Raw genomic sequence first — 115,343 nt, forward strand, 5'->3', positions numbered from 1 at the left:
AGTGCAGCAATGCATGGAGCTGACCAGTACTAATCGGTCGAGGGCTTATCCTACAAGCTTGCCGGAGACATCCGGTAGGCAGCTAGATCGCATATAAGTTTCGGATCCAGTTTTCAAGGTGCAAAACCTTGTTATATGTTCTAAGGTAGATTCTTTTCTGAAGACATTCGGGAAGGAATGACCGAAAAGAACCGTTTGGTGGCGATAGCGGAGGGGTTCCACACGTACCCATCCCGAACACGACCGTTAAGCCCTCCAGCGCCGATGGTACTTGGACCGCAGGGTCCTGGGAGAGTAGGACGTTGCCAAGCAAGAACCACTGTTGATACATCGACAGTGGTTTTTATTTTTCTGTGGATATTCCTCGATGACTATTGTACTTCACTTCGTTTTATAAGCCTTTCCATGTGTATAACCACCCAATGATCCATTTAGCCATTCGATTATGCACAGCTTTATCTACATATTCGTTAAATAACGAGGTTTTGAAAAGCAAGTAAGTGTCCTTATCCTCAGACCCATCCTCTTTTTACTCCAGAATAGTCGCTAATATCTTAGGTGAATCCATATTTAGACGGACTTTTTCCCTATTCATCAACATCTTGTCCCCATACTGTGAATACAGCGTGTATAACTTAAGATTCATTTTGTTTTTACTCCCTAAGCTGTGTATAACATTCATAACTAAATTTATGATCTTAATGATTAATGGGGTATCTATGCTTTGCAGGATATCTCTTTGTGTTTGCATTTTTTCGGAGTGTCTGGACATTTATTTTTCTATGCTATATATTAGTACCAAGTACTAATACCAGATATTATAATCTGCTTATAACTTTACGCATTTACAAAATAAGAGTTAACCATACTAATTAAAAATTACAGTAGAGGTGATCGTAATGACAATTCAATCGAAGGCAAGAATTACGGCTATTGGCAGTTATGTGCCTGATCAGATTTTGAGCAACGCCGATCTGGAAAAAATGGTGGATACGACGGACGAATGGATTATACAGCGTACCGGGATGCGGGAGCGAAGAATTGCAGGTCCGGAGCAGTTCGTTTCTGATTTGAGTATTAAGGCAGTAGAGGCTCTAATTCATGATTACAAGGCGGCTGTGGATGATGTGGACCTGATTCTCGTGGCAACCAGCACAGCTGATTATGGATTTCCGAGTGTTGCTTCCCGGGTGCAGAAACACTTTGGCATTCCTTCCTGCGGGGCGATGGATCTGGGTGCAGCCTGCGCAGGTTTCACATATGGACTGCATATGGCGAATGGGCTAATAAGCAGTGGACTTCATAAGAAGGTACTGGTCATTGGCGGAGAGACATTATCTAAAATCACAGATTACACCGACCGGTCGAGCTGCATTTTGTTCGGAGACGGAGCTAGCGCGATGCTGGTGGAATACGATGTGAGTAATCCGAGCTTTATCACATCCGATATTGGAACGGCGGGTGAGGGCGGCCAGCATCTTTACCGTGCAGGATTGTCTGCTTCGATGGACGGCGTGGCTCTGAACAATAACGGATTCCTGGTTCAAAACGGGCGTGAAGTGTACAAGTGGGCAGTGCGTTCCGTACCTGCTGGAGTTGAACGTTTATTGCATCAAGCCAAAATGGGCATCGATGAACTGAATTGGTTTGTGCCGCACAGTGCTAACCTGCGCATGATCGAATCGATCAGCGATCGGCTCCAGCTGCCGATGGAGCAAACCCTGACCAGTGTGGAATACTGCGGTAATACCTCTGCGGCTTCCATTCCGCTGGCGCTGCAAAATGGATTGCGTGAAGGAAAGCTGAAGCAGGGGGACAAAGTGATTTTATACGGATTTGGCGGAGGCTTAACCTATGCCGGTCTGCTGATCCAGTGGGGAGCGCCTGACCTGATATAGTGTGTCACTCCTGAAACAGATCCTGACTAATGATATAATAAGGGGAAGTGGAAAGGGGATAATTAAGAAATGAAAGTATTGGTACTTGCCGAGAAACCATCGGTTGCCCGCGAAATCGCACGTGTCATGGGCAGCCATGAGAAACATAAAAGCTATATCGAAGGGCCTAAATATATTGTAACCTGGGCGTTAGGACATTTGGTTGGTCTGGCGGAACCGGAGGATTACAATCCCAAATATGCGCAGTGGAACCTAGAGGATCTGCCAATTCTGCCGGGCGAAACGAAGCTTAAGGTGCTCCGGGAGAGCAGCCACCAATTCAAAGCCGTTCAGCAGCTGATCAAGCGCAAGGATATCGGGGAGCTTGTCATTGCTACTGATGCTGGCCGAGAAGGCGAGCTGCTGGCACGTTGGATTCTGCAAATGAGCCGATGGAACAAGCCGTTCAAACGGTTGTGGATATCTTCACAGACGGATAAGGCCATCAAAGACGGCTTTGCCAAGCTGCTGCCGGGCAGCCAGTTCGACCGGCTGTATGAATCCGCACGCTGCCGCGCCGAAGCTGACTGGATGATTGGCCTCAATGTAACCCGTGCGCTGACGAGCCGTTACAATGCGCAGCTGTCCGCCGGACGTGTACAGACTCCAACCCTGGGCATGATCATGGACCGGGAGAAGGAGATCACGGGTTTCCGTTCCCAGGAATATGAGTCTATTACAGCTAATTTGGGAGATTTTCAAGCAATATGGCGGTCCGGTAACGGAGAGTCCCGGATTTTTGATCCACAGCGCAGCAAGGAATTGAAGCAGAAGCTGGATAGCAAACAGGGCAAAATCACACAGCTCAAGAAGAGTGAAAAAGTGGAGCCTCATCCGCTTGCCTACGATCTGACTGAGCTTCAGCGGGATGCCAATCGGCGTTATGGCTTTTCCGCCAAGCAAACGTCGAATCTGCTGCAGAAGCTGTATGAACAGCATAAGTTGGTCACTTATCCGCGGACAGACAGCCGTTACCTGCCAGCCGATATGGTGGATACGCTGAAGGAGCGCTTGTCCAGCGTGTCAATCGGACCTTACGCGAGTCTGGGCCGTCCGCTGCTGCGGGGGAAACTGCCGGTAACGAAGCGGATTGTTGATGACAGTAAAGTCAGTGATCACCATGCCATTATCCCGACGGAGCAGACAGTTCTTCTCAATCAGTTAAGTCCGGATGAGCGCAAGCTATATGATCTGATTGTGCGGCGCTTCATCAGTCTGTTTTATGCACCTGCCCGTTATGACCAGGTCCAGGTTACCGTGCAGATTGAGGGCGAAACCTTGCATGCCAAGGGCACGACGGTCAAGGATGCGGGATGGCGAGCGGTCTATGGCGATCAATCAGCAGATGATGAAGATGAGGACACGGCCGTTGATCAGGAGCAGGAAGCCTCTACACTGCCGGAACTTCAGGAAGGACAATCTGTCCGTGTGCATTCGGTTATTCTTCGTCCAGGTAGGACCCAACCGCCCAAGCGTTATACTGAATCGATGCTGCTGACCCAGATGGAGAAGCACGGTCTGGGCACACCGGCTACCCGAGCGGATATTATCGAGAAGCTGGTCAGCTCTGATACGATTGAGCGTCAGGGCAATGTCATGCATCCCACGGGCAAAGGACGTCAGCTGATTGAGCTCGTGGCTCCACAGCTGCGGACACCGGATCTGACGGCGAAGTGGGAGGCTGAGCTGGAACGGATCGCGCTGGGTAAAGGACAGCCGGATCCGTTCCTGCAAGGTATTCGCAAAATGGCTCAGGAGTTAGTCACAGCTGTGAAGAACAGCAACGCCGAATACAAGCCTCATAATGTGACGAACAGCCATTGTCCGGACTGCGGCTCCAAGCTGCTCGAGAAGAAAGGTAAACGTGGCAAGTTTCTTGTCTGTCCGAATGGAGATTGCGGTTACCGCCGTTCTGCAGAGAAGCAGTTGTCCAATCGACGATGCCCTCAGTGCCATAAGAAGATGGAGCTCAAGGAAGGCAAAGCCGGTTTGTTCGTCCGCTGCCTGCCATGCGGGATTACCGAAACACTGGACAAGAGTAAACAAAAAGTCAACAAACGGGAACAGCAGAAGCTGGTCAAGCAGTATGAACAGAAGGAGTCCTTTGGCTCGAGCCTCGGTGATCTCCTGAAGGCCGCTATGGAGGAACAGGGCAAGTAAATCTGTATAATCTGACGGGACAAAAGGAATGGTAAGCGGAGGGGGTGAGCCGCATGCCAAACCGCAAACCGTTAAAGATTAATGCCCAGCAGAATAAATCGAGCATTATGGAAGAAAGTATCTCGGTACGTCCGCAGAAAGCTGCGAAGTACCCGCCTAGTCTTAATCAGATTCCGAAGAACGAATCCTGATATGCAGATATACAAAAAGCTCAAGCCTGGTGCTTGAGCTTTTTGTATATCTGCATTTTCATCTTCGGCGCTGCATTAGTATTGGTTGAAGAATTGCTGGATTTTCCCGGCATCATTGGTTTGCGTCAGTGCCAGCATCAGCAGGATGCGTGCCTTTTGCGGATTCAGAGAATCGGTGGTTACAAAGTTATTGGCATTGTCATCACTGGAAGGTGCGACGGTTCCGCTGCCGACACGGGTAGAGCGTGCAATAATAACGCCTTTTTTGGCTGCATCATTGGCACCCTTCATCGAAGCACTGGAAATAGAGCCGTCACCGGAACCTGCGACTACAATGCCTTTGGCTCCAGCGGCTACTGCTGCATCATAGAGGTAGCGCCCATTATTCTGATACTCATACAGGATGTCGACCTGCGGCAGTGACGTTAATTTGGAAACATCGAAAATGGATGAAGTAGTATGTTTGCGGGTAGGCTCATTGTAATAGTAGACTTTGTCGCCGATGATAGCACCCAGGTAGCCTTGTTCGACCGATCTGAATGTATCTACGGAAGTCGTATTTGTTTTGGTTATGTAACGAGCTGCGCCAATACGGTCATTCAGCATGACCAGAACACCTTTGCCCTTGGATTCGGTATTGCCGGCTACTTTAACCGCGTTATACAGATTAAAAGGTCCATCTGCGCTGATCGCCGTCGCGGGGCGCATGGAGCCTACAACTACAACCGGCTTATCGCTTTTGACGACCAGGTCGAGGAAATAAGCGGTCTCTTCCAGTGTATCCGTACCATGAGTAATTACGATGCCGTCTACATCGTCACTGGCCAAGAGCTCATTGATGCGTTTGGCCATCTTGAGCAGGACTTCATTATTGATGTCCGGACTGCCGACATTGGCAACCTGTTCACCAGTGACATTGGCAATCTTCTTCATTTCCGGTACAGCTTGAATCAAGGTATCTACTCCAAGAGCGCCGGCTTTATAGCCAGTAGTGTCCGTGTTGGAGGCAGAAGAGCCTGCAATGGTACCGCCTGTAGCGAGAATTTTGATGTTAGGTAGATGATTGCTGACAGCAGGTGTGCTTGAAGCAGTTGTCGATGCAGAGGAGGAAGGGGCTACGATGGTTCCCTGTACGGTTATCGTATCTGCATGGGCGGTACTTGCCAAAGGTCCATTTCCCGCAAAGGTAATGGTACCCAGTAGGGCTGAAGTAAGAAGGGGGATCGTGATCATCGTTTTGAGTCTCATTTGGGTAGCTCCTCTCAGATAAAAAACTTATTAATGTAATATAAACTAACACTCGGTATCGGTTAAACGGTATTATAGAGTTGAATCCTAAATAAGTAAATAGGTTTTTTGGATTATATGATAGGTAAGTTTACATTTCACGTAGTCTGGTGAAAAAAACACAAAAAAACAGGCATCCTTCACGGATACCTGCCATTTTACTTCACGGCATTCAGGGATTGTTACTGTGCTGCTTGGTAGGGAGCTTGGCGCTGGGGGTTCCTTTGCCTCTCTTCCGATTGCGTTCCTGCTTCTTTTGGTTATCATGCAGCTTCTCTACATATTCATGAGTTGATTCCATGTGGCGGGAGTCTCCTTTCGGGTAGATTTGGCCCAATGTACAGCCTGTACTTACTATGTCCCAACATGATTGGAGCTATAAGGAGGCTTCGTACTATCAGTATGCTGCTGTGTTGCAGAGAATTGTACATGTCAGGGGAGAGGAGTATAATTTGGATGTAAGCTATTTTTCGGTTAGGGTGAGTGAGGATGATAACTGGATTGGTTGTATGGTTCCTGTTTATCAACGCGGTCGGTTATCTGGTTATGGCGGAGGACAAGAAGCGGGCCCGCAGGCGAAGTGAACGGATTCCGGAGAAAAACCTGTTCCTGCTGGCAGCGATCGGCGGGGCACTGGGTGTACTGATTGCCATGTACCGCAAACGTCATAAGACAAAGCATTCCAGTTTTGTGATCGGCATTCCACTGCTGTTGTTCCTGAACGCGGTTTTGTACGGGTATTTTCTGAAATAAGGGCTTTGAGTATGACCCTCCTGAATGGTTTATATATGTAATAGGGGGCATAAGAAAAAATACATAGTGAAAGAGGTGCATGACAGATGTTATTCTCTAAAATTCTGGTTGCATATGATGGTTCCAAAGCTTCAAATAAGGCGTTAGAACATGGAATCGAGCTGGCGAAAGCCTTAGAAGGTGCTGAGCTTCGAATTGTGCACGCTTTTGATTTTCCAAGGGTCTATGCAGGCGAAGTGCTGGCTCCGATCCCCGCCTCGGTAAACAAGGATTATTATGACCTGGCTGAACAAACCACAGAAGAAGCCAAGCAGAAGCTTACACAGGCTGGTGTAGCGGCGACGGTGGATATGGTACAGGGCTCCCCGGCTGAGGTGATTCTGGATTATGCCAAAGAATTCGGCTCTGATGTGATTCTGATTGGCAGCCGCGGCCTGGGCGGTATCCGTGAATTCGTACTCGGCAGCGTGAGCCATAACGTGGTGCAGCATGCCCGTGTTCCGGTATTGGTTGTGAAATAATAACAGAATTAAAAATAATAGAGCCGGCAAACATCTGCTTCATTATGAGATGGGCCGGCTCTTTATGTTTGCTGTTATGTAAAAGACGAACATTAAAATAATTGATTAGATTAACGTTCGCTTTTAAGTTGACATGGCGTGTAGTGGGTTGTTAAACTATCTATAGGAAATGTTAATAGGATAAATCATTGTGAAGGCCCCGTAACAGCGGGCCGAACGTGATATCATACTCGTATAATGCCGGGAATATGGCCCGGAAGTATCTACCTGGGAACCGTAAATTTCCGGACTACGTGAAGTGAAGGCTGGAGCCGCTGAGCAAGCGGGCTGTATCGGCGTGTCTTGGCATGCCTGTGCACGGTTCTGTCTGAAGCTTGTCCGGGGTCCGGGATCTTGAAAATGATTGCATTTTCGAGAACCGGACCTTTGTGGTTCCTGGGTGATTATATATGAACAGAGGAGTGAATCGAATGGCAGCACAGGTTGGCGTCATTATGGGAAGCACATCCGATTGGGAGACCATGCAGCATGCATGCACCGTATTGGACGAGCTCGGGATTGATTATGAGAAGAAGGTTGTATCAGCTCACCGCACACCGGATCTGATGTTCCGTTATGCGGAGGAAGCTGCGGAACGCGGTCTTCAAGTCATTATCGCCGGAGCCGGCGGGGCTGCGCATCTTCCAGGGATGGTGGCTGCCAAAACGCCGCTGCCTGTCATCGGTGTCCCTGTACAGACCAAAGCACTGAACGGACTGGACTCTCTGCTGTCTATTGTACAAATGCCGGGAGGCATTCCGGTTGCAACGGTAGCGATTGGCAAAGCTGGCGCGACCAATGCAGGCTTGCTTGCAGCTCAAATGATCGGTGCAACGAATAAAGCCGTTCAGGAGCGTGTGCAGGCCCGCCGGGACCGCATCACAGCCGAAGTGCTGGAGAGCAGTGAGCGTCTATGATGCAGCATTCGCATGAGAAACGTGATGGTAAGATGAAGGAACAGGTTCAGGAAAGTGGTGCTCGGAGCGTAATTCTCCCTGGCTCAAGCATCGGAATTCTGGGCGGTGGACAGCTGGGCCGGATGATCACTCTGGCGGGCAGCGCCATGGGGTACCGGTTCGTTACCCTGGAGCCCACACCGGATTCACCCTGTGGACAGGTTGCACAGCAAATTACAGCGGCTTATGATGATGAGGCCGCTGCCAGAGAGCTGGCACAGCGCTGTGACGTGATTACTTACGAGTTCGAGAACATCGATGCAGGAATTGCGGCACTGCTGCAGCGGGAATCCTATGTGCCTCAGGGCAGTGAACTGCTCTATACGACACAGCATCGGCTGCGGGAGAAACGTGCGATTGAAGCCGCAGGTGTTCCAGTAGCTCCTTACCGTGAAATCACAAGTGCAGAGAGCATGGAGCAGGCTGTTCAGGAGCTGGGCGTGCCCTGCGTATTGAAGACAGCGACCGGCGGCTATGATGGCAAAGGCCAGGTCGTTATCCGTGAAGTCGCAGCAGCCGCAGCAGCTTATCAGCAGCTGGCCGCTGGCGGAACAGAACTCGTGCTGGAGCAGTTTGTCTCTTTTCAATGTGAAATATCCGTTATTGCCGCCCGCAGCCCGCGGGGAGAGATCCGGACGTTTCCGCCAGCCGAGAACATTCATGTGAACAACATTCTGCATACCTCTATTGTGCCGGCCCGAGTGAAAGCGGCAGTGCTGGAGGAAGCACAGCAGCTGGCAGCTGCTATCGCTGAATCGATGGGAGCCGTCGGACTGCTGGCTGTGGAGATGTTCGTGACCAAGGATGGTCAGCTGTACGTGAACGAGCTTGCGCCGCGCCCGCACAATTCGGGTCATTACACGATGGAGGCATGTGCAACCTCGCAGTTCGAGCAGCATGTCCGGGCGGTCTGCAATCTTCCGCTGGGAGATACAAGGCTGCTGTCTCCGGTCGTGATGGTGAATGTGCTGGGTGAGCATTTGGAAGAGGCTGTCGCCAGAACGGGAACCGCAGACCCGATTGCGGATGAGCTGAAGATCGTACCTAAATATCATCTATACGGCAAGAGTGAAGCCAAGAACGGACGTAAAATGGGGCACATCAATCTCCTGTGCAATCAGATAGAGGATGGCCTGCAATGGATTGAACAAACCAACATTTGGAGGAATCGAAATCAATGATTGAACGTTATAGCAGACCGGAAATGAGAGCCATCTGGACGGAGGAGAACAAATTCAAGGCATGGCTTGAAGTGGAACTGTGTGCAACAGAAGCATGGGCCGAGCTGGGGGTAGTTCCCAAAGAAGACGCAGCGCTGCTGCGCGAGAAGGCTTCTTTTGATATCGACCGGATCTATGAAATTGAGCAGGAGACACGTCATGATGTGATCGCCTTCACCCGTACAGTGTCCGAGAGCCTTGGAGCCGAACGCAAATGGGTGCATTATGGTCTGACTTCGACGGACGTGGTAGATACCGCTCTTGGATACCTGCTGAAGCAGGCGAACGAAATCCTGGAGAAAGATATTCTTAATTTTATTGAAATTTTGAAGGATAAAGCGATCGCCTACAAGGATACCCCGATGATGGGACGTACCCATGGTGTACACGCTGAGCCGACTACATTCGGCCTCAAGATGGCCCTGTGGCATGAGGAAATGAAGCGCAACCTGGAACGCTTCCGTCATGCGGCTGACAATGTCCAGTACGGTAAAATTTCCGGCGCGGTGGGCACCTATGCGAATATTGATCCTTTTGTAGAGGAGTTTGTCTGCCGCAAGCTGGGAACCAGCCCTGCACCGATCTCGACCCAGACGCTGCAGCGTGACCGTCATGCTGAATATATGGCTGCATTGGCGTTGATCGCGACTTCCCTGGACAAGTTTGCAACGGAAATCCGTGCGCTGCAGAAGAGTGAATTCCGTGAAGTGGAAGAAGCTTTTGCCAAGGGTCAAAAAGGGTCCTCCGCCATGCCGCACAAGCGCAATCCGATCGGCAGCGAGAACATCTCCGGCCTGTCCCGCGTCATCCGCGGTCACATGGTATCAGCATATGAGAACGTAACACTCTGGCATGAACGCGATATCTCTCATTCCTCTGTGGAACGCATCATTCTGCCGGATGCGACGATGCTGCTGAACTACATGCTGAATCGCTTCGGCAATATTGTGAAGAATCTGACGGTATTCCCTGAGAACATGAAGCGCAATATGGCCCGCACATTCGGTGTTCCATTCTCCGGCCGTATTATGACGAAGCTGATCGACAAAGGCTTCAGCCGCGAGCAGGCTTACGATACCGTGCAGCCGCGTGCGATGCAGGCCTGGGAAGAACAGCGCCAGTTCCGCGATATCGTGGAGTCTACACCGGAGATCACTGAAGCGCTCAGCCCGGAAGAGATTGAGGATGCGTTCAACCCGGCTTGGCATTTGAAGCATGTGGATACCATTTTCAACAAGCTGGGTCTGACAAAGTAATTGGATTAATTGTATAAAGCTGTGTAATGGATAGATGAACTGCCGGATCAACCAGATTTCAAGGAAAGAAGGGCTATGAAATGGCTTTGTCCACTGCTGTGGAACTGATCAATGCTCCTCTGCTCTACAAAGGGAAAGTGCGGGAGCTGTACGACCTGGGTGAACATTATTTGATCGTCGTGACCGACCGGATCTCTGCTTTTGACTACGTTTTGGAGCCGCCGGTGCCGGAAAAGGGGAATGTGCTCAACCAGCTGAGCGCCTTCTGGTTCGAGCAGACGAAGGACCTGATGGATAATCATGTCGTTCATACGGATGTGACCAAACTCGGCGATCTGGTTAAAGATCCGGACGCCCTGCGCAGCCGGATTATGGTGACCCGCAAAGCACAGCGCATTGATATTGAGTGTGTCGTGCGCGGATACATCACCGGCGGGGGCTGGCGCCAGTACCAGCAGACCGGCGAGGTTAACGGGATCAGGCTCCCTGAAGGCATGCGCAAGAACGAACGCCTGCCGCAGCCGATCTTCACACCTGCTGCCAAGAACGATGTCGGTCATGACGAAGACATCTCGATTGCAGCCATGGCTGAGCTGGTCGGCGAAGAGCTGACCCGTGAGCTGGAAGAGAAAAGCCTGCGCCTCTACGAATACGCCCGTCACTACTGCGACAGCCGGGGCATCCTTCTGGCAGACTGCAAATTTGAATTCGGGATCGTGGATGGCAAGGTGATCCTGATTGATGAAATCTTCACCCCGGATTCCTCGCGCTTCTGGGACAAAGCCAATTATGCCCTCGACATCGAAATCGACAGTATGGACAAAGAGCCGGTCCGCAGCTACCTTGCTGCCTCGGACTGGGATAAGAACAGTACACCGGATCCGCTGCCAGCGGAAGTGGTGGAAGCCACAACCACAAGATACGTAGATATTTGGAAACGTCTTGCGGAACAATCCTAAGCCTTGCAGAACAGTCATAACCGCAGCCTAGAAACGAACTTTATCATTATTTTCATACCCATCCACTCTGAGGAGGAACAAGATTAACATGATTAAAGCGACCGTCTATGTCACCATCAAACAAAGCGTACTGGATCCGCAGGGAGTTGCCGTTCAAGGTGCGCTGCATTCCATGGGATTCGGTGAAGTGGAGAATGTACGCATTGGCAAATACATGGAACTGAACCTGGATACCACCGATGCTGCGGCAGCGGAAGAACGGGTCAAGGCGATGTGTGAGAAGCTGCTGGCGAACACCGTCATCGAAGATTACCGCTACGAATTGGAGGTTTAATTCCATGAAATTTGCAGTATTGGTCTTTCCCGGTTCCAACTGTGACATTGACTGCTACAAAGCCATCGAAGACACCGTAGGTGAGCCGGTAGATTATGTATGGCATACAGCAACGGATCTGACACCTTATGATTGTATTCTTGTTCCCGGAGGGTTTTCCTACGGTGACTATCTGCGCTGCGGCGCCATTTCCCGGTTTGCCCCGGTTATGAATGAAGTGGCGAAGGCTGCGGAGCAGGGCAAATATATTCTGGGCATCTGCAACGGCTTTCAGATTCTGACTGAAGCCGGACTGCTGCCAGGCGCGCTGCGCCGCAATATGTCCATGAAATTTCTCTGCCATGATGTAGTATTGAAAGTAGAGAACAATCAAACCCCGTTTACACGTGATTATGAGCAGGGGGAAGAGATTGTGATCCCGATTGCCCATGGTGAAGGCAACTATTACTGCGACGAAGAGACGATGGCCCGCCTGCAGGCAAACAACCAGATCGTCTTCACATACAAGAGTAATCCGAACGGCTCCATCAACGATATTGCAGGAATCAGCAATGAGCGAGGCAATGTACTGGGGATGATGCCTCACCCGGAGCGTGCGGTCAGCGAGCTGCTGGGCACGAAAGACGGACAACGGATGTTCACATCCATACTAAACGCTTGGAGGGATCAGCATGGCGCAGCAACTGTCCGCTAAGGAACCGACGGCAGAGCAAATTGCCGAGCATAAACTGTATCAGCAAATGGGCGTATCGGACAGCGAGTATGCGCTGATCTGCGAATTCATGGGGCGTCAGCCGAACTACACCGAGATTGGCGTATTCAGTGTCATGTGGTCCGAGCACTGCGCTTACAAGAATTCCAAGCCGCTGCTGCGCCGCTTCCCGACCAGCGGTCCGCGTGTCCTGATGGGACCAGGCGAAGGTGCGGGGATCGTTGATATCGGCGATAATCAGGCCGTCGTATTCAAGATCGAGAGTCATAACCATCCTTCAGCGGTAGAACCGTTCCAGGGCGCAGCTACAGGCGTGGGCGGCATTATCCGTGATATTTTCTCCATGGGGGCAAGGCCCATCGCTACATTGAACTCCCTGCGTTTTGGCAAGCTGGAGAGTGACCGTGTAAAATACCTGTTCGAGCATGTTGTATCCGGTATTGCCGGTTACGGCAACTGTATCGGTATTCCGACCGTCGGCGGCGAGGTTGTATTCGACGAGAGCTATGAGGGCAACCCGCTCGTTAACGCGATGTGTGTCGGTCTGATTGATCATGATAAAATCCAGCGCGGTGTAGCCAAAGGTGTAGGCAACCCGGTCTTCTATGTAGGCCCGCCAACCGGTCGTGACGGCATCCACGGCGCGACTTTCGCTTCGGTAGAGCTGACAGAAGAGTCCGAGTCCAAGCGTACAGCCGTACAGGTCGGCGATCCATTCATGGAGAAGCTGGTCATGGAATCCTGTCTTGAGCTGATCGACAGCGGTATTGTGCTTGGTATTCAAGATATGGGCGCAGCAGGACTGACCTGCTCCAGTGCAGAGATGGCAAGTAAAGCCGGCAACGGTCTGGAGCTGTACCTTGACCAGGTGCCGCAGCGTGAAGAAGGCATGACGCCTTACGAAATGATGCTGTCCGAATCCCAGGAGCGGATGCTGTTCGTTGTTGAACCAAAGGATGAAGCGCAGGCGCGTGAAATTTTCGACCGCTGGGGTGTCATCTGTGCAAAGGTCGGCAAAGTGACGGACGACGGCCGCTTGAAGCTGATCCATCATGGTGAGGTTGTCGGGGATATGCCAGTGACTGCTCTGGTGGATGAGTGCCCGATCTACAGCAAGCCTTCGGAAGTGCCTGCTTATTATAAGGAGAATGAAGGGGTTGATACCCTTCGTTATGAAGAAGTTACAGACCTGAATGGCGCATTGCGTCAAGTGCTGTCTTCTCCTAGCGTGGCAAGCAAAGCCTGGGTTTACGAGCAGTATGATTATATGGTTCGTACGAGCACAGCGGTTCGTCCAGGCTCGGACGCTGCTGTCGTGACAATCCGCGGAACCCGCAAGGGACTGGCGATGACGACAGACTGCAACGGACGTTATGTGTATCTGGACCCTGAAGTGGGTGGACGGATCGCAGTCAGCGAGGCTGCACGGAATATCGTTTGCAGCGGCGCAGAACCTTTGGCTATTACGGACAACCTGAACTTCGGCAGTCCGGAGAAGCCGGATATCTTTTGGCAGATGGAGAAGGCGGTTGACGGTATGGCCGAAGCCTGCCGTGTGCTGGATACCCCGGTCATCGGCGGCAACGTGAGTCTGTATAATGAGAACGCCAAGGGCGCGATCTATCCGACACCGGTCGTCGGCATGGTTGGTCTCGTACATGATACAGATCACATTACAACCCAGGGCTTCAAAGCGGAAGGGGATGTTATCCTGCTGCTGGGCGACACCAAGGCTGAACTGGGCGGCAGTGAATTCCAGGCTGTCGTTCACAATGTATCCGAAGGACGTCCGCCGGAGCTGAATCTTGATATCGAGAAGAAGCTGCTGTCCACGGTGCTGGGTGCCATTCAACTGGGTCTCGTGCGCTCTGCGCATGATCTGGCTGAAGGCGGTCTGGCTGTGGCGCTGGCTGAGTCCTGCATCAGCGGTGCTGTAGGGGCCCAGGTTAACGTGAAGAGCGACCTGCGTCCGGACTGGGCTCTGTTCAGTGAGAGTCAGTCCCGTATTCTGCTGTCGGCTTCTCCGGATAAAGCGGCCGCGCTGGAGACCTATATTGCAAGTCAAGGTATATCTGTACAGACGATTGGACGGGTAGAAGGAACGGAATTAACCATCGAAGTGAACGGACAAGCTGCAGTCAACGAGCCTGTGGAAGGATTGAAGCAGGTCTGGGAGGATGTTATTCCATGTCTGATGAAGTAACAGCACGGACGCTCTGGAATGGTGATTATTACAACGAAGGCTCCGGCAAGGACGGGCTGTTCGATAAATTAAAAGAAGAGTGCGGGGTGTTCGGGGTGTACAGACACCCTGACGCCGCTTCTTTGTCTTATTATGGACTGCATGCGCTTCAGCACCGCGGGGAGGAAAGTGCCGGCATGTGCGTCAGCAGCGGGCCGGATTTCAATTATCACCGGGGAATGGGGCTGGTGAAGGAAGTATTCGACAAAGATATGATGGCTACGCTGGTGGGTGACATTGCGATTGGGCATGTCCGTTATTCTACCAGCGGGGACAGCAAGCTGACGAATGCCCAGCCTCTGGTCTTCAAGTACCGGGACGGCAATCTGGCGGTAGCGACTAACGGCAATATCGTTAACGCGCCGCAGATCCGCCGGGAACTGGAACAGAGCGGTTCCATCTTCCAGACCACCAGTGACACCGAGGTTGTGGCCCATCTGATCGCACGTTCCCCGAAAGGACTGGTGGACGCCGCGAAGGACGCGCTGAACCGGATTGTCGGCGGATTCGCTTTTCTGATTATGACCAATGACAAGCTGCTGGTAGCATCGGATCCGCACGGCCTGCGTCCATTGACGATGGGCAAATTGGGAGACGCGTACCTGTTTGCCTCTGAGACATGCGCGCTGGAGACCATTGGCGCCGAGCTGATTCGCGATATTGAGCCTGGCGAGCTGCTGGTCCTGGATGAGAACGGGCTTCTCGAGGAACGGTTTGCGAACCACAACCGCGAGCACCGCAAAGCTTTGTGCGCGATGGAATATATTTATTTTGCCAGACCGGACAGTGATATGAATGGAGCCAACCTGCATGCCGCACGCAAGCGGATGGGGAGCCGGATGGCGGTCGAATCCTTCGTGGATGCGGACGTCGTTACCGGGGTGCCGGATTCCAGCATTTCCGCGGCGATCGGTTATGCCGAGCAGACGGGCATTCCGTACGAGCTGGGGATGATCAAGAACAAGTATACGGGACGCACGTTCATCCAGCCGAGCCAGGAGCTGCGGGAGCAGGGAGTCAAAATGAAGCTGAGCGCTGTACGCCGTGTCGTCGAGGGTAAGCGCGTCGTAATGATCGATGACTCGATCGTGCGCGGGACAACATCCCGCCGGATCGTGAATATGCTGCGGGATGCGGGCGCGACCGAGGTTCATGTGCGGATCACATCACCGCCGTTCAAAAATCCCTGCTTCTACGGGATTGATACGCCGGATCGTCGTGAGCTGATTGCTTCTTCGAAAAGCATTGAGGAAATCTGCCGCGAGATTAACGCGGATTCCTTGTCTTTCCTCAGCCCGGAGGGATTGATTACCGCGGTGGGCGGGGACAACGAGACGGATTACAAGGGCGGCCTCTGTATGGCCTGCTTCGATAACGATTACCCGACGAATATCGACTTTGACGGGGAAGAGAAATTCGGCTGCGGGTGTTAGTGAGGAATAAAATGGTGTGATGGGCAGTAAAGTTCATGCCTTTAACAGTGTTAGGGCATGAACTAATTTGATTTATTACTCAAGGGAGTGTGACGAAGTTGTCCGAAGCATACAAAAACGCCGGGGTAGACATTGCGGCCGGTAATGAAGCGGTAGAGCGGATGAAAAAGCATGTGAAGCGTACCTTCCGTCCGGAAGTGATGACTGACCTGGGTGGTTTTGGAGCTTTGTTCGGTCTGAACAAAGACAAATACGAAGAGCCTGTGCTGGTGTCCGGTACCGATGGTGTAGGAACGAAGCTGAAGATCGCGTTCGCGATGGACAAGCATGATACGATCGGGATCGACGCTGTGGCCATGTGCGTTAACGATATTGTCGTTCAGGGTGCCGAGCCGCTCTTCTTCCTCGACTATCTGGCTTGCGACAAGGTGCTGCCTGAGAAGATTGAAGCTATCGTAGCTGGTATTGCTGAAGGCTGCCATCAATCGGGCTGTGCCCTGATCGGCGGAGAGACCGCGGAAATGCCGGGGATGTACAGCAGCGGAGAATATGATATTGCAGGTTTCACCGTGGGTGTGGTGGATAAGAGTAAAATCATTAACGGGTCGACGATTGCACCAGGGGATGCCGTGATCGGTCTAGCATCCAGCGGGGTTCACAGCAACGGCTTCTCGCTCGTTCGCCGTCTGCTGCTAGAGCAGTCCGGATACAGCCTGCAGGACGAGATTGAGGAATTGGGAGGAACCCTTGGAGATACTCTTCTTGTACCTACCAAAATCTACGTTAAATCCGTGCTGGCCCTGCTCGAACAGCTACCAGTCAAGGGGATGGCCCATATCACAGGCGGCGGCTTTATTGAGAATATCCCGCGTGTGCTGCCTGACAGCGTTAATGTGGATATCAATTACGGCTCCTGGCCGATTCTGCCGATCTTCGAGCTGATGCAGCGTAAGGGTGAAATCTCGAACCGCGACATGTTCACAACCTTCAATATGGGGATTGGTCTCGTCATGGTTGTGAAGGAAGAACATGCGCAGCAGGCGCTTGAACTTCTGAAGCAGCAGGGTGAAGAGGCCTACCTGATTGGCCGTGTTACCGAAGGCGAAGCCCAAGTGACCTTCACGGGAGCGGAAGTCTAATGCCTGATTTTCGTATTGCGGTTTTCGCCTCCGGGCAGGGAGGGAACTTTCAAGCGCTGGTGGATGCCGCAGAGCAAGGGGGTCTGGGAGCTTCTGTAGAGCTGCTGGTTTGTGATAAAGCCCAGGCTCCTGTCGTACAGCGTGCCCGTAAAGCCGGTATTGACGTACATCTGTTTGACCCCAAGCAGTACAGCGCGAGAGAAGAATATGAAGCGGAGATCGTGGGGATTCTGCAGCGCAAAGACATTGATCTTGTCGTATTGGCAGGATATATGAGACTGCTGACGTCCACGATGGTGGATGCCTACCAGGGCAGACTGATTAACATTCACCCATCCCTGCTGCCTGCTTTTCCGGGCAAAAATGCGATCGGACAAGCTCTCGACTATGGTGTCAAAGTGACGGGTGTAACCATTCATTATGTCGATGGCGGTATGGATACCGGTCCGATTATTGCCCAGCATGCCGTCGAAATCCAGTCGGGTGATACGCAGGAATCACTGGCTGTGTCCATTCATGAGATCGAGCAGCAGCTGTATCCACAGGTCGTATCCTGGTTTGCACAGGGCAGAGTGAAGCTTGAGGGCCGATCCGTAACCGTGCTGGAGCCGGAAAACAAGGTATAATATGATAAATTGTCGCATGTGAAGGGCAACGAACAGCATGATACGATATTTCTCGGGAAATAAACCGTTTATTTATTGGAGGAGGAGCAAGCGTGGGAATCAAAAGAGCATTGGTCAGTGTATCGGATAAACGGGGGATCGTGGATTTTTGCCGCGAGCTGTCTGCATTGGGAGTAGAAATCATCTCGACAGGCGGGACAAGCAGCCTGCTGTCGAAGGAAGGGATTCCAGTGATCGGAATCTCGGAAGTAACCGGATTTCCGGAGATCATGGATGGACGTGTCAAAACCCTGCATCCGGCGGTTCACAGCGGTCTGCTGGCTGTGCGTGACAATGCCGAGCACCAGCGTCAAATGCAGGAGCTGGGATTGGACTATATCGACCTCGTGGTCGTGAATCTGTATCCTTTTGCCGAAACGATTGCGAAACCGGATGTCACCTACGAAGATGCAATTGAGAACATTGATATCGGCGGACCCACGATGCTGCGTTCGGCAGCCAAAAACCATGCGTTCGTATCTGTGGTTGTGGATGCCGACGATTATGCAGTTGTACTGGACGAAGTCCGCAGCAGCGGGGATACGACACTTGAAACCCGCAAACGGCTTGCAGCCAAAGTTTTCCGCCATACAGCGGCTTACGATGCCCTGATTTCCGATTATCTGTCGAATGTTACTGGCGACCCGCTTCCAGAGCGTTTTACTGTCACGTATGAGAAAATTCAAGATCTGCGTTATGGAGAGAATCCGCATCAGCAGGCTGCCTTCTACCGTAAGCCGCTGGCTGCCGAAGGCACGTTGACCACAGCGAAGCAGCTGCATGGCAAGGAACTTTCCTACAACAATATTAACGACGCGAATGCTGCGCTGCAGATCGTTAAGGAGTTCACAGAGCCTGCGGTCGTTGCGGTCAAGCATATGAATCCTTGCGGTGTAGGGATTGGCGAGAGCATTTATGAAGCGTATTCCAAAGCTTATGCAGCAGATCCGACTTCAATTTTTGGCGGAATTGTGGCTGCAAACCGGATCATCGACAGCGATACTGCTCATAAGCTGAGTGAGATTTTCCTGGAAATCGTACTGGCACCTGGTTTTACAGACGAAGCGCTGGAGATCCTCACGAAGAAGAAGAACATTCGTCTGCTGGAGATGGGCGAGCTGGGTGCGGCGCATGAGCGTGAGAGCCAGTTTGTTGTTACGTCCATTGAAGGCGGTATGGTCGTTCAGCAGAGCGATCTGCACTCCATCACGGAGGATGACCTGCAGGTAGCCACAGACCGTAAGCCAACAGAAGAAGAGCTGAAACAGCTGCTGTTCGGCTGGAAAGTGGTCAAGCATGTAAAATCCAATGCGATTGTTCTTGCTGCAGATGATATGACCGTAGGTGTTGGTGCAGGCCAAATGAACCGCGTGGGCGCAGCGAAAATTGCCATCGAGCAGGCCGGTGACAAAGCCAAGGGAGCCGTACTCGCTTCGGATGCCTTTTTCCCAATGGGCGATACGCTGGAGCTGGCTGCCAAAGCCGGCATTACCGCGGTTATTCAGCCGGGCGGCTCGATCAAGGACGAAGAGTCCATTAAGGTGGCGAATGAATACGGCATCGCGATGGTGTTCACCGGCGTCCGCCATTTCAAACATTAATCTGCTGAAGAATTCATTGGATTAACGAGTGCAGACGATGAACATATCATCGATCCCGGGATACGGTGCGGTGCTTGAAGATGTACGTATCCCTGTATTGCGGCATGATGCCATCTCGGCTGGATGCTCCGGCATGTGCTGGAGTACCAGCCTTTTTCTATATGATAGATTTAATGGGGAGGCGGAACGGAAAATGGATATTCTGGTTATCGGCGGCGGCGGCCGCGAGCATGCGATTGTATGGGCTTTGGCCAAAAGTGAGAAGGTGGATACCCTCTACTGCGCACCCGGCAATCCGGGTATCGGGCAGCTGGCGGAATGTGTGCCGATCGGCGTTTTTGAGTTCGAGAAGCTGGCGGATTTTGCCGAGGAGAAGAAGGTTGGACTGGTTGTGGTAGGTCCCGATGACCCGCTCGCAGCTGGCATTGTCGATGTCTTCGAAGCACGTCAGATCCCGGTATTCGGCCCGCGCAAAAATGCGGCTGAGATCGAAGGCAGCAAAACTTTCATGAAGGATCTGCTGCACAAGTACAATATCCCGACAGCGGCCTACCGCAAATTCGACCAATACGAAGAGGCGCTCGGCTACCTGCGTACGCAAAGTGCACCGATCGTGATTAAGGCAGACGGTCTCGCTGCTGGCAAAGGTGTCATTGTTGCAGCCACACTGGAAGAGGCAGAGCAGGCGCTGCAGGATATGATGGTAGCCAAAGTGTTCGGGGAAGCCGGAAGCCAGGTGGTGATTGAGGAATTTCTGAGCGGGCAGGAAATGTCGATTCTTTCTTTTGTCGACGGCGAGACCGTTCGCCCGATGGTGGCCGCGCAGGATCACAAGCCGGTGTATGACGGAGATCGAGGCCCAAATACCGGGGGGATGGGCACTTACAGCCCGCTGCCTCATGTTCAGGATTCCATCATTGAAGAAGCGATCCGCACGATTATTGAGCCTACAGCCAAAGCGATGGCAGCCGAAGGACGTCCATTCCGCGGTGTGCTCTTCGCCGGTCTGATGATCTCGCCGGATGGACAGCCGAAGACGATTGAATTTAATGCTCGTTTCGGCGATCCGGAGACCCAGGTGGTGCTCCCGCGTCTGAACAGTGATCTACTCGATATTTTCCTGGCTGCCGTGAACGGTACGCTGGATCAGGTGGAGATTGAATGGAAAGATGAGGCTGCCGTATGCGTGGTCCTGGCTTCGGGCGGTTATCCTGCGTCCTATCCGAAGGGCGTGCCGATTCATGGGCTGGACCAGGTAGATGAGGCTGTCGTTTTCCATGCCGGTACGGCGGTCAACGAAGAAGGCCAATGGGTGACGAACGGTGGACGGGTGCTCGGCGTTGTCGGTCTGGGTGCTACCATTGCGGATGCACGGGACAAGGCCTACGAACAGGCCGCGAAGATTGCTTTCGAAGGAAAACATAACCGGACGGATATCGCAGCGAAAGCGCTGGTATAACCGGGAATTGAAGTGCCGTGAGGACGTTTTGTCTTTGCGGCATTTTTCTTTTTGCCGGCAGGTATCATTCTTTATACTGTACTACACCGATGTGCGTGCTTACTTTTCCATATCGGGTCAGGTATAATTGAGTAGGTTGAAGTACAAGAAAAGCGAAGGAGGACGTTAATATGTTTGTGATTCATGCCAATATGGTCGTTAAACCTGAACAAAAAGAAAACTTCCTTGAACAGATGAAGCTGCTGATGCAGGGCTCCCAGGCCGAGGAAGGTAACATCCGCTACACACTCATGCAGGACATCAACGATCCGAACGCTTTCACCATGGTTGAAGAATGGAAAGACGAGGAGGCCATGAAGTTCCATAATGCTACAGAGCATTTTCAGAATTTCGTTGCATCCGCACCTGAGTTCCTGGCTGCACCGATGCAGGCCAAAGTATTCAGCGCAGATCAGATTAACAAATAAGCGATTGAACGATTGAACGATATATAAGAGCAAATGCTGATTACTGAAGGAGGTTATCCGATGAAATCGATTACAGACGGAACAAAGTTGAATAACGGAGTGGTCATTCCCTGGCTCGGTTACGGCACTTACAAGGCCAAAGGCACAGAGGTGGTAGAGGGAGTTAAGGCAGCGATTGATGCGGGCTACCGCAGTATTGATACGGCTGCCATCTATGGCAACGAAGAGGAAGTCGGCCGCGCTATTCGCGAGAGCGGTGTGAAGCGAGAAGACCTGTTCATCACTACGAAGCTGTGGAATGACCGTCAGGGTTATGATTCCGCACTGCAGACATTTGAGGAGAGCCGTGCACGTCTGGGGCTGGATGTTGTGGATCTGTACCTGATTCACTGGCCGGGAAAGGACAAGTACATTGAGACATGGAAAGCCTTCGAACGCCTGTATGAAGAAGGTAGTGTGCGTGCTATTGGCGTCAGCAACTTCCACGTGCATCATCTGCAGAACCTTCTCGGTAACAGCAATGTTGTCCCGGCGGTCAACCAGGTGGAGCTGCATCCGCGTCTGGCTCAACGTGAGCTGTATGAATTCTGCCGCGAGCAGGGCATTCAGCTGGAGGCCTGGAGTCCACTGGCTCAAGGCCAGCTGCTGGAGAATGAAGTGATCGCAGGGATCGCCTCCAAGTACGGCAAATCACCAGCACAGATTATTCTGCGGTGGGATATCCAGAAGGAGATTGTAACCATTCCTAAATCCGTAACACCTGCACGGATCCGGGAGAACGCCGATATCTTCAATTTCGAGCTGACACCGGCTGAGATCGCGCAGATCGATGAGCTTAACACGAATGAACGGGTAGGAACAGATCCGGATCAATTACTGTTCTAAACTTCAAATACCGAAGACCGCTGGATGCTCCAGCGGTCTTTTTTGGCATGTCCATGAAGGGGTTGCAATTGTGCAGAGTTTCGTTTATTATAAAAATCAAGAATCTTAAATTAAAGATATAGAGACAATTCAAAACTACAGATCATGACCGCTAAAACGACACATGCTTGATGAACACGAAGAATAAAACTTTTTAAACTGAAGAGGAGGATTTACCATGCTGCAAAGTGCAGGGATTCACCATATTACGGCTTTCGTTCAGGACGCTCAGAAGAATGTGGACTTTTACACAGGCGTGCTGGGGCTGCGGATGGTTAAGAAAACGATCAATTTTGATGCGCCTGAGGTATATCATCTCTACTACGGAGATCGGGAAGGAACACCAGGAACGATCATCACCTTCTTCCCGCAGAGCCAGGCCCGTCAGGGTACGGTAGGCGGCGGCCAGGCTGCAGTGACGGTCTACGCGGTCCCGGTCGGCAGTCTGGATTATTGGAGAGAGCGGCTGGCTTCGTATGATATTTCGTTTGAGGAGACGCAGCGTTTCGGAGAAATCTATCTGCATTTTCAGGACTACAGCGGCCTGGTCGTCGAACTGACAGAACGGGAAGGCGGACCGCAGCACACCTGGGCGCCGGGCGGTGTTCCGGCCGACAAGGCGGTAAAGGGTTTTGGCGGGAGCGTGCTGCTGAGTCTGGCACCTAACGAGACCCGTAAAATTCTCGAAGGCCTGCTTGGCTTCAAAATGGCGGCCGAAGAAAATGGATGGGTCCGCTATCTCTCTGAGGGAGATATCGGCAATGTGATCGATATCAATACCGATCCTGTACCGGCGGGACGAGGCGGGGCGGGTACCGTACATCATATTGCATGGCGGGCCAAAGACTTTGAAGAGCACGAGCAATGGCGTTCACTGATCGAGAAGTCCGGCTACCATCCGACACCGGTTGTGGACCGGCAGTATTTTAATGCAATCTATTTCCGCGAGCCAGGCGGCATCCTGTTCGAGATCGCAACAGATCCTCCGGGCTTTGCCAACGATGAGCCGAAGGAGTCCATGGGAGAGAAGCTGATGCTGCCGTCCTGGTACGAACCCCACCGTGAGGAAATTATGCGATTCTTACCGCCCATTCAAGTTCCATCCCAACAAACACACAAGGAGGAAAACGCATGATGCAGCATATTTATCGTCAAGGATCTGATCCCCATGCTCCGGTACTGCTGATGCTGCACGGGACTGGGGGCAATGAACATGACCTTTTGCCGCTGGCCGAGCTGATCTCACCGGAATCTTCTGTTCTCGGTGTGCGCGGCAATGTGCTGGAGAACGGGATGCCTCGCTTCTTCCGCCGACTGGCCGAGGGCATCTTCGATGAAGAGGACCTGATCTTCCGGACGGCAGAGCTTCGCGGCTTCATAGATGAGGCTGCAGAACAGTACGGTTTTGACCGGAGCAGCGTGGTTGCCATCGGTTATTCCAACGGAGCTAACATTGCGGCCAGTCTGCTGTTCCATTACAAGGATGCGCTGGCTGGTGCCATTCTTCATCATGCAATGGTGCCGCTGCGGGGGCTGGAGCTGCCCAATCTCAGCGGTACTCCTGTTTGGATGGGCTCCGGACACAATGACCCGCTGATTCCGGCCGACCAATCCAGAGAACTGGCTGACCTGCTGCAGGGAGCAGGGGCTGAAGTAGAGATGCACTGGGAATCCTTCGGCCACCAGTTGACCCGCACGGAGGTAGATGCGGCAGCTGCCTGGTTCGCCAGAACATTTAAGTCATAAGCAGGAAGACAAAATATAATCCTAGTTCCAAAGCGCTTGAAGCCGCCGGATCCTCCGGCGGTTTTTTTGTTATTTGCGCAATAATATTAACTTAAATGTTAACTAAATGGACGGTGTTTACCGGGTGCATTTGTAATTTACGAGGAAATCAATAAAAATAACCGTCATATTTATGTCTGTATCCGATTACATGTTAAATATGTCAACTGAACAGAAAAATAAATTAATATATTGCAAATGTATTTAGGTTGATGTTAAATAAAGCTAGTCATCACTTTTGGTAAATATTTGTCAAGAGGGGGAAGGACATGCACAAGCGAAATAAGGTGCTGGCGATGTTAGTATTGTTAGGTCTGGTAGCTGCCATGCTTCAAGGCTGTTCCCGATCTTCGGCTGAAGAACAGCCGGGTACACCGATTGTTTATTGGACCTTCAATGAGCTGCATGAACAGTTTTTTACCGAAATGGCTAAGCAGTGGAACCAGACGCATCCAGACGAATTGATAAACTTGAAAGCGAATACATTCCCGTACGACAACCATCACAGCAAGCTGTCCATCGCACTTCAGTCCGGCGTCGGTGCTCCGGATATGGCGGATATCGAGATCTCGAAATTCGGGAACTTCATGAAAGGCATTCCGCAGCTCGTTCCCTTGAATCCGGTCGTTGAGCCGGAGCTGGGGAACGTAGTGAAATCCAGACTGGATATCTACAGCAAGGATAGCAGCTATTATGGTCTCGATTTTCACGTCGGGGCCGAAGTGATGTATTACAACAAGGAGATCCTCGACAAGGCAGGGGTGAATCCCGATGATATCCAGACCTGGGATGACTATGAAAAGGCAGGCAAGCAGGTGCTGGAGAAAACGGGCATTCCGATGACCACGGTTGAACTGAATGATCAATGGAGCTTCTGGCCGCTCATTTCCCAGCAAAATTCCGATCTGCTGGATGAAGAGGGCAAGATGACATTGGACAACGATACGAATATCAAGACCCTCTCCTTCCTGCAGCGGCTGGTCAAGGAGAAGATTGCTGTTACCGCTCCGGGGGGCGGACACCATGCAGAAGAATATTACGGGTTTATGAACAAGGAAGGAGCAGCTTCGGTATGGATGCCGATGTGGTATATGGGCCGTTTTACCGACTACATGCCTGACCTGAAGGGTAAAATGATCATTCGTCCGATGCCGGCCTGGGAGAAAGGCGGTTTCCGTTCGGCGGGAATGGGGGGCACGGCTACGGTAATTACGAATCAGAGCGAGCATGCGGATTTGGCTATGCGTTTTCTGGCCTTTGCGAAGCTGTCCAAGGAAGGCAATGAACAGATCTGGAAGCAGCTCGGCTTCGATCCGATCCGGACTGAGGTCTGGACCTCACCGGAAGTGAAGGAAGAGAACAAGTTTACGGAATACTTCGGGAAGAACATTTTTGACACGCTGATTGAGGTAAAGGATGAGATTAATCCGGTTCATATCGGACCGAAGACCCCGGATATCTCCAGTGCACTGAAGAGTAAGGTCATGTATCGCACTCTGCAGGATATGGAGGACCCGGCTGAAGTGCTGCATGAAATCGCCAAAGAGCTGGAATAAATGGATGTGAATCGAATGGAAATCACGATGCGAAAGGGAGTGTAAATATGAACTCGCCACTGCATACCAAAACCCGGACAGCCTCAGCCATGCGGGAACAGGCGCAGACCCGGTGGTGGTACCGCCTGCTGTACTCACAGCGCTCGGCGCCATATGTATTTGTTCTGCCGTTTATTCTGTCTTTTCTATTATTTTTCCTATATCCCGTAATCTCGACGGTCATTATGAGCTTTCAGGAAGTACTGCCCGGAATGACGTCCTTCATCGGCCCAGAGAATTACCGGGATCTGATCAATCCGGCCTTCGGCAGAGCGATTATGAACAGTGTTCTATATACGGTGCTGACGCTTGTCGTGCTGATTCCACTTCCATTGCTGCTGGCGGTGCTGCTGAATTCCAAGCGCATGCCGGGCAAAGGAGTGTTCCGTTCTGCACTCTTTATGCCAGCACTGACATCCGTTGTGGTCGCGGGTACGATCTTCCGGCTGATCTTCGGTGAGCTGGATGGCTCGCTGCTGAACAGCATCGTGAGCTGGTTCGGCATTGAACCGCAAAAGTGGCTGACAAGTGCCGGCACCGGTATGTTCGCACTGATTGTCCTTGCGCTGTGGCGCTGGCTGGGCGTGAATCTGCTCTATTTCATGTCCGGTCTGCAGAACATTCCTCCAGAGCTGTATGAAGCGGCCCAGATTGATGGCGCCAGCCGGCTGCAGTCGCTGCTGCGGATTACGATTCCACTGCTGCGTCCGGTAACCATCTATGTATTCACAATCAGTATTTACGCGGGACTTGCGATGTTCACGGAGAGCTTCATGCTCTGGAACGGCAATAACTCACCGAACGATATCGGTCTCACTATTGTCGGTTACCTGTACCGCCAAGGTCTGGAGCAGAACAGCATGGGCTTTGGAGCTGCGGTCGGCATCGTGCTGCTCGTGTTCGCTCTGATCCTGAATCTGATTCAGCTGAGATTCTTCGGACTGTTCCGGAAGGAGGACTAGTGCATGGTTGGGAAAAAAAGAAATTGGGCGGTTACCATTCCCCTTGTCATTCTGTTTCTTCTGTTCGCTGTCTTCTCGCTGTTTCCGCTGTTCGCACTGATCCTGGCTTCACTGAAGCCATCTACCGAACTCCTGCGCTTCGGGCTTAATCTGCGGCTGGATTGGGATCTGATGTCCCTGAAGAACTATTCGTTCATCTTCCAGGGGGCCAGTGATTATTTTCTCTGGTATCGAAACAGCATTGTATTTACCGTGCTATTCACTGTACTGTGCCTGCTGCTGTCGGCGATGGTGGGTTATGGCCTGGCGATGTACCAGTTCCGGCTGAAGAATACCATTTTCCTGCTCGTGCTGATTGTCATGATGATTCCGGTTGAGATTATTATGCTGCCGCTTTATAAGCTGATGATCGGGCTGAAGCTGATTAATACAGTGTGGGGAGTCATTCTTCCGTTCGTGGTGGCGCCGATTCCGATCTTCTTCTTCCGTCAGTATCTGGGCGGCGTGCCTAAAGATTTCATGGATGCGGCCAGGGTGGACGGCTGCTCGGAATACGGGATCTTCGTCCGGGTGATGATGCCGCTGATGGCACCGGCCTTTGCGGCGATGGCCATCCTGCAGGCCATGAACAGCTGGAATAACTTCCTGTGGCCGATGATCGTGCTTCGTACGAACGATATGCTGACGCTGCCGATCGGGTTATCCAGCCTGTTGACCCCTTACGGGAACAACTATGACATTCTGATCGCCGGTTCCGTGCTTGCCATTTTGCCCATTCTGATCGTCTTTCTGTTCTTCCAGCGGTATTTTATTGAAGGCATGACAGCCGGTGGTGTAAAAGGATAGACCTGCAGCGGTAAAAGCCGTTCTCCTGGGGGAGAGCGGTTTTTTTGCGGTCATTGGCGGCATAAAGTGGTATGATAAAGAATAAAAGCAGAAAACCGTGTATATCATCCGGCGCAGCCGATGGCATGCACAGTAACGGAGTGTGGAGAGCGATATGAAATCTGTAGATAACCCTCAAGCCGACAGTACCCCCACGGTGGGAATGGAGGACATCGTGCGTGCCCATCACGTGCTGCGCGAGGTCATCGTGCGTACCCCGCTGCAGCGGGATGCCGTCCTGTCGGCCAAATATAACTGTAACGTTTATCTCAAGCGTGAAGACCTGCAGGTCGTCCGATCCTTCAAAATTCGCGGTGCCTACAACATGATCCGCAGTCTGTCCCCGGAGGAGCTGGCGCAGGGGATTGTCTGTGCGAGTGCCGGTAACCATGCGCAGGGTGTGGCTTTTTCCTGTAATTCGTTAGGGATTCAGGGCAAGATCTATATGCCAAGCACCACGCCGAACCAGAAGGTGAAGCAGGTGAGGCGTTTTGGCGGCAGCAATGTGGAAGTCATCTTGACTGGAGATACGTTCGATGACGCTTATGAAGAAGCGATGAAGGCGCGTGAGGAGCAGGGGCTGACTTTCATTCATCCGTTTGATCAGGCGAAAATCATCGCAGGTAACGGTACAGTCGGGATGGAGATCATGGAGAATCTGGATCAGTCGCCGGATTATGTATTTGTGACGATTGGCGGCGGCGGTCTGGCTGCTGGTGTCGGCGCATATGTGAAGACGGTAAGTCCTGCAACCAAACTGATCGGTGTAGAACCGCTTGGTGCAGCTTCCATGAGCGAAGCATTCCGCCGCCAGGAGGTCGTGACGCTCGATGAGATTGATAAATTTGTGGATGGTGCGGCGGTCAAACGAGTTGGCCAAATGACCTATGATATTTGCTCCCGTACGCTGGATGATATTGTGAAGGTGCCGGAAGGGAAGGCCTGCACGGCCATCCTGGAGCTGTACAACGAGAATGCGATTGTCGTGGAGCCGGCGGGTTCGCTGCCGGTGGCTGCACTCGATATGTACAAGGAGCAGATTCGAGGTAAAAATGTCGTTTGCATCGTCAGCGGCGGCAACAACGATATTGACCGGATGCAGGAGATCAAGGAGCGTTCCCTGATCTATGAAGGGCTGAAGCATTACTTCATGGTGAATTTCCCGCAGCGCGCGGGTGCACTGCGGGAGTTCCTGCAAGATGTACTGGGCCCGGATGATGATATTACGCGCTTCGAGTATGCGAAGAAGAATGATAAAGAGAATGGTCCTGCGCTGGTGGGGATTGAGCTGATCCATCCTGAGGATTATGTTCCGCTGGTGGAGCGGATGACGCGGAAGGGGTTCCAGTTTACGGAGCTGAATAAGGATTTGAATTTGTTTAATATGTTGATTTAAGCCTTTTCTCCAATCCAAAGAGCGACTTCCAATAAAGAAATCCATACCGAAACGGTTCAATTCGGTATGGATTTGACCCGGGAGGGTTAGAATCGAATGGAGAAAAGGCCGCATCCTCGAATGAATCCAAAGAGCGACTTCCGATAAAGAAATCCATACCGAAACGGTTCAATTCGGTATGGATTTGACCCGGGAGCGTTAGAATCGAATGGAGAAAAGGCCGCATCCTCGAATGAATCCAATAAGCGTCGGGGTTCTGGAGTTAAATGTTAAAATCCCTCTCAATGATGCTGCCATATCCCGGATGAAGAACAGGCAGGCACGTTGTGCCGGAGCCTGAAAACCACCCGCCTCTCCACAAACAAAGCCGACCCGCTCACAGAAGTGAGCCGGATCGGCTTTTAGTTTTTTAGTTACAATTATTGAATCGCTGCATTCGCCTTAAGCCAAGCCTGCACCTGATCCGTCAGTTTGTAATCATTATCTTGTACAACCTTCATAAAGTACCCTACCTTGGTCAGCAGCGGGCTCTTCGCCACCTGAGGGGCTGCATAGCTCAGATAGGCGTTATAGCCAGTCTGAGCCTGACTGCGCATCTTGCCATTCTCATAATCGAACAAAGGCGTATTATTCATGCCGTAAAAAATCGTATTCCGGTACAGCGTATATAAGGAACGCATCTGGTTAATCCGGTTGGAGTATGGGTATGTCCGCACAAAGCTCTCCACGGATGCGCCGCGGGCCAGCAAGGACTGATAGCCAATGGTCAATGCCGCATCCGAGGACAGAGGCTGTACGGTCTCCAGGTAACGGATGCCCAGATACTGCTGGATGTCCTTGTTCACATATTCGGAGTAACGTTCATATGCAGGATAGTCAATGACCGGATAGAACATGCCTTCCGCCGTCTCCAGACGGTAGCCGTTCTTCTGCATCAGCAGGAGTACACTGCGAAGGGATGGATCTGAAGTGCGTTTGCTCAGACTGTCAAAAGTGTCACCACTCCGGTACAGCTTCGTCAGCGCACGTTGGATGGAGGTGCCCTCCATTTTTTTAACATAAGCCGGAATCCATGCTTCCTGGGCATTCTCCAGATGGAGTACCATGATGGTCGCTGTGTTACGGGATACCTTCATAATGTCTGTGTTCAGGTAGGAAATCGCTTCAGCCAGTTTTCCCTTCGCAAGACGCTGGTCCAGGCCGGCCAAGATAGCCCGGTCTGTGCTTTGCTGGCTTACCGAACTGCTGGAATTGCTACCTGCTCCTGTGCTGGATGCGGCGAAGGCAGCACCAGATTGGGAAGACAATAAAAGGATAGCTGCTGCGGTTGTGGCAATCAGTTTGGTTCTCTTATTCTGCAAAATATAATACCTCCCATGTAAAGTTAAGGTTCGGGGGTTCTTCCAATAATTACCCAATATAGTATTTTGGACGCACCAGGAGTAGAATGAGTTGCAGTTTCCAAAAAAACAAAAAGCCCTTCCGTCTAAAGCGGATAGGGCTTAATTTTATTCTCTGATCATGATTGAATCAGGCATCAACTCTTGTGGATTTGCGCAGGAACAGCGGCTTTAGCAGGACAATGCCAACGACGAACAGCACGAGGCTGAGCCAGGGCGGGATCGTCAGGACAGGCAGGGTACTGCGCAGTGTCGTACCGACAACAAGAATGACGGCAACAATGACACAGTAGGTGATAACGCTTTTCATCGTCAGCTTCGGTTTGGCAGAGACAGCTTCATCTTCGTCGGGTCGTGACATGAAGCCATTCAGGACCTCGATCAGCAGAATGGCTCCGAGCGCAACCAATACGAGCGTGGAGGACTGTACTTTGGAATAGGGTTCAACGGAACCGCCCGTCCACTGCACAACCAGGCCGATCAGCCCGAAGGTCAGGAACAGAAAAGTCAATGCAATCCAGGCAATCATGATATAGTACATCCATTTGGGTTGGGTGTTGGATGATGGGTATTCATTTTGTGGTGATGATGAGTTCTTCATAATTTCCCCCTGTTTCTGCGAGTGTACTACCCATCAGTATAAGGGAGCTGCAGGTGCTTGGCAAAACAAAGCAGAGCATGCCTATTCCTGGTGGAACAGCAGGGCCCGGTTCACAAAAACAAATACAAGAGCGGCGATCACGCCGAGAATTAGCAGCAAAGGTCCGTAATGAGCCTGAACCCAGGCAATGAGGGCTTCCACGTTCATCAGCTCCTTGCGTTTTCATTGTAAGTCAGATATGTCCCTTTAATATACGCAGGTCTGACGTTATTCATCCTGCGATCCAGCTGCTGCAATGGCAAAAGTGGCAAAAAAGTGAGTATCCGGGAAGCATGAATAAAGCCTAGGGCTACCTAAGCACACTAATCCATGCCAGTACAAATGCCAAGCGCTGAAGGGAAGGGGAATGACGATGTCCACAGAAAAAACGAGTTATGGTGTTGAGCTCTACGGCGTCCAGTCGCCATGGGATCAGATGGATAATCCGCTGGCTGCTTCATTTAATGAGTCGGTCAGCGGTGCCGAAGAGGTGCCGCCGCGGACCGCGACAAAGACCCGTCCTGATCAAGCAGCAAGTACGGGGGCAGGTGCTCCGGTGTACAGTGTGACTGAAGCAGGAGATACCGAATTTGGCGGTGAGTTTGCAGATGACGATCACAAAAGCCTGTGGCAGGATCATCAGGATGAGAGCACAGGCCCGAACAGCCTGATGAGTTCCTGGAGCGGCCGGGATGAGACACACCGCATGTTCAAAAGAAGCTATGAGTAATTGTTAAACTCCATTCTTGTTACAAACAGCCGTCCCTTCCGGACGGCTGTTTGACATGTTTTAGAGCCGCATGCTATATTAGCATTAATAATTCATATTAAACTCATCGGAATTAAATGCAATGTTTTATTTAGGGGGAGACCAGGATGGAAAGGCATATTGCAATTCGGCACGGACAGGAAGAGCTGGCAGCAACGATTCATTACCCTGCGGCACAAAGCGAGAATAAGAGCTGCCAACGGGTGCCATTGATCGTCATATGCCACGGATTTGTAGGATCAAGGATCGGCGTCGACCGTCTGTTCGTTAACAGCGCCAGAGAGCTGGCTCAAGACGGCTACCTTGTACTGCGCTTTGATTATATCGGCTGCGGGGAGAGCAGCGGAGACTACGGAGCAGAAGGCTTGGAGTCTATGATCAATCAGACCCGTTCTGTGCTGGATTATGCCTTGAATCTGGGGGATGTCGACCCGCAGAAGGTAACACTGCTCGGTCATAGTCTCGGCGGCGCGGTGGCGGTACTGACCGCAGTCCGGGACAGACGGATCAAGAACCTGATTCTGTGGTCGGCCGTGGGTTATCCCTTCAGCGACATTGTCAAGATCACCGACCGCAGTGTCTTCGATAATGCCGTCCAGCATGGTTCTGCCGACTACCTGGGCTATGCCTTCAAGCCGGTGTTCTTCGAGTCGCTGGCGAATTTCCAGCCGTTCCAGGAGGCCGTCAAGTTCAGCGGGGATGTGCTGGTGGTGCATGGGACTTCTGATGATGTGATTCCGGTTGATTACGCTTTTCTGTACCAGAAGGTATTCTGGATGCGCTCCGAAGGACGCTGTGATAAGGAGATCGTATTCCAGGGAGACCATACCTTCTCTTCCGGCAAGGAACGTGCCGAGCTGCTGAAGTCTACCCGCAGATGGCTGGTTGACCGTGAGCGCGAGGAGAAGGACTGGCAGCATTGGATGATCTGATCCGGGCACATGGACAGAAGTGCTGCAAATGACCGGATTCGACGCAATGATGCAGGATATCCAATTGGAATTTCAGCCTCCACAGGAGTAATATGAAAGAGTAACGTTATTCTGGTGTGTGGAGGTTGACAGCGATGACACTACCCGCATTATTTGTAGCACATGGGTCACCGGCTCTGGCTGTGGAAGACAATGCATACACCTCTTTTCTCGGAGAACTGGGCACCAAGCTGCCGCGTCCCCGGGGCATCGTCGTCTTCTCGGCGCATTGGGACAGTCCGGACCAGCGTCTGACCGTGGATGAATCCCATGAGACACTGCATGACTTTTACGGTTTCCCGGAAGAAGTGTATCGGGTGAATTATCCGGCGAAGGGAGATGCGGCGCTGTCGGATGAGATTGCCAGGCTGTTCAGTGAGCATAATCTGCCCTACCAGCCGATTCTGGGCCGCGGATTGGATCATGGCGCCTGGGTCGTACTCAAGCACATGTACCCGGATGCAGATATTCCCGTTATCCTGCTCTCTGTAGACTCCCGACGGTCACCGGAAGAGCAGTATGAGATCGGCCGGATGCTTGCTGCCCTGCGTGACCAGGATATTCTCGTGGTCGGCAGCGGTGGTCTTGTGCACAATCTCCGGCTGCTGAGCAGGGAGAATGAACCGCTGGAATGGGCGGAGCAATTTGACCAGTGGATCGAAGAGCAGCTGCAGAGCTGGAATCTCAAGAACCTGTTTAACTATGCCAAAAAAGCACCGCATGCCCTGGAAGCTGTTCCTTCCTATGCGGCCGAGCATTTCATTCCGTTCTTCTATGCGCTGGGCACAGCGGACAGGGAGCGCCAGGCTAAGAAGCTCTACCAGGAGTACCAGCTGGGTTCGCTGAGTCTGAACTGCTGGGCGTTTGGCGGCAGCGAGATCCATCATACCGTATAAAATATAAACCTCCACGGCTGCCAGGCAGCTGTGGAGGTTCTGTTGTTTTAGCGGGAAGGTAGAAAAGAGTTAGGCTGTGGTCTTATTCGGATTTGCCGGATTGATGCGTTCCCCGCGGTCTCTGCGGAACAGGCCTTTCAGGTAAGGCAGTACCCAGCGGTCCAGACCGATCTTTCCGGCATTAGCGCCGGCCACGACCAGGAAGATCTCGAACAGCAGCAGCTGGGCGTTCGTGCTCACGGTACCCGAGAAGAGGAACGCGAAGTTCATTACCATGGCCATGAGGGCAGCGAGTGTCGTGAAGCAGCCGAGGATCAGACCCAGACCAATCAGGAACTCACCGATTGGCACGAGAAAGTTGAACAATCCTACATTTGGAATCGCGAAGTTTTCGAGGAATACCTTCCACCAGCCTTGAACTGCCGGATGCTCACCGCCTGCCAGTTTTACAGCGCCGGCGAGGAAACCGTCTGCCTGGAAGCCGCCGGTTAATTTCTCCCAGCCGTGGGTCATCCAGGTGTATCCAAGGTATACGCGGACGACGGTCAGAATCCACATTGCTGCTTTATTCTCTCTGAGCCATTGGTTAATCATGTTACTCACTCCTATGATTGAATTTGGATGGTTATGTGATGATCATCTTTCATGTCTTTATCATAAAGGGTGAGGGGGTTATATATTGTGATAATAATCACAAAGTGGAGGTGTTTTCTTTAAATTTAAAGCTCATTCACAAACTCGACAAATTTTACATTCTTTTAACAAAGATAATTTGATTTTACGCTGCGTTAACAAAATGAAGTTGATTTTACATTCACTTTACAATCGGAGGGAAAGAATAGGTCTAATGACATGGGGGGTGGAGGATAGGAGAGGGGGGAGAAGGGTAATTATATAAAGATCGGATGAAATAACGTTGAAAGCATCTTTACAAAACCTTAGGCGCATATGATAAGATAGCAAAGGTTGTCTAATTATAGCGATCTTTCTAGCGGGAATTTTTCGTAAAGGGGTAATTTCGAAATGAAATTGAAGAAAAAGGATATATTTTTCCAGACGCTGGAGAATATGGCCGATACTGTCGTTCAGGCGGCAGATTATTTTGCGACACATGTCTCCAATCTGCAGGATATTACTGTATTCGCGAATGACATGAAAAAATTTGAATCGCAATGTGATGAATATACACATACGATCATCAAAGAACTGAACAAGACCTTCATCACACCGATTGAACGCGACGATATTATGGAGCTGACAACCACGCTTGACGATGTATTGGACGGTCTTGAAGCAACGGCTTCCCGCTTTTATATGTATCAACTCACGCAGCCGGACGAATATATCGTGCAGTTTGCTGACATTCTGCGTCTCTCTGCGTATGAGATCCAGAAGGCGATTCATCTGCTGTCCCAGAAAAAACTGCTGGCCCTGCGTGAACACACCATTCGCCTGAATGAGCTGGAGAACCAGGGTGACGAAGTTCTGCGCTTCTGCATCAAGAACCTGTTCGCTACCGTAACGGATCCGATTGAGCTGATCAAGCGCAAAGAGATTTACGAGCGCCTGGAGACAACAACGGATGCGTGCGAGGACGTAGCCAACATGCTGGAATCGATTATTATGCGCAACTCGTAAGGAGTACAGGCCAATGGAACCGAGTTTTTGGATTATAGCAATTGTAGTTATTCTGGCGCTGGGCTTTGACTTTATCAACGGCTTTCACGATACAGCCAATGCCATTGCCACATCCGTGTCCACCCGGGCGCTGACTCCTCGACGTGCAATTATTCTCGCAGCAGTCATGAACTTCGTGGGTGCCATGGTATTCACCGGGGTAGCCAAGACGATCGGGGGCAAGATTGCCGACCCGACCAAGCTGGATAATGGCCTGGAGATCGTAATTGCCACGCTGATTGCTGCGATTATCTGGAACCTGATCACCTGGTGGTTCGGCATTCCTTCTTCCTCCTCGCATGCCTTGATTGGTGCGCTGGCAGGAGCGGTATTTGTAGGCGCAGGCAACAGTTTTGTCAATTGGAGCGGATTTATCGAGATCGTTGAGGCCTTGATTGTGTCTCCGCTGCTTGCTTTTGCGATCGGTTATATCATTATGACCCTGCTCAAATGGATTTTCGCGAACCGCAGTCCGCATACTGTCAACAAAGGCTTCCGCACGATGCAGATCGTTACGGCAGCGCTGCAGTCCTTCACACACGGGACGAATGATGCGCAGAAGGCGATGGGCATTATCACTTTCGCGCTGGTAACGGCGGATTATCAGCAGACGACAGACGTACCGCTTTGGGTTAAGATCGCCGCGGCTACAGCCATGGCTCTGGGTACCTCGATCGGCGGCTGGAAGATCATCAAGACCATGGGTACGAAGATCTTCAAGATTGAACCGATCAACGGCTTTGCGGCTGATATCTCGGCAGCTTCCGTCATTTTCTCGGCGACCCTGCTTCATCTGCCGGTCAGCTCGACGCATGCGATTACATCCGCGATTCTGGGTGTAGGATCTGCGAAGCGCTTCTCTGCAGTACGCTGGTCGCTGGCAGGACGCATCATCATCACATGGTTTATTACCATCCCGATTTCAGCTCTGCTGTCAGGACTCATCTTCAAACTGCTGTTCTAGCAGTGAGCCTGCATGCGATTCTCGGGTACAACACATACACGAAAGCTTGTTCTTCACCTGAAGGACGGGCTTTTTTTGTATATTCGGTATATATAATTGAGTGCGTATTTGGCCTGCGGCCGGCTTGAAGTCGCCGGAACGGCGCAGGTACAATGAGGACAGAATCTGAGGCTGGTGCAAGGAGCGTAATCATGATTAGAACATTAGCGATCACCAAGGATCACCAGATCACCCTCGGTCTCCCCCTGGAAACGCTGCGGCTGGAGGATTACGCCTGGGTCTGGGCCGATTTCAATGAGCCGTCTGCAGAAGAGTCCCGGCTGCTGGACAGCTATTTTCACTTCCATCCGCTGGCGGTGGAGGACTGTCTGCATGTGCTGCAGCGCCCGAAGCTCGATTATTATGACGATCTGCAGTTCCTGGTGCTGCACGGACTGAACCCGGATACGCTGGATGCAGACGAGGTTAACCTGTTCATCGGTCCCAACTATCTCGTGTCTTATCATCACCGGCAGATGGCAGAGCTGGATCAGGCATGGGAGCGGATTGTACAGCATGCTCATGACCGCAAAATCTGGTCCCGCGGCCCGATTGCTGCCGCCTATACGGTGATGGATAAGCTGGTGGATCAATATTTCCCCAGTCTGTTCGCGATTGAGGATGAGCTGGCCGACCTGGAGAACCGGGGAGGGCAGGAGTCTGTCGAAGTTCTGATGAACCAGGTGTTTGCCCTGCGGGCCCGGCTGCTGAAGCTGCGGCGTACCGTCGTCCCGATGCGGGATCTGCTGTACCGGATTGTGAATTCACAGCATGTGCAGGGCGGAGAGCATAAAGTATATTTTGCCGATATCTACGACCACCTGCTGAAGCTGGCGGATATGATCGAGGCAGACCGGGAGATGACCGCAGATCTGCGGGACAGCTATATTTCGCTGAATTCGAACCGGATGAACTCGATTATGAAAACATTGACCGTCATCACGACCATTTTCATGCCGCTGACGCTGATCGCGGGGATCTATGGCATGAATTTCCGGTATATGCCGGAGCTCGGATGGACGTATGGCTATTTCGGTGTGCTGGCCCTGATGCTGGTGCTCAGTGGCGGGATGATTGCGTGGTTCATGAGGCGGGGATGGTTTAAGTAGGCGTTACTTCCACACTCCGCTTAAGTCCCTATGGTACAGGAGCTTTTCCAGAATGGTTCCTGACCTCCATTCAAACGTCATAGTGCAGCCAACTAAAAAGGGGAGGGAGAATAAAAGAGCAGACACATGTCTGTGTCTGCTGCAGGGTCAGCGGGCGGCGGAAGTGCGCTTCCGCTTTTTTGGTTTGCGGCGCGATGAGGAAGAGTTCTTGCGCGCGGCAGATTTTTTCTTTTTGCGGCGGCGGGGCGGGGTGTACTCTTCGTAGTCGGTGCTGTCGGCATCCGAACCTTTGGTGGAGCCTTTGCTCCCGAAGGGCAGGGCGCCCATGATCAGTTTGGCCATCGGCGCGATCTGCTGGATGCTGCCCATGACCTTCTGAACCTTGGTGAGGGTGGCGAGCATGCCGTCAATGCCGCCCATTCGGTCGATGATGCCTTTGAGATCGCCCAGGTTGCCGAGATTGCCCAGGCCGCCAAGCAGGCCTCCGCCTGACTTGGCTGGAGCGGCTGCGGGGGTGACAGCCGTAGTACTCTCTACCGGATTAAAAGGCAGGAAGGACGAAGCCTCCGCCTGGGGAGGCGCATCCAGATAAGCATCCAGCCCCGGATAAGACGAAGGGGTAGTGGTATATGGTTCGGCGATAGAGCGCTGGTGGCGCGGCCCCCGGTTATAGTAGTGCTGGGACATCACAATCACTATCCTTTATCGTTTGATGTCAGCCAAATGCTGAATGTACTATACTGTATGTCGTAGGCGGGCTTTCGCCTTAGGCAGGTGTCCCTTTTTGCGGGATAAACGCGGATTTGGGCAGGTGCACAGCATGTACTTGAAGTAATTTCCTGCGGTGGGAAAGTACGATACATTTCTCTTCTGTAATGCGTGAAACCGTTAACGCTTGAAAAAGTAAGTCCCACTCGGTACAATGGGGATACATAGTTTGGGTAGGGGATGATAAACCATGCAGCTAAAGAAGCTTAATGATAAAACGGTCGACCAATTATTCGAAGCCGTACTCCAATTGAAGAGTGTGGAAGAATGCTACGTCTTTTTCGATGATCTGTGCACAATTAATGAAATTCAGTCCATGTCCCAACGTCTGGAAGTGGCGAGAATGCTGGGCAAGGGCAGCACTTATAATCAGATTGAAGCAGAGACCGGAGCCAGCACGGCGACGATTTCCCGTGTGAAGCGCTGCCTGAATTACGGCAACGACGGCTACAAGATGGCTCTGGAGCGTCTGGGGCGCTAAGACCATGAAGCCGGGAGTATTGATTATTTGCCACGGATCCCAGGATAAAGCCTGGGTTCAGCTGGTAGACGACGCTGCAGCAGGCTTGCGGCTGCCGGAAGATTTGCCGGTCGAGATCAGCTTTCTGGAGCTGGTGACCGGACGATTGATCCAGGACGGTATCAACCGTCTCGAAGCCCAGGGTGTGACCGATCTGCTCGTTGTGCCGCTGTTCGTCTCATCGGGCAGCACGCACGTCGATGAAATCGGTTACGCGCTGGGTATCAAGGATGAACCGGAGAAGGAAACCGATCTGGAACGCTTTGAGATTCACAGCCGAGTTCATTACGGCTATCCGGCTGGAGATGATCCGCTGATTGCCGAGATGGTATGGGACAAGGTGCGTGGACTTTCCCAGGATTTATCCAGGGAGATGATCCTGCTGGTAGCCCATGGCAGTATTCATGACGGTTTCCGCCAGCGCTGGGAGAGGGAGCTGTCTTCTCTTGCGGAGAAGGTGCATCTGCTCAGCGGTGCAGCCGCGGCGGACTTTGCTCTGCTGAACCCGGAGAGTGTTCATGCCAAGGCGGCCTATTGGAATCAGGAGCGGGGTTATGATGTGCTGGTGGCACCGCTGTTCTTGAGTGCGGGTTATTTTACGAATGTGGTGGTGCCCCGCCGTCTAGGCGATCTGACGTATCGTTATTCCGGCGAGACGCTGCTGCCGCATCCGCTGCTGGCCCGCTGGATTGAGCGGCAGGTAGAGGTATTGATGGGAAGGCTGAATGCATAATAATATGCGTTGGCCTTCTTTGTTCTTTTTCCCTTTTTGAATTCTATCCTGAGTTTATCCTTATGCATTCTTCACTGGCCATGTCACTTCTTGATAATAGGGCTGGTTTACAGTAAGATTAAATGTTGTCGGCAATTGGAAATGGTTAACGACGAACAGGCTTGATCGATGGATCAGGCTTGAATTGCGTGGTTTTATTTTTTATTGAATAGATATTGAACAATGGAGCTGAGCGGCGGATCATCCGGGCCTGTGCCCATACGCTCTTCGGCTAACGGCTTATATTAGTAGAAGCAGAAGTGAATACATGAACACATAAGCGATATCCGTGAGGTGTTCCTGGCAGTGTAATTTGAATAACAGGTGGCGTATACGGCAATGAAAAGAGCGAGGTTGATCTATAATCCCACTTCAGGGCGTGAAGAAATGAGACGGCGGCTGGCCGATATTCTGGCCCGGCTGGATGCCGGAGGCATTGAAGCTTCCTGCCATGCGACAACGGGCGAAGGCGACGCGACAATCGCGGCAGCCGATGCGGTGGAGCGCGGTTATGATATGATTATTGCGGCAGGCGGCGACGGCACGCTGAATGAGGTCATTAACGGTATGGCTGAGAAGGAAAACCGGCCGCCGCTCGGTGTGTTCCCGCTGGGAACGACGAATGACTTCGCCCGTGCGCTGGGGATCCCCAGAAGCTGGGAAGACTATTGCGACCTCGTGATCGGGCAGCAGACGCGTCCGACCGACTTGGGCAAAGCGAATCACCGGTATTTTATCAATATTGCAGGGGGAGGTTCCCTGACCGAGTTGACGTACGAAGTGCCGAGCAAGCTGAAGACGATGATCGGGCAGCTTGCGTACTATTGGAAAGGGCTGGAGAAAATGGTTAGCCTGTCTCCGCAGGAGCTGATTATCCGGGCCGACGGGCAGGAGGAGATGCATGACGAGTTCATGCTGTTCCTGATTGCGAATACGAATTCAGTGGGCGGCTTCGAGAAGCTGGCGCCGCATGCGACGATTGACGACGGCCTGTTCGATGTCATCGCGCTGCGCAAATGCAACCTGGCGGAGATGATCCGCCTCGTGACGATGGCGCTGCGCGGTGATCATCTGAATGATAAGAAGATCGTGCATTTCAAGACGGACTATATGGAAGTCAGCTCACCGGGTTATGTCCAGCTGAACCTGGACGGGGAGCTGGGCGGTACGCTGCCGGCGACGTTCCGGAATCTGCCGCGGCATTTGGAGATTTTCCGGTAAGTGGATAGAGGATGGATGGGATGCCGTTTCCTTGGGGGGACGGCATTTTGTGAATTTGATAAGCACGCGTCCGGATACAGCTAGAAACGTTCTGGCATGATATAAATAACGATTAAATTGAAGATAAGAAAGAAGGCTAATCATAATGACCAACAACCGCAGCGGACGTGGAAAAAGCCGCCGGAACGCAAATGCAGGACAAGCAGCAGGACAGAATAGAGGGCGCAGTACAGGTGCGAGACCTGGACAGGAAAAGGGCCGGAGTACGGGACAACAAGGGCAAAGAGCAGGACAGCGGCCGCAGGCCGGTTTATCCACAGCTCTGCTGAATCTCCCGGTGCAGAAGAATGACGAGACCATCATCGATATCATTGGCATGAACCATGATGGAGAGGGCGTTGGACGTGCGGAAGGATACACCCTGTTCGTGCAGGGAGCACTGCCTGGTGAGAGGGTCAAGGTGCGGGTGCTGAAGACGAAAAAGCAGTACGGCTACGCCAAGCTGCTGGACATCGTCCAGGCCAGTCCTGATCGTGTCGCAGCTCCTTGTCCTATCTACGACCAGTGCGGCGGCTGTCAGCTGCAGCATATGAGCTATGAAGGCCAGCTCGCCTGGAAACGGCAGCATGTCGTTGATGTGCTGGAGCGGATCGGGAAGTTTGAGGTTGCTTCGGTTGAAGGTGCGGAAGCGGATGTTGTGGATGCAGATAAGGCAGCTAGTACAGGGATTAAAGTCCATCAGACACTTGGTATGTCAGAGCCATGGCGCTACCGGAACAAAGCTCAGGTGCCGATCGGTGTTGCTGAAGGCGGTCTGGTCGGCGGCTTCTATGCCCGCGGCAGCCACCGCATCATCGACATGGAGACCTGTCTGATTCAGCATGAGCACAACGATGAGGTTGTTGGGAAGGTGAAGGAGCTGGGCCGTGAATTCGGCATCAGCGCGTATAACGAAGAGACAGGCCGCGGCCTGCTCCGTCATGTTGTCGTGAAGAAAGCATTCCGCACCGGTGAGATGATGCTTGTCCTCGTCACCAACGGACGGGATATCCCGCATAAGGATGCCTGGATCGGCAGTATTCGTGAGGCCATTCCTCATGTGGCGAGCATCTGCCAGAACGTGAACACGAAGCAGACGAACGTTATTTTCGGAGATGAAACTCGTGTCCTATGGGGCCGTGATGTGATCTATGACTATATCGGTGATGTACAGTTTGCGATCTCGGCACGTTCCTTCTATCAGGTGAATCCGGTTCAGACTGAAGTGCTGTACGGCAAAACGGTGGAGTACGCCAAGCTGACGGGTAAAGAGACAGTGATTGACGCCTACTGCGGGATCGGTACGATCTCTCTATTCCTGGCACAGCATGCGGATCAGGTGTACGGTGTGGAGATTGTGAAGGAAGCAATCGAGGATGCGCGGAGCAATGCGAAGCTGAATGAGATGAACAATGTGAAGTTCGAAGTCGGTGCTTCCGAGGATGTCATTCCACGCTGGAAGGAACAGGGCATCGAGGCTGACGTCATTGTCGTCGATCCGCCGCGTAAGGGCTGCGATCCACGGCTGCTCGATACGATTCTGGAAATGAAGCCGGAGCGTGTGGTGTATGTGAGCTGTAATCCAAGCACGCTGGCACGGGATTTGCGTGTGCTGGAGGATGGCGGGTATCAGACGGTTGAGGTGCAGCCGGTGGATATGTTCCCGCATACGACACATGTGGAGTCGGTAGTTTTATTGGTACAAGAGTCATTGTAGATTACATTTAAACTTTACACAAAGCCTAAATAGTCGTATCAAAGCCTAAAAAGTCATGTTACGAGCCGAGCGAAATTCAGGGATCCACTCCTGTTTTTTCTCGGCTTTTTTCTCTTCTTCAAAAGGGTCGAAAGACCCGTGAAATGCAGGGAAACCCTTGTGGGGACAGGGCTGAGGATGGTTGTCTCCTGTTTTTCTCGATCATTTTCTCCGATAATCTTTAGCCCCTGCCCAACTTTTCCCTGTCTTTTCCCCTGCCTCTAACACGACTTTAATTGCCTTTATGCACCCGATTTCCTCGGTCGTAGCCCCTGTTTTCCCCCTGTTTGTAGTACGACTTTAATTGCTCGAAGGGATTGAGGATAGGAACGAGGGAGGGCGGGAAAAGCCTTGTGGCTGTAAGGCGGAGAGAGATGATGGCAAGGTGACATGCGTGATATGACTATTTAGGACTTTGACAACTGGAAAAGAAAAAGGATCATTGCACTTGCAATGGTCCTTTTTCTTTTCCCTTTAATAGTTTACTTCGAGATGAAGACACAAAAACAGCTATAAATATAGATTCACTGGCTTGAGACGCCAGATTTCACTCTGGCTACAAGTCAATTGATAGTATGGTTACCGTATCAACTAATAGTGGTGAATAGAGCGCTTAACATCTACTAACATCTCAATACCATGTGATACAATTAGGCTTAATTTTCATATTATGCTGGAATTCGCCTCTAGTAAAAGAAGCATTTCATATTTCTCCTGCAACAGAAGGGACACACGCCTAATGAAAAAGCAGTTAACAGGACTGATCAGCATGGTGCTGGTTTTTACGGTCGCTACCTCGATCTTTATTTATGAATGGCTTCATCCGAATGTCAGTTATCCGGAAGCGCGGGAAGGCGTGCTGGACGCCAGAAATTGGAGCTTTGCACAGCAGGGAATTCTTCCGCTGCAAGGGGAGTGGGAGTTTTACAAGGACCAATTGCTGACACCACAGGACTTTGCCGAACGGGCAGGGGAATTACAGGCAGAGCGGCACTTGCTTCCGGTTCCCGGGGGTTGGAAGAAGGTATCGGACGATGGGTACGGCGCTGGAACGTACCGGCTGCGCCTGTTGGTAAGCGACCTTGACAATTACAGCCTCCGGGCCAAAAAAATCCGGATGTCGAGCCGCATCTACATGGACGGTCAGGAGCTTGGCGGTACGGGACAAACCGCCTTGTCGGATGCCGGTTTTGTCCCGAGTAATGTTCCTTTCTTTGGAGCCGTTGAGGTGAAGGACCGGAAGATCGAAATTATTATCCAGGTGGCGAGCTATCAGTATCTTCAGGGCGGGCTTGTACAGGCACCGGAGTTTGGCCCAACAGCCGATGTTTTGAACCGACGGGATAACGCCCGTATGGCCGATGTGATCGTCATTACGACGCTGCTCGTTTTTGGTCTTTATTTTGCAGGTATGTTCAGGCAGTGGCGGCGGGAGCCGTATCTTATCTTTTTCAGTCTGTTCTGCTGGGCGTTGGGGCTCTTTTTCAGCATCGATAACGAAATCGTTCTGGCGAACCTGCTTCCTTCCCTGTCCTTTCTTTTGCTGCAAAAGCTGTTGTTTATTCTTCCCTATTTGGCGATTCTGTTCTTTATCCATTATGTCCGCCTCTATCTGGATGACAGGAGCGGGCCCTGGTTCAAGGCGTTTCGCTGGGTTTCCTGCTTATATCTGGCTCTGCTCGTCCTGCTTCCGAATGATCATCTGCTGGTTCTGCTGTGGCCTGGAATTCTGCTGCAGATAGTGGCTTTTGGGTTCATTTTCACTTCAATTTTTCGCAATCGCCACGAAGGAATGCGGATTTATTATATTTTGCTCGGTGTGTTCTTTTTAATTATCAGTTGGATCTTTGCTCAGACCCGCTACCAGCTGGCGCTCGATAGCCCCTATTACATCATTGTCACGCTGCTGCTGGTCGTGCTGTCGCAGTCGTTTCTGATGGCGGATCGGATTCACAGAGCTTTCCTGCGGAGTGAACGCCTGGCTCAGCAGCTGTTGGTCTATGACAAGCAAAAGGATGAGTTTCTGGCGAAGACGTCCCATGAACTGCGGACACCTCTGCACGGGATCATTAATCTGTCGGAGACACTGCTGGAACATAAGGAGCCGCCGCTTGCAGCGGAGCACCGTGAGAACATTCGGCTGATGCATCTGATCGGGCGGCGGCTTGCCGGGTTGGTGAATGACATCCTGGATATGAACCGGATCCGGTACGGGCAGCTCGATGTGCAGCCCAAGCCGGTAGATCTGTACGTATCGACCCGATTCGTAATGGAAACGTTATCGATCGCGCCTGTCAAAAGCGGCGTCCAGCTGAAGGAGGAGCTGCCTTCCGCGCTTCCCCTTGTTCTTGCGGACGAGAACCGGCTGCGGCAGATCCTGCACAATCTGCTAGAGAACGGTCTGAAGTACACCGACCGGGGAAGCGTATCCATCTCGGCCGAAAAGCGGGGAGAGATGCTGGCTATTTCGGTCAGCGATACAGGGAGAGGGATCCCGTCTGATGCTATGGACGAGCTATTCCAGCCTTTCTTCCAACATAACGAGGATGGCTCCCATTCGCGGAATGGCATCGGGCTGGGGCTTAATATTTCGAAGCAGCTGGTCGAGCTGCAGGGCGGTCAACTGGAGGTCAAATCCGAGGTTGGCCAGGGCTCCCGGTTCACGTTCACGCTGCCGATTGCCTGGAGCGGCGCGCACGAGGCTGCAGCGGTCACGGAAAACATGGAAGTTAGCCAATATTCAGCGAACGGGGAGTACGGGGAATTGAACGCATATGGAGAGAGCCTGACACCGCTCCCCGCCCTTTCTGCCGTGCCCGGCGAGGAGGAGCTGTTCCACATTCTGATTGTCGACGATGAGCCCTTCAATCTGAAGGTGGCCATGGATGCCGTCGGCTCCCTGGGTCATACGTATACGACGGCAGGCGGCGGGGCAGAGGCGCTGAATGCACTCCGGACAAGGAAGCCCGACCTCCTGCTGCTTGACTTGATGATGCCCGGCGTATCGGGACTCGACATTTGCCGGGAAGTCCGCTCTCTACACGGGCTGGCCGAGCTTCCGGTACTGATGCTGACCGCCTCGGGACAGACGCGTGACATCCTTGCTGCGTTTGGTGCGGGAGCTAACGATATTCTTCAAAAGCCATTTGAACTGGCGGAACTTCGGGCCCGGGTGCAGTCGCTGCTGGCGATGAAAAGCTCCTCAGAACGGGCGGTACGCCGGGAAATGGACTTTTTGCAGGCACAGATTCCCCCGCATTTTCTGTACAACAGCCTGAATGCCTTGGTTGGGCTCAGCTACAAAAATGTTGACAAGCTGCGGGAAACGATTCATCATCTGACTACTTATCTTCGCGCCAAATTCACGTTTGTCTTTCACGGAGAGGAGGTTCCGCTGAGTCGGGAATTGGAGCTGGTTCGCGCCTATCTGGCGATTGAGCAGCTTCGGTTTGGTCAACGGCTGGCTGTCTGCTACACCATTGATGAAGACGCACACTGCCTGCTGCCCCCGCTCATCCTTCAGCCTATTGTCGAAAATGCCGTCCGTCACGGGATCGGACAAAAGCCGGAGGGAGGAAGCGTGAACATTATCGTTCGTCGCGCTAATAGGGGGATTGAAGTTGTCGTCGAAGATGACGGAATTGGAATGGACGAGGCTGCATTAAGACGGCTGAAACAGGGGACAACCGGGGGAATCGGCGTCGGTAATGTAAACCGCCGGCTGCAAATGAGGTATGGGCGGGAGCTGGAGATTCACAGCCGTCCTGGCGAAGGAACGAGAATCACGATTTATTTAACGGAGGAGCGTTATGTGGAGAGCCATTCTGATTGATGATGAAGAGATCGCGCTTGACGTCATGGAGATTATGTTAAAAGAGGTTGGCGGCGTCGAAGTGGCTGGCAGATTTCAGCTGGCTGCCGAAGCGCTTGAACAATGCGGCACGCTTCAACCGGATTTGATTTTTTTGGATATCGAGATGCCCGGGGTGAACGGGCTGGAGGCTGCAGGAGCATTGGCTGCAGGTTGTCCAGATGCGGAGATTGTTTTTGTCACGGCTCATGATCAATATGCGATCGAAGCGTACGACACCGAAGCCATCGGATATTTGCTTAAACCTGTCGCAAAGGACAAGCTGGTCAGGGTGCTGTCCCGTTATGCAAACCGGCAAGCCAAAAAACAGGAGCGGAACTTTGATAGGTTGGAGAAGGACGGTTTGAGGACTGCCGGTTCGGCTCCTGCACCGGAGAGCTACTCGGAAAATAAGCAGGAACTTTCACTCAAAGTACTGGGCAGTATGGAACTATATACTTCGGACGGTCGGCTCTTGACATGGCGTACCAAGAAAACAAAGGAGCTGTTCGCGTTTCTCTGGCATCACCGGGGACAGCCAGTTTACAAATACACCATCCTGGAGCATTTGTGGCAGGATCATACGGCGGAGCGGGGGCAGAAGCTGCTGCATACCTCGCTCTATTATTTGCGAAGTCTGTTCAAGTCGGTAGGGTATGACGGGTTTGTGAATTATGGCGACGAACGGTACTGGATTGATTCATCGTTCATTCACAGCGACTTGGAGGAGCTCCTGGTTATTCTGAGGGAAAGAGATGCAGCAGCCCAAGCGAAGGGCATACTCAGGCTGTACAGCGATTACCTGGAGATGGAGCATTATGAATGGGCTAATGCTTACAGGTTGGAGCTTCAATCAAACGTAATATCCTGTATGAATGCAGTACTTGGGCGGGTATCGGAGGAGTTTCGGGTGCAGCTCCTATGGAAATTGATAGAATTGGAGCCAAGCCGACTGCCTAATTATCACTTGCTGGCAGATTGTTTATTGCAAGCCGGTGATCAGGCTGGGGCTCGCCGGGTGCGAGCGATGATGGAGCAGATAGAGCTAAAGGGAGAATAGGACCAGGGCGAGCGAGCAAGCAAGGGGTTACAGACCATAATTGCGAAAAATGTGGAAAAAAACAGTCTTCAGTCACAAATTTGAAGGCTGTTTTTGTCGTTTTATCGGGAAATGTTGAGAAAATGTTGAGAAATGTTGTGCTACATTGATGTCGTTGGCCGAAGACTCAAACGCCAGTTGTATATGCTGGTATTTCAATTTTTAACAAAAAGAATGGGGGGAATAGGATGGCGTTCATCAAACGAAGGCTGGCTATTGTATTGGTATTCCTGATGATGACGGCGTTCATGCCGCAGAATGCTGCGGAAGCGGCTTCCGACTGGGAACAGGAAAGCCCGTTTCCTACGGCAAATACAATCGTTAATCTGGCTTATGGCAACCATCGATTTATCGCGGTGGAGCAGTATGGAGATATTCTGAGTTCTGTCGACGGGAGGAACTGGACTAAGCAGAAGGTGAATACCGGTATTTCGCGGATTACCTACGCGGATGGCAAGTTCATCGCGATCGGAGCAAACGGCTTAATTTACACCTTGGCGGATGGAGAAACAGAATGGAATTCGCAAAAGCAAAACATTAACACCAACATCATAGCTAGTTTGGCCTACGGCAATGGAACGATTGTAGGGGTAGGATCGAGCGGAAATGTCGTTGTCTCCAGCGACGGGTTAACCTGGACGCAGAAGACCGTAGGCGATACGACGAACTATCATATGAGTGTAACTTATGGCAGCAATAAATTCGTGGGTGTAGGGATTAGAGGGTTTATCATCCAATCTAGTGATGGGAAAACATGGAGTACCAAAACAACTAATAACACTCACATGCTTTACGGAGTAGCCTATGGTAACAACAAATATGTGGCCGTTGGGCAGAGCGGCCTGATTATGACATCGACGGATGCGACGAACTGGATCAGCGCTGCGAGTAATACCTCGGTCACGTTAAATGCGGTCACTTATGACAACGTCAACAACTGGTTTGTGGCCGTAGGCGGAGGCGGAACCATCCTCACTTCCCCAAACGGAAGCACGTGGACGAGCCGTACATCGGGGACAATGAAGGATCTTACCAGCATCAAGTGCGGGGATGGAACCTGCGTGGCTGTCGGATATAGCGGCGCAATTTTGACTTCGGAGAACGGAATATCCTGGAGTAACCAGTTGAAGGGAACGGCAGCATCGCTAACGGGCTTATCTTATAACGACGGAATGTTCGTGGCTGCTGGAAGCGAATTAATAGGTTCGACAACATCGACCAGCGTTGTACTTACATCCCCGGATGGAAGGTCTTGGATAAACCGCCCAATCACCGATCAGGCCAATAGACCGGATAGCATTCGAGGCATCAGCTACGGCAACGGCAAATTTATAGTCGTAGGGCATCAGTGGAGTTCCGATATGCAGGGCATTATCCTCACTTCGCCTGACGGGATAACGTGGACAGGGCAAAAGTATGGCTCAAATTCGCTTTCGGGCAGCGTGTATGGCAATCAACAGTATGTGATCGTAGGTAACGGTGGCACGATTCTGACTTCACCGAATGGAGAAGCCTGGACGAGCCGGACGAGTGGAACATCAAGTGCCCTCTATGGCGTCAGTTATGGTCACGGTCTATATGTTGCTGTAGGGGACCGAGTAATTCTGACCTCTTCAGATGGAGAAACATGGACCAGCCGGGAATTCGATGCTAAGGACTATCTATACAATGTGACTTATGGAAACGGGTTGTTTGTAGCGGTGGGGGAGAGAGGGAAGATCTTCACTTCTTCCGATGGGGAAACCTGGACGAGTCGAATGAGCACGGTATATCAGTCGCTACGCAGCGTCCATCACGATGTTAGCGGATTTAAAATTGCTGGAGCCAACGGCACCCTGTTGACTTCTGTGGACGGCATTACCTGGAAGCAGGAAAGCAGCGGTACCGTCAATCATCTCCAGGACTTTATTTCGAGCGGAAGCGAGGATGTGGTGATAGGTCAGTACGGAGTGATTTTGCGGAGAACAGTCACGAATAGCACGATTAATCCTTTAACCGGAAGCTTTGACAAAAACACTTCTTCTCCAGACTACAAGGATATAACAACGACAATGACTTTGAACGGAAATGAACTTACCGGAATTTCCAATGGAGTGCAGGTGCTGGTACCGGATACGGATTACATGGTCAGCGGTGATACCGTGACGATCACCAAAGCGTATTTGACAAATCAGGCTGCAGGAATAACGAGTCTGACCTTTGCCTTTAGCACAGGCGCACAGCGAACGCTGGTGATAACGGTCAATGATACGACACCGCAGAAGATAACGGTCAGCTACCAGCCTGGAGCTCATGGCACGCTCAGCAGCACAAGTGAACAGGTAGAGAGCGGCGGTCACCCATCAGTGGTACCAACGGTTACCCCTGATGATGGGTACCATTTTGCAGGCTGGAGCAGCGATGGAGGCATCACGAAGCTTAGCAGCCAAGAGGTTGCAGCCTCCGTGGTGACGGCTAATGTCACATATACCGCATATTATACGGCGTTTGTATTGGGGGATGCGGATGGGGACGGTAAAGTGACGGCTGCAGATGCGCTTCTGTTGAGCAGATATATCAAAGGTAAGGTTACGCTGACGCCGGAGCAATTGCAGGCGCTCGATATGAATGGTGATGGGCAATGGGACGATGAAGATGTCAAACTGCTCCTTGCCATTACCGTGGGAAAGGGTTGATTTAATGCATTGGAAAAAATGGATTTCGACCATGCTGGCGGCCGTTATGTTTCTGTCTATAGGAACAGCAGGCTATGCGGATCCGGGTACAGCATCAAACTCGATGAAGGTGGGCAGTGCAGAAGGATATCCTGGAGATATCGTTAACGTACCGGTATATGTAACACCAGAAGATTTGATCGCCCAGTACGACATTTCGATTGGTTACAATGCTGCGTCTTTGGAGCTGGTACCCGGGGATGAAGTTACGGGTGAACCGGATGTCATTTTAGACGACGAGGACTTTAAAGTGGATTTTTCCAACAGTGGGATCATTCATGTTAAAGCCAATCCGACTTTTATTATGAATGATACAAAAATATTCACCCTTCATTTCAAGATCAAGGATTCGGCACAGCCTGGTGAGCTGAACTTGACCGTGCCTAAACATGATCTGTATGAAGGTCCGGAAATTGCCTCCACAACAGCGGAAGAAGGCAAGATCACGGTAAAGTCATTCGATACTAGACACACGGTGACATTTTATACAAAGGGAGGCAGCCAGGTCGAGAGTGCCACCGATGTGATCAGCGGCACGACGATCAGCGAACCTCCAGCCCCGACAAGGGAGGGCTACACGTTCGGAGGCTGGTACAAAGATACGCTTGGGAGGGATGCGTGGAACTTTGCGACAGATGTGGTGACATCCGATATGATGCTGTATGCGAAGTGGATCACCGCTGAGCAGGTACAATACAACGTAACATTCGATTCGCAGGGAGGCAGTGCGGTAATTTCTGCGACCCATGTAACCAGCGGTACGACCATCAGTGAGCCGCCGGCGCCGACAAAGCCGGGCTACACGTTCGGAGGCTGGTACAAGGAAGCAGCGGGAACGCACGCGTGGAGCTTCGCAGAAGATGCGGTGACTTCTGATGTGACATTGTACGCGAAGTGGACGCGGCACGAGGTAGAGATTCAGATTGTCTCGGTGAGCGGAACGCCGGGGTCTACGGTTGAAGTACCGGTCATCGTGCACAGCTCCACCTATGGAATAGCAGCGTACAATTTACAGATTGATTTTGACAAAGAGGCTTTGGAAGTAACGGGCGTTACAGGGGAAACTGGAGATTATTTCGACTCCAATTACGATAATGACGCTGGCTGGGTCAAAACAGCATGGGTAGACAGCAATGCGGGAGATACACCGATTACGGCTGGAGAGAAGCTGTTCACCGTCAGCTTCAAGATCAAGAGCGGGGCGGCGTTGGGCGATAAGAAGATGACGGTGCAGACGCAAGATCCTCTTCGCTTCTCCGTTCTGGATTCGTTCGGGACAGAGATGGACAAAACGCTGAATAGGGGTAAGGTAGCGGTCAAAGAGGGACCTCTGCAGCATACCGTGACGTTCGATTCACAGGGAGGCAGCGCAGTTTCCAGCCTCACTCAGGTGGACAGCGGCGTAACCATCAGCGCTCCGCCAGCTCCGACGAAAGCGGGTTACACATTCGCCGGCTGGTACAAGGAAGCAGCGGGAACCAACGCCTGGAACTTTACGGCGGATAAGGTTACGTCTGATGTGACGCTGTATGCAAAGTGGACAAGCAATGGCTCGAATAATTCGGACAATTCGAATAATTCAAATAGCGCTGGCACGCCATCGACTCCGGGTACAACGAATCCTGAGAAGCCGGCCGGACTGCAAGTCATCGTTGATGGTGTCGTGAAAGACCAAATTGCTGCAGGCTCAACGACCAGGGAGAATGGCAAGTCCGTGCTGACGGCGGCAATTGATCCATACAAGCTGGCTGCTCAGCTCAAGCAGGCGGCAGATCAGTCCAAGGTGGTCATCCCCGTGACTACCAATGTGGATAAGGTATTGGTCACTTTGACGGGTGAAGCGGTGAAGAGCATGGAAAACAAGCAAGCGGTCTTGGAAGTCCAAACATTAAACGGTACTTACAAGCTGCCTGCCGGACAAATCGCCATCGATGATATCTCTGCTAAACTGGGCGAACAGGTTAAGCTTTCAGACATTGTCGTTCATGTGGAGATTGCCAAGAGCGTCGAGGCTGCCCAGATTCTTGCTGAGAATGTGGCGGCACAAGGAGGCTTTGAGGTTGCGGCTCCGCCGGTTAACTTTAATGTTATGGCCTCCTATAATGGCAAAATAGTAGGCGTCGAGCAGTTCAGCAGCTACGTAGAGCGTGAAATTCCGCTTCCCGCCGGCGTTGACCTGAGCAAGGTGACCACAGCTGCCGTACTGGATTCGGACGGCAGTGTGCGTCATGTCCCTACCTATGTTACGATTCGCGAAGGAAAGAATTATGCGGTCATAAACAGCCTGACCAATAGTGATTACTTCCTGATCTGGAATCCGAAGACCTTTGCAGATGTGGAGGGTCACTGGTCGAAGGAAGCTGTGAACGACATGGCTTCCCGTATGATTGTCAAAGGTATCGATGATACCCATTACAATCCTAATGCTGTTATTACACGTGCAGAGCTTGCAGCCATCGTAGTACGAGCGCTAGGGCTGTCAGACAACGGCACCTCGATCAAGTTCACCGATATCCAGGCTGGCGATTGGTATGCTGGCGCTGTGGCAAAAGCGGCGGAATACGGCTTGATTAGAGGCTACGAGAATCACACCTTTGCTCCTAACCAAACGATTACCCGGCAGGAAGCATTGGTGATCATGGACCGGGCGATGATGCTGGCGGGGCTACAGGCCGACGGAGCTGATACAGATTCCCTGCTGTCTCCGTTCGCGGATCGGACAGCAGTCGCTTCCTGGGCAACGCAGGCCATGGCTGCGGCAGTAAAGAACGGTCTCGTTAAAGGAGCGGCTGATGATTTGATGCCGACCGGAAACTTGACACGCGCCGAAACTGCGGCGATTGTACAGCGGTTTTTGATCAAGGCTAACCTTATTGATAACCGGCAAGCCAACTAGTTCAGCTCACGAAACAGCTTGAAACGGAACAAAACCAAACCAGACTCTTTCTTTTTCAAACGGAGAAAGAGTCTGGTTTTTCTTTATGTAATGGAAGAACAACGCGGTAATTGACCAGCAGCAATGACAATGAAAACTCTAAAATGAAAGACCATTACAAATATAGGTACAGCGAAAGATGCAGCACATGGTTTAGAATCTTGCTGACCATGTGATACAATAAGGCTGTCTTTTTACCTCACGTTTCATTATGATGCGTCCTTAAACAAGAAACAGAGATAGGAAGAGATTACTTATATATTTCGGGTTAAAGAAAAGATTTACTTTTTCATCGATAGAGAGGTTTTGAATATGACAAACAATTTTTGGGCTGAATTGCCGAGGCCTTTTTTTATACTGGCGCCCATGGAAGATGTGACGGATGTTGTATTTCGTCATGTCGTGAGTGAAGCGGCCAGACCGGATGTGTTCTTTACGGAATTTGCGAATACGGAGAGCTACTGCCACCCGGAGGGGAACCAGAGTGTGCGCGCGCGTCTGACTTTTACAGAGGATGAACAGCCGATGGTGGCCCATATCTGGGGAGACAAGCCGGAATATTTCCGTCAGATGAGTATCGGTATGGCGCAGGAAGGGTTCAAGGGGATTGATATCAATATGGGCTGTCCTGTGCCGAATGTAGCCGAGAACGGGAAGGGAAGCGGCCTGATCTGCCGTCCCGAGCTCGCAGCGGAGATCATCCAAGCTGCCAAAGCCGGGGGACTGCCCGTCAGTGTCAAAACAAGACTCGGGTTCAGCAGCGTAGACGAATGGCGCGGCTGGTTAACCCACATCTTGAAGCAGGACATTGTGAACCTGTCCATTCATCTGCGTACAAGAGACGAAATGAGCAAAGTCGACGCCCACTGGGAGCTGATCCCGGAGATTAAGAAGCTGCGTGATGAGGTGGCACCCCATACACTGCTGACCATTAACGGGGATATCCCGGACCGTCAGACCGGCCTGAAGCTCGCTGAGCAGTACGGTGTGGATGGCATAATGATCGGGCGCGGTATTTTTCATAATCCGTTTGCCTTTGAGAAGGAGCCGAAGGAGCACAGCAGTGAGGAGCTGCTTGATCTGCTGCGGCTGCATCTGGATCTTCATGATCAATATTCCACGCTGGAATCCCGTTCGTTCAGACCGCTGGCCCGCTTCTTCAAAATCTATGTCCGTGGATTCCGCGGAGCGAGTGAGCTGAGAAATAACTTAATGAACGCCAAGTCGACTAGTGAAGTGCGTGCTTTGCTCGATGAGTTTAAGAGCCAGGATCATGGTGGGGCGGAGGAACAGTAAAGGTTTGTTTTACACTAACGCTGTGATGGCTGCAGATGCCATGGGAATACAACGACCGGTTAAGTATTTGGCTGGCCATGTGGTATAATGGGGTCACGTAATTGGAGCCGGATGATGCACCATGGAGCCAAATAAGAGCGCCCATTACACAGTAACGTTTATGGATTACAAGAGACATCCCCCATTCATCTTGGCGGGATGTTTTTTTGGATAAGGCATTCAGCGGAGTATCAACGTTGGTTTACAAAATTATAGGAGGATCACATGTCCTGGAGCAAATTGAAGCAGCAGCTGGAGAGCTTTCTCTCTCCTGCGTTACAAGGCAAGGTCGAATACCGTGCGACAAGTTACCGTTATTCACCCGATAAAGCAGGGAGCTCTTATCTTACGGTCGATAAAAAGAATGTACTCAATATGAATGACAAAACGAGCGGAATCCGCTGGTATCAGACCGAACAGGAAATTAAGAATGATCCAGATATCCAGATCCCTGTCAGTCTTGAAGAGATTGAAGCGATCCGAGTAGATACCAAGGGAACTGTTCCGGAGGATCGGCTCATCGTCATTGCCAGAGGCAGAAAGATGTCCGTACTTGCCAAGGAGCTTCTGTCAGCTCAGTCCGCTTTGAGTAAATCCAACTTTGTCACTGCAGCGAATCAGTTCTTATCTACTTCTATAGAGGATAACATGGAGAGCAGCGATATTTTATTGAATATCCTGGCGATCGTGGACAGAAGGGTTGGGAAGAAGCGGATTCTTAACATGACCGAAACGATCAAGCTGAAGCATCCGGCTGTGCAGTATTTCTATGAGCTGCGGCGCAGTACGTTATAAGTACGAACTCGAAATGGACAGGTTAGTGATGAACGGTGAACTCCTTCTGGACGAGGGGCTTCTGCAGCTTTTATTCTAGTAGAAACAATCTACTTATTGGGAGATGTCTAATTCATTATGCTAAAAAAAGAAGTATTATATATCCGCAAGCAATTCAAGCTGGATCATGAGAAGCTTCAGATCTACGACATTCTTAATGTGTATATTATGAAGGATAGCAATGAGATCTATCATTATGAGCGTCAGCCGTTCGAGCTGCTGGACAGAGAGAAGCAGGAGCTGCATATGGGTAATTTTAAGAAGCTGCTGACCGGGGAACTGGATCAAAAGCTGTTCGAGCTGAAGCTTCACGAGGAAGCAGAAAATCCGACGCGGATCCTTCTCCATCAAGGCCTGGTGACCGGGGATACGGAAGAGTGGCAGGATCTGATGCTGCTGCTGGTGGAGAAAATGCTGGCGGATACCAAATACGAGAGGGATACCGTGGTTACTTTTGTCCGCGGGCAGTATTACAAGCCGACCAAGGCCAGGAACGACGAAGCAGAGGAAAGCGAGAACAATGAGATGTTCGCGAGTCCGTTCATATTGGGCAGCGTGAATTCGACGGAGCAGCCACGGAAAACACTCCTGTTCGACTATGTCGAAAGGGAATTCAAGTATAACGTTATCGTCGATCCGATCATTAAGCTGAGCACGCCGGAGCAGGGCTTCTTCTATCCCAGTGTGACGGACGGCTATTCCGATGTGAATCGTATTCTGTACTGCTCGGGCAAAGCGAACGATCCGAATCAGCATTTCATCGAGGAAGTTCTGAATGCGGAGAAGACCGTGACGGCTTTGGAGGAGAGATCTATTTTTGAGGAGATCGTGAAGGAAGTGGCGGAAGACCAGCTCGACGCCTCCATGATCGCCAGTGTATACGAGGAGATTCACCAGGTCATCGAAACGCACGAGGAGGAAGAGCCGCCGAAGCTGGATTACAAAGATATTGAACGAATGCTGACGGTGAGCGGCGTGGAGAATGTGACGGAAGAGAAGGTGGAGCGAGCGTTCCAGACGATTGTCGATGATAAGAACTATGAATTCAAAGCGAGCAGTGTCGTTCCGAAGTTCAATTCGAAGTCCATTAAGATCACTACGAAGGTTGCCACCATCTCGGTCAGTCCCCAGGATCTCAAATATGTGAAACAGGTGAATTATCAAGGGAAAAAGAGCATCCTGATTGAGCTGGATGAAGATGTGGTGATTGAAGGGTTTACGCTGAATACGGAAACGTTGTAGAACTGTCGGGAGGCGTAACGGGTTGAAGCAGCAGTTATGGAATTATACTGGGTGCAGTAACGCCTATTAGGAGTCGGGCTATTATATGCTGGTAATACAGAAAAAGCTAATACAACAAAGAGAAAAAAATCTAACTGAATGTTGCATTTGTAAAAAGGCCGAGCGAAATCCAGGAACTCTACTGGTTTTCCTCGGTATTTTTGTAGTTTCACTGCTCTTGATAAAGCTGAATCTTCCTAGATTTGCTTATACCTTAAAGGGGAGATTTTTTATTTTAAATCTCACATTTTTGGAATTTTTTCTTCTCATAAGTCTAGGGATACAGGTATAATTAACTTGATATAAACGGTAATAAATTCCTGATTCAGAAGAAAGGAAAATGTTTAAAAGTGAGATTTCATTATAGTTTAATAGTCATAATTGTGCGTAAGTAATAAATGGGGCAAGTATTTATTTACATATGCATGACTTCACGTATTGTGAGGTCGTTTTTTATTTGAAATTTGCTTTGTGAGATATTCATACCTTGGAGGGACATTATGGAGCAATTCTTAATTTCACCGTTATTTTATGGATGTTATATAGGATTAATGGTGCTCATTTTTGCTTTGTGTTGGTACTTTGTACATTTTCGCAATCATTCCAGCAAGAAAGCAGCCAAAGAGATTAGACAGGAAGTTACTCAACTCTTAGAAATAAAAGATATTTCGGAAAGGTTCCATCAATTTAATGATTGGATAAATCAAAGCAAGAATAAATATATTAAAAAAAAACTATTATTTGCTTGGGAAGGCTACTATCAGCAATTTATGTACTATCAACAAAAGGGAATAAACTATACCCCAGATATTTATGACTTCTTTTTTGAGGAATCATTAGTACAGAGCTATGGAAAGAGAAAGTTTGCAGAGACTGTAGCTGGAATCTTTCTGTCCATGGGCATTATAGGGACTTTCCTTGGTATTGCGGTCGGCGTATCCGGTTTACATGTAAATGGTAGCTCAGACGCAATGCAATCGGGAATAGGAACGCTATTGACAGGGATGCAAGTAAAGTTCGCTTCTTCTATAGCCGGTGTATTGTTGTCTCTCTTCTGGCAGCTTCTTGATAAAGGGATTTACTATCCTAAATTGTCCCATGCCTTCTCTGATATCCGGCAAGCTTTGGATGAAGCTTTCCCAACTCAGGATCAAAGTACACTTCTCTACAGCATGGATCAACGTCAAGAAAAGCAAATGCAGGACTTTCAAACCTTCTTGTCCGATGTGCTCATTCCAAACATGGTAAATGGCGTAGCAGACTCTATTCAAAAATCACTTGCTCCTCAAATGGAACAGACACAAAAGATGATGACGGATTTGATGCAGACAACAAGTATTAACCAAGCTCAAGGCATGCAGCAGATGGTCGATCAGTTTGTCACGCAGCTAAATGAATTGACTGGGGATCATATGAAAAACCTTGGTGATGCATTAAATTCAACACTGGAATGGCAGCAGAAAGTCCATACCGAAATGGGGGCGCTTGTTAAATCGATGCAGGAATCAGCTGCCAGCCAGTCAGAAATGGTAGAGAAAACAACGGGATTAGCGGAACAAATTCATAATTATACTGAGAAAATTACAGACTATCAGGCTGTACTAGAGAAGACGGTATCGGAATTAAATGCTACAACCGAGAAAAACAGTGAGCTGCAAAGTGTAACTTCAGATTTACTTGGTAAGATGACAGAAGAACGGCGTTTGTTCAATGACTATTTTGAAAGCCATCTGAGTAGGCTTAAAGAAAACGTTGACACTATTGTTAACCAAACGGGTCTTCAAGTTACGTTCCAACAGCGTCTCGAAGAGAACTTGCAGCGTATTGCCAACATTACGCAAAGCCAGCAGACTTTAGCTGTATCATTGTCTCAGCAAGCTGATTTAAGTCAACAGTCAAATCAAGAGTTGGAATCAATCTTCGATAAATTCACTCGTAATAATGCTGAATTTATCCATATTCAAGATGATTTTAAATCCTTAATAAGGGATGTGCAGCAGGAACGCGAAGACTTGGACGATATATCCTCCAGAATTCAGAAAACAATGTCCGAACAGATTGTTAGTCTTGATCACCGTGTAGAACAATTAACTCGTGTTTGGGATTCTGCAAGTGAGTCTATGGCAAAAACAAATAAACATCTGGAAACCTCTATGAACCAGTTTGTGGATGAGATGCACCGTGGGTTGCAACATACATTTACTCAATTTGACCAGGAATTAACCAAATCTGTAACGCACTTGGCAAGCGGAGTCACTGCAATTGAAGAAGGACTAATAGATTTGCCAGATGCAATTCAGACATTAAAACAAGCCGTCAATGAGATTAATAGACAATCTAAACGGATCATGAATCCAGTTACTACAGAGTAAGGTGTTGATACAGTTTGGCTAGAGGATTTCGGAATGAACGTCATATGTCCAGAGCTCATGAAGGCGAGAAAGAAAGCTTTTGGGTTTCCTACACAGATCTTATGTCTGCTTTATTAGTCATTTTTGCATTAGTCCTTATGGTTACTCTGTTTAATACCCAGTCAGCCTATGAGGAAAAGGAAGCCGCAATTAATGAAAAAAATCAAATGATTGAAGATGTAGTTGGAGTTAAGTCGGAAATTATTCAAGAGTTAATCAAAGCCTTCAAGGATTCTGATTTAGCAATGGAGGTCGACCCACAGACAGGAGCAATTCGTTTCTCCGGTGGAGTATTCTTTGACTCAAACAGCAGTGATGTTTCTCCTACAGGACGTATGTACTTGGAAAAATTCATCCCACAGTATATCAATATTCTGTTATCTGATCGTTTCAGAAATGAAATTTCACAGATTATTGTGGAAGGACACACGGATACGGCCGGAGGTTACTTATATAATCTAAAACTCTCTCAAGACCGTGCTCTATCCGTTGTCCAGCAGATATTTCAGCCGAACTTTCCAGATTTCAAATATAAAGAGGACCTTAAATCTGTGATTACGGCCAACGGACGTTCTTTTAGTATCCCGATCTTAAAAAGTGATGGCACAATAGACGCCAATAAATCAAGACGTGTCGAATTTAAATTTCGTTTGAAAGATGATCAGCTTATTGATCAACTTCAAGGACTGGGTGATAGGGATGGAAATTAATCAGTATTTTTATCTCTTCTCCTTTAAGCCCCAACTATTAAGTGAAGAGAGAGTTAAGATAGAGCAAAAATATAAGAATAAAGCCGCAGATATTATTAAAAAGCGTGGAAAGATGCTGCTTCCAAAACTATTGGAAATTATACGCTCTACTCCAAGTGAGAGTATCGCAGAATTGGCCCAAGGGTTAAAGAAAATGGAGGTCCTCATGTTGATTTATGAGGACTATCCTTTTCCAGAAGAAAGTGTGGAAACGGTCCAGAAGATTAATCAGATTTTAACGGCCCGTTATTGCATTGAAGTTGGAAAAACAGCTTGGGTTCTTTTTCAGCATCAATATGAGCAGTCTCTATTACAGGACTTACTGAAACGAATCTACACTGTTGATCAATTTGGCTTTCTGTTATTGGAGGACGAACTGCTTCTTGGAATGGAGGAAGCTGTTCTTCATAAGGAGGGAATGGCCCAAGGATTGCTCTCCTTGCTTTTAAAGACCAATTTGAAGACTAAAGATGCCTTTCATTTATTAAAGATAGAAGAGGAATCGAAGCTGGAAGCTGCTCTGATGAAAGGAATCTTGAGCAACGGATTGGCTGCAGATCGAATCATAAACCGAGATGGTACTGAGTTTATAGTAAGACTACTTGATAATTACCCCATGGATGAATATAAATCCTTAATTAAGATCTACTTGGAACCTCGTAAATACAATCAATTTCATGCCAAAATCATTCAACAAGCGGTGGAACGATTAAGAGATCCGAGAGAACGCAGCGCGGATTGGGAGTTCTTAAGTGAAGCTTCTGTTGGGGAAGTAAAACGATGGTTAATCCAGAAGAAACTGCAGATTATTTTTGAGAACGACCAGGATAATCAGCGTCTTAATTATTGGAAGAGATTTATAGATTATATGGAGGATGTCGAACTTATTCAGGATCCTATGATTGCTTTTATTTATTTCGATAAGTTTGTCGTAGTGGAATATGGATCGATAGGAGCAGCTTATTTTTATCATCGTGATGGGTTTGACCAAATCATACATCCTATTAGCACTTCCTCGTCTTTTAGCAACAGTCGAAACTCAGCAAAGAAGGAAAGCATGTTAAAGGTACCTGAGTCTACCAAGGGAGGAATCCTTCTTTTCATTGATAAGCTAGATCATCGTGGAGGGAGATGGAATGATAAATTCGATAATTACATGAGATATTATCTAGATGGAGTCTTTTACTAAGGAGGAGAAGTTATGGCAGGATTATTTGATTTTATAAATAAACGACGGAAGATATCTTCTCCTCAAATCTCACATATTTATGTCGAGCAGGAGCAGGTCTTCAGTGGTTTACTATATAAGATCATTCGGGATGGTCAATTTCAACAATTTCCACTTAATCTTCGCATTTCAGAGCTTAGGCAGCTTAATAATGCTGAGCTGCTGGAAACCTTGGAGGATTTGTGGTTTGAAGGGTACTTGGATGCTCAAGAATCAGGCTACATCCTAAACCTTGATAAGTTTTCAGAAATTCCCCCAGAGCTTCGGGCAAGATTAGAGATCCCACAGCCAACCAAACTGAATTTAAAACTGGGTCACGAAAGTGCTGTTGGATCGCCACATTTTAAGTTTGTGCTAGAGAAAAGCTTTGAGAATTGGGAACACTTAGAGCGGTCAGCTAAAATCAATGGTCCATGGATGACTTTACCAAACCGACAAACGCTGCTTATGGATGAAGAGCAATATCAATTTCAGCAGCTTATAGATCAGGCTCCGAGTGCAACGGATCGGGATCAAATCTTTCCTTACGTTGCAGAAGTGAGAAACACAGCTTTACGTCATGGATATCCGATGGATGATTACCTGCAGCATCAGGAATACCTGTTTGTAGATCAAGTCGACATTAATTTGAATTATGATCAGACAGCTATCACATTCAGCCCGAAGTTTGGTTCCTCAGAGGATATATCTCCTGAAATATTAGATCAAATGAGTGCCTCGCCAAGCCGTTATGCTGTGGACACTCATAATCGAAAGGTCTTCGTTAAACCTTCTATTATAGAAGAAGCAAACCAAGTCCACCAGATTCCACCGATTATAGGCGCTAATATTCCTAAATTTATTGAAAATCCTGATGCCTTCTTGCCTGATATTGAGGGTTTGGATTTATCTCAATTCGGAGAGCGTGTAAAGTCGCTTGGTATCCGGGTTTATCGAGCACAGCCCTTCGTTCATGCTTCTGAGCACGATAGAGGCTGGTTTGATTTGGACTTTGGGTTTACGGCCCAAGACGAGAACGGTGAGGTACATGAAACATGGGAAGCCTCAGAAATGCAGTCTTTAATCGAACACGCTCAAGAGAATGGTGAAGAATTCATTGAATGGAATGGTAACTGGTTAAGACTTCCTAAGGATGCCGAGGAATTTGTTGAGGCTACAGAAACTGCCAAACGTGACTTGTTAGCTGCAGGTGGTCTAGTTGATGTTACGAAGCTGCCGTATATATTAGAGATCTATGAAAATATTAGTCAGTTAGAATTTAACCAACCTATATTGAGAGCTCAACAGGAGATGCAGGATCTTGGTATCTTTACCAAACAGCCACCTGACTCATTTATCGCTACTCTGAAGCCGTTCCAAACGGAAGGTTATATCTGGATGAAGTCTCTGCATTATCGGAAATTGGGCGGCTTACTTGCGGATGACATGGGTCTTGGAAAAACCATTCAGGTCATTTCCTTCTTATCTTATCTGGAGGAGAGTGGAAACCTTACTCCAACTCTCGTAATTGTTCCAAAGACGCTAATGGATAACTGGGAGAAAGAAATAAGTAAATTCGCTCCTTCCTTGCAGCGGTCCTTGTATCTTCACCGCGGAACAGAACGAATTAAGCATGCTGAAGATTTGAAGCGGATTGGAATTACAGTTACTACTTATCACACTTTGGCCAAAGATCAATTGGTATTCGGACAAGTAGATTGGCAAGCTATTATTTGTGATGAAGCTCAGGCAATTAAGAATCCTTCGACTGCCGCTTCCAAAGTGCTCAAAGCTATGAAATCTAAATTTAGATTAGCGATGACCGGGACTCCGGTAGAAAATGGATTAAGCGAGCTGTGGTCCATTATGGATTACGTACAGCCAGGTTTGTTAGGCAGCTTAAGTCAATTTAAATCGGAATTTATGACGAAGGTGGATGGGGAGGAGCATGATTCGGAAGCTGAAAGAGAACTCCTGGCCCGTATTTCTATGGTTTATAAACGCCGTACCAAGTCGGAGGAATTAGGTGATCAACTTCCTTCAAAACAGTCTGTTATAACACGGATTCCGTTAGGTCCAGAGCAATCGAAACTGTATGCTGAGGTTCTTACTTTAGTTCGGAACAAGGCTATGGATGGATTGCAGGCTATACAGAAATTAAAAGCTTTGAGTTCACATCCTGGGTTGATAGCGGATCAATTTATAAATCTCCCATATGAGCAAGTACCTAAACTGCAAGAAACCATAAACATCATCCGGAAGGTTCAAGAGAAAGGTGAGAAGGTTTTAATTTTTACTGAGTACATCAAAATGCAGGAAATTCTTCGCTCAGTGATTCGTGATTGCTTCGATATAAACCCAATGATTATCAACGGGATGACGGATCGCAGGCAAGAACAGGTAGACAAGTTTAATAGAACCTCTGGGTTCGATGTTATGATTCTTTCTCCCAAGGCCGCTGGTACTGGATTAACTATTACTTCCGCCAATCATGTCATTCATTATACACGCTGGTGGAATCCTGCGGTTGAGAATCAAGCGACAGACCGGGTGTACCGAATTGGCCAGGAGAAGCCAGTTTATGTCTATTATCCGATTGTTGCGGATACTAAAGGTTTGACGAAGAAAGGCACTGTAGAGGAAATTGTCCATCAGCTCTTAACAGAAAAGCAAGAAATGGCCTCTTCCGTAATTGTTTCAAGCAGAAAGTTAAACATTGAGGAAGAGATTTTAAATGGGATCTAGTTCAAACGTCTGTGCCATGTTAGAACTACATTTGAAGAAGGTCATTCTTGGAATCAAAAGGCGTTTATAGCAAGCCTTGAATACTTAACAGGTTTACCTAAGGATGAAGCCCTTAAAGGGAAAGTTTGGGTAATTGTAAGACGTGACCGCGATATCTCCCGGGAAAAGAAAGACGGACGTCTAGAGAACTCGCCGGATTCTTATCAAGAGAAAAGATTAGCGATAGAGTTAGCTTCGGATATTCCTGCTATTGTTCTGCTCAAACAAAATGGTACGGCTGCTGGTTGGAGCGGAGCACCTTTTTACTGGCCAGTACTCGTCGCGCCGAAGAAGATGCAAACTGTTGTTTTTGCGAATCATTTGTTTACGGATTGAATCTGTTATACATGAAAGAAGAGAAGGGAACATCGTTTAATGCGATGTTCCTTTTTTAGTATTGCAATACTAAATTAAAACATGGTATAGTCTACCTATACAAGTTAGGTATAAAGTAGGTGATTCATTGATCGAAGAATTCTGGCAATTATGTCTCAACCATGATATCAAGTCGCGGGATCAACTACTCCGTGAGGCGGTTCGCGTGGTAAAGATGAAGCAATACATAGATAAGCTGCCTTCCGGAGAGCGGACTAAGCTTGAGAAGAATCCAAACGAGCTGTTCGATCGAATGCAGGAAAAGATAGGGAAGATAGAACTGGGGCATTTTCCGGGGGATCGAGAGCTGTTCTATCGACTCTACCATGCAGGCAAAGAATTAAATTTAGCAGAATACGGGCTGCAAACAATTCGGCAGGATCGAGTCATAGCGTCTTTGCAGGCACACTCGAGTATCTTGCAAACCTTTAGAGAAGCTGCTGAGGGACTTCACCAACAGAATTGGCTGATTGTTGAAGCCGAGAAGTTTATGGAAGGATTAGCGGAATATACGCCTCCCTCCAACGTCAAGCTTACTCTCCTGACTGAGAACTATATTCTCGGTAGGTTGTTGAAGACTTATTTTGCCGGAATGGAGCAGATTCAAATCTTGCAGGGCTCGATCTATCAGCCGTTGCCGCTGACAGATGCTTATGATGCCATTCTAGCCGTGCCGAATTTTGGGTTAAAGCTTGATGATGAGGCAGTTGGAGTTAGGGAAGCAGAGGGGGCAGCCCTTCATCATTTGGCTCCTTTACTTACACCAGGAGGATGCCTGACAGCCATTCTCCCGGCTAGGATGATGTTTCAATCAGGCTCGATCGGGGAATGGCGCAAACGGATCAATGAGTTGATTCCTGTCGGAACACTCTATACTTTGCCGGAAGGCTTATTTAGGCCCTATACCTCAGTGAAGACGTATCTAGTTACGTTTAACAGTGGACAGCCGCCTGAAAACATTCAGATTGGCCGTTATACTTTGAAGGGCACGGTTTTAGAGGAGCAGCGAACGATTCAGCTAAAGGCTGCCGCATTTCAGCAGCTCGAGGATTGGCGAATTGAGCTTCTGCTCGAGCAAAGCAGCGATACGTTGGCTGCTTTTCAACAGGCCGCCATTCCTAAGATGAAGCTGAGAGCAGTTGCGGATATTTTCAGGGGAAAATCAATCTTGAAACAAGACCTGCGCCCCGGCTCGATTGCGGTCTTGAATATCTCGAATCTGGAAGACGGAGAAGTTAAGCTTGAGCAGTTAGAGACAATTGATGAAGAACAGCGTAAGGTAAAGCGTTACGAAGTGCTTCCGGGAGACTTAGTGATGACCTGTAGAGGCACGCAAACAAAACTGGCGGTATTTCCTGAATATTCGCAGATGGTTATTGTTTCTGCCAATATGATCGTCATCCGCTTCAATGAACAGGTGGATAGTTTGTATGCGAAGATTTTCCTGGAGAGTCCTGCAGGTATGGCTCTGATCCAGAGCTTTCAGCGCGGAACAACGGTTATGAATTTGAATCCGGCGGATGTCGGTGAGATTGAGATTCCGTTTCTACCGCTAGAGAGGCAGAAAGCGATCAGTGAAGCTTACAGGAAAGAGAAGCAGCTATATTCAGAGACGGTTCAAGCAGCCTCCCGGCGCTGGGAGGGACAGCGGGAACAGATTTATTCGGCATTATACTAAAGAAGCTATGAGGAGGACGTTGCAGCATGGCAACAGCAAACATTGGATTTGAGGAGAAGTTATGGACACTAGCAGATAAGCTGCGCGGCAGTATGGATTCCGCAGAATACAAGCATGTAGCGCTTGGTCTGTTGTTCTTGAAATATGTATCGGATGCGTTTGAGGAGAAATATGCGGAACTCGAGCTTGAGCCTTATGCAGATGCCGAAGACCGTGACGAGTATGTAGCAGCTAATATTTTCTGGGTGCCGAAGGAAGCACGCTGGACTCACATCCAGGCAAATGCCAAGAAACCGGAAATCGGCCAGATTATCGATAATGCCATGATTCTGATTGAGAAGGAAAACCCTTCGTTAAAAGGCGTCCTGCCAAAGGACTTTTCACGTCCGGCACTGGACAAGACTCGTCTCGGGGAAGTGATCGACGTCTTCTCCTTCAAGGTAGGGGACAAAGATAGCCGTTCTAAAGACGTGCTTGGTCGGGTATATGAATATTTCCTGAGCAGGTTCGCCAGCGCCGAAGGCAAGAACGGCGGCGAGTTCTACACACCTTCCAGCGTAGTACGTCTATTGGTTGAAATGCTTGAGCCTTATAAAGGAAGAATTTATGACCCTTGCTGTGGTTCAGGCGGCATGTTCGTGCAGAGTGAGAAGTTTGTGGAAGAGCATCAAGGTAAAGCCGGCGATATTGCGGTGTATGGACAGGAATCCAATCCGACGACTTGGCGCCTATGTAAAATGAACCTGGCGATTCGCGGAATCGATGGCAATCTCGGCGAATATAACGCAGACACGTTCCATAACGATCTTCATAAAAATATGAAAGCCGATTATATCCTCGCGAATCCCCCTTTTAATATTAGTGACTGGGGCGGTCAGCGGTTGACAGAAGATACGCGTTGGCAGTACGGGATTCCGCCGGCAGGTAATGCCAACTACGCTTGGATTCAGCATATCGTTTCTAAATTGGCACCTAGCGGAGTAGCTGGATTCGTTTTGGCAAATGGCTCGATGTCGACCAGCACAACAAGTGAGATCGAGATCCGCCGCAAGCTAGTAGATGCCGACCTGGTCGATTGTATCGTTACACTCCCGGGTCAATTGTTTTACTCGACGCAAATTCCGGTATGTCTGTGGTTTATGGCGAAGAACAAATCCACACGGGGATTACGTGATCGTCGGGGCGAAATTTTGTTTATTGATGCTCGCAAGATGGGTCATATGGTCGACCGTACGCATAAAGAGTTAGGTGCGGAAGATATGAAGAAAATTGCCGATACGTACCATGCTTGGCGTGGTCAAGCAGAGGCGGGACAATACGAGGATGTTAAAGGTTTTTGTAAAGCCGAAATGCTAGCTGAGGTGCAAAAGCACGAATACATCTTAACTCCAGGACGTTATGTAGGGATTGAGGATGCAGAAGAAGACAGCGAACCGTTTGAGGATAAAATGGTGCGTCTAACGAGTGAATTGGCTGAGCAGTTTGCGAAGTCCCGCCAGTTGGAGGATGAGATCCGTAAGCAGTTGGGGGGGATTGGGTTTGAGTTTTAAGGGATGGGAAAGTGTGGTGTTGTCTGAGGTTATTGTATTCTCAAATGGTAAAAAGAGACCATCATTACCTGGTAAAATTCCCGTGTATGGAGGGAATGGTATATTAGATTATACTGACCGAAGTAATACCCAAGGGGAAAGTATCATTATTGGGCGTGTAGGTGCTTATTGTGGAAATGTTTACTTTGAGGATCAACCATGCTGGGTCTCTGATAACGCTATTGCAGCAAAGGCCATAAAAGATAATTCAAACAAATTTTTATTTTATAAATTAAACAGTTTGAATTTGCATAATTTCAGAGTTGGAAGTTCCCAGCCTCTATTAACCCAAACAATATTAAAAGATATAGTTATTCAGCTCCCCCCCCGAACTGAACAAGAATTAATTGCAAATATCTTATCAAAACTTGACGAAAAAATCGAACTCAACAACGCCATCAACAAAAACCTCGAAGATATGGCTCAAGCTCTTTTTAAACGCTGGTTTATTGACTATGAATTTCCAAATGAGAATGGTGAACCTTACAAGTCTAGCGGGGGAGAGTTTGAGGAAAGTGAGTTGGGGTTGATTCCTAAGGGGTGGAAGGTTGGCTCTATAGGTGAAGTGAGTGATGTGAATTTAGAGAGCTACTCTGGAAAAGAAAAATGGAACTATATCAATTATCTTGACACTGGAAACATCACTAGAAACAGGATCTCAAACATTCAACCGCTCGATTACAAATTAGATAAAATTCCAAGTAGGGCAAAGAGGAAAGTCAATCCAAATGATATAGTTATTTCAACTGTAAGACCTAATCAACATCATTATGGCATGATTAGGGAACCTTTGGAGAATATGCTTGTTTCAACGGGATTTGCTGTAATAACAAGTAATAGAAATTTTCCTAGCGATCTATTATATCTATGGTTAACACAAGAGGACATAACACAAAAGCTACAATCTATAGCAGAAGGTAGTACGACAACATATCCTTCTATTAAACCAGCTGATATTCAGACATTAAAAATACCAATACCACATAACCAGATTCTAAAGGAATTATCTAGTGTTATAGAAGCAATGCATAAAAAAATGTGGGAAATTCAGAAGCAAAATCGAGTTCTAACTGAAATCCGCGACACCCTTCTCCCCAAACTCATGTCCGGAGAGATTCGCGTTCCAATAGACGAGCATGAGCCTACTTCTATTAATGAATAATTTACAGACAAATTACTGATCAGCTTATCAACCAGCTTAGGAGGTGTGCCGTGTACATTACATCTTATGCAGAGAGCGACCTGGAGCAAGCGGCGATTGAATGGTTTGAAGAATTAAACTATAACAAGGCATACGGGCCGGAGATTTCCCCGGAAGGGGAATATCCGGAGCGGATGTTCTATACAGATGTTATCTTGGCCGACCGGCTGCGGGATGCGTTGACCCGGATTAACCCAGGCGTGCCGCGCGACGCGATTGAGGAAGCGATCCGTATCGTTGAGATACCACAGAGTCCTAGTCTGCTGGTGAATAACCGGGCGTTTCAGCGAATGATTACAGACGGAATCGATGCGGAATACCGCACGCCTGCTGGAGAGAACCGGACGGCCAAGGTGTGGCTGTTCGCTACGGAACCTGAACGGGTCCAGGAGAACGATTTTCTCGTTGTGAACCAGTTTACCGTGGTAGAGAACGGAGAGAAACGCCCGGATGTCGTGGTGTTTGTGAACGGGATTCCGCTTGTGGTAATGGAGCTCAAGAGCGCCTCCAATGAAGAAGTAGGGATAAGTGAAGCCTACAACCAGGTACAGACCTACAAGAACAGCATTCCTTCTCTATTTACATACAACTCATTTATGGTCATTAGCGATGGCGTTAACGCACGGGCGGGCACGCTGACGGCCGATGCAGAGCGTTTTATGATGTGGCGGACGATTGATGGCGGCGATGTCGCCCCATCCTCGGTTCCGCAGCTTGAAGTCCTGATTAAAGGCATGTTTGAGAAAAAGCGGCTCATGGACATCATTAAACATTATGTCCTTTTTCAAACAGACGGTGAGAAAGTCACCAAAATCTTGGCAGGTTATCATCAGTACCATGCAACGAACAAAGCTATAGCAAGCACAGAACGGGCTACTGAAACCGAAGGCGACCGGAAAATCGGCGTAGTTTGGCACACGCAAGGTTCGGGAAAAAGCTTGTCCATGGTGTTCTATGCCGGCAAGCTCGTTCTCACCATGGATAATCCGACGATTGTGGTCGTGACCGACCGCAACGATCTGGATGAACAATTATTTGCCACCTTCAGCAGGTCGCAGGATCTGCTGCGGCAGACGCCAAAGCAGGCCGTGGACCGCAAGCATTTGCGGGAGCTGCTGGCTGTTGAGTCCGGCGGGATTATCTTCACAACGGTTCACAAATTCAGCACAGAGGGTGACGAGGACACGTATCCGGAGCTCACAGCACGTAACAACGTTATCGTTATGGCCGATGAAGCGCATCGCAGTCAGTACGGATTTCAAGCCGAAATGGTAGCGAACGAGAAGACAGGCGAAGCTGATGTGAAATACGGGTATGCCAAATATATGCGTGACGCGCTGCCGAATGCCTCCTACATCGGGTTTACGGGCACGCCGGTAGAGCTAAGCGATAAGAACACCCCGGCTGTGTTTGGAGATTACATCGATATTTATGATATGACTCGGGCGGTTGAAGATGGTACAACGGTCAAAATCTATTATGAGAGCCGTGTAGCCCGGCTTAATCTATCCGAGACGGAACGTCCAATTATCGACAATGCCTATGAGGAAATTACGGAATATCAGGAGCTTACCCAGAAGGAGCGTTTGAAGTCCAAATGGGCCCGATTAGAGGCGCTTGCCGGTTCGGAAAAGAGAGTCAAAGCGATTGCCAAAGACATGGTTGACCATTATGAGCAGAGGCAACAAGGGATGTTCGGCAAGGCCATGATCGTGGTCATGTCGCGCCGGATTGCTATTGATCTGTATAAGGCGATTGTGGAACTTCGCCCCGATTGGCACAGCGATGAGGACAGCGAAGGCAAGATCAAAATCGTGATGACCGGCTCTTCAAGTGATCCTGAAGATTGGCAGAAATATATTGGCACGAAGCGGAGGCGGGAGTATTTTGCCAAGCGGATGAAGGACTTGAACGATCCCCTCCAAATCGTCATTGTGCGCGATATGTGGTTAACCGGTTTTGATGTTCCATCCATGAGTACGATGTACATCGACAAGCCGATGAAAGGCCATAACCTGATGCAGGCTATTGCCCGGGTCAACCGCGTCTTTCGGGATAAACCGGGTGGTCTAATTGTGGACTACATTGGCATTGCGGACATGTTGAAGTCTGCACTCCAGCAGTATACCGAGAATGACCGAAAAACCGCTGGTATTGATACTGATCAGGCCATCGACTATATGCTTGAGAGGCTGGATTTAATTCATGATTTGCTCCATGGTCACGACTACAGCAAATTCAACTCGCCTAAAGCGTCGGAACGGATGCAGGCCATCGTGGAAACCGTCGACTTTGTGCTTGGTCTAGGTGAAGAAGGCAAACGGAATTTTACCAACTGGGTCACTGAGCTATCTAGAGCCTATGCTTTATGTGCCACTACCCCAGCAGCGGAAGAGGTAAACGTGGAGATTGGTTTTCTGAAGGCTGTGAAGTCTGGCCTGATCAAGCTGATTACGACCGAGAATCGGAAGAAGACGACAGCCGAGCTTGACGCTGAGCTTAACCAGCTAATCTCCAAATCAATCATTTCCGAGGAAGTGGTAGATATTATGGAGGCGGCTGGTTTGCAGAAGCCCAACATCGCGATTTTGTCGGATGAATTCCTTGAAAATGTACGGGGCTTAAAACAAAAGAATCTGGCTGTAGAGCTGCTCCGTCGTTTGCTGCAGGGCAAGGTGAAATCTTTTGAGAAAGTTAGTGTAGTGCAATCCCGTAAATTTTCTCAAATGCTGGATGAATCTATTCGAAAATACAACAACCGGACGATTGAGACGGCGCAAATTATTGAAGAGCTGATTCAGATGGCCAAGGAAGTGAACCAGGCCGTTAAACGTGGTGAAGACATGGGCATGGTTGCAGAAGAGCTGGCTTTCTACGATGCGCTTGCGTCCAATGAATCAGCGAAGGAGCTGATGGGTGACCTGATGCTGAAGCAAATTGCCCATGAACTGACGCAGTCGATCAAGAGCAATATTACTGTAGACTGGACGCTGCGACAGAATGTACGTGCTCAGATGAAGGTGACGGTTAAACGGCTCTTAAAGAAATATGGTTACCCGCCTGATTTGGAACAGCTGGCGATTGATATGGTACTGAAACAGGCCGAAGTCATGAGCTTGACCGCCTCACAAGAGTTTCGATATTAAGGGGAATGGCAATGGAAACATCAAACTTTGCATTTTTGAGAGCGTTACATCCGGAACTAGCCTCTCTTGCCGAACAGGCAGAGGGGAGCATTTGGTTGAACCCTCGCGGTGTGCTTATGCAAGGGAGATTGTTTGGGGAGATATTGGCGACAACGATTTCGACCCAGGAAAAGGTGGAGCCGGTATATTCAATCAAACAAATTGACCGCCTTCATAAGCTGTCGAGAGAGGGACTACTATCAGAAGAGATCCGCAATAAGTTTGAATGGCTGCGGATGAACGGTAACGCAGCTGCTCATAGCAGCAGCGAAGTTCATGTGGACCTAGCCTTAACAGCTCATAGAAACATGTTTGAGTTATCGGCATGGTTTGTGGAGCTGTACGGCTCTGTAGATTCTGAGGTGCCTGCCTATCAAATGCCGATTGAGCAGGCGCTTGCTAATCCACAGGTTGAACAGTCTCCTGTTCTAGATACCGGCCTCATGGAGAAAGTGATCTCCGATCAGTTAGAGGCCAGGCTGCTGCCAACCTTGGATGAGAAGTTCCGCTCCATCGAAGAAGCACTTCAGCGTATTGCAGAATCACGATCTGCTGCTGCAGCGGAAGCGATAGTCCAAACAGAATCAGTTAGGAATCCTGTGTTGGCGACGCCGATTGTACAGGTAAGTCCCTCTCCTCCCGATCATTCAGGTCTTATTGAAATTGCAGTGGAGCTTAACCGTCGAAACCTGAAAGTCATTGATAAACGTCCCTTAAACGGAGCCTTATGGGTTGTCGGGGGCTGGGAGCTAAAGGAAGTGCTCAGCACGTGGAACGACCAAGGGATCTATTTTCGTTTTGCTAAAAATGGAAGTCAGTCTACCAAACGAAAGCCGGCCTGGTTTATGCTGGGCAAGAATCCTTCTGCAGATCGGTGGATAACGGCTCCGGTTATCGTGGAAGAGAAGACGATTTCCCATCAGGCTACTCAAGAGGAAAGCCAGCAGCCTATCCGGGTTGCACTTAAACAGCAAACGAGCACTCTATCAAACTTGACTGTTACGTCTGGTGCTGGGTCTTCCGAAGAAGAACAGCGGCGGTCTAGTACATTCGGCTCTAAGCTCCAGGGAGAAGAACAGGTTGATCTTCCAGAAGCTAAACAAGTTCACGAGGATACTGGCGTTTCTGCTGCCCGTGAAGTTGATAAGGAATCTAGACCAACAGAAGAAACTGGTGAGGAAAGTCCTCCGCAGAGTGAGGTTGTTGCCATACCTGCAAGTTTGCATTCCCAGTCGCTTAAAGGCTATGCCTCTGACAGGCTAACTGAAATATCGAATTCATTAGGGGCGATCACATTTGGAGACTGGAACGAAGAACGCTTAATGAATCTATACGAACAACAGCCCAAGCTGCTGCATGATGTGATGGTGCAGTTGTGGTTCTTTGGATTTCAGTTTGAAGGCAAACTAGGCAGGTTTCTGAAACTGCAGCGTGATAGTAATGAAGGTTGTATAGGCACAATTGAGGTTGATAAGAAACTGGACGAGATCTTGACTCCAGATGTATGCAGGCTGCTTGGACGTTTCGGGATTATTGGGACACGCCAGCTTAGCGGTATTCCGGTATCCTCATTAGCTTGGCTGCTTCGAGGACGGCATGGTGAGACAGTAGAACGGTTACGGGAGTTAGAGGCTTCTTCAGTGGACCCACATTTAGTTAGAACATCTGAAAAGGTAACTAAAATTATTCGGCTAAACAGTGAACAACTTGTGATTCCGGCGCAACTTTATCATACGCCCATTGCGGATCTAAATATTCAGGGTTGCAATGCCCTCCTAAGAGGCATCCAAGAGAATTGGAATATCTCCCTTCTTGGTGAGCTGCCTGAAGTGTTAACGATTTTACCTACCCGAATCAAAAGTGTCGGGATGACCACAGTGACTAAATTTTTTGAACAGCTAAAAGGAATAGTGAACGCGGGCGAAACCGTACCATTCAACCATGCAGTGGAACTGTCTGTCGCTGCTAGGAATCCATCAGTTCCCGTGCGTGAAGCTGAAGAAATCGTATGGAATGCTGAAATTTTTCCGGTTAACAAGGAAGAAATGGCTCTACCACTGGAAACCTATTTTATTGGAATCCCCAAGTTGATTTCAGAGCTGCAGAACTCCGGTATTTCTACTGTTGGTCAATTACCCAGCGGTTTGGAACAGCTGCTAGGTTATCAAGGCGTTGGAACTACTGCGGTGGAGAAATTCTATAATCAACTCATCCATATGCTCTCTCAGTACAGAGTGGAACAGGCAGAAGCTGCAGTGTGGGAAAGGATGAATTCTGAAGAGAGAATTGCTGCTTCGATAGAACAAATTGAACAAACTTGGCAAGACTGGCTCCAGGGACAAGACCCAACCAGGGGCAGAGAACGAAATTTAGAAGTGCTCCGTTTCCGCTGGAATCTCGTAAGAGAGGGAAGAAAGGTGACTTTGGAAGAGACTGGACAAGCCTTTGACTTGACTCGAGAACGGATACGACAAATTCTAATCCGACAAAATGAAAGATTAGTCAAAGATACCGGGCAGTTAGAAAAGGCTATTAGGACAGCCTGCCAGCCTTTAAAAGGATTTTATTATTATCCTCTTCAACCTAAGGAATCTTTTGTTCATTATTTAATTATTGATATATTGGAGACTGTAGGTCTGACTTATTTAGAAGAATACGGTTGGTGGTCTGAGAAGTCTATTTCTGATATTGAGTTTGTGGATCATTCCCTTCACAGAACGCTAAAACAGTCCTATAAAGGGGAAGTTATCTCGAATGAGATGCTGCAAGGGACAATAGCTATTTTATCAGAGAATCATAACGTTCCTTCTGATCTGTTGTTCATGTTTACTGAATCTGCTCTGCTTCCTTGTAGTGAAGGTTTTATTTTAAAGAACAGTTCTAAGGCAGACCTTGTTGAAATGGTATTAAGAGGTTATCCAACCGGTGCTGAAGTTTACAAAAAAGCGGATGAGTTGATGGAAAAGGCAAATCGGCTCTGGCCAAATTCCTTCACAAAAGATCGAGAATTCACTTCAATTCTTAGCAGAGATGAATATGCAGATACGGCTTACTTATGGGGGAGAGGCGTTTATATTCACCACTCCTTTGTTGAACCGGATATAGCTTTAATCGAGAAAGTTTCTCTTGCTTGCGAAGAGCTTCTTGAAGTGCGAAGTCCCATTTCGATAGGGCGAATGTATGGACAGTTTGAAGATTTGCTTCAAAGCTCGGGAGTGCCTAATGAATATGCTTTATATACCTTGCTAAGAAAATATGGATCTTCGAGGCTGCAACTTCGAAAGTTCCCGCATATCTGGCATGAAAGTGACGGATTCCAGCTTAATAATTCAGACATGCTGAAAGGTTATATTCGTGAATTGAATCGGCCTGTACAAAAAGAAGACTTGATCAAAGAATTTGTAAAAAATAGAGGCTGGAAGAGTTTTACCGTGGAGTTTAATTTAGCTTCGGATTCCGACTTTGTAAGGGTAGACTATGGAGTTATTGGCTTACGAGAGTTCTATTATTTGAATCAATCGGATATAGAGAAGCTGTATGGCAAGCTAGAGGAGCTCTTGGAAGGGCGTTCGATTCTTCATATCAACTTATTATTTGAGGAAATGAAAGAATTTTGTGAGTCTATTGACATTCACTCTTCTTCTTTGCTCTATGACTTAATTCAAGAATTTGCCGCCAACAACACAAATTTCATCCGTTACCCATTCGTTGTACCGGCTGGTCAAGACATTGAGAAAGTTAATATGCAAATCTTAATTGAACAATACATCGCGGATCAAAGCTTAGAACTGCCTGTTTCTAGAGAACAAGTATTGCAATGGTTAACGGAGGATTTAGGAGGACGCGAAGAATCGTTGGATATTATCCTATCCGCCTCGAAAGATATCATCTACTATTCCAGAGGGCAATATGGGGAGTACATCCATAGAGAGAGCTTGGGTTGGAGCGAGGACAAAGAAGAGCAGCTTCTGAACCTAGTCAATAGAAGACTTCAGGAAGCTTCCAAGGACAGCCGTCTATACGTATTAGCTAAGGAGCTTTTGACTTCTGAATATCTTCCAGAGCTAAAGCTAACGATTGAATGGTCTGAAGATCTGCTTATTGACTTGTTAAAGAAAAGCCAAAAGGTGCTATTAATAGGATCCTATGATGCAATCCTTGTTTCCTTGTCTGATTCTGTCATTCGCGGTGAAAGTGACTTTGTTGCTTATGTGATGGACCGATTCTTCAGTGGTCAGGTTAGAGATAGAGACTTGTATCGAAAACTGGCCGAGTTAAGGTTCTCTAAGGATGGTCAGCTGCTATACGAGACTCTTACCGATATGGAGAGTGGAAAAGGGCGTATTGTGAGGGACGGAGATCGATTTTTATTGAAGGATTGATTCTTTCTCCTAACGATTTCGCTTAAATATTTTCGTCATTTCATGCACCCGATATGGGTGCATTTCTTTTACCCAGTTAGGAGGAGAAATAATAATAACCGTCGAAAGGTGGATGATATACGCGCCAATTTAAATGAGGAGTGAAGAGAATGAACAGGTTATTTGTCGGGAAGTTCGGCGCAGATAAGCCGGAACAAATTACAGAGAAATTTTATGCGGCCGGTCCTAAAGGGGACTCTTGGTATGGCGGGATCGAAGCGGGAGACTTGGTCTATCCCATTTTTGAAGGTAAAGTTATAGGTCTCTGGAGGGTAAAGGGGTACACTCAAAAGAATAACCGAATTAACAAAAATGATTCAGGAGTTGTTGAATTTGACGAGGTTTCCTCCTTTAACAATCCTATACCCATAGCTCAATTCATTCGTAATCAGGCATTCTCCTTGAATATCAATTTGCTTAATAAAGCCGTGAAGTCATCTAGAGGATGTGGTTTTTTTGAAATTACCCTTGAAGGTAATCACTCTGTTGAGTCACTAGAAGTTGACTTTAATCAGAAGCAAAATTTTTACATAGCTTTACAAGATCAGCCTCTTCCCAATGATGAGCGACAGATTGTTGTGGTCATTGATAACCTACAAAACACACGCATCCTAAGCATTATTAGACGAAAAGGTGATTCCGCAGAGCTGTATGAACCGCTAATGGAACTTTATGAGAATAGGAATCTGCCTACTGAAAAATATACTCTTAAAGAGCTGCTACGCTATGCTAACAACGAAGCGCCCAATAAAGCAAAATACATCTCAACCGTTCTGCAAGAACTAGACAAACAAGGCTGGTACGCTGTTTCTAACCCAGTTCAGCTATATGATAACATTCTGGTCGGTCGGAGAAGGACTCCGAAAAGCAAGAACAACAGCACCGCCAATAGCACCAATGTGGGATCATACATTCAGGACGCAGATGATGAAGATACTATTGAAATTTCGGAGAGTTATAAACGGTATGCAGAACTACTGGAATTTAATCCAAACCTGGTTCTTTACGGACCTCCGGGGACTGGCAAAACCTACGCTACTAAAAAGATTATCGAGGCTTTTGAGAATAAGAACAGCAATCTAATTATTCCGTTCGAACAGGTAGAGAGAGAAGGCCGGGTTAAATTTGTTACATTTCACCAATCTTACTCCTACGAAGAATTCATTGAAGGCATTCGGCCGCGGTTTAATACAGATGAAGCCGTAGACAGTGGAGGATCCTTGCAATATGGTATTGAGAATGGAATTCTGAAAGAAATGGCAACCGCTGCTTTTACCCAGACCCTTAAATCGGAACTAAAGTCGGATCTTCTAGCTAACACCAAGGAAAGCTCTCGAATCTGGAAAGTATCTTTAGGCAAGAGAAGTGATGATCAAACCTATGACCGGTGCAAACAGAACAACTGGATAGCTGTTGGTTGGCTAAGTAACCATAACTTGACGGGGAAGAACTATGAGGACATCTATAACATCCTCAAGAGCCAAAGAGAGCCTGATGCTCAAGCGCCCGGTAATGACGCAAGCACACTAGATAGCATTGTGAATGAGATGAATACCGGTGATATAGTTTTAATCTACGATAGCCCCACAACAATTCGAGATGTCGGCGTAATCCGCAGCGGTTATAAGTATATGCAGAATGAGTCTTTTCCACATATCCGTCATGTAGCATGGCTCAAAGAATTTGAGCAGCCGTATGATATTTACGATGCTAATGGGCGAACACGTTTAACGTTGAAGACGATCTACGAGTTAACCCGGTTCAATATGAGTGATATCCAGCAAATGATACAGGCTGATCACGAAGCGGAAGCTGCGGCTGCTCAACAAGCTGACGAGCCCAAGCCTTACTACTTAATTATCGATGAAATTAATCGGGGCAACATCTCGAAGATATTTGGGGAACTTATCACATTAATTGAAAAAGATAAAAGGCAGTCGCTGAGTGTAACGCTCCCTTATTCGCAAAAGCCTTTTACACTACCGAGAAATCTCTATCTGATCGGAACGATGAATACGGCAGATCGTTCCATCACTGCACTGGATACAGCACTTCGAAGACGTTTTGCTTTTGTTGAAGTCGAACCTGATTATAGCGTCTTTACAAATCCGAACCTTAATCTATCGGCTATGGTTAATGATGTTATCGATCTGGAGAAGCTGCTGCGAACCTTAAACGAAAGGGTTTTGAAGCATCTGGATCGAGATCATCGGATAGGCCAGGCTTATTTTATGGACGTTCTCTCTATCAGCGATCTGTACCATACTTGGTATTACAAGATACTTCCGCTGTTAAGCGAGTATTTTTATAACGACCCTGAAGCAGTCAAGAGAATTGTGGGTAACCGTTTCTATGATCAATACGGAAGTATGGTCTTCTTAAATCAGCACAAGGAGGGCCAGGCGTTGTCCGAGTTCGAGCGTGCGCTGATTGATATCTATAAAGGAAAAGCAAGTGATGAATAAGGATGTAGTCACTCTATATGAGGATCGCACCCAACAATGTGCTTTCACGTCTGAAGAACGTAAGGACTTAATGTCACTAAAGACTATATGGGGAACACAGAACCTTACACTGCATGCGGATGATCGACTGCTGCTCAAACATTATGTAGGATTTATATCTACGCCTAATCTTCGATTGCAGGTGCTGCCTAAAATATTTCATGAGTCGTTATCGCAAGACTCTCCTGAACAGGAAGTTGAAGTTTCTTCTCACTTGCTGCTGCGGCTCCTTCAGTATTCCAGTTTCCTATCTGTACGAGAGCTTCCAAGTCCACAGTTCATGAGACAGTTAGACTACGATATATTGGAGTTATTTATTCATCTGTTTCTCGATCGGTTTCTGAACCTATATGAGAGGCACGTTCACCGGTCGTATGAGGACAAGGAAAACAACCAACAGTTTATTAAAGGGAAAATATTGTTCCAGCAGTCCTCAAGGCGAAACTATGGACTTCGACATACCCATATGGTTGCTTATCAGGAATTTACCGAGGATACGCTGCTTAACCAAATTTTCAAATCTGTAATGTTAATCCTCGGCCCGAAAATTAAAAGTGTCAGCAACAAAAAGAAGTTGGCTCAAGCCCTTATGTACTTGGAGGATGTAAGTCGGATTAAACTGTCTAACGAAGCATTCAAGCGTGTAAAGTTTAACCGAATGAATAGGATGTATAAGCCGGTATTTAATTTGGCGCGAATGTTCTATTCCAATATTCAGCCGGGGCTATATGGAGGGGACGATCAGGTATTTACATTTCTTGTTCCTCTAAATAAATTGTTCGAAGCCTTCGTGTATCAACTCCTGGAACGTGGACTTTCAAGGCACTCCATAGATGTTCATTATCAGAAGCAGGCCTACTTGGATCAAGAGCATAATCAGTTTCTAGTTAAACCGGATTATATGATTAGTACAGCGGCCGAGCATAACGCTCTGCTTATTGGAGACGCCAAGTATAAAGATCCAGTGTACAAAGGTCAAGTTAAGCCTTCTGAAGCAGACTTATATCAAATGTTAGTTTATGCAATGCGATTTAAGTCAAATAAGCTGTTTTTGTTTTATCCTAGGTTTATTAGAAACGAATTCACATCAGAGAGCTTGAATCGGTTTCAAATCGATGCCGGTGAGGAGATTGTACATTTATTCATATTGGAGATTGATTTACTCGAGACGGATTTGAATAAGATGGAGCAGGCGGTGGGTGAATCGGTCATTAGTATCATAAATGAGTAGAACCAGCAGCTTTCTTTGCTCGTTTTTCGCTAAAGAGGGGAATTGGCTGAATGTCAGTCGAGGCTTGGAGCTTACAGAGACCCAGGCCCTCTTTACATTCTTACTTTTTCCATTCAAGAAAGGGGGTTCCTTCCATCGTGTCGAATCTACTTGTTTATTGTCATAATTGTAGAATGGAGATCGATCATGATTAAGAAGTTACTTTCCTTTTTCCAACAGAAACCCGCCCCTAAGCCACCCCAAAAGTCTGGGAAATCTCAAAACGCTAAATCGAAGTCCACAAAGCCCCGCCCAAAAGTTGAATCCACAAGAATCGGAGAATTAGGCGAGCATAAGATTAACATCCAGCTTGATCAGCTGCCTAAGGAATGCAAATCGTTAAGTGACTTAATGCTTCCGAATCCGAAGTCACGTACTGGCTATTCCCAGGTTGATCACCTTGTTATCTCTCCTTATTGTCTGTTCGTTATTGAGACTAAGAATTACAACGGTGAAATCAAGGGCGGGCGTTCGGATCAACAGTGGACGGTGAGTAACCGTTTCAAGATGTATAACCCGCTAAGACAAAATTATGGTCATATCAAGGCGATCGAGAGTCTGATTGAGGGCGTACCTGCACTGCGTTCCGTATCGATGATCTCATTCACGATGAGATGCAGATTTAGTATTGACCCTGAGCTTCGTAAAATTCAATCTGACGAGTTGATTGTATATGACGTGGAATTGAGCGAATTTATCTCCAGGAAGCTGCTTCGCTTGAAGACGGAAAATCCAGAGCCATTATTTTCTGACGAGCAGATTCAGAATATCTATGACCAATTAAGCCGGGCTAACATTGCGGATCCAGAGGTTCGCAAGCTGCATGTAGAGAAGATCACATCGAACAAAAAGAGTATGTCAAATTCCTAAATAAATAAAATGATGTGTAAGTGTAGATTATTGTAGGATAGGAGCCAAGTGTTCTTACATCATGTGTGTGGAGCTTGTGGCACTGTTCTGATAAACAAAAAGCCGATGAACCTGTTAATCCAGGTCGTCGGCTTTTCAATTGATAAGTTACTTGCGGAATAGGTAGTAGTATGTTTCTACTAGCTCTTTCGGAGGATTGTCCCCAAAAAAACTACGACTTAGTCAAATAATTATAAAGCTTATCCTCTACAGCATGCTCCAATACTAGATTCATGTGTACGACAGGAAGAGACTCACCGGTATCATTAATCATAGACGCCTGAACGGCACTTTCTGGATCAGGATGGGCTTTTCCTAAATAGTAAAATTCAGTTCCCTCCGCGTCGTCTTTCTTCACAAATACATGCAGATCAATGCTCAATTGGTCGGCTTCAACAATGACTTTAACTTCCTCAGATTGAAGCGTACGTCTACTTCGTGTCGACCACTTCAGCACTTGAGAATTAATGAATTCCTCTTGATAATTCGTGCTAGCTTCGACGCCTTCGTGTTTATGGTAGGTTACAAAGATCGGACATGTTTGGTACTTTGTTTTGTATCCATACATGGTAGAGCTTTCGTCACTGTGCCAGTTCAATAGCTTACAAGACTCTTTTCTTGAGTACTTCTTGTACATCGTAAGCGGCTTGTTGGCAGCGTACTGTGAGCTTTTGTACATAGCCGTTTGAAGAATATCTGTGACCATCTCTTTAAAATATGGATTATTCCGTAGAGAACCAGCCATAGTGGGGTGGAATTTAAAACACTGCTGCTCCTCAAAGAATTCGACGATTGGAAGCTCTCCGTATTTCTTTTTCGTAGCTTCCGTGAAGAACGACATATCCAACACTCTTTTCACAGAATCAATGACATTAGAATCCATGGAGCATCCTACTTCAGCAAGCTTGTCGGTATAGTCTCTAGATGTGACAAGACTTTCAGAGCCTAAGAGATCAAGCAACACAATCTCATGCATTCGTTTCCCATTCAGAACCTCAGCAGACAGCATCACTAGATATTTTTGCTCTTGCTCGGTTAAGGGGGGGACTGTTTCTTTAATCTTCTGTAGAAAATGATAATAGCTAGCGTGTTCATCAGCGAAAATCATTGGATCAATAGAATCGTTGTTCATAAAGTCCATCAAATTCGGAATTCGATTTAATCTATTTTTGAGATCCTGGTAAGCTTCTCTTAGAATTTTCAAGGCCGTAAGATTGCTATTCCCAATGGAACGATAAATTTGTTGTCTTGCCACTTCCTCGAAGTTGATGGTGGAGACGCCTCTAATATAACTTGTATCTTTCATATAGCGACGAATATTGTCTTTATTCTGCGACTTGTCACCGGATAGAGCTATCGGGATGAGATAGTTATTCTTGTAATTCCCGATAAAGTCGATGATCGTGACGAATTCTTTGTTAGCATGCTTACGCAGGCCACGTCCTAACTGCTGGACGAATATAATGCTGGATTGGGTTTGGCGTAGCATCACCACCTGGTTCACACAGGGAATATCAATACCTTCGTTAAAGATGTCTACAGTAAGTATGTAGTCAAGATCACCATCTTCAAGCTCAGTGACACGGCGGGAACGTTCTTCCTGACTGTCACTACCTGTTAAAGCTACTGTCTTATATCCTCTCTCATTTAGCATTTGGGAAAGCTCAATAGCTTCTTCTTTACGGCTACAGAAAATAAGCCCTTTGACCGTCTCTCCAGAATATCCATAGTATTGAATTTTCTCGATTAAGTAGGAGACTCGCTCGTTCGTGACCAGTTGAGATAGCATACTCGTATCATCAATTAATCGTCCATTGAACTCAAAGTCAGTGACGCCAAAATAGTGAAACGGACAGAGCATATCTTCTTCCAAGGCTTCTTGTAGACGGATCTCGTAAGCGATGTTGTAGTCGAATAGCTCATAGAGGTTGAAGTCATCGGTTCGTTCAGGAGTGGCTGTCATGCCTAACAGAAATTTGGGTTTGAAATGATCAATGATTTTGAGATAAGAGCTTGCCCCCGCCTTATGTACCTCATCGATTAGGATGTAGTCGAAGGCCTCTGGATCAAAACCTTCAAGGACAGCACTTTTGGAAATGGTCTGGACGGTAGCAAACAGGTACTTAGCATGTAGATCATTACGATTGCCTGATAAAATGCCGTAGTCGCGATCCTCACCACCAATAATCCGCTGATAGTCGGTCATGGCCTTATGCAGGATTTGCTCCCGGTGTACAACAAACAACATTCGTTTCGGTTTGAAGTTTCTTACGTCAAAAGCAGAGAGGAAAGTCTTTCCTGTCCCCGTAGCGGAAATAACCATGCCTCTACTAGCACCTGTGCTCCGCAATGTCTGGAGATTTGTGAGGGCGCTTTGTTGCATTTTATTAGGTGAGATTGAACTGAAGACCGTCTGTGGAACGGTAGCAGCAGCAACGAAGGGAAGCGCTTCTTGAGCCCTTTGGTTGGCCTTCCGAACCTCTTCATAGAAAATTTGATAAGCATCGATCCATTTATCCGTTAGTGGGACAGCCTGAGTCCAGACTTTATCGAACTCTTTTTGGAACTGTTCCAAAAGCCCGCCATTTTGATAGGAGGTTAACTTGACATTCCATTCGTAGTTGGCTTTTAATGCTGCGGCAGTCAGGTTGGAGCTGCCCATAATGATTGTGGAATACCCTTCATGCTCAAAGACATACCCTTTGGAGTGAAAGCCATTTAATTCTGTTAGACGAACTTCAACGTTAGTGATTTTCAGTAGCTCTTTATAGATTTTAGGTTGATTGAAGTTCAAGTAATTTGAGGTTAGGATTTTCCCGGTGATCCCTCGAGCCTTTAGGTCGGCTAAGTGAGATTTCAACATTGCCAGGCCGCTCTCCGTAATAAAAGCAACAGAAAAAGTAAAAGAGCGACAACGATCCAACTCTTCCAAGAAAGGAGTAAGAACAAAATCAGCGCTATCTTTGTTGTTAACTAGTAGCTTCGGTCTGTATTCGTCTAAAGAATCCAGCTTCTGATCGATAAATGCCCAGTTTAAGGAGTTATTGAGGTGTTGAATAGAGTTGTCCATGTTATTGGGTCATTTGCTCCTGTATTTTGGTGACAGCCGGAAGATCTGCAGGTGCCCAATCCAAGGACATTAACTCATTCGGAGTTAGCCAGCGGATGGCAACATGTTCACTCAAGGTAGGAGTGCCACTAATTAAATTACAATAGAAAGTAGACAGATGAACAAACCCAAAATCATATTCATAAATGGTGGTCTCAATGGCCTCGCCAATTTCGATTCCACAATTCATCTCTTCGTCAATTTCTCTTGTTAATGCTTCTTGCGGTGTCTCGCCTTCCTCAATTTTGCCGCCAGGGAACTCCCATTTATACGCTAATGCTTTAGTTGCCCCGCGTTGAGCACACAGGATTTTACCATTCTCAACGATGACGGCTCCTACGACATGAATGTGCTTCTTCATCAGTTACCTCCGAGGATGTAATTAATTTGTGATGTAATGTATTCTACATTTATTATTCTATTTTATTATAATATTAGGAAGTAAGCCATGAAAGGTGGGAAGCTTGTTGCTTAGGCATGACTCTCTGCTAACGTAAGAATGTTCGTACCGTAATCGGTGAAATTAGGCATTGAATTTAGTCTGCATATTTCTGTGTCCTAACCTTAGATATGATATGATGAGTAAAACCAGTACAGTGGAGGGGACATGATGATTCCCAAGAAAATGGATCAGCAATCCGTAAGAACGATAAAGTCCATTCTTCAACAACTCAACATCAATCATTCTCGTGTAGTCATCGACCTGGAAAAGCAGACTGTTGAGGCTCAAGAGGAAGATTACTCGGTTGATGACCTTTTGGAGGCAGCTGGTTCATTAACGCCTGAACGTGGGAAAGAGCTTCAAGAAGAGATCAACAGGTCGCGCGAGGAATGGAATGCATGAGCAATGGTTATCTTCTTGACACGAATATTGCCATTGCGATCCTTATTAGTGAGAAGAAAGTTATTGATTTTATTCAACAGGCATCGCGTGATCAAATGCCAATTTATTTTTCGACGATTACTGTTGCTGAAGTGTTCTCAGGTTTAAAACCAGAGGAGCAACTCCGTACAGAAAAGCTGTTTACCGCCAAAAGATGTCTAGATGTAACATCAGAAATTGCAAAGTGGGCCGGAACACTTCGTAAGGATCTTCAGGGGAAAGGCCGTAAGCTAAAAACCCCGGATGCACTTATTATTGCGACAGCCTGGTTTCACGAACTTACACTAGTGTCTAGAGACTCTGATATGAGAGTTGTCCACGAATTAGATATTCCACTTTTCAGCATGGAATAAATTTAAAAAGGTATCTTAGCCAGCTCACCTTGAACAAGGGAGCTGGCTAAGGTACCTTTTATTTTGGGCTTCTCAGCCTAAGAGCGGCCAGGTTATCGGGTCTTTCTTATAGTGGTATGAAGTAATGGCGTCATGTGTAAGGTGAGAGTCTAGGATGTGGCTGACGAGCGCTTGCCGCCCAACCTACTACTATCCCTCTCCTTCCGATACTCATTAGGCGTCCAGCCGGTATCCTGCTTGAACACCTTCGAGAAATATGAATAATTCGCATACCCCACCTTGCTGGCCACGGCATACACCGACAACGACGTCGTTTCCAGCAGCCGCTTGGCGGCTTGGATGCGGGTTTGGGTTATGAACGTTCCCAGCGAGACGCCGGTTTCCTTCTTGAACAGCCTCGCCAGATAATCCGGGTTCAGATACACAATCTCAGCTAGGCTCGTGCGGGTCAGATCGTCTCCATAGTGCGTCTCAATATACTGCTTGATCTCTTCCACTACAGACTGCGGCTGCTCGGTGAATTGGCGGTAGTCCGCCGCGGTGTTCACCAGATAGATCAGGTATTTCTCCATATCCTCGATGGAGTTCAGGGACTGGATGAACAGCTGGTCGTTCACTCTTCCCGTATACAGCTTGTGGGCCTGAATTTGTTTGCTCTTGAGATAGGCGTAGACGAGCTGGACGATATCCAGACGGAACTGGCTTAGGACAGAGGCGGTAATAACTCGGCCTTGGACAAGTGTATGCAGGTATTGGGTGGTCTTTTCCAGAAAAGCGTCCGGAAGGTCCTGATTCAACAGCTCCTCGAGAAGGGACAGGTTTGGCGGTGTATAGCTGACTTCCGGCAGCGGATGGTGGTCCAGCCACAGGTTCTGGTTGCGCTGCTTGACCATCTCCTCGTTCCGATTGAGCAGATCCCGGATGACGGGATGGACGGACTCCAGCCAGGCAGAGGCAGCCATACAGGTAGCGACATCGCATTTAAGAATCTGATTAGCCTTCGCAATGAATGATGAGCAGATGGATTCCATGATGGATGAATCGAAGGACTCGTTCCCTTTCAGGATCGCAACCCAGCTGTAGTCTTTATGCTCAAGCACGGTCTCGACGGAAAAGGAAGGGTGCTGGAAAAGCTCGGACAGCACGTTAAGGAACGCGTAATCGAACAGATCCTTGTCTTCCTTGCCCAGGCTGCGGTCGTACGGGAAGAGGTGGATCAGAACAGGCAGGAAGAGATCGGTCATCTGGTAGGATAGGTTCTGCTCCTGAATGGACAGGGCGATGCTGGCCGGATCGGCGGCGGATTTGGCTTTGATTCGTTTCTGCCAGAAGTGCTCCACCATCTTACGCTCATTTTTCTTCCACAGCTGTCCCTCACGGATGGCCTGCTCATTACTCTGCTGCTCTCTGGCCTGGTAGGCGGCCTTGGAGATAATGAGGGTCAACTTATCGAACGCAATCGGCTTGAGAAAATAATCAAAGCTGTGCAGCTCAACCGCTTTCTGCGCGTAGTTGAAGTCGGCATAGTTCGTGAGGAAGATGGTCTGGATGCTGTACTGCTCCTCCCGGATCCAGGCCAGCAGCTCCAGCCCGCTGCCCTGCGGCATCTCGATATCACAGATGAGAATCTGGACGGAATGGTTTTGCAGTATCCCACGCGCCTGGGCAATGTTATACGCGGTATAGACCTGCTCAAAGGAAAGGGCCTTCCAATCGATTTTCTGTTCCAACGCAGACACGACAAAATAATCATCATCCACCAGCAGCACATTCATTTCCATTCTCCTCTCTTACACGATCTTCGCCGCAGGCTGGGGAAGGGTGAGGGTTACACAGGCCCCGCCGCTATGACGATTGTAGAATTCCACCTTGGCCTGCTGCCCATAGAGCAGTTCCAGTCTCTGCAGCGTATTCATAATCCCGATTCGTTTGCCTTCCGTCTGTTCAAGAGGCTTGCCCTGTACAAGTCGTTCCAATATATCCTCGGGAAATCCTGGCCCTGTATCTGCAATCTCGATGACGGTCATTTCCGGGTTCCCGGCCGGCTGGTACACCTTGATTTCAATCTGCAGTTTATGTTCTCTGGACACCGCGTATTTGACGGCATTCTCGATAAAGGTCTGGATGACCAGCGGGGGAAGAGTGACGTCTGCTGTATTCTCCTGCTGCTGGATATGATAACGCAGGGCATTGCGGTAGCGGTGCTTCTGAATCTCCAGATAGATCCGGACATGAGCGATCTCATCCTCCAAGCGGACAAAATTCTCCCCGTGCTGGAAAATATACCGCAGGTATGTGGAGGTGGACAGGCTCATATACTCAATCTCTTGATACATCTGCATCTGTGCCATGCTGTAGATGTTCGTCAGGCAGTTCAGGAAGAAGTGGGGATTGATCTGCAGCTTCATATAATCCAGGGTGATTCGCTGCTTATCCAGTTCCTGCTCATACATCTCGATTTTGATCGCTTTAATCTGTTCAACCAGGCCCCTGAACTGCGTATTTGCCTGTTCCAGCTCAATAATCTCTGAGTTTCGGAAATCAAGCGGCTCACCGTCCTCCTGAATGCGGGTCAGGTTCCTGGAGAAGCTCTGAATCGGCTTCAACAGCTTGGTATGGAAATACAGGATCACGAAGCATACCGTACAGACCAGCACGAGGAAGAGGAGCAGAATCAGCAGCTGAGCCACCATGATTTTCTCGAACACGCCGAATTGAATGACCATCTGTGCCTTGAAGGACGCATTGGAGAACCCCTGAGTGACGGTCGTCCGGGATTGGGCCAAACTCAGCAGAGACGCCAGTCCCTTTTGCTGGTCTTCGGCTTGAGCCGGGATCACACTGGACAAAGGCCTACCGTCCTGATCCACCAGGGAGGAGAAGCCATTCTCCCCCAGATTAATCTGCTGCAAGGGCTGAATCAGATCATCGGCGGAGATGAGGCAGATCAGATGCCGGTTATGAAAGGGAACGATATTCATGATGTAGTATTGATCTTGGATAAGGATCGGTGTCCAGTTAGAGTAAAATTTCTCGTACACCCTGCTGTCATCGGTATAGGAGATAATCTGCTTCTTGAGCTCCTCGTACTCGGCAAAGGATAACGACATGGGAGCGTAGTTGAGAAAGTAGTGTTCATTTTTCAAATAAAAGAAGAAGTTATACGACTGCCCGTAGTTCTTCTGCAGCTCGGTATACCGTTTGCGCAGGTTGTCGCTGGATTTGAGAAACTGGTCAAAGGACGTGCCCGGGGTGTCCATCGTCTTGGCGCTGTCATCGTTGGCAAGGGTCCAGCCCATATAGTGATTAATGTAGGCAAAATCATGGTTGATCCGGTTGATGTACAGCTCCGCCGTATCCTGCAGATACCTTCTGGACTGCTCCTTCACCATGGAGATCGACACGATGCTGATCACGAAATCCAAGATTAACGCCACGCCGGCAATGAGGAGCATGATCTTCACATAATGTCTGATCGGACGCGGCTTATTCACGGTCACATCCATAGGTTGCACAACGCTTCCTTTCCTGTCATCTACATTGAATACGTTTACATCAGCTGGTACCGCTATTATAAAACGTACACGAAAGAAAAACACAGCTAACTCGAACATTTTGAAATAAAGTCCGAATCGTATCAGCGAAAGTCTGAATAAGAGCAGTGGCTGAAGTTCTATTCCAGAGAGAGAAGATGCAGACGATGAGAACGTCCGAATCCAACCTTCAGAAGGTCCAGATAACATCAGTGAGGCAGGCGTATACTCAAATTGTTCTAACAGCCAGCCAAACAAATGAAAGCGCTATATAAGTTGGCGGACCCATCGCCTCTGGTTGAGGAGAAGGCTCCTGCCGGAAAGGCTGGACATATGCATTTGTCAGATATGAGAAGGAAGGGGATCTGATGTGAAGACAGCTGAATTCATTCAAGCTCAAGGGATGAAGGGCGGGCGTCGTCATCGACGCATCGGGCAGATCCGCAGGAACTGGGGCTTGTACTTGCTGCTGCTGCCCGCAGTTGTGCTGCTCTTATTATTTGCCTATATCCCGATGTACGGCCTGGTGATCGCCTTCAAGGACTACAGCCCCGCGCTGGGGATCTGGGGAAGTCCATGGGCTGGGCTCAAGTACTTCGAGAAGTTCTTCAACTCTTATCAATTTACTACGACGATTACCAACACACTGTGGATCAGCCTGTACAGCATCGCCACCTTTCCGATTCCGATCATGCTTGCCCTGATGATCAATCAGCTGCGGGAGAACCGGTTCAAGCGATTTTTCCAGACGGTGACGTACATGCCGCATTTTATCTCCACGGTCGTGATGGTCGGCCTAATGCTGATTCTGTTCTCGCCAAGCACAGGCCTGATCGGGAATATCTTCAGCCTGTTCGGTGCGCAGGCCCCTAATCTGATGGGTTCAGCCGGCCTGTTCAGCAGTGTCTATGTATGGTCTGACGTGTGGCAGCATACCGGCTGGGACAGCATTATCTACATTGCTGCACTGTCTGCGGTCAATCCGAGCCTGTACGAGGCAGCTACGATGGACGGGGCCAGCCGCTGGCAGAAGATCCGCTATATCGATATTCCGATGCTGATGCCTACTGTGGTCACCCTGCTGATCCTGCGCGTCGGCAGTCTGCTCGGCGTAGGCTTCGAGAAGGTGTATCTGATGCAGAACAATCTGAATATCAGCTCCAGTGAAGTTATCTCGACATACGTGTACAAAATCGGGATGCTCAGCAGCCAATACAGCTACTCCTCAGCGATCAACCTAGCCAATACGGTCATCAATTTCATGCTGCTGATTCTGGTTAACCAGATTTCGAAGAAGTACAGCAAGAACAGCCTGTGGTAAGGAGGAAGGAACCATGGAAATCGTGGAACCAGCACAACCAGCACAACCAGCAGCACCCCGGCCCGTGAACAATCGGTCATCCGACCGAATTATGGAAATCGTGCTCTACGCAGTCGCGGTCGTGCTGCTGGTCATTCTGATTTACCCGCTATACTTTATCATCATTGCTTCGTTCAGCGATCCGGCCTCCGTAGCCAACGGGCAGGTATGGCTGTTCCCCAGAGGCTTTACGCTGGCAGGTTATCAGGAGCTGCTGAAGCACTCCAACATCTGGATCGGGTACCGCAATACGATTCTGTATACTGTCGTCGGCACGGCAATCAGTCTGGTCGTCAATATTTCAGCGGCCTATGCGCTGTCCAGAAGAGATCTGGTGGGACGCAAATATATCAATATCTTCTTTATCTTCACGATGTTCTTTAACGGCGGACTGATTCCTACTTTTCTGACGATCAAAAGCTTTCACCTCTACGACACCTTCCTCGTAATGGTGCTGCCGTTCTCGGTTGCGGTGTATAACATCATCGTGGCGCGGACGTTCTTCCAGAACAGCCTTCCGGAGGATTTGTGGGAAGCGGCGCAGATCGATGGGTGCGGGAACCTGCGGTATTACGTCCGGGTCGTGCTGCCGCTCTCGAAGGCCGTCATCTCGGTGGTAGCCTTGTGGACGGCGGTGGGCTTGTGGAACTCCTATTTCAACGCGCTGATCTACCTGAAAGATCCGAAGCTGCATCCTCTGCAGCTCATCCTGCGCAATATTCTGATCACCAACCAGATGCAGTCCAGTATGGGCACGGGCGAAGCCGCTGCTGTAGCCTTACGCCTGGCCAACCTGATGCGCTACTCCGTCATTATCATCGCCACCGTCCCGATTATGTGTATGTATCCGTTTGTGCAGAAGTATTTCAACCAGGGGGTGATGATCGGCGCCGTGAAGCAGTGAGCGGGTATCTTTCCAACAATGATCGAAGGGGGATTTCTTCCATGGTGAATAAGAATACAAAGAGGGCGAAACGGTTCAAGCTTCTGATTTCGGTTGTCCTCATCTCCGCATTATTATTGGGTCTGGCCGGCTGCAGCAGCAGTTCAGAGAATGAGTCATCTTCTGAAAGCAATATCAATATGAATCAAGAGGGCCTGCCGATTGTGGGCGAACCGATTACGCTGAACGTCCTGACCGTCCGCTGGGGCAATATGGGGGATACGTTCAAGCAGAACCAATGGCTGCAGGAGCTGGAGAAGCAGACGAATGTGAAGATCAATTGGCAGGTGATGTCCTCGAATGACTGGGGAGAGCAGAAGTCCATTATGCTGGCGAGCGGCACACTTCCTGATGTGATTCTGGGAGACATCGTATTCTCCGATTCGGATATTGTGAACAACCTCTCTTTCTTCCGTCCGCTGGATGAATATATCGACCAGTACATGCCCAACCTCAAGGAAGCCATGGGCGAGACGCCTGAGATGAAGCGGATCAGCACCTTTCCGGACGGCAAAATCTATTCCCTGCCCAGCCGGCTGCCTTCCCGGCCCAAATCCTCCAATCAGCCGATCATTAACCAAGCCTGGCTGGACCGCCTGGGGCTGAAGGCCCCGGACAATACCGAGGAGCTCTACAAGGTGTTCAAGGCATTCAAGGAACAGGACCCTAACGGCAACGGCAAACAGGACGAAATTCCATACAGCGGATCAGGGGATATCGGTGTTGACCTCCTGAATCCCTTCGGGATTACGGATCTGAATGGCAACAGCATGATGGTCAAGGACGGCAAGCCGGTATTCTTCCCGGTTTCCGGGGAATACAAAGAAGCGATCAAGTGGGCGCATCAATTGTATGCGGAAGGGCTTATTGACCAGGAAATATTCACCCAGGACAACACGATGGTCACGGCGAAGCAGCAGAATCCGGACGCCGCCATTGTCGGGTTCTCTAATCAGTGGATCCCGGATGCGGTGTTTGGCAAATGGAAGGATGAATATATCGCGATCCCGCCGATTGCCGGACCGGACGGACAGCGCTACCAGCCAGGGGAGCCGGACGGCATGAGCCTGCGGCGCAACGAGCTGCTGATCACAACCTCCTGCAAATATCCTGAAGTGGTTGCCCGCTGGGCCGACCAGTTCTACACCAATGAAGCGAGTATTCAGAATTTCTGGGGGGCGATCGGGACGGTCATCCAGAAGAATGACGATAATACGTACCAACTGATGAACCCGCCTGCCGGTACGAGCGCGGACGCCTGGTATTGGGAACAATCCCTGCGGGATTTTGGTCCGAAGTACGTAAAACCTGATTTTGAGAAAAACATTACTCTGGATAAGAACGTAGGTGACGGCCTGAAGCTTGTCATCGACAAGTACGGAAGCGAGTATGTAACCACACCATTCCCGAACGTCATGTACAGCGCAGAAGAGTTCCAGGAGCTGCCTACCCTGACCACGGATATCGACAGCTTCGTCAGAACGACCCGGGCCAAGTGGATCACCGAAGGGAATATCGACCAGGAGTGGAATGGCTATCTTAAGAAGCTTAACGATATGGGACTGGAGCGGCTGATTCAGATCCGCAGCGACGCCTATGACCGGTACACGAGCATTAAATAGGGGAGGCCTTCGGCAATGACGAAGATCAGGGTAACGGTATGGAATGAGTACCGGCATGAGAGGCGTAATGAGCAGGTGAAGAGTATCTATCCGAATGGGATTCACAGAGCGATCGCCGACCATCTGGAGAAGGTAGATGGCCTAGAGGTTACCACCGCTGTCCTGGACGAACCGGATCACGGATTGACCGAGGCAAGGCTCGCGAATACGGATGTGCTGCTGTGGTGGGGCCATATGGCGCATGGCGAGGTTCGCGACGATATTGTGGAGAAGGTGCGGCAGCGGGTGCTGGAGGGCATGGGTCTGATCGTCCTGCATTCGGGGCATGCCTCCAAAATCTTCAGCCGTCTGCTGGGAACGAATACGGGAATGCTGAAGTGGCGTGACGATGGAGAAGTTGAACGGCTGTGGGTGGTCGAACTGGGACATCCGATCGCCAGCGGGCTCGGTGAATATATCGAGATTCCGCAGGAAGAGATGTACGGGGAACGGTTCGAGATTCCTGCACCAGATGAGCTGGTATTCATCTCCTGGTTCGAAGGCGGTGAGGTGTTCCGCAGCGGCTGCTGCTACCGGCGCGGCCAGGGCAAGCTGTTTTACTTCCGTCCAGGTCATGAGATGTTCCCGGTGTACCATCAGCCTGAAATTCTGCAGGTCATCACCAACAGTGTATTCTGGGCAGCGCCTGCCCAGGCGGCGAAGACGTCGTATGGGCGGGTGGCACCGATCGCCCCGGTTGTTCATCCCTGATCTTACGGATGCCGGTTATGAGAGAGGAGCATACAGAGCATGAACCCGTTTCGTATTGGATTAATCGGTCTGGGAGGCATGGCTCAGGCGCATATCCGGTGGATGCTGGAGGAAGACAGCTTTCAGTTCGCGGCAGTCAGTGATGTCCATGGCGAAGCCATGGCTCAGGCGGGTGACCGGCTCGGTATTCCGGAGAGCAAGCGATATGCCGATTTTCAAGCGTTGATTGAAGATCCTGACGTCGATGCTGTCGTATCCGTGACACCCAACAACGTCCACGCCAATATAATCAGCTGCTGTCTACAGGCAGGGAAGCCGTTCTTGTCTGAAAAGCCGTTTACGTTGAACTTCGAGGAGGCAATCCCCCTGCTGGAGCTGTACGAGAAGCGTCCGGTTCCTGCAATGCTCGGCTTCAGCTACCGGTATACGCCTGCTTTCCGGTATGCCAGACAGCTGGTTAAGAGCGGCAGACTTGGCACAGTCCGGCATTTCTCGATCCAGTATCTACAGGGATTTGGGGTGCCAAGTCGCCAGGTCCCTTATATGTGGCGGTACAACAAGGCAATTACCGGTACGGGAGCGCTCGGCGATCTCGGTTCCCATATGATCGATATGGCGCGGTTCCTGTTCGGAGAATTCGAGGAAGTGTCCGCACAACTGCAGACGATTGTACCGGAACGCCGTGATCCAGTGACAGGAGCGATGGCTGCCATCGAGGTTGATGACTTTGCCAGCTTCCAGGCCCGGATGACGGATGACATCATGGGCGTATTCCAGACGTCACGCAATGCTTTTGGTTCAGGCAACCAGCATGAGGTGTCCATCTACAGCGACCTGGGAGCAGTGCATGCAACGACGCTGGATCCGGACCGGCTGGTATGGATTAGAGAAGAAGAGGCAGGACAGATTTCCAGAGTGACCCTTGAAGTTCCCCAGGAGAGCAAGGTCAAGCAATATGCCGATTTCGCAGCCGTGTTAAGAGGAACTTCGCCGGATGGAGTTCCCGGATTTATGGACGGTTACCGTAATCAGGAGGTGCTGGACGCCATCGTCAGAGCTAACGAAACCAAGACTGTGATCCGGTTGTAGGTGATGCCAGCAAGCAATCCCTCTAAGTAAAAAAAAGAGCTGAGCAATGTTCAGGAATTAACCCTGAGCTTCGCTCGGCTTTTTGTCATCATCTGCTTTATCTCTAACACGTTCACTTGTTTAAGGCTTAAAATGAACCACTGCACTGTACTGCAGCTTGTTGCGAACCGGATCAAAGACCGCCTGATGCTGAACCGAATGTACTTTGAGCAGCAGCGCTTTATTCATTTCAATTCGTTCCTCAATCGTTCTCTCCAATGCCTTAAGGTCATAGGCCTGGTGGAATTCCACTTTATCCTGAATCGTATCTAATGTAATATTCATTGATTTCACCTCCTGCTTGCGATTCTATTGTAGTGGAATGAGGAGATACAATCCAGATCGATTTCTGAGTAGATACATAGACTCATGTCATTAAGATAGGGCATACGCATCTTCCTCCATATGGTAATTATGTTAGGATATATTTAATATAAATAGTCAATCCAGAGGGGCAGAACAATTTGATGTTTAATCGAAAGAAATCTGTATCCAGAGTTATTGTCTTCATTATCCTCCTTGGACTTGGATGGTATACCGTGCATCATGTAAAACAAGAACGAATTGTCGATAGAGCAGCCCAAATAGGAGAACAATATTTTAAAGAGAAGTATAACTATGATGTTATCTTTACAGACCATCAGATCCTGGGAGGTTGGGTATCCTCGGTTATTATTTTCGACGGACATTTGATAAATCGTGAAGGAGACACGGTACGGATAACCATTAACTACAAAACTGATCAGGTTCAGAGTGTCGGAGGAAAGTCATATTTAATCTCTAAAGAATTGAGCGACGGATCCTAAATGGTCTTGTCTTAACTGGAGGTTTGTATGGACCCTGAAATAAACCTGAACAAAAAGCGAATAAGAAATGGTTTGAGGATATCAGTTGTTCTAACAGCGGGCCTAATAGCAGGCCTCATAGGCTGGCTTTATAGGCATCATGCACAACAGGAGAGAATGATCTCCCGAGCAACGGAAGTGGCTCAATATTATATAAAGCAGAACTATCACTATGATATAGAATTCACAGACAGCCAGATTCTTGGCAAATGCGTTTCATCACATATTGTTTTGTATGGGCATATTAAAGGGCGGGAAGATAAAAAGGTGAATGTAACCGTAAACTATGAAAATTACGAGATGATCGGGATAGGGGGATATGTTGATTTATTCCCGGGGGATAAAGACAAGTTCAAGTAGATCTAATAGATCCAAAAACGGATACAGACTTATCCTGCTCTTAAGTATTCTGGTCGCTGCTGCTGTCTGGTATGGATACCATTTTTATCATAGAGAACAAGCGATAGAGAGAGCAGTTGTAGTGGGTCAGGATTATTTTAAGCTGAAATATAAATGGGAAGTCGTATTTACGCGTCATCAATTTCTGGGCAAATTGGTCGCTCCCCATCTTATTCTTGATGGTCACTTAAAAGACAGAGATCAGGATCACGTTAGTATTACGATAGACTATAAGACTTATAATGTGATAGGTGTAGGCGGAGATGATAGTCTCTATACCCCTGAAGACAGCAGATAGGCCTGTCAATAAGCGAAAAACGCTTCTTCCCAAGATGATTGGAGGAAACGGATAGGGATCTAGAATTGTTGTTTTACATAATAAACAAGAACATGGTGTTCAACCACACCAACCAACAAAGAGCCGAACAAAGTGCGGGCATCTAACCCTGCACGGCATTCGGCTCTTTATGAACTCATTACCCTATGGTGCTAAACTGCGGCTCGGTCCGCGCATAATAATAGGCTCTTACCTCGGCCACCCAGTTGGCGAATACTTCTCTCCACTGCACGGTCTCGAAAAACTCCTCCACCGACTGATTGTCAGAGTCCCATTCGATAAAGGTATTCAGCGGCGAAATCCCGCCCTGCCAGACGCCGACGTTAACGTCGGTATCCTTCTCCCTGACGAGCAGGATCGGCAGCCCGAACTGAAAAGCCATGGACGGCTCGATCTGCAGAAACACCGAACCCTGCCAGGTCGGCGTGCTGCTGGTTGGCGGGCCGACATTCGTATCCAGCACCTGGATATAGAAGCGGCGGAAGTTGACAGCCAGCATACCGTAGCTGGAGATCACCAGACGGCGGATATTGGTCAGGACGGTCTCCGGGTACTGTTCACTTTCGGGCAGGGTGCGGGGAAAGAGCAGTGCATTCTCGATCTCGGCAATCAGGCGGTTCTGGAACTGTCTCTGCAGATCGTTCAGGGTGCTTGCCGTACTGAAAAAAATTGGAATTCGGAACGCGCGGTCAATGCACTCCCGCAGGCTGGCCGACACTTTATCGTCGGGAATCGTCAGACCGCGTGCCGGACTCTGGCTGCTGATGCGTGCAGGCGCTGCAGGGAACTCCTTAATGATGCTGACAGGAGGGATCTTCTTTAACGGGAAGCTTTGGGCCTTAGGTCTGGCTGCTTTGGGTTTAGTCACGGTATCTTCTCCTTCATTCTGAATTCACGTTACCCCAGTGTATGTGCATATGCCCAGTTGGTGATTAAATACCAATGCTTGCAGCTCTGGTTTGACAAACTTATAACCATGAACTACATTAATAGTGAATGATTCATTCATTATTAGAGGAGCTTCCGATATGCAGGCCAAAAAAGATGAAGTCAAAAAGCAAATCGAAGCCGCCGCTCTACAGGTATTTTTCCGTAAAGGTTACCCGGATGCCAAAATGAGCGATATTGCGGATGAGATCGGAATTTCGGTCGGGAATATTTATACGTATTTCAAGAATAAAAAAGAGCTGTTCTACGCCGTCGTTCCGCCGTCCCTGGTGGACTACCTCAAGAATGTGCTGGTGGAGAGCATCCATTTCGATAACCAGACTTCTTTTGACGATGTGAATGATACCGACAGATCGGCCATCGTGCAAGAGCAGATGAAGCTGCTGAACGAGTACAGCATGCAGATGGTTATTATTTTTGAGAGGAATAAAGGAACGGTCTACAGCACTGCCAAGAATGAGCTGATCGAGCTGATGATCGAGACCAAGAAGCCATATCTGAAACCGAGCTACAAAAGGTATGACATCGGCACCGAAGAGAATATGATTCTGCTGAACATCATTGCTAACAGTATTATTGATACCATCCTGGATCTATTGAAGCGGGACATGAGCCCGGACAGCCGGATCCGGATTTTCGAAGCATTAAGTCTGTACAGACTGCATGGACTGAGAGGCTTAAATGAATAACATCGAAGGTTCGTCCGTAGGTTAAGCCATAGTCCGAAGCAGGGGGTTATTCGTCCGTGTGATTTACGCATTTTTACAACAAGAACGGAACCCCTATTTTTTTAAACTAAAAATGAATTGTTGGTTCATTATTAATCGTACACCACAAACAGGGGGAAGAAGGATGAAGACAGGGTATGCTTTTAAAAACTGTAATATCATTTATGGGGAAGCGGAAAAAGGGATAGACCAGGGCCTGACGATGCTGACCGGCCCGGACGGGTTGATTCAGGAGATCGGGAAGGCAGGCGATGTGGCTGTTCCAAGTTATTACCAGACGATCGATGTCGCGGGAAAATATATCATGCCCGGTCTCATCAACGCGCACGTGCACCTCTTTGCCGACGGCAAGCCGTTCGCACTGTCTGCAAGCGAAGGGCTGCTGAACTTTGCATTTCATCATATTCTGGATACGTCGCTGGGCAGAAGAATATTAAAGAAAAGAATGAAGAAAAATGCCCTGACCGCCCTGCATGCCGGAGTAACCACGATGCGCAGTGTGGGAGAGTTCTTTTATAACGATGTGCAGTTGAGGGATGAAATTCAAGCAGGCCAGTTTGTGGGACCGAATCTGCTGGTGTCCGGATACTTTCTCAGTGTCACGGGAGGTCATGGTGCACCTTACCTGGCCTTGACCGGGGATTCACCATGGGAAGCGAGAAAGAACGTAAGAATCAATGTGAAGAACGGGGTAGACCTGATCAAAATATGCGTAACCGGCGGGGTAACGGATGCGAAGATGGTCGGTGAAGCGGGCCGCCTGCAGATGACAGAGGAAGAGGTTGCCGCTGTATGTGATGAAGCGCATAAGATCGGTATACGGGTGGCCGCCCATGTGGAAAGTACCGAAGGGGTAAGGATCGCGCTCAGAGGCGGGGTGGATACGATTGAACATGGTGCGGAGATGGATGAGGAGATCATCCATTTATATAAGAATAATCCTAAAGCGCTTCAGGGGTATACTGCCCTGATCCCGACGCTTCAGGCTGCTTATCCTACGGCACGATTGGATGTGAGCCTGACGAAGGCCAGTGCCACCGTCAAAGAAAATTCCCGGCTGGTCTATGACTCTATGCTGAAGGGGCTGCAGCAGGCTGTGGAGCATGGCGTTAAGATCGGTGTGGGAACGGACGCGGCGATGTCCTATGTCACTCATTATGATCTGTGGCGGGAGCTGGACCATATGATGAGACGGACGAAGCTGAACGCCAGTCAGGTCATCGAGATGGTGACGAAGGTGAATGCTGAAATCCTGGGAATGGATCATCTGACAGGGAGCATAGAGATTGGCAAATATGCGGATCTGATTGTGATGGAGCGCAATCCTCTGGAAGATATCCAGGCTTTGTCTGATGCGGCCATGGTCATGGTCAGAGGGCGGTTGATCACAGCCCCGTCAGTGACCCGGATTCAGGAAGTGGACGAGCTGCTTGACCGGGTCTGGTCCATCCAGGAGTGAATAAGGGTAAACGTACGTGACGCCAGACTTGTGAATGCCGGAGTCGAATAGAGAGAACATAGATAAAGCCGGACAAGGTGCAGGAAAACATCCTGATCTTTGCCCGGCTTTTTTGTCATGAACCGACATCTGCAGCCCCTCCGGTATGCTATAATACCGCCATGATAACGCTATCATTGGTTGAAAGACATCCGCCCGGAAGGTGAGAAGCTGATCATGAACCTTATGCCGCCGCATCGCCCGCTGCCTGCCAAATCCCTCAAACGTTCGCTGGTCATCTATTTGATGATCGGCAGTCTCCTGCCGCTCGCTATTATCGTAGTCATTACTTACTACACGATCTATTCCATTCTCGAGAACAAGATCCAGGACGGCATCAGTGCCAGTCTCAAGCAGGAGGCCGCTGCGCTGGAGAATACCATTAATAATCTGGATTTCGCCTCCAAGCAGTTTGCGCTGGATGGACAGATCGTGGGGGAGGTATCGGCATTCCTGGAAGAGGGTCAGGTATCCCGCAAGCTGAGCATCATGTCGGATATTAACAACAAGATTACACTCGTTAATTTTACGAATCCATACCTCGGCATTACCGCTTATATTATCCCTGAAGCCGCAGACCCGGTGCTGTTCACGAATTTCAACATCGGGACCGACTTCAGTATGGAAGGCCTGCCCACCCTGATGAGCTACAATGGAGCGTCTTATTACGGTCCGCACCGGACGAAATACCGCCAAAGCGAGAATATGGTATTTTCCTCACTCCGTGCCGTACAAACCTCAGGCCAGCAGCATGTGTATATCTATCTCGAATCCAACTACAATCTATTCCGCAAAATCTTGAATCCGCAGTCTTACGGGATGGCTGTCTCCCATTTGCTCGCTAATGAGGCGGGCCAGGTTACTTTTGTCGAGAATCCGGATACGCCGGCCGATGTCGCCAATATGCAATGGGAAGACGCATCCCGTATGTATGCGGACTACAAGGGGTATATGCTGTTCCGCTACCAGAGTGTGCAGGGGTGGCAGCTAATGGCAACCGTCCGCAAAGCAGACTTCAACAGTGAGATCTATACCTGGTTTGTACGCAGCGCCTGTCTGGCCCTGGCTACGCTGCTGTTCGCCATTCTGCTCGGGCGGTCCATCTGGAGGCAGGTGTACCGGCCGCTGCGGCAGGTGAATCACCAGATTGTGCAGATGGCGGAGAACCGCGAGGCACCCGTATCCTATACGAATGTGCAGGAATTTGATTCACTGCTCGGCAGCTTCGAAGATATGAAGGATCGGATTAACGAGCTGTTTGCCGCTGCAGAGCAGAATGAGAAGCACCGGAGCCAGCTGGAGATTGAAAAGCTGCTCAGCCAGATTAATCCGCATTTTCTGCATAATACCCTGAATACGGTACAATGGCTCGCCCGGATGAACGGCCAGAAAGAGATTGACAGGCTGGTTACGCTGCTCGTCAAGGTGCTGCATTACAATCTGGGCAAGCAGAGCATTATCGTCACTGTCGGAGAGGAGATTGAAGCGCTGCGGAATTATATGGAGCTGCAGCGGATTCGTTACGACCATGAATTTGAATTTGACGTGGAGTTCAGTGATGATGTGCTGGATGCGGCGATCCCCCGTTTTCTGCTGCAGCCGCTGGTGGAGAATGCCATCTACCACGGAAGCAGTGAAAGTACAGGCCGGGTTGGCATTACGATATCATCATCCCCGGATCATAAGGATATCATCGTGCTGGAGGTCAGGGATAACGGCGCCGGCATTGAGCCGCAGGCGGCCGCCCGGCTGCTGGAGGATGACCCGTTGTCCGAGCGGCGCGGTCTGGGCATCGGTCTCTCGTATGTGAACAGGCTGCTGCTGCGGTTCTACGGGAATGCGGCCAAGCTTGACATCGAGAGCAGCCCGGGTGCCGGTACGCGTGTAGTTATTCAAATACCGAGGAAAACGAAGGAGGAGCTGCTATGACGATTAAGGCCATCGTTGTGGATGATGAGAAGCTGGTGCGAAAAGGTTTTATCTCGCTGATCGATTGGGCTTCGTATGGGATCGAGATCGCCGGTGAGGCTGCAGACGGCCCATCTGCACTGTCGCTGCTGGGGAACCGGGAGGCGGATCTGATCTTTACCGACATTACGATGCCCGGCATGTCCGGCTTCGACCTGATCAGGCAGGCGCGGACCCGGTTTCCTCATATTCATTCGGTCGTTCTCACCTGCCATCATGAGTTTGATTATGTGCAGGAAGCGCTGCGGCTTGGAGCTATTGATTATATTGTAAAAACGCTGCTGGAGATGGACAGCGTTGACGAGGTGATGAATCGGATTGTGGAACGGATTCGGTATGAAGGCAGCAACCGTGCGCTGACCTCCATGCCGCGCAGCGGCCAGGAGCGTCTGCCGGACCGCATGCTGGCGCTGGTTCCCGCTGGCGGATACGGCCAGCGGGCCGGACTGTATACGGCAGAGCAGTCACTGCCGGGATTGACACGGCTGCAGCACCAGCAGCCGATAGAGCTGGAGGGCGGACTGCGGATCGTCCCGTTAATGCCTTCGGTCACCCTGCAGCAGCTGCGGGGTGACCTTAGAGGGGCCCATGCCGGTCGCTGGCTGGCTGCGTTTGTGACAGGACTTGAAGACAGACCGGCGGCCGGGGTGAAGAAGCTGCTGGCTGAGCGGCTTCTACAGCATTTATTCTATACGCTGCCGGGTGCAGATGATGTGATGATGGTTACTCCTATCGATCTCGCTGCTGTGAATCCGGCTGGAATAAACCCGGCTGAACAGACGGAATCCGCAGAATACGAGTTTACCCCGGGCCCGGGGCAGAATCAGGCGGATGAAGCATTCGCCGGCTGGGCGGAATTGAAGTGGGCACTGTATGAACGGGACTGGGAGGCTTTTGTCCAGCGAATAACACAGCTGCGGCCGGATAGAGGGCAGATTCAGTGCTTTGCATCCTCTTTGCTCGACGAATGGGAAGGGATGCTGGACAGCCCGCACGACACGGCGCGCCTGGCAGCAGATATGGGGCATATGATCGTCTGGAACGACTGGAAAATCTGGTTCCGGCGGTGGGCCGATCTGCTGCAGCGGCGGATGATCAAGCTGTCCCTGTCGAGGGAGGTGCTGTTGGGCTTGGCTCGTGCGATCCGGTATATGCGTGCGCATGCCGGGGAGAAAATCAATCAGGCGGATGTAGCTGCCCACATTCATATGAGCCGAAGTTATTTCAGCCAGTGCTTCGCAAGGCTCACCGGGCAGCCCTTCGGCGAAGCGCTGCGGGAGCTGCGGATCGAACGGGCCAAACGGCTGCTGCTCCATTCGGAGGCCCCTGTCTATGAGATTGCGTTCTCCGCCGGCTTTGAGGATGATAAATATTTCAGCCGGGTCTTCCGTGAGCGGGTGGGGATGCTGCCAACCGAATTTCGTGCACAGGGTAGAAAGTGATGTGATCGGGGGATGAATTTCGTTTACGGACAGCAGACACGGGTATGGAAATTGACGCCGGATTTCACACCCGGACAGCAGTTTTCACCGATAAAATGAAAGCGTAACCAAAATTCGAAAAAGCAGAAACGGGGGAACGGCATGAAGAGAACGAAACTGCTTACAGCTTCGCTGGTATTGGCCTTTGCACTCGGGGCATGCAGCAGCGGCAGCACAGGTGAATCAGGCAGCACGGATTCGTCCGGGAAGACAGACAGCGGGAAATCCGCGAACCTGACAAGCGACGATTTGGCCTACGGTAAATATAAGGAACCGGTCACGCTGAACATCGGCTTCAAAATTCCCGACGACAAGCTGAAAGACGGCGACACGAATGACAACAATATTGCATCCCGCTATTTCGAGAGCATTACGAATATTAAGGTCGTCCATTCCTGGGAAGCGAAGGGGGATGACGCCTTCAAGCAGAAGGTCAATTTGGCCATTGCCAGCGATGATCTGCCGGATGCCGTCGTGGTCGACCGCAACCAGCTCCGCAAGCTGATCGACAATGATATGCTGGAGGATCTCACGGGTGCACTGGATCAGTACGGCTCCAAGCTGGTCAAAGACATTTATAACTCGACAGACGGCAGGGCACTCGCCGACGCAACCTACGATGGCAAGCTGTACGGCCTGCCGAATGTGGCCATCGAAGCAGATGCACCGTCCCTGCTGTGGGTGCGCCAGGACTGGCTCGACAAGCTCAAGCTGCCGGCACCGAAGACCATTGACGACGTAGAGGCTATTGCGCAAGCATTCGCGACACAGGACCCGGACGGCAACGGTAAGAATGATACGGTCGGACTCACCGGTGACAAGCAGGTCGTCTACGGCCAGAAGCCGAACCCGAACGGTTTTGACTCCATCTTCAGTGCGTACCATGCGTTCCCGAAGAACTGGATCAAGGATGCGGACGGTAATGTGATCTATGGATCAATTACGCCGGAGAATAAGGAAGCGCTCACCAAGCTGGCCGACTGGTATAAGCGCGGCCTGATCGACAAGCAGTTCGCCCTCTACAAGGAGACCCAGGAGCCGATTGTGGCGAACAAGACAGGATTGTTCTTCGGTCCGTGGTGGATGCCGTATTGGCCGCTTGCGGATTCGGTCACGAATGACACCAAAGCCGAATGGCACGCTTACCCGGCCCCGGCTGATGCTTCCGGCAAATTCGTTACTCACATGGCGCCGGTCACCGACCGCTATATCGTGGTCCGCAAAGGGTATGAGCACCCGGAAGCGGCCGTCAAGATGCTGAATGTATTCACCCGTTATGAGCGCAGACAGGATACCAGCGAGGAAGCGAAGAAGCTGGACAATTACGCGGCCGAAACCGGTGTTCATATCCGGAACTTCTATCCGTTCGATCTGCTGCTTGATTACGCCGATGCAGTGGTGAAGCGCTACAATGACGTGCAGCAGGCCCTGAAGGGCAGCGTAGACCCGAACACTTTTGATCCGGATACGAAGCTGGTTTATGACTTCACTGTCCTCGATAACGAGAATCCAAAGAAGAATATGGATGCCTGGAAGCCGGCCAATGCTTACGCCTTCGGCGGTAAGGTGCTGGCAGAGACGGATATGGAGAAGGTGTACAGCGTCTTTTACGGCATGACCCGCACGATGGAGACCAAATGGGCAACGCTGGAGAAGCTGGAGAATGAGACGTTCCTGAAGATTATCGTCGGTGATCTGCCTATCAGTGCCTTCGACGACTTTGTGACCAAGTGGAAGCAGCTCGGCGGCGAACAGATTACCAAAGAAGTTGCAGAGATTGCAAATAAAGAGTAAGTGGTGAAGCCAATGCGATCGAGAAAACATGCATTTCATTATCATCTGATGGTGCTTCCCGGGATCGTGTTCCTGGTCCTGTTCAGTATCGTTCCGATCTATTACGCAGCCATGGCCTTCCAGAACTTCAAGCCGGCCCGCGGCATTACAGGCTCTGAATGGATCGGACTTGAGAACTTCACGTACATGTTCCAGCTGCCGGACAGCCGGCAGATCTTCTTCAACACCATCTATCTGGCCGTGCTCAAAATTCTCGCCAACCTGATCGTCCCGCTTATTTTTGCCCTGCTGCTCAATGAACTGCGACAGCGGTTCCTGCGCAAAAGTATTCAGACAATTGTGTACCTGCCGCATTTTCTGTCATGGGTGCTGCTGGCTACCATTTTCTTTGATGTCTTCTCGCTGGACGGTATTGTGAACCAGTTCCTGGGATTGTTCGGTGTCGATCCGGTGCTGTTCTATGCGAGCAATACCTGGTTCCCGGCGATCATTGTCTCCACGGATGTGTGGAAGGAATTCGGGTTCAACGCCATTATCTATCTGGCCGCGCTTACAGGCATTAACCCTGTATTGTACGAGGCTGCCAGTATTGACGGCGCAAGCCGGTTCCGTCAGCTGTGGCATATTACGCTGCCCGGCGTCATGACGACGGTTGTCCTGCTGGCTACGCTGGCGCTGGGGAATGTGATGAATGCGAACTTTGACCAGATTTTCAATATGTACAATCCACTGGTCTACGAGTCGTCGGACATTATTGATACGTATGTGTACCGGGTCGGACTAAATGATCTGCAGTACAGTCTGGCGACAGCGGTCGGTTTGTTAAAGTCAGTCGTGAGCTTTATCCTGGTCGTGATCTCGTATGTGCTGGCCAGCCGTTTTGCCAATTACCGCATCTTCTGACGAATGGAGTGAACGCTTATGGTGGGAAGGAACAGTCTGCGCAACCGGATCATCGACGGATCCATCCTGGCGGTGCTGCTCCTGATCACACTGGCCTGCCTGATCCCGCTGATTCATACCGTTGCCGTCTCCTTCAGTGATAAGACGGCAGCGGATGCGGGGCAGGTGCTGCTGACCCCGATCAAGACGACCACCGCCAGCTATGAGAAAGTGCTGGAAGACACCCAATTCTTCAAGGCATTCTGGATCTCCGTCAAGCGGGTGCTGCTGGGCGGACTGCTGAATTTTGTCCTCACGATTATGATGGCATATGGCCTGTCGAGAGACCCGAAGCAGTTCCGGATGCGCAATGTGTATATGTGGTTCCTGGTCTTCACGATGCTCTTCAGCGGAGGCATTGTACCATGGTTTATGACGATCAAGGCGTACGGCCTGCTTGATTCCATCTGGGCACTTGTGCTGCCGCATGCTGTTCAGGTATTTAACGTAATTCTGCTGATGAACTTTTTCCGTAATCTGCCCAAAGAGCTGAATGAAGCGGCTGAGATCGACGGTGCGGGTCCCTGGTATATTATGATCCGGCTGTTCGTGCCGCTGTCGCTGCCGGCGATTGCTACCGTTACGCTGTTCAGCATCGTGTTCCATTGGAACTCCTTCTTCGACGGGCTGATCCTCATGAACAAGCAGGAGCATTATCCGCTGCAGACTTATATCCAGACTCTTGTGGCCCAGCTCAGCGCCCAGGCGATGACCTCGATGTCACCCGAGCAGCTGGCGCAGGCGATGGCCGTATCGAACCGGACGTTTAATGCAGCCAAGATTATCATTTCCATGATTCCGATCCTGCTCATTTATCCGTTTATCCAGCGCTTCTTTATTCACGGGATTACGCTCGGTTCGGTGAAGGAATAGGTTAGTTAGCAGCATGTGTTAAGTATGATCCAAAGCAGTTCTTTCCTTGGAAAGAGCTGCTTTCCTATGTTAACGTCAATGAGAAAGGGGAGATACCTATGAATGAGCTTCATAGACTAAGGGAATCATGGGTTCCCTTAGGAGATCCGGCGGCCAAACGCTTTAATGAGCAGCTCAGACTTGAGCTGACGGACAGCCATCCTTTGTGTACTTTAACATTGTGTGCCGCTGCACGGAGCGAAGCGAGTGATGATGTGTTATACCGGAATCTATTCAATCAGGAATGGGTGCTTGTTCATCTGACATGGGCCCAAACAGCAAATGCGGATTATCCCAAGTACCGAACTTTTAATACGATTGAAGAATTTATAACATATGCCGAGGCGCATCAGCTCTTCAATGAAGAATAAATAAGTCAATTCCAGAGCATCGATGTTCGGATTGGATGCCTTCTACAGGGTTAGTCTAGAACGCTTCAGCTTAAGCGAGTGACTCCAAGTTCCGATAAAAGAGATAGCTGGCACGGCAATAGCTACACAACGTGCAGCTATAAGGAGCGATGGAGAATGGCAGACACATTATGGGTAGAGCTTATTATTGAAAACTATAATTCGGACGTAATGATCAAAAATATAGAACTGGAATGGGGGCGATTGTATCCATTTGGTCATCGTGACCAGGAGTTGAGTAAGGATCAAGTGGAGGGAAAAGTCATCAAGGCTGGCGAAAATTACTGGTTCTGTGCTTGTGGACGAAGCTGGTCCCTGTCAGGGACAGAGGGAAGCTTTCAATTGTTCGATGCACAGAGCGGGGAGTATTTGGGAAAATATTCATGGGATATTCCCATGGGAGAGACCCTGAATAAGTCGGAGTGGGCGAAGAGCGGCAACACGAATTACCGTTTTGACTTCTGGGCCGGGAATCGGAACTATTATGGGGACAAACAGGAGTGGGGCAGGCAGATCGGCAGAGCACATATACGGCTGTGGGATGCAAGCAAACCTCCCTATAGAAGATGGTGATAGTAGGAACAGCAATGAATAGCGGCTTTGTTTTAGAAGCTGAATGAAGAAGCAAGGGATGGGAAACAGAATACGGCCGCCGGCTGTATTAATGGCTCCCCCCTTTTTTGATACTGGGATTTATTCATCTTAAGTAAGGAGGAAGAGCATGCCGGAACTGGACATACGCAGACCGCGGCTGGAAGATAGCAAGGAGCTGCACAAGTTTTGGCGCAAAGTCATCACAGATGCCTATGCCCAGGAGGGCATCAGCGACCAGCTGGACAGCCTCGAAGAGGAGATCCACGTTAAGGAGCAGCAGCTGGCGGATTGTTTTGCAGGTGAAGAGGCCGGGCGGTTTATTCTTGTCGCTCTCGTTGGGGATCAAATTGTGGGCACGATGGGTTACGGTCCGGCGAGTCCGCTGATCGTGGAAGCTTCGCAGCAGGCCTTGGCAGGATGGACAGAGGTGGGTACGGTCTACGTGGACCCTGCGTACCAACGGCGGGGAGTAAGCCGGCAGCTGTTAAAGGCTATAGGTGAAGCTTTGCAGGCAAGAGGAATCAGGCAGTTCTGCCTGGACAGCGGCTACCGGGCTGCACAGCAGGCATGGACACGGACGTTTGGCGAGCCGGCCTATATCCTCAAGGATTATTACGGCGAAGGCGGCGATCATATGATCTGGACTGCGGCCGTGAAGGGGAATCCGGACAAAAGCAGGTCTTCGGGAGAGGTTTTGTGATGAAGCTGAATAAAGACGCACTGGAACGTGTGCGACAAATCCCCTGGCTGGCATGCTGCGGAGAACCCATGGAAGGGCAGGCCTTGAGCGGAATCCAACAGGTGCAGAGCCGGGATGAGGCCAGAAGGTGGTATGAGAGCGCCGCATGGGAAGAGGTAACCCTTGAAGCGCGTAATACGCTGACATCCTTTTTACATAAGCGGTACGTAAGTCAATATAATGAGTGGAACACACTGGCAAAAGAGGTCAAGGCTTTCATGGATCAGGAGGTTGAGTCCAAGATCAGGCAGGCATCCGAGACGTATCAACTGGGTCCGGTATGGCTGGACGGTGTCCGGTGGGATGTGCTGAACGTAATCATGGAGCTGTCATATGCTTCCTTAAGACACACACCTGTCTTTTTCGCCAGACTGCTGGAGGTATATGAAATGGGGCATTTGCCTTGTGGCTGGCAGGGCGAATGGCCGGAAGGCAAGCTAATTGTATATTAATAGCCACGGTACCCTGAGGTATCGTGGCTTATCGAGCTGCTATGGGTGAATTCAGTTCAAACGGTATGTGGCAAAAGGCTCGCCGTACCGGAAATCGTCACTAATGCGGTCCAGCTCCTCCAGCAGGTCTGATGCCGGCCGGATCTCCAGCGATTGCAGATTGTGCTCCAGCTGCTCTACACGGGTAGCACCGACAATAACAGTGGATACGGCCGGGCGATTCAGCAGCCATGCAATGGACAATACGCTTGGCGTATATTCATGAGCTGCGGCGAGATAGCTGACCTGCTGTCCCAGCTTCACGTTGCGTTCCAGCAGGAAACGGTTGAAGTTCGGATCGGTTTCCGCACGGGAACCAGCCGGTGCAGCCCCGTCCTCATTGTATTTGCCTGTCAGAATGCCACCGGCCAGGGGGAAGTAGGGGATAATACCGATACCCTGATCCAGGCAGAGCGGTACCAGCTCCTGCTCCGGCGTCCGGTCGGCGAGGGAATAGCTCGTCTGGATGGTCACGTACCGTGCCCAATTCCGAAACTCACTGATACCCAGAGCTTTCATAAGCTCCCATGCGGCATAATTGGACGCTCCGATATAGCGTACTTTACCGGACGTAACCATATCATCCAGCGTGCGCAGGGTTTCTTCCAATGGAGTAAGCGGATCAAAGGTATGAATCTGATACAGATCCACGTGGTCGGTCTGCAGCCGGTTCAGGCTCTCTTCCAGTTCACGCATGAGATGATAACGGGAAGACCCCTGCCCGTTCGGAGCATCCCTGCGTACAAGACCTGCCTTGGTAGCCAGCACCGCTTCGTAACGTCTGCCCTTCAAGGCGAGTCCGATGATGCGCTCCGACTCGGTGCCGGCATAGATGTTGGCGGTATCGATAAAGTTCACACCATGATCCAGTGCAGCATGCACAATATCGACCGATGTCTTCTCATCGGCCCGTTTGCCAAAAGCGTTCGTTCCCAGACCCAGTGCCGACACCTGCAGACCGCTGCTGCCTAAACGACGATATTCCATAATCGTTCACTCCTTATGTATCCATGATGTTGTTAGATCGGATGTAGAATCAGATAATAAAAACTATTTATATTGTAGCGGACCCGCTCATTAGATCCAAATCCAGACTATCCTCTGATCTGAATAAAATGTTAAAATCATACATAACTATCAAAATTCGCATTTATTGAACGCTGCCTTTATTCATAAAAAATGGATCGCGTTATGGAGGGGAATGAAATGGGGAATTTACTGCAGGATATCGACTGGAAGGATAAGACCCGGGATTGCGACCGGCTGCTTGAATCATCCCTGCTGAAGACGGAACCGATTGCGCCGGGCTTTGAAGCCGAGGTGGTGCGCGTTCACAGCGGACAGGACAGCCTGGTGCTCAAAATTTGGAACCGCCAGTCGAGGCCGGACGTTGGGTTTCAATACCGGCTGCTCAGTGTCCTGTATGAGCAAGGGATTGCCGTATCGCGGCCGCTTGGCTGGGGGAAGGACGCTGAGGGGCATTTTGTGCTGCTCACCAGCTATGATGGCGAGCCGCTGATGCAGCTGGATGACAGCGTCATCGCCGGGCTGGCTGTCCAATTGGCCCGGATCCACGAGACAGATGTGATAGAGGGAGGAAAGATAGAGCTGCCGCTGTACTCTTTTAAAGGCTACTTCTACCCTCAGATTGAGCAGTTCCCTGACCTGGAAGAGCCGCTGAACCAGCTGCTTCCTCTCGTGTCCCTGCAGCAGACAGCTGTCATTCATGGGGACTACCATCTCGGGAATATCGTGGGGCAGGCTGGCCGCCATACGATTATTGACTGGACGAATGCCCAATGGGGAGATGCCCGTTATGACTTTGCCTGGTCTCATCTTCTGATGGAGCTGTATGTCCCTCAGCCATATGCCTCTTTATTCGAGACAGCTTATCTGTTAGAGCATCCCATCGGCCTCGAAGTCAGGCAGCAATTCCAGGCCCTGGCCTGCATTCGCTGGCTGCTGCTCTACCGTCACGGGCATACGCCGAAGGCTGATCAGCTGCAGCAGCTGCTGGATCAGGTCGTGCAGCGGAATCCTGTATTGGCTTCGCTGGGCATGCCCTGGACACTGTAGATTTGGTGAATGTTTTGGTGTTCCCTCCGGCATGCGCTATAATGCAAGATGAACTTAACCAACATTGGAGTGATCATGTGAGCAAGAGCAAGGGCAAGGGAACGGGCCATGGTACCGGAAAAAAAGGCTGGAACCGCTGGCAGGCAGGGGCACGCAGAGCCAAAAGTGCGCCGAAGCCCTATAAGAGCAAGGGAACCAAGAACCCGGATAACGCGCCGGGAAATGACTCAGGGAATATCTCCGGCAGCAAGCCGGATTAATTGAGCTGACCTTCCGGAGCGAATCAGGACTGCAGCTGCAGAAGAAGGGCCTCTGAACATAAACAGGGGCTTTTTTGGCATTCCAGATCCTTCGGCCCCTCCTTGAACGCTGACCGTACCGTGGAAGGATCGGGAGAGAACAGCTGGTTGGGAAGCGAATGACAAGTTTAAAAGATTAGAAGTCATATATTGTGATTAAGGGGGGGTGTTTATGGCGCGTGCCGGATGGCTCATCGTCTGGATTGCCTTTATTGTATATGCACTTCTGCTGGCTCCGGACGGCAGAGGAGAGGACCCGATCTTCCTGGATCTCATTCAGCTTCGTTCGACCGAGCCTTCGCTGCTGGCCATGTTCTCACTGCTCGGCTTATATCCTTTGGCCTATGCCTGTCTGCTGCTGCGCAGTGATGTCCGTCGTGTTCCGGCCTGGCCATTCGTAATTGCAGCCTTTGCCCTTGGAGCGTTCGCACTGATTCCGTACTATATTCTGAACCGGAACGATATCCGCAGCTATCGGGACAGCCGCGCACCACAGTGGATCCTACGCCTGGTTCGTTCGCCGATCGTGCTGGTACTGCTGCTGCTCGGCACTTTGGCTGTCATGGGTTATGGGCTGCTGAACGGCCATGCAGAAGAATACCGGGAAGCCTTCGGCAGCTCGAGATTTGTGAACGTGATGACGATTGATTTTGTCGTTCTGACCCTGCTGTCGGTCTATGCGATATACCGGGATGAGGACCGTCCCCCCCTTCATGCAGGCGTGGCCTGGATCGGCATACTGCCGATCGTGGGGCTGCTGGTCTATATCTGGCTGACACGTCACAAGGCCCGCATGGCCTGACTTGAAGTGTAACCAGACCTGTCCAGATCCCTTTAACGCAAGCCGCAGAACCGCTGGTACAGGCGGGTACTGCGGTTATGGTGTATCTTTGATGTATCTGTGGTACGATGGGGCAGCTGATCATTTATCATGCAGAGAAGAGAGAGTGAATGTGAGGATTCATCATTATATCAGCCGATCCGGACATATCTCCAGACGGACGGTCAAAAGATTAATCGACAGCGGTGAGATTACGGTGAACGGCGTACCTTGCGACCATAATACCCAAGTCCTCGAGGGGGACGAAGTGCTGGTAAGCGGACAGCCGCTCCCTGAACGGGAAGCTCCAGTCTATCTGGCGCTGAATAAGCCGGTGGGCGTGACATGTACAGCAGCCGGACATGTCGAGAACAATATCATTGATTTTGTGAATTACCCCACCCGGATCTTCGCGGTGGGCCGTCTGGACAAGGCCTCGGAAGGGCTTATTCTGCTAACCAATGACGGTCAGATTGTGAACAAGATGATGCGCTCGGAACACGGCCATGAAAAGGAATACCGGGTAACGGTAAATAAGCCGGTAACCGATGAATTTCTGCAGACGATGGCGGAGGGCGTGGAGATTATGAACACCTGGACCAAGCCCTGCATCACTTCACGTCTGGGTGAGAATGAATTCCGGATTGTGCTGACCCAGGGAATGAACAGGCAGATTCGCCGCATGTCCAAGGCGCTCGGCTACCGGGTAGAACGGCTCGAACGGGTGCGGATTATGAATATCACCCTGGACGGACTACCCCAGGGGGAGTGGAGGTATCTGCATCCGGATGAGCTGGAGCTCTTGCTGGAGCAGCTGGGCTAGCTGTATTCCTGCTTAAAAAAGCTGACTATTCACGGGAAAACCCGCGAAAGTCAGCTTTTTTAATGGATTCTAAAAACGTTAGACCGTCTGGCTGGCACGCCATCCGGTAATGGCCTGATCCAGCCGCTTCATGGCTTCCTCTACCGTAGCCCGGGTACAGGCCAGATTCATCCGCATGAAGCCTTCCCCTTCGGCCCCGAAGGTCGGACCATTGTTCAGCCCGAGCCGGGCCTGCTGAACCAGAAAGGCAGTCAGATCTTCGTTGCTCATCTTCAAGGCGCGGAAATCCATCCACAGCAAATAGGTTGCTTCCGGGATCTGCAGCTTCAGCTCAGGCAGGTGTTCCTGAATATACTGCTGCACATAGGCTGCATTGCCCCGGATATAATCGAGCAGGCTCTCCAGCCACGCTTCCCCCTGATTATAGGCGGCTTCGGTTGCCGCTGCTCCCATCGGCGTAATGGAGGAGAGATGCAGCTCAGCGATTCGGGCCACAAATTTCTCACGGATCTCCGCATCCGGAATAATGACATTCGCCGTGTTCAGCCCCGCGAGGTTAAATGTCTTGCTTGGTGCCGTACAGATAATGGATTTCTCTGCAGCAGTGCCTGGAAGGGAAGCGAAAGGAATATGGACTGCATGCGGATCAAGGATCAGATCCTCGTGAATCTCATCGGATACGACAAGCACGTTATACTGGCTGCACAAGGCTTCCACCTTAGTCAGCTCCTCACGCGTCCATACCCGTCCCACCGGGTTGTGCGGGCTGCACAGGATCAGCATCTTTACCTTGCCGTCCCGCAGCTTATTCTCCATATCGGCGAAATCCATCGTGTAGTGTCCTGCCTCATCCTGCTGGAGAGGGTTCAGCACCAGCTCGCGCCCGCGCTCCTTCACGACACCGTGGAACGGTGGATACACTGGGGGCTGGATCATGACCTGATCTCCAGCTTCTGTATAGGCATCCACGATCATGCCGAGCGCAGGAACGATGCCGGGACTGAAACGGATGGCATCCGCTTCCACTTTCCAGTGATGACGGTGTTCCATCCAGCCCTGAACAGAAGCTTTATAGCTTTCACTTGGGAACGTGTAGCCCATCACCCCGTGCTCCAGGCGTTCCTTCATCGCTTCAATGACAAACGAAGGGGCCGGGAAATCCATATCCGCAACCCACATCGGCAAAATATCAGCAGAACCGAACAGCTCAGCTGCACCGTCCCATTTGGACGAGGCTGTCCCCGTACGTTTAATACTCTGGTTAAAATCAAAATCCATTTCAACGTTCCTCCTGCACAACGAATTTATGTTAACAGGCTACCCCTTTTGCCGGCGAAAATCAATCCGGCCTCATCATCTGACGCGATGTGTAACCATTTGTCGATCCTTTGCCGATACAAGTGTTATAAGCCGAAAGACTTCAGGAGAGATCGTATGAACATGTTAAGAGGCAGATGGATCAGATACGTATTATTGTGCACGGGCGTGGCAGCCTGGACAGCCTCCATGGTGGAAGAAATGAAGGAGGGACCCGGATCCGGAAGCTGGCTGGGCCTGTCTGTGCTGGGGCTGGCGGCTCTGCTGCTGGTGTACTACATATTTCAATGGGAAGCCCGGAAGGCAGGCAGGAAACTCAGGGATAACAGCCGGCGCTTGCAAAATATACTGGAAACGCTGGATGTTGCGATTTGGGCACATGATCTGAAGACCGATTCGCTCTATATTACCCCGGGGATCGAGCGGTTGTACGGGTGCAGTGCCGATGCATTCTACCAGGACAAAACCCTTTGGCGCCGGGCGATCCTGTCCGAGGACCTTCCTGCCATTGAGAAGCGTGTAGATTTGATTGCACAGGGGCAGGAAGTGACCAGTATCTATCGGATCGCCAGGCCGGATGGAGAGGTTCGCTGGATTCAGGACCGGGGGATCCCGATCATGGACCAGGAGAACAGGCTGGCCTATTTCACCAGTGTGCTGTTCGATATTACAGACCGTAAGGAGAGCGAAGATCTCTATCAGCAGCTGACGGAAGGATCGCCGGACCTGGTCGCTGTCTTCAGTGAAGGGAAATTCGATTACGTGAATGACGCCGGCAGCCGGCTGATCGGCTATCCTACCAAGCAGGAGCTGATCGGACAGCAGGTGGAGCTGTTTTTCCCGAAGGAGCTGCTGGCCGGCATCTGTGATCACAAGCGGTTTACAGATCTTACACTGCGAAGGGCAGACGGAAGTACTCTGGATGTCGAGCTTGTGGCGATGCCGGTACTGTACGGAGGCCGGCTTGCGGTACAGATCGCAGGACGTGATATAACGCGGCGCAAAGAGTCCGAGAGGACGATTGAATATATGGCCTATTACGATGCGCTGACAGGTTTGCCGAACCGCTACCTGTTCAGACGGCATCTGAATCAGGTTCTGGGCAAGGGCCGTGCGGACCTGCTGGCCGTGCTCTTCCTCGATCTGGATCGCTTCAAGATCATCAATGACACCAAGGGGCATACGGCCGGAGATCAGATCCTCCAGAAGGTAGCCCGCCGATTGGAACAGACGCTCGAAGGACAAGGAATGATCTGCCGCCAGGGCGGGGACGAATTTATTGTGCTGCTGGAGAACATGGATAAGAACGAGGTAGCGGTCACGGCCCGGCGTATGCTGCATGCTTTGCGGGCCCCTGTGACAACAGAGGGACAGGAGTATTTTATCACGATGAGTATTGGCATCAGTCTCTATCCGGCGGATGGGATCGATGAGGAGACCTTGATCCAGCATGCGGATACGGCGATGTACCTGGCCAAAGAGCGGGGCAAA

General features: G+C 49.7%; 92 protein-coding genes, 1 rRNA gene and 1 riboswitch (1 of these 94 running past the window's edge). Of the genes, 79 read left to right on the forward strand and 14 right to left on the reverse strand.

Translation table 11 applies throughout. The features are described from left to right. Positions 1-194: 194 nt before the first annotated feature. The 4 genes from rrf (at position 195) to Q5741_RS14095 (ending at position 4,288) form a co-directional block, all read left to right on the forward strand. Positions 195-311: ribosomal RNA gene (gene rrf / locus Q5741_RS14080) — 5S ribosomal RNA — on the forward strand. Between the two features lie 588 nt (positions 312-899). After that, positions 900-1,898 carry a ketoacyl-ACP synthase III gene (locus tag Q5741_RS14085; protein WP_305024738.1) on the forward strand — a complete coding sequence of 333 codons (999 nt, stop codon included), beginning with the start codon at positions 900-902 and terminating at the stop codon, positions 1,896-1,898. A 69-nt stretch (positions 1,899-1,967) separates the two neighbouring features. After that, on the forward strand, positions 1,968-4,097 hold the full coding sequence (locus tag Q5741_RS14090; RefSeq protein WP_305024739.1) for a DNA topoisomerase III: 2,130 nt from the start codon (positions 1,968-1,970) through the stop codon (positions 4,095-4,097). Positions 4,098-4,150: 53 nt separating this feature from the next. Then, positions 4,151-4,288 (forward strand): hypothetical protein, encoded by a 138-nt coding sequence (locus tag Q5741_RS14095; RefSeq protein ID WP_305024740.1) that lies wholly within the window; start codon positions 4,151-4,153, stop codon positions 4,286-4,288. Between the two features lie 75 nt (positions 4,289-4,363). Here the strand turns inward: Q5741_RS14095 and Q5741_RS14100 are convergent, their stop codons facing one another. Then, positions 4,364-5,536 carry a type II asparaginase gene (locus tag Q5741_RS14100; protein ID WP_305024741.1) on the reverse strand — a complete coding sequence of 391 codons (1,173 nt, stop codon included), beginning with the start codon at positions 5,534-5,536 and terminating at the stop codon, positions 4,364-4,366. A gap of 211 nt (positions 5,537-5,747) precedes the next feature. After that, positions 5,748-5,876, reverse strand: a complete 129-nt coding sequence (locus tag Q5741_RS14105) for a DUF4023 domain-containing protein (protein WP_305024742.1) — start codon at positions 5,874-5,876, stop codon at positions 5,748-5,750. A 188-nt stretch (positions 5,877-6,064) separates the two neighbouring features. On the opposite strand from Q5741_RS14105, the gene Q5741_RS14110 reads away from it, so the two are divergent. The 22 genes from Q5741_RS14110 to ilvA all read left to right on the forward strand — a co-directional run bounded on the left by Q5741_RS14110 (position 6,065) and on the right by ilvA (position 28,878). Continuing rightward, positions 6,065-6,328, forward strand: a complete 264-nt coding sequence (locus Q5741_RS14110; RefSeq protein ID WP_305024743.1) for a DUF1294 domain-containing protein — start codon at positions 6,065-6,067, stop codon at positions 6,326-6,328. 86 nt (positions 6,329-6,414) lie between these two features. Next, positions 6,415-6,849, forward strand: a complete 435-nt coding sequence (locus Q5741_RS14115; RefSeq protein ID WP_305024744.1) for a universal stress protein — start codon at positions 6,415-6,417, stop codon at positions 6,847-6,849. A gap of 210 nt (positions 6,850-7,059) precedes the next feature. Beyond that, a riboswitch (purine riboswitch) is annotated at positions 7,060-7,161 on the forward strand. A 158-nt stretch (positions 7,162-7,319) separates the two neighbouring features. Then, a complete protein-coding gene (gene purE, locus Q5741_RS14120; RefSeq protein ID WP_305024745.1) occupies positions 7,320-7,805 on the forward strand; it encodes a 5-(carboxyamino)imidazole ribonucleotide mutase in 486 nt (161 codons plus the stop codon). Positions 7,806-7,837: 32 nt separating this feature from the next. Beyond that, on the forward strand, positions 7,838-9,025 hold the full coding sequence (gene purK, locus Q5741_RS14125) for a 5-(carboxyamino)imidazole ribonucleotide synthase (protein WP_305024867.1): 1,188 nt from the start codon (positions 7,838-7,840) through the stop codon (positions 9,023-9,025). Further along, positions 9,022-10,320, forward strand: a complete 1,299-nt coding sequence (purB, locus tag Q5741_RS14130) for an adenylosuccinate lyase (RefSeq protein ID WP_305024746.1) — start codon at positions 9,022-9,024, stop codon at positions 10,318-10,320. The genes purK and purB overlap by 4 nt, the downstream gene beginning before the upstream one ends. A gap of 80 nt (positions 10,321-10,400) precedes the next feature. Continuing rightward, positions 10,401-11,279 (forward strand): phosphoribosylaminoimidazolesuccinocarboxamide synthase, encoded by an 879-nt coding sequence (locus Q5741_RS14135; protein WP_305024747.1) that lies wholly within the window; start codon positions 10,401-10,403, stop codon positions 11,277-11,279. A gap of 88 nt (positions 11,280-11,367) precedes the next feature. Then, positions 11,368-11,613 (forward strand): phosphoribosylformylglycinamidine synthase subunit PurS, encoded by a 246-nt coding sequence (gene purS, locus Q5741_RS14140; RefSeq protein ID WP_305024748.1) that lies wholly within the window; start codon positions 11,368-11,370, stop codon positions 11,611-11,613. Positions 11,614-11,617: 4 nt separating this feature from the next. Next, positions 11,618-12,307 (forward strand): phosphoribosylformylglycinamidine synthase subunit PurQ, encoded by a 690-nt coding sequence (gene purQ, locus Q5741_RS14145; protein ID WP_305024749.1) that lies wholly within the window; start codon positions 11,618-11,620, stop codon positions 12,305-12,307. Next, positions 12,285-14,528 (forward strand): phosphoribosylformylglycinamidine synthase subunit PurL, encoded by a 2,244-nt coding sequence (purL, locus tag Q5741_RS14150; RefSeq protein ID WP_305024750.1) that lies wholly within the window; start codon positions 12,285-12,287, stop codon positions 14,526-14,528. Before purQ ends, purL begins: the two co-directional genes overlap by 23 nt. Further along, positions 14,513-16,000: an amidophosphoribosyltransferase gene (purF, locus tag Q5741_RS14155; RefSeq protein ID WP_305024751.1), complete on the forward strand. Its 1,488-nt coding sequence runs from the start codon at positions 14,513-14,515 to the stop codon at positions 15,998-16,000. Before purL ends, purF begins: the two co-directional genes overlap by 16 nt. Before the next feature lie 98 nt (positions 16,001-16,098). Further along, positions 16,099-17,139, forward strand: coding sequence for a phosphoribosylformylglycinamidine cyclo-ligase (purM, locus tag Q5741_RS14160; RefSeq protein ID WP_305024752.1), 1,041 nt, complete (start codon positions 16,099-16,101; stop codon positions 17,137-17,139). Further along, positions 17,139-17,765, forward strand: coding sequence for a phosphoribosylglycinamide formyltransferase (gene purN, locus Q5741_RS14165; protein WP_305024753.1), 627 nt, complete (start codon positions 17,139-17,141; stop codon positions 17,763-17,765). Before purM ends, purN begins: the two co-directional genes overlap by 1 nt. A gap of 92 nt (positions 17,766-17,857) precedes the next feature. Continuing rightward, a complete protein-coding gene (gene purH, locus Q5741_RS14170; RefSeq protein ID WP_305024754.1) occupies positions 17,858-19,405 on the forward strand; it encodes a bifunctional phosphoribosylaminoimidazolecarboxamide formyltransferase/IMP cyclohydrolase in 1,548 nt (515 codons plus the stop codon). A 193-nt stretch (positions 19,406-19,598) separates the two neighbouring features. Next, positions 19,599-20,864 carry a phosphoribosylamine--glycine ligase gene (gene purD / locus Q5741_RS14175; protein ID WP_305024755.1) on the forward strand — a complete coding sequence of 422 codons (1,266 nt, stop codon included), beginning with the start codon at positions 19,599-19,601 and terminating at the stop codon, positions 20,862-20,864. Between the two features lie 170 nt (positions 20,865-21,034). Further along, complete coding sequence (locus tag Q5741_RS14180; protein ID WP_305024756.1) at positions 21,035-21,331, forward strand: putative quinol monooxygenase; 297 nt, start codon at positions 21,035-21,037, stop codon at positions 21,329-21,331. A gap of 60 nt (positions 21,332-21,391) precedes the next feature. After that, positions 21,392-22,216, forward strand: coding sequence for an aldo/keto reductase (locus tag Q5741_RS14185; RefSeq protein WP_305024757.1), 825 nt, complete (start codon positions 21,392-21,394; stop codon positions 22,214-22,216). Positions 22,217-22,433: 217 nt separating this feature from the next. Next, complete coding sequence (locus tag Q5741_RS14190; protein ID WP_305024758.1) at positions 22,434-23,390, forward strand: ring-cleaving dioxygenase; 957 nt, start codon at positions 22,434-22,436, stop codon at positions 23,388-23,390. After that, a complete protein-coding gene (locus Q5741_RS14195; RefSeq protein WP_305024868.1) occupies positions 23,390-24,001 on the forward strand; it encodes an alpha/beta hydrolase in 612 nt (203 codons plus the stop codon). Before Q5741_RS14190 ends, Q5741_RS14195 begins: the two co-directional genes overlap by 1 nt. 308 nt (positions 24,002-24,309) lie before the next feature. Continuing rightward, the gene (locus tag Q5741_RS14200; protein ID WP_305024759.1) at positions 24,310-25,596 is read left to right on the forward strand and encodes an ABC transporter substrate-binding protein; all 1,287 of its coding nucleotides are present in this window, start codon (positions 24,310-24,312) and stop codon (positions 25,594-25,596) included. Between the two features lie 47 nt (positions 25,597-25,643). Further along, complete coding sequence (locus tag Q5741_RS14205) at positions 25,644-26,597, forward strand: carbohydrate ABC transporter permease (RefSeq protein WP_407074363.1); 954 nt, start codon at positions 25,644-25,646, stop codon at positions 26,595-26,597. Between the two features lie 3 nt (positions 26,598-26,600). Beyond that, a complete protein-coding gene (locus tag Q5741_RS14210) occupies positions 26,601-27,443 on the forward strand; it encodes a carbohydrate ABC transporter permease (protein WP_305024760.1) in 843 nt (280 codons plus the stop codon). Positions 27,444-27,597: 154 nt separating this feature from the next. Then, positions 27,598-28,878, forward strand: a complete 1,281-nt coding sequence (ilvA, locus tag Q5741_RS14215) for a threonine ammonia-lyase IlvA (protein WP_305024761.1) — start codon at positions 27,598-27,600, stop codon at positions 28,876-28,878. Positions 28,879-29,297: 419 nt separating this feature from the next. On the opposite strand, the gene Q5741_RS14220 is transcribed toward ilvA, so the two are convergent. Both Q5741_RS14220 and Q5741_RS14225 read right to left on the reverse strand, forming a co-directional pair. Further along, the gene (locus Q5741_RS14220) at positions 29,298-30,239 is read right to left on the reverse strand and encodes a hypothetical protein (RefSeq protein ID WP_305024762.1); all 942 of its coding nucleotides are present in this window, start codon (positions 30,237-30,239) and stop codon (positions 29,298-29,300) included. Between the two features lie 169 nt (positions 30,240-30,408). Next, positions 30,409-30,879, reverse strand: coding sequence for a hypothetical protein (locus tag Q5741_RS14225; RefSeq protein ID WP_305024763.1), 471 nt, complete (start codon positions 30,877-30,879; stop codon positions 30,409-30,411). Between the two features lie 412 nt (positions 30,880-31,291). On the opposite strand from Q5741_RS14225, the gene Q5741_RS14230 reads away from it, so the two are divergent. The 3 genes from Q5741_RS14230 to Q5741_RS14240 all read left to right on the forward strand — a co-directional run bounded on the left by Q5741_RS14230 (position 31,292) and on the right by Q5741_RS14240 (position 33,554). After that, positions 31,292-31,648, forward strand: coding sequence for a hypothetical protein (locus Q5741_RS14230; protein WP_305024764.1), 357 nt, complete (start codon positions 31,292-31,294; stop codon positions 31,646-31,648). A gap of 146 nt (positions 31,649-31,794) precedes the next feature. Beyond that, positions 31,795-32,619: an alpha/beta hydrolase gene (locus tag Q5741_RS14235; protein WP_305024765.1), complete on the forward strand. Its 825-nt coding sequence runs from the start codon at positions 31,795-31,797 to the stop codon at positions 32,617-32,619. Positions 32,620-32,753: 134 nt separating this feature from the next. Beyond that, complete coding sequence (locus Q5741_RS14240) at positions 32,754-33,554, forward strand: dioxygenase family protein (protein WP_305024766.1); 801 nt, start codon at positions 32,754-32,756, stop codon at positions 33,552-33,554. Positions 33,555-33,623: 69 nt separating this feature from the next. On the opposite strand, the gene Q5741_RS14245 is transcribed toward Q5741_RS14240, so the two are convergent. Continuing rightward, entirely contained in the window at positions 33,624-34,148 is a 525-nt protein-coding gene (locus Q5741_RS14245; RefSeq protein WP_305024767.1) for a DoxX family protein, read from the reverse strand. Positions 34,149-34,577: 429 nt separating this feature from the next. On the opposite strand from Q5741_RS14245, the gene Q5741_RS14250 reads away from it, so the two are divergent. The 3 genes from Q5741_RS14250 (at position 34,578) to corA (ending at position 37,343) form a co-directional block, all read left to right on the forward strand. Next, positions 34,578-35,192, forward strand: a complete 615-nt coding sequence (locus Q5741_RS14250) for a DUF47 domain-containing protein (RefSeq protein ID WP_305024768.1) — start codon at positions 34,578-34,580, stop codon at positions 35,190-35,192. A 13-nt stretch (positions 35,193-35,205) separates the two neighbouring features. Next, on the forward strand, positions 35,206-36,195 hold the full coding sequence (locus Q5741_RS14255) for an inorganic phosphate transporter (RefSeq protein ID WP_305024769.1): 990 nt from the start codon (positions 35,206-35,208) through the stop codon (positions 36,193-36,195). A 191-nt stretch (positions 36,196-36,386) separates the two neighbouring features. After that, a complete protein-coding gene (gene corA / locus Q5741_RS14260; protein ID WP_305024770.1) occupies positions 36,387-37,343 on the forward strand; it encodes a magnesium/cobalt transporter CorA in 957 nt (318 codons plus the stop codon). Between the two features lie 147 nt (positions 37,344-37,490). Here the strand turns inward: corA and Q5741_RS14265 are convergent, their stop codons facing one another. Beyond that, positions 37,491-38,030, reverse strand: coding sequence for a tyrosine protein kinase (locus Q5741_RS14265; protein WP_305024771.1), 540 nt, complete (start codon positions 38,028-38,030; stop codon positions 37,491-37,493). A gap of 271 nt (positions 38,031-38,301) precedes the next feature. On the opposite strand from Q5741_RS14265, the gene Q5741_RS14270 reads away from it, so the two are divergent. The 23 genes from Q5741_RS14270 to Q5741_RS14380 all read left to right on the forward strand — a co-directional run bounded on the left by Q5741_RS14270 (position 38,302) and on the right by Q5741_RS14380 (position 80,711). Then, complete coding sequence (locus Q5741_RS14270) at positions 38,302-38,592, forward strand: YerC/YecD family TrpR-related protein (RefSeq protein ID WP_305024772.1); 291 nt, start codon at positions 38,302-38,304, stop codon at positions 38,590-38,592. A gap of 4 nt (positions 38,593-38,596) precedes the next feature. Further along, the gene (locus Q5741_RS14275) at positions 38,597-39,364 is read left to right on the forward strand and encodes a sirohydrochlorin chelatase (RefSeq protein ID WP_305024773.1); all 768 of its coding nucleotides are present in this window, start codon (positions 38,597-38,599) and stop codon (positions 39,362-39,364) included. A gap of 378 nt (positions 39,365-39,742) precedes the next feature. Continuing rightward, positions 39,743-40,624 carry a diacylglycerol kinase gene (locus tag Q5741_RS14280; protein ID WP_305024774.1) on the forward strand — a complete coding sequence of 294 codons (882 nt, stop codon included), beginning with the start codon at positions 39,743-39,745 and terminating at the stop codon, positions 40,622-40,624. A 145-nt stretch (positions 40,625-40,769) separates the two neighbouring features. Next, on the forward strand, positions 40,770-42,380 hold the full coding sequence (rlmD, locus tag Q5741_RS14285; RefSeq protein ID WP_305024775.1) for a 23S rRNA (uracil(1939)-C(5))-methyltransferase RlmD: 1,611 nt from the start codon (positions 40,770-40,772) through the stop codon (positions 42,378-42,380). 778 nt (positions 42,381-43,158) lie between these two features. Further along, positions 43,159-46,251: a hybrid sensor histidine kinase/response regulator gene (locus tag Q5741_RS14290; RefSeq protein WP_305024776.1), complete on the forward strand. Its 3,093-nt coding sequence runs from the start codon at positions 43,159-43,161 to the stop codon at positions 46,249-46,251. Then, positions 46,229-47,329 carry a response regulator gene (locus tag Q5741_RS14295; RefSeq protein ID WP_305024777.1) on the forward strand — a complete coding sequence of 367 codons (1,101 nt, stop codon included), beginning with the start codon at positions 46,229-46,231 and terminating at the stop codon, positions 47,327-47,329. The genes Q5741_RS14290 and Q5741_RS14295 overlap by 23 nt, the downstream gene beginning before the upstream one ends. A gap of 227 nt (positions 47,330-47,556) precedes the next feature. Then, complete coding sequence (locus Q5741_RS14300) at positions 47,557-50,043, forward strand: X2-like carbohydrate binding domain-containing protein (protein WP_305024778.1); 2,487 nt, start codon at positions 47,557-47,559, stop codon at positions 50,041-50,043. A gap of 4 nt (positions 50,044-50,047) precedes the next feature. After that, positions 50,048-52,978, forward strand: coding sequence for an InlB B-repeat-containing protein (locus tag Q5741_RS14305; protein ID WP_305024779.1), 2,931 nt, complete (start codon positions 50,048-50,050; stop codon positions 52,976-52,978). Between the two features lie 351 nt (positions 52,979-53,329). Next, a complete protein-coding gene (locus Q5741_RS14310; protein WP_305024780.1) occupies positions 53,330-54,313 on the forward strand; it encodes a tRNA dihydrouridine synthase in 984 nt (327 codons plus the stop codon). A gap of 264 nt (positions 54,314-54,577) precedes the next feature. Then, positions 54,578-55,147, forward strand: a complete 570-nt coding sequence (locus tag Q5741_RS14315) for an SF0329 family protein (RefSeq protein ID WP_305024781.1) — start codon at positions 54,578-54,580, stop codon at positions 55,145-55,147. A gap of 117 nt (positions 55,148-55,264) precedes the next feature. Continuing rightward, positions 55,265-56,428: a DUF4317 domain-containing protein gene (locus Q5741_RS14320; protein ID WP_305024782.1), complete on the forward strand. Its 1,164-nt coding sequence runs from the start codon at positions 55,265-55,267 to the stop codon at positions 56,426-56,428. Positions 56,429-56,967: 539 nt separating this feature from the next. Continuing rightward, entirely contained in the window at positions 56,968-58,839 is a 1,872-nt protein-coding gene (locus Q5741_RS14325; protein ID WP_305024783.1) for a hypothetical protein, read from the forward strand. 14 nt (positions 58,840-58,853) lie between these two features. After that, entirely contained in the window at positions 58,854-59,588 is a 735-nt protein-coding gene (locus Q5741_RS14330; protein WP_305024784.1) for an OmpA/MotB family protein, read from the forward strand. After that, entirely contained in the window at positions 59,578-60,816 is a 1,239-nt protein-coding gene (locus Q5741_RS14335) for an EH signature domain-containing protein (protein ID WP_305024785.1), read from the forward strand. Before Q5741_RS14330 ends, Q5741_RS14335 begins: the two co-directional genes overlap by 11 nt. 12 nt (positions 60,817-60,828) lie before the next feature. Continuing rightward, entirely contained in the window at positions 60,829-63,579 is a 2,751-nt protein-coding gene (locus Q5741_RS14340) for a DEAD/DEAH box helicase (RefSeq protein WP_305024786.1), read from the forward strand. 502 nt (positions 63,580-64,081) lie between these two features. Then, on the forward strand, positions 64,082-65,671 hold the full coding sequence (locus Q5741_RS14345) for a restriction endonuclease subunit S (RefSeq protein ID WP_305024787.1): 1,590 nt from the start codon (positions 64,082-64,084) through the stop codon (positions 65,669-65,671). A 26-nt stretch (positions 65,672-65,697) separates the two neighbouring features. After that, positions 65,698-67,221 (forward strand): class I SAM-dependent DNA methyltransferase, encoded by a 1,524-nt coding sequence (locus tag Q5741_RS14350; RefSeq protein WP_305024788.1) that lies wholly within the window; start codon positions 65,698-65,700, stop codon positions 67,219-67,221. Beyond that, a complete protein-coding gene (locus Q5741_RS14355; RefSeq protein WP_305024789.1) occupies positions 67,211-68,422 on the forward strand; it encodes a restriction endonuclease subunit S in 1,212 nt (403 codons plus the stop codon). Before Q5741_RS14350 ends, Q5741_RS14355 begins: the two co-directional genes overlap by 11 nt. A 56-nt stretch (positions 68,423-68,478) precedes the next feature. Next, a complete protein-coding gene (locus tag Q5741_RS14360) occupies positions 68,479-71,607 on the forward strand; it encodes a type I restriction endonuclease subunit R (protein WP_305024870.1) in 3,129 nt (1,042 codons plus the stop codon). Between the two features lie 11 nt (positions 71,608-71,618). Further along, complete coding sequence (locus Q5741_RS14365; protein ID WP_305024790.1) at positions 71,619-76,028, forward strand: sigma factor-like helix-turn-helix DNA-binding protein; 4,410 nt, start codon at positions 71,619-71,621, stop codon at positions 76,026-76,028. A 149-nt stretch (positions 76,029-76,177) separates the two neighbouring features. Then, entirely contained in the window at positions 76,178-78,532 is a 2,355-nt protein-coding gene (locus Q5741_RS14370) for an AAA family ATPase (RefSeq protein WP_305024791.1), read from the forward strand. Then, the gene (locus Q5741_RS14375) at positions 78,525-79,802 is read left to right on the forward strand and encodes an McrC family protein (protein ID WP_305024792.1); all 1,278 of its coding nucleotides are present in this window, start codon (positions 78,525-78,527) and stop codon (positions 79,800-79,802) included. The genes Q5741_RS14370 and Q5741_RS14375 overlap by 8 nt, the downstream gene beginning before the upstream one ends. A gap of 186 nt (positions 79,803-79,988) precedes the next feature. Beyond that, on the forward strand, positions 79,989-80,711 hold the full coding sequence (locus Q5741_RS14380; protein WP_305024793.1) for a nuclease-related domain-containing protein: 723 nt from the start codon (positions 79,989-79,991) through the stop codon (positions 80,709-80,711). A gap of 211 nt (positions 80,712-80,922) precedes the next feature. On the opposite strand, the gene Q5741_RS14385 is transcribed toward Q5741_RS14380, so the two are convergent. Next, a complete protein-coding gene (locus Q5741_RS14385) occupies positions 80,923-83,820 on the reverse strand; it encodes a DUF3427 domain-containing protein (protein ID WP_305024794.1) in 2,898 nt (965 codons plus the stop codon). 1 nt (position 83,821) lies between these two features. Next, positions 83,822-84,220 carry a (deoxy)nucleoside triphosphate pyrophosphohydrolase gene (locus Q5741_RS14390; protein ID WP_305024795.1) on the reverse strand — a complete coding sequence of 133 codons (399 nt, stop codon included), beginning with the start codon at positions 84,218-84,220 and terminating at the stop codon, positions 83,822-83,824. 249 nt (positions 84,221-84,469) lie between these two features. On the opposite strand from Q5741_RS14390, the gene Q5741_RS14395 reads away from it, so the two are divergent. Beyond that, positions 84,470-84,703: a hypothetical protein gene (locus Q5741_RS14395; RefSeq protein WP_305024796.1), complete on the forward strand. Its 234-nt coding sequence runs from the start codon at positions 84,470-84,472 to the stop codon at positions 84,701-84,703. Beyond that, positions 84,700-85,095: a type II toxin-antitoxin system VapC family toxin gene (locus Q5741_RS14400; protein ID WP_305024797.1), complete on the forward strand. Its 396-nt coding sequence runs from the start codon at positions 84,700-84,702 to the stop codon at positions 85,093-85,095. The genes Q5741_RS14395 and Q5741_RS14400 overlap by 4 nt, the downstream gene beginning before the upstream one ends. A gap of 149 nt (positions 85,096-85,244) precedes the next feature. Here the strand turns inward: Q5741_RS14400 and Q5741_RS14405 are convergent, their stop codons facing one another. Then, entirely contained in the window at positions 85,245-86,870 is a 1,626-nt protein-coding gene (locus Q5741_RS14405) for a response regulator transcription factor (protein ID WP_305024798.1), read from the reverse strand. Between the two features lie 15 nt (positions 86,871-86,885). After that, positions 86,886-88,601 (reverse strand): sensor histidine kinase, encoded by a 1,716-nt coding sequence (locus Q5741_RS14410; protein ID WP_305024871.1) that lies wholly within the window; start codon positions 88,599-88,601, stop codon positions 86,886-86,888. Positions 88,602-89,031: 430 nt separating this feature from the next. Here Q5741_RS14410 and Q5741_RS14415 point away from each other — a divergent pair, with 430 nt between their 5' ends. The 5 genes from Q5741_RS14415 to Q5741_RS14435 are packed head-to-tail and all read left to right on the forward strand — an operon-like array spanning position 89,032 to position 94,392. Beyond that, complete coding sequence (locus Q5741_RS14415) at positions 89,032-89,949, forward strand: ABC transporter permease (protein ID WP_305024872.1); 918 nt, start codon at positions 89,032-89,034, stop codon at positions 89,947-89,949. A gap of 13 nt (positions 89,950-89,962) precedes the next feature. After that, positions 89,963-90,892 carry a carbohydrate ABC transporter permease gene (locus Q5741_RS14420; protein WP_305024799.1) on the forward strand — a complete coding sequence of 310 codons (930 nt, stop codon included), beginning with the start codon at positions 89,963-89,965 and terminating at the stop codon, positions 90,890-90,892. 41 nt (positions 90,893-90,933) lie between these two features. Beyond that, positions 90,934-92,553 (forward strand): extracellular solute-binding protein, encoded by a 1,620-nt coding sequence (locus Q5741_RS14425; RefSeq protein WP_305024800.1) that lies wholly within the window; start codon positions 90,934-90,936, stop codon positions 92,551-92,553. Between the two features lie 15 nt (positions 92,554-92,568). After that, positions 92,569-93,303, forward strand: a complete 735-nt coding sequence (locus tag Q5741_RS14430) for a ThuA domain-containing protein (RefSeq protein ID WP_305024801.1) — start codon at positions 92,569-92,571, stop codon at positions 93,301-93,303. A gap of 39 nt (positions 93,304-93,342) precedes the next feature. Continuing rightward, entirely contained in the window at positions 93,343-94,392 is a 1,050-nt protein-coding gene (locus Q5741_RS14435) for a Gfo/Idh/MocA family protein (protein WP_305024802.1), read from the forward strand. Between the two features lie 120 nt (positions 94,393-94,512). On the opposite strand, the gene Q5741_RS14440 is transcribed toward Q5741_RS14435, so the two are convergent. Beyond that, positions 94,513-94,716 (reverse strand): DUF2536 family protein, encoded by a 204-nt coding sequence (locus Q5741_RS14440; protein WP_305024803.1) that lies wholly within the window; start codon positions 94,714-94,716, stop codon positions 94,513-94,515. Positions 94,717-95,264: 548 nt separating this feature from the next. Here Q5741_RS14440 and Q5741_RS14445 point away from each other — a divergent pair. Beyond that, on the forward strand, positions 95,265-95,636 hold the full coding sequence (locus tag Q5741_RS14445; RefSeq protein WP_305024804.1) for a hypothetical protein: 372 nt from the start codon (positions 95,265-95,267) through the stop codon (positions 95,634-95,636). 515 nt (positions 95,637-96,151) lie between these two features. Here Q5741_RS14445 and Q5741_RS14450 read toward each other — a convergent pair. Further along, on the reverse strand, positions 96,152-96,751 hold the full coding sequence (locus Q5741_RS14450) for a hypothetical protein (protein WP_407074364.1): 600 nt from the start codon (positions 96,749-96,751) through the stop codon (positions 96,152-96,154). A gap of 289 nt (positions 96,752-97,040) precedes the next feature. On the opposite strand from Q5741_RS14450, the gene Q5741_RS14455 reads away from it, so the two are divergent. The 11 genes from Q5741_RS14455 to Q5741_RS14505 all read left to right on the forward strand — a co-directional run bounded on the left by Q5741_RS14455 (position 97,041) and on the right by Q5741_RS14505 (position 108,478). Beyond that, positions 97,041-97,649 (forward strand): TetR/AcrR family transcriptional regulator, encoded by a 609-nt coding sequence (locus Q5741_RS14455; protein ID WP_305024805.1) that lies wholly within the window; start codon positions 97,041-97,043, stop codon positions 97,647-97,649. A 163-nt stretch (positions 97,650-97,812) separates the two neighbouring features. Further along, the gene (locus Q5741_RS14460; RefSeq protein WP_305024806.1) at positions 97,813-99,147 is read left to right on the forward strand and encodes a metal-dependent hydrolase family protein; all 1,335 of its coding nucleotides are present in this window, start codon (positions 97,813-97,815) and stop codon (positions 99,145-99,147) included. 180 nt (positions 99,148-99,327) lie between these two features. After that, entirely contained in the window at positions 99,328-101,115 is a 1,788-nt protein-coding gene (locus Q5741_RS14465) for a sensor histidine kinase (protein WP_305024807.1), read from the forward strand. Further along, positions 101,112-102,596, forward strand: a complete 1,485-nt coding sequence (locus Q5741_RS14470) for a response regulator transcription factor (RefSeq protein ID WP_305024808.1) — start codon at positions 101,112-101,114, stop codon at positions 102,594-102,596. Before Q5741_RS14465 ends, Q5741_RS14470 begins: the two co-directional genes overlap by 4 nt. 141 nt (positions 102,597-102,737) lie before the next feature. Beyond that, on the forward strand, positions 102,738-104,429 hold the full coding sequence (locus Q5741_RS14475) for an extracellular solute-binding protein (RefSeq protein WP_305024809.1): 1,692 nt from the start codon (positions 102,738-102,740) through the stop codon (positions 104,427-104,429). A gap of 12 nt (positions 104,430-104,441) precedes the next feature. Beyond that, a complete protein-coding gene (locus tag Q5741_RS14480) occupies positions 104,442-105,332 on the forward strand; it encodes an ABC transporter permease (RefSeq protein WP_305024810.1) in 891 nt (296 codons plus the stop codon). Between the two features lie 18 nt (positions 105,333-105,350). Further along, positions 105,351-106,244, forward strand: coding sequence for a carbohydrate ABC transporter permease (locus tag Q5741_RS14485; RefSeq protein WP_305024811.1), 894 nt, complete (start codon positions 105,351-105,353; stop codon positions 106,242-106,244). A 98-nt stretch (positions 106,245-106,342) separates the two neighbouring features. Further along, a complete protein-coding gene (locus tag Q5741_RS14490) occupies positions 106,343-106,654 on the forward strand; it encodes a hypothetical protein (protein WP_305024812.1) in 312 nt (103 codons plus the stop codon). Between the two features lie 156 nt (positions 106,655-106,810). Beyond that, a complete protein-coding gene (locus Q5741_RS14495; RefSeq protein WP_305024813.1) occupies positions 106,811-107,266 on the forward strand; it encodes an aegerolysin family protein in 456 nt (151 codons plus the stop codon). A gap of 148 nt (positions 107,267-107,414) precedes the next feature. Continuing rightward, a complete protein-coding gene (locus Q5741_RS14500) occupies positions 107,415-107,987 on the forward strand; it encodes a GNAT family N-acetyltransferase (RefSeq protein WP_305024814.1) in 573 nt (190 codons plus the stop codon). After that, entirely contained in the window at positions 107,987-108,478 is a 492-nt protein-coding gene (locus tag Q5741_RS14505; protein ID WP_305024815.1) for a hypothetical protein, read from the forward strand. The genes Q5741_RS14500 and Q5741_RS14505 overlap by 1 nt, the downstream gene beginning before the upstream one ends. 51 nt (positions 108,479-108,529) lie before the next feature. Here the strand turns inward: Q5741_RS14505 and Q5741_RS14510 are convergent, their stop codons facing one another. Then, entirely contained in the window at positions 108,530-109,504 is a 975-nt protein-coding gene (locus Q5741_RS14510) for an aldo/keto reductase (protein ID WP_305024816.1), read from the reverse strand. A gap of 219 nt (positions 109,505-109,723) precedes the next feature. On the opposite strand from Q5741_RS14510, the gene Q5741_RS14515 reads away from it, so the two are divergent. The 4 genes from Q5741_RS14515 (at position 109,724) to Q5741_RS14530 (ending at position 112,535) form a co-directional block, all read left to right on the forward strand. Next, a complete protein-coding gene (locus tag Q5741_RS14515) occupies positions 109,724-110,593 on the forward strand; it encodes an aminoglycoside phosphotransferase family protein (RefSeq protein ID WP_305024817.1) in 870 nt (289 codons plus the stop codon). A 77-nt stretch (positions 110,594-110,670) separates the two neighbouring features. After that, positions 110,671-110,853, forward strand: coding sequence for a DUF3934 family protein (locus Q5741_RS14520; protein WP_305024818.1), 183 nt, complete (start codon positions 110,671-110,673; stop codon positions 110,851-110,853). Between the two features lie 211 nt (positions 110,854-111,064). Then, a complete protein-coding gene (locus Q5741_RS14525) occupies positions 111,065-111,694 on the forward strand; it encodes a hypothetical protein (RefSeq protein ID WP_305024819.1) in 630 nt (209 codons plus the stop codon). A 151-nt stretch (positions 111,695-111,845) separates the two neighbouring features. Next, a complete protein-coding gene (locus Q5741_RS14530) occupies positions 111,846-112,535 on the forward strand; it encodes a pseudouridine synthase (RefSeq protein ID WP_305024820.1) in 690 nt (229 codons plus the stop codon). 78 nt (positions 112,536-112,613) lie between these two features. Here Q5741_RS14530 and Q5741_RS14535 read toward each other — a convergent pair whose 3' ends face one another. Then, entirely contained in the window at positions 112,614-113,813 is a 1,200-nt protein-coding gene (locus Q5741_RS14535) for a MalY/PatB family protein (protein ID WP_305024821.1), read from the reverse strand. A gap of 156 nt (positions 113,814-113,969) precedes the next feature. Here Q5741_RS14535 and Q5741_RS14540 point away from each other — a divergent pair, with 156 nt between their 5' ends. Continuing rightward, a protein-coding gene (locus Q5741_RS14540) for a putative bifunctional diguanylate cyclase/phosphodiesterase (protein ID WP_305024822.1) crosses the window boundary here: on the forward strand, positions 113,970-115,343 show its 5' portion. 807 nt of this gene lie beyond the right edge of the window; only the first 1,374 of its 2,181 coding nucleotides appear in the window; the start codon lies at positions 113,970-113,972; its stop codon lies off the right edge, out of view.

The organism is Paenibacillus lacisoli (genome assembly GCF_030580655.1).
Taxonomy (GTDB): domain Bacteria; phylum Bacillota; class Bacilli; order Paenibacillales; family Paenibacillaceae; genus Paenibacillus; species Paenibacillus lacisoli.

What these genes read in the sequence shown, in the direction of transcription:
- Q5741_RS14085 (WP_305024738.1), top strand. Translation starts at nt 900, where the DNA reads ATGACAATTCAATCGAAGGCAAGAATTACGGCTATTGGCAGTTATGTG.
- Q5741_RS14090 (WP_305024739.1), top strand. Translation starts at nt 1,968, where the DNA reads ATGAAAGTATTGGTACTTGCCGAGAAACCATCGGTTGCCCGCGAAATC.
- Q5741_RS14095 (WP_305024740.1), top strand. Translation starts at nt 4,151, where the DNA reads ATGCCAAACCGCAAACCGTTAAAGATTAATGCCCAGCAGAATAAATCG.
- Q5741_RS14100 (WP_305024741.1), bottom strand. Translation starts at nt 5,536, where the DNA reads ATGAGACTCAAAACGATGATCACGATCCCCCTTCTTACTTCAGCCCTA.
- Q5741_RS14105 (WP_305024742.1), bottom strand. Translation starts at nt 5,876, where the DNA reads ATGGAATCAACTCATGAATATGTAGAGAAGCTGCATGATAACCAAAAG.
- Q5741_RS14110 (WP_305024743.1), top strand. Translation starts at nt 6,065, where the DNA reads ATGATAACTGGATTGGTTGTATGGTTCCTGTTTATCAACGCGGTCGGT.
- Q5741_RS14115 (WP_305024744.1), top strand. Translation starts at nt 6,415, where the DNA reads ATGTTATTCTCTAAAATTCTGGTTGCATATGATGGTTCCAAAGCTTCA.
- purE (WP_305024745.1), top strand. Translation starts at nt 7,320, where the DNA reads ATGGCAGCACAGGTTGGCGTCATTATGGGAAGCACATCCGATTGGGAG.
- purK (WP_305024867.1), top strand. Translation starts at nt 7,838, where the DNA reads ATGAAGGAACAGGTTCAGGAAAGTGGTGCTCGGAGCGTAATTCTCCCT.
- purB (WP_305024746.1), top strand. Translation starts at nt 9,022, where the DNA reads ATGATTGAACGTTATAGCAGACCGGAAATGAGAGCCATCTGGACGGAG.
- Q5741_RS14135 (WP_305024747.1), top strand. Translation starts at nt 10,401, where the DNA reads ATGGCTTTGTCCACTGCTGTGGAACTGATCAATGCTCCTCTGCTCTAC.
- purS (WP_305024748.1), top strand. Translation starts at nt 11,368, where the DNA reads ATGATTAAAGCGACCGTCTATGTCACCATCAAACAAAGCGTACTGGAT.
- purQ (WP_305024749.1), top strand. Translation starts at nt 11,618, where the DNA reads ATGAAATTTGCAGTATTGGTCTTTCCCGGTTCCAACTGTGACATTGAC.
- purL (WP_305024750.1), top strand. Translation starts at nt 12,285, where the DNA reads ATGGCGCAGCAACTGTCCGCTAAGGAACCGACGGCAGAGCAAATTGCC.
- purF (WP_305024751.1), top strand. Translation starts at nt 14,513, where the DNA reads ATGTCTGATGAAGTAACAGCACGGACGCTCTGGAATGGTGATTATTAC.
- purN (WP_305024753.1), top strand. Translation starts at nt 17,139, where the DNA reads ATGCCTGATTTTCGTATTGCGGTTTTCGCCTCCGGGCAGGGAGGGAAC.
- purD (WP_305024755.1), top strand. Translation starts at nt 19,599, where the DNA reads ATGGATATTCTGGTTATCGGCGGCGGCGGCCGCGAGCATGCGATTGTA.
- Q5741_RS14180 (WP_305024756.1), top strand. Translation starts at nt 21,035, where the DNA reads ATGTTTGTGATTCATGCCAATATGGTCGTTAAACCTGAACAAAAAGAA.
- Q5741_RS14185 (WP_305024757.1), top strand. Translation starts at nt 21,392, where the DNA reads ATGAAATCGATTACAGACGGAACAAAGTTGAATAACGGAGTGGTCATT.
- Q5741_RS14190 (WP_305024758.1), top strand. Translation starts at nt 22,434, where the DNA reads ATGCTGCAAAGTGCAGGGATTCACCATATTACGGCTTTCGTTCAGGAC.
- Q5741_RS14195 (WP_305024868.1), top strand. Translation starts at nt 23,390, where the DNA reads ATGCAGCATATTTATCGTCAAGGATCTGATCCCCATGCTCCGGTACTG.
- Q5741_RS14200 (WP_305024759.1), top strand. Translation starts at nt 24,310, where the DNA reads ATGCACAAGCGAAATAAGGTGCTGGCGATGTTAGTATTGTTAGGTCTG.
- Q5741_RS14205 (WP_407074363.1), top strand. Translation starts at nt 25,644, where the DNA reads ATGAACTCGCCACTGCATACCAAAACCCGGACAGCCTCAGCCATGCGG.
- Q5741_RS14210 (WP_305024760.1), top strand. Translation starts at nt 26,601, where the DNA reads ATGGTTGGGAAAAAAAGAAATTGGGCGGTTACCATTCCCCTTGTCATT.
- ilvA (WP_305024761.1), top strand. Translation starts at nt 27,598, where the DNA reads ATGAAATCTGTAGATAACCCTCAAGCCGACAGTACCCCCACGGTGGGA.
- Q5741_RS14225 (WP_305024763.1), bottom strand. Translation starts at nt 30,879, where the DNA reads ATGAAGAACTCATCATCACCACAAAATGAATACCCATCATCCAACACC.
- Q5741_RS14230 (WP_305024764.1), top strand. Translation starts at nt 31,292, where the DNA reads ATGTCCACAGAAAAAACGAGTTATGGTGTTGAGCTCTACGGCGTCCAG.
- Q5741_RS14235 (WP_305024765.1), top strand. Translation starts at nt 31,795, where the DNA reads ATGGAAAGGCATATTGCAATTCGGCACGGACAGGAAGAGCTGGCAGCA.
- Q5741_RS14240 (WP_305024766.1), top strand. Translation starts at nt 32,754, where the DNA reads ATGACACTACCCGCATTATTTGTAGCACATGGGTCACCGGCTCTGGCT.
- Q5741_RS14245 (WP_305024767.1), bottom strand. Translation starts at nt 34,148, where the DNA reads ATGATTAACCAATGGCTCAGAGAGAATAAAGCAGCAATGTGGATTCTG.
- Q5741_RS14250 (WP_305024768.1), top strand. Translation starts at nt 34,578, where the DNA reads ATGAAATTGAAGAAAAAGGATATATTTTTCCAGACGCTGGAGAATATG.
- Q5741_RS14255 (WP_305024769.1), top strand. Translation starts at nt 35,206, where the DNA reads ATGGAACCGAGTTTTTGGATTATAGCAATTGTAGTTATTCTGGCGCTG.
- corA (WP_305024770.1), top strand. Translation starts at nt 36,387, where the DNA reads ATGATTAGAACATTAGCGATCACCAAGGATCACCAGATCACCCTCGGT.
- Q5741_RS14265 (WP_305024771.1), bottom strand. Translation starts at nt 38,030, where the DNA reads ATGTCCCAGCACTACTATAACCGGGGGCCGCGCCACCAGCGCTCTATC.
- Q5741_RS14270 (WP_305024772.1), top strand. Translation starts at nt 38,302, where the DNA reads ATGCAGCTAAAGAAGCTTAATGATAAAACGGTCGACCAATTATTCGAA.
- Q5741_RS14275 (WP_305024773.1), top strand. Translation starts at nt 38,597, where the DNA reads ATGAAGCCGGGAGTATTGATTATTTGCCACGGATCCCAGGATAAAGCC.
- Q5741_RS14280 (WP_305024774.1), top strand. Translation starts at nt 39,743, where the DNA reads ATGAAAAGAGCGAGGTTGATCTATAATCCCACTTCAGGGCGTGAAGAA.
- rlmD (WP_305024775.1), top strand. Translation starts at nt 40,770, where the DNA reads ATGACCAACAACCGCAGCGGACGTGGAAAAAGCCGCCGGAACGCAAAT.
- Q5741_RS14290 (WP_305024776.1), top strand. Translation starts at nt 43,159, where the DNA reads ATGAAAAAGCAGTTAACAGGACTGATCAGCATGGTGCTGGTTTTTACG.
- Q5741_RS14295 (WP_305024777.1), top strand. Translation starts at nt 46,229, where the DNA reads ATGTGGAGAGCCATTCTGATTGATGATGAAGAGATCGCGCTTGACGTC.
- Q5741_RS14300 (WP_305024778.1), top strand. Translation starts at nt 47,557, where the DNA reads ATGGCGTTCATCAAACGAAGGCTGGCTATTGTATTGGTATTCCTGATG.
- Q5741_RS14305 (WP_305024779.1), top strand. Translation starts at nt 50,048, where the DNA reads ATGCATTGGAAAAAATGGATTTCGACCATGCTGGCGGCCGTTATGTTT.
- Q5741_RS14310 (WP_305024780.1), top strand. Translation starts at nt 53,330, where the DNA reads ATGACAAACAATTTTTGGGCTGAATTGCCGAGGCCTTTTTTTATACTG.
- Q5741_RS14315 (WP_305024781.1), top strand. Translation starts at nt 54,578, where the DNA reads ATGTCCTGGAGCAAATTGAAGCAGCAGCTGGAGAGCTTTCTCTCTCCT.
- Q5741_RS14320 (WP_305024782.1), top strand. Translation starts at nt 55,265, where the DNA reads ATGCTAAAAAAAGAAGTATTATATATCCGCAAGCAATTCAAGCTGGAT.
- Q5741_RS14325 (WP_305024783.1), top strand. Translation starts at nt 56,968, where the DNA reads ATGGAGCAATTCTTAATTTCACCGTTATTTTATGGATGTTATATAGGA.
- Q5741_RS14335 (WP_305024785.1), top strand. Translation starts at nt 59,578, where the DNA reads ATGGAAATTAATCAGTATTTTTATCTCTTCTCCTTTAAGCCCCAACTA.
- Q5741_RS14340 (WP_305024786.1), top strand. Translation starts at nt 60,829, where the DNA reads ATGGCAGGATTATTTGATTTTATAAATAAACGACGGAAGATATCTTCT.
- Q5741_RS14350 (WP_305024788.1), top strand. Translation starts at nt 65,698, where the DNA reads ATGGCAACAGCAAACATTGGATTTGAGGAGAAGTTATGGACACTAGCA.
- Q5741_RS14365 (WP_305024790.1), top strand. Translation starts at nt 71,619, where the DNA reads ATGGAAACATCAAACTTTGCATTTTTGAGAGCGTTACATCCGGAACTA.
- Q5741_RS14370 (WP_305024791.1), top strand. Translation starts at nt 76,178, where the DNA reads ATGAACAGGTTATTTGTCGGGAAGTTCGGCGCAGATAAGCCGGAACAA.
- Q5741_RS14375 (WP_305024792.1), top strand. Translation starts at nt 78,525, where the DNA reads ATGAATAAGGATGTAGTCACTCTATATGAGGATCGCACCCAACAATGT.
- Q5741_RS14380 (WP_305024793.1), top strand. Translation starts at nt 79,989, where the DNA reads ATGATTAAGAAGTTACTTTCCTTTTTCCAACAGAAACCCGCCCCTAAG.
- Q5741_RS14385 (WP_305024794.1), bottom strand. Translation starts at nt 83,820, where the DNA reads ATGGACAACTCTATTCAACACCTCAATAACTCCTTAAACTGGGCATTT.
- Q5741_RS14390 (WP_305024795.1), bottom strand. Translation starts at nt 84,220, where the DNA reads ATGAAGAAGCACATTCATGTCGTAGGAGCCGTCATCGTTGAGAATGGT.
- Q5741_RS14395 (WP_305024796.1), top strand. Translation starts at nt 84,470, where the DNA reads ATGATTCCCAAGAAAATGGATCAGCAATCCGTAAGAACGATAAAGTCC.
- Q5741_RS14400 (WP_305024797.1), top strand. Translation starts at nt 84,700, where the DNA reads ATGAGCAATGGTTATCTTCTTGACACGAATATTGCCATTGCGATCCTT.
- Q5741_RS14405 (WP_305024798.1), bottom strand. Translation starts at nt 86,870, where the DNA reads ATGAATGTGCTGCTGGTGGATGATGATTATTTTGTCGTGTCTGCGTTG.
- Q5741_RS14410 (WP_305024871.1), bottom strand. Translation starts at nt 88,601, where the DNA reads ATGGATGTGACCGTGAATAAGCCGCGTCCGATCAGACATTATGTGAAG.
- Q5741_RS14415 (WP_305024872.1), top strand. Translation starts at nt 89,032, where the DNA reads ATGAAGGGCGGGCGTCGTCATCGACGCATCGGGCAGATCCGCAGGAAC.
- Q5741_RS14420 (WP_305024799.1), top strand. Translation starts at nt 89,963, where the DNA reads ATGGAAATCGTGGAACCAGCACAACCAGCACAACCAGCAGCACCCCGG.
- Q5741_RS14425 (WP_305024800.1), top strand. Translation starts at nt 90,934, where the DNA reads ATGGTGAATAAGAATACAAAGAGGGCGAAACGGTTCAAGCTTCTGATT.
- Q5741_RS14430 (WP_305024801.1), top strand. Translation starts at nt 92,569, where the DNA reads ATGACGAAGATCAGGGTAACGGTATGGAATGAGTACCGGCATGAGAGG.
- Q5741_RS14435 (WP_305024802.1), top strand. Translation starts at nt 93,343, where the DNA reads ATGAACCCGTTTCGTATTGGATTAATCGGTCTGGGAGGCATGGCTCAG.
- Q5741_RS14440 (WP_305024803.1), bottom strand. Translation starts at nt 94,716, where the DNA reads ATGAATATTACATTAGATACGATTCAGGATAAAGTGGAATTCCACCAG.
- Q5741_RS14445 (WP_305024804.1), top strand. Translation starts at nt 95,265, where the DNA reads ATGGACCCTGAAATAAACCTGAACAAAAAGCGAATAAGAAATGGTTTG.
- Q5741_RS14455 (WP_305024805.1), top strand. Translation starts at nt 97,041, where the DNA reads ATGCAGGCCAAAAAAGATGAAGTCAAAAAGCAAATCGAAGCCGCCGCT.
- Q5741_RS14460 (WP_305024806.1), top strand. Translation starts at nt 97,813, where the DNA reads ATGAAGACAGGGTATGCTTTTAAAAACTGTAATATCATTTATGGGGAA.
- Q5741_RS14470 (WP_305024808.1), top strand. Translation starts at nt 101,112, where the DNA reads ATGACGATTAAGGCCATCGTTGTGGATGATGAGAAGCTGGTGCGAAAA.
- Q5741_RS14475 (WP_305024809.1), top strand. Translation starts at nt 102,738, where the DNA reads ATGAAGAGAACGAAACTGCTTACAGCTTCGCTGGTATTGGCCTTTGCA.
- Q5741_RS14480 (WP_305024810.1), top strand. Translation starts at nt 104,442, where the DNA reads ATGCGATCGAGAAAACATGCATTTCATTATCATCTGATGGTGCTTCCC.
- Q5741_RS14485 (WP_305024811.1), top strand. Translation starts at nt 105,351, where the DNA reads ATGGTGGGAAGGAACAGTCTGCGCAACCGGATCATCGACGGATCCATC.
- Q5741_RS14490 (WP_305024812.1), top strand. Translation starts at nt 106,343, where the DNA reads ATGAATGAGCTTCATAGACTAAGGGAATCATGGGTTCCCTTAGGAGAT.
- Q5741_RS14495 (WP_305024813.1), top strand. Translation starts at nt 106,811, where the DNA reads ATGGCAGACACATTATGGGTAGAGCTTATTATTGAAAACTATAATTCG.
- Q5741_RS14500 (WP_305024814.1), top strand. Translation starts at nt 107,415, where the DNA reads ATGCCGGAACTGGACATACGCAGACCGCGGCTGGAAGATAGCAAGGAG.
- Q5741_RS14505 (WP_305024815.1), top strand. Translation starts at nt 107,987, where the DNA reads ATGAAGCTGAATAAAGACGCACTGGAACGTGTGCGACAAATCCCCTGG.
- Q5741_RS14510 (WP_305024816.1), bottom strand. Translation starts at nt 109,504, where the DNA reads ATGGAATATCGTCGTTTAGGCAGCAGCGGTCTGCAGGTGTCGGCACTG.
- Q5741_RS14515 (WP_305024817.1), top strand. Translation starts at nt 109,724, where the DNA reads ATGGGGAATTTACTGCAGGATATCGACTGGAAGGATAAGACCCGGGAT.
- Q5741_RS14525 (WP_305024819.1), top strand. Translation starts at nt 111,065, where the DNA reads ATGGCGCGTGCCGGATGGCTCATCGTCTGGATTGCCTTTATTGTATAT.
- Q5741_RS14535 (WP_305024821.1), bottom strand. Translation starts at nt 113,813, where the DNA reads ATGGATTTTGATTTTAACCAGAGTATTAAACGTACGGGGACAGCCTCG.